At 59.5% G+C, this 114699-nt stretch carries 90 protein-coding genes, 1 tRNA gene and 24 pseudogenes (2 of these 115 only partly in view); 61 read left to right on the plus strand and 54 right to left on the minus strand.

The annotated features are described in order from the left end of the window. From JFV26_RS25905 to JFV26_RS25945, 9 genes and pseudogenes are all read left to right on the plus strand, one after another. Positions 1 to 692, plus strand: the 3' portion of a protein-coding gene (locus JFV26_RS25905; protein WP_201196368.1) for a muconate cycloisomerase family protein. The gene continues 457 nt to the left of window position 1, outside the view; 692 of the gene's 1149 nt are visible here — the last part of the coding sequence; the start codon falls outside the window, past its left edge; the stop codon is at positions 690 to 692. Between the two features lie 10 nt (positions 693 to 702). After that, positions 703 to 992 (plus strand): annotated as a pseudogene (catC, locus tag JFV26_RS25910) (muconolactone Delta-isomerase). A 51-nt stretch (positions 993 to 1043) separates the two neighbouring features. Then, positions 1044 to 1973 carry a catechol 1,2-dioxygenase gene (gene catA, locus JFV26_RS25915; RefSeq protein ID WP_201196369.1) on the plus strand — a complete coding sequence of 310 codons (930 nt, stop codon included), beginning with the start codon at positions 1044 to 1046 and terminating at the stop codon, positions 1971 to 1973. A 189-nt stretch (positions 1974 to 2162) separates the two neighbouring features. Continuing rightward, the gene (locus tag JFV26_RS25920) at positions 2163 to 3122 is read left to right on the plus strand and encodes an AraC family transcriptional regulator (protein ID WP_274610381.1); all 960 of its coding nucleotides are present in this window, start codon (positions 2163 to 2165) and stop codon (positions 3120 to 3122) included. Positions 3123 to 3404: 282 nt separating this feature from the next. Further along, entirely contained in the window at positions 3405 to 4769 is a 1365-nt protein-coding gene (benA, locus tag JFV26_RS25925) for a benzoate 1,2-dioxygenase large subunit (protein WP_201196370.1), read from the plus strand. After that, positions 4766 to 5254, plus strand: coding sequence for a benzoate 1,2-dioxygenase small subunit (gene benB / locus JFV26_RS25930; protein WP_201196371.1), 489 nt, complete (start codon positions 4766 to 4768; stop codon positions 5252 to 5254). Before benA ends, benB begins: the two co-directional genes overlap by 4 nt. Positions 5255 to 5264: 10 nt before the next feature. After that, the gene (gene benC / locus JFV26_RS25935; RefSeq protein WP_201196373.1) at positions 5265 to 6278 is read left to right on the plus strand and encodes a benzoate 1,2-dioxygenase electron transfer component BenC; all 1014 of its coding nucleotides are present in this window, start codon (positions 5265 to 5267) and stop codon (positions 6276 to 6278) included. Positions 6279 to 6411: 133 nt separating this feature from the next. After that, on the plus strand, positions 6412 to 7185 hold the full coding sequence (locus JFV26_RS25940) for a 1,6-dihydroxycyclohexa-2,4-diene-1-carboxylate dehydrogenase (RefSeq protein WP_201196374.1): 774 nt from the start codon (positions 6412 to 6414) through the stop codon (positions 7183 to 7185). A gap of 18 nt (positions 7186 to 7203) precedes the next feature. Then, a pseudogene (locus JFV26_RS25945) lies at positions 7204 to 7353 on the plus strand (alpha/beta hydrolase); the annotation flags it as partial. Positions 7354 to 7359: 6 nt separating this feature from the next. Here the strand turns inward: JFV26_RS25945 and JFV26_RS25950 are convergent. Beyond that, a complete protein-coding gene (locus JFV26_RS25950) occupies positions 7360 to 7722 on the minus strand; it encodes an NUDIX hydrolase (protein ID WP_201196375.1) in 363 nt (120 codons plus the stop codon). Positions 7723 to 7942: 220 nt separating this feature from the next. Between JFV26_RS25950 and JFV26_RS25955 the strand changes: the two genes are divergently transcribed. Continuing rightward, positions 7943 to 8134: an SPOR domain-containing protein gene (locus JFV26_RS25955; protein WP_201196376.1), complete on the plus strand. Its 192-nt coding sequence runs from the start codon at positions 7943 to 7945 to the stop codon at positions 8132 to 8134. A 54-nt stretch (positions 8135 to 8188) separates the two neighbouring features. Here JFV26_RS25955 and osmE read toward each other — a convergent pair whose 3' ends face one another. Both osmE and JFV26_RS25965 read right to left on the minus strand, forming a co-directional pair. Further along, the gene (gene osmE, locus JFV26_RS25960; RefSeq protein ID WP_201196377.1) at positions 8189 to 8545 is read right to left on the minus strand and encodes an osmotically-inducible lipoprotein OsmE; all 357 of its coding nucleotides are present in this window, start codon (positions 8543 to 8545) and stop codon (positions 8189 to 8191) included. A 13-nt stretch (positions 8546 to 8558) separates the two neighbouring features. Further along, on the minus strand, positions 8559 to 8798 hold the full coding sequence (locus tag JFV26_RS25965) for a hypothetical protein (protein ID WP_201196378.1): 240 nt from the start codon (positions 8796 to 8798) through the stop codon (positions 8559 to 8561). A gap of 165 nt (positions 8799 to 8963) precedes the next feature. On the opposite strand from JFV26_RS25965, the gene JFV26_RS25970 reads away from it, so the two are divergent. Continuing rightward, positions 8964 to 9299 (plus strand): hypothetical protein, encoded by a 336-nt coding sequence (locus JFV26_RS25970; protein WP_201196379.1) that lies wholly within the window; start codon positions 8964 to 8966, stop codon positions 9297 to 9299. Positions 9300 to 9725: 426 nt separating this feature from the next. Here the strand turns inward: JFV26_RS25970 and JFV26_RS25975 are convergent, their stop codons facing one another. The 12 genes and pseudogenes from JFV26_RS25975 to JFV26_RS26030 form a co-directional block, all read right to left on the minus strand. Continuing rightward, a complete protein-coding gene (locus tag JFV26_RS25975; RefSeq protein ID WP_201196380.1) occupies positions 9726 to 12185 on the minus strand; it encodes a TonB-dependent receptor plug domain-containing protein in 2460 nt (819 codons plus the stop codon). 36 nt (positions 12186 to 12221) lie between these two features. Continuing rightward, on the minus strand, positions 12222 to 12719 hold the full coding sequence (locus tag JFV26_RS25980; RefSeq protein WP_201196382.1) for a RidA family protein: 498 nt from the start codon (positions 12717 to 12719) through the stop codon (positions 12222 to 12224). A gap of 155 nt (positions 12720 to 12874) precedes the next feature. After that, positions 12875 to 14448, minus strand: a pseudogene (locus JFV26_RS25985) (flavin monoamine oxidase family protein). A 173-nt stretch (positions 14449 to 14621) separates the two neighbouring features. Next, complete coding sequence (locus JFV26_RS25990) at positions 14622 to 16754, minus strand: TonB-dependent receptor (protein WP_201196383.1); 2133 nt, start codon at positions 16752 to 16754, stop codon at positions 14622 to 14624. A gap of 450 nt (positions 16755 to 17204) precedes the next feature. Then, entirely contained in the window at positions 17205 to 18164 is a 960-nt protein-coding gene (locus JFV26_RS25995; protein WP_201196384.1) for a D-isomer specific 2-hydroxyacid dehydrogenase family protein, read from the minus strand. Beyond that, positions 18161 to 19348 carry an acyl-CoA dehydrogenase family protein gene (locus tag JFV26_RS26000; RefSeq protein WP_201196385.1) on the minus strand — a complete coding sequence of 396 codons (1188 nt, stop codon included), beginning with the start codon at positions 19346 to 19348 and terminating at the stop codon, positions 18161 to 18163. Before JFV26_RS26000 ends, JFV26_RS25995 begins: the two co-directional genes overlap by 4 nt. Before the next feature lie 36 nt (positions 19349 to 19384). Continuing rightward, a pseudogene (locus JFV26_RS26005) lies at positions 19385 to 20394 on the minus strand (ABC transporter substrate-binding protein). Positions 20395 to 20407: 13 nt separating this feature from the next. After that, on the minus strand, positions 20408 to 21091 hold the full coding sequence (locus tag JFV26_RS26010) for a peroxiredoxin-like family protein (protein WP_201196386.1): 684 nt from the start codon (positions 21089 to 21091) through the stop codon (positions 20408 to 20410). After that, positions 21088 to 22434 carry an LLM class flavin-dependent oxidoreductase gene (locus JFV26_RS26015; protein WP_201196387.1) on the minus strand — a complete coding sequence of 449 codons (1347 nt, stop codon included), beginning with the start codon at positions 22432 to 22434 and terminating at the stop codon, positions 21088 to 21090. The genes JFV26_RS26010 and JFV26_RS26015 overlap by 4 nt, the downstream gene beginning before the upstream one ends. A 16-nt stretch (positions 22435 to 22450) precedes the next feature. Beyond that, positions 22451 to 23410, minus strand: a complete 960-nt coding sequence (locus JFV26_RS26020) for an ABC transporter substrate-binding protein (RefSeq protein ID WP_201196388.1) — start codon at positions 23408 to 23410, stop codon at positions 22451 to 22453. A gap of 122 nt (positions 23411 to 23532) precedes the next feature. Beyond that, the gene (locus tag JFV26_RS26025; protein WP_201196389.1) at positions 23533 to 25116 is read right to left on the minus strand and encodes a rhodanese homology domain-containing protein; all 1584 of its coding nucleotides are present in this window, start codon (positions 25114 to 25116) and stop codon (positions 23533 to 23535) included. Next, positions 25113 to 25721 (minus strand): cysteine dioxygenase family protein, encoded by a 609-nt coding sequence (locus JFV26_RS26030; RefSeq protein WP_201196391.1) that lies wholly within the window; start codon positions 25719 to 25721, stop codon positions 25113 to 25115. The genes JFV26_RS26025 and JFV26_RS26030 overlap by 4 nt, the downstream gene beginning before the upstream one ends. A gap of 230 nt (positions 25722 to 25951) precedes the next feature. Here JFV26_RS26030 and JFV26_RS26035 point away from each other — a divergent pair, with 230 nt between their 5' ends. Together JFV26_RS26035 and JFV26_RS26040 are read left to right on the plus strand one after the other, a co-directional pair. Next, positions 25952 to 26857 carry a LysR family transcriptional regulator gene (locus tag JFV26_RS26035; RefSeq protein ID WP_201196392.1) on the plus strand — a complete coding sequence of 302 codons (906 nt, stop codon included), beginning with the start codon at positions 25952 to 25954 and terminating at the stop codon, positions 26855 to 26857. A gap of 120 nt (positions 26858 to 26977) precedes the next feature. After that, complete coding sequence (locus JFV26_RS26040) at positions 26978 to 27772, plus strand: class II aldolase/adducin family protein (protein WP_201196393.1); 795 nt, start codon at positions 26978 to 26980, stop codon at positions 27770 to 27772. A 127-nt stretch (positions 27773 to 27899) separates the two neighbouring features. Here the strand turns inward: JFV26_RS26040 and JFV26_RS26045 are convergent, their stop codons facing one another. Beyond that, the gene (locus JFV26_RS26045) at positions 27900 to 28847 is read right to left on the minus strand and encodes a Dyp-type peroxidase (RefSeq protein WP_201196394.1); all 948 of its coding nucleotides are present in this window, start codon (positions 28845 to 28847) and stop codon (positions 27900 to 27902) included. A 426-nt stretch (positions 28848 to 29273) separates the two neighbouring features. Next, a pseudogene (locus JFV26_RS26050) lies at positions 29274 to 30361 on the minus strand (LLM class flavin-dependent oxidoreductase). A 362-nt stretch (positions 30362 to 30723) separates the two neighbouring features. On the opposite strand from JFV26_RS26050, the gene JFV26_RS26055 reads away from it, so the two are divergent. The 9 genes and pseudogenes from JFV26_RS26055 to JFV26_RS26100 form a co-directional block, all read left to right on the plus strand. Next, positions 30724 to 31596, plus strand: a complete 873-nt coding sequence (locus tag JFV26_RS26055) for an ABC transporter permease (RefSeq protein WP_201196395.1) — start codon at positions 30724 to 30726, stop codon at positions 31594 to 31596. Position 31597: 1 nt separating this feature from the next. After that, positions 31598 to 32386, plus strand: a complete 789-nt coding sequence (locus JFV26_RS26060; RefSeq protein WP_201196396.1) for an ABC transporter ATP-binding protein — start codon at positions 31598 to 31600, stop codon at positions 32384 to 32386. Continuing rightward, a complete protein-coding gene (locus JFV26_RS26065) occupies positions 32379 to 33395 on the plus strand; it encodes an ABC transporter substrate-binding protein (RefSeq protein WP_201196397.1) in 1017 nt (338 codons plus the stop codon). Before JFV26_RS26060 ends, JFV26_RS26065 begins: the two co-directional genes overlap by 8 nt. Positions 33396 to 33589: 194 nt before the next feature. Continuing rightward, positions 33590 to 34626 (plus strand): annotated as a pseudogene (locus JFV26_RS26070) (isopenicillin N synthase family dioxygenase). Positions 34627 to 34646: 20 nt separating this feature from the next. Continuing rightward, complete coding sequence (locus JFV26_RS26075) at positions 34647 to 35471, plus strand: MetQ/NlpA family ABC transporter substrate-binding protein (RefSeq protein WP_201196398.1); 825 nt, start codon at positions 34647 to 34649, stop codon at positions 35469 to 35471. Then, positions 35468 to 36439, plus strand: coding sequence for a methionine ABC transporter ATP-binding protein (locus tag JFV26_RS26080; protein WP_201196399.1), 972 nt, complete (start codon positions 35468 to 35470; stop codon positions 36437 to 36439). The genes JFV26_RS26075 and JFV26_RS26080 overlap by 4 nt, the downstream gene beginning before the upstream one ends. Continuing rightward, positions 36436 to 37107, plus strand: a complete 672-nt coding sequence (locus tag JFV26_RS26085; RefSeq protein ID WP_201196401.1) for a methionine ABC transporter permease — start codon at positions 36436 to 36438, stop codon at positions 37105 to 37107. Before JFV26_RS26080 ends, JFV26_RS26085 begins: the two co-directional genes overlap by 4 nt. Positions 37108 to 37245: 138 nt before the next feature. Then, positions 37246 to 38654, plus strand: a pseudogene (locus tag JFV26_RS33795) (sugar ABC transporter ATP-binding protein); the annotation flags it as partial. A gap of 1 nt (position 38655) precedes the next feature. Next, positions 38656 to 39447: pseudogene (locus JFV26_RS26100) on the plus strand (TonB-dependent receptor domain-containing protein); the annotation flags it as partial. A 41-nt stretch (positions 39448 to 39488) separates the two neighbouring features. On the opposite strand, the gene JFV26_RS26105 reads toward JFV26_RS26100, so the two are convergent. Continuing rightward, positions 39489 to 39833: a DUF3574 domain-containing protein gene (locus tag JFV26_RS26105; RefSeq protein WP_201196403.1), complete on the minus strand. Its 345-nt coding sequence runs from the start codon at positions 39831 to 39833 to the stop codon at positions 39489 to 39491. Between the two features lie 394 nt (positions 39834 to 40227). Between JFV26_RS26105 and JFV26_RS26110 the strand changes: the two genes are divergently transcribed. Beyond that, a complete protein-coding gene (locus JFV26_RS26110; protein ID WP_201196404.1) occupies positions 40228 to 40737 on the plus strand; it encodes a hypothetical protein in 510 nt (169 codons plus the stop codon). A 156-nt stretch (positions 40738 to 40893) separates the two neighbouring features. Here JFV26_RS26110 and JFV26_RS26115 read toward each other — a convergent pair whose 3' ends face one another. The 3 genes and pseudogenes from JFV26_RS26115 to JFV26_RS26125 form a co-directional block, all read right to left on the minus strand. After that, the gene (locus tag JFV26_RS26115; RefSeq protein ID WP_342215481.1) at positions 40894 to 41541 is read right to left on the minus strand and encodes a helix-turn-helix domain-containing protein; all 648 of its coding nucleotides are present in this window, start codon (positions 41539 to 41541) and stop codon (positions 40894 to 40896) included. Then, positions 41538 to 41699, minus strand: a complete 162-nt coding sequence (locus JFV26_RS26120) for a hypothetical protein (protein WP_201196405.1) — start codon at positions 41697 to 41699, stop codon at positions 41538 to 41540. The genes JFV26_RS26115 and JFV26_RS26120 overlap by 4 nt, the downstream gene beginning before the upstream one ends. Before the next feature lie 667 nt (positions 41700 to 42366). Further along, positions 42367 to 43331: pseudogene (locus JFV26_RS26125) on the minus strand (aliphatic sulfonate ABC transporter substrate-binding protein). Between the two features lie 225 nt (positions 43332 to 43556). Here JFV26_RS26125 and JFV26_RS26130 point away from each other — a divergent pair. Next, entirely contained in the window at positions 43557 to 43772 is a 216-nt protein-coding gene (locus tag JFV26_RS26130) for a TOBE domain-containing protein (protein WP_034150404.1), read from the plus strand. Between the two features lie 232 nt (positions 43773 to 44004). Here the strand turns inward: JFV26_RS26130 and JFV26_RS26135 are convergent, their stop codons facing one another. Next, positions 44005 to 44637, minus strand: coding sequence for a response regulator (locus JFV26_RS26135; protein WP_201196406.1), 633 nt, complete (start codon positions 44635 to 44637; stop codon positions 44005 to 44007). 39 nt (positions 44638 to 44676) lie between these two features. Continuing rightward, positions 44677 to 46031, minus strand: a pseudogene (locus JFV26_RS26140) (cache domain-containing protein). Positions 46032 to 46308: 277 nt separating this feature from the next. On the opposite strand from JFV26_RS26140, the gene JFV26_RS26145 reads away from it, so the two are divergent. Together JFV26_RS26145 and JFV26_RS26150 are read left to right on the plus strand one after the other, a co-directional pair. Further along, positions 46309 to 48366: a carbon starvation CstA family protein gene (locus JFV26_RS26145; RefSeq protein ID WP_201196407.1), complete on the plus strand. Its 2058-nt coding sequence runs from the start codon at positions 46309 to 46311 to the stop codon at positions 48364 to 48366. Between the two features lie 15 nt (positions 48367 to 48381). After that, complete coding sequence (locus tag JFV26_RS26150; protein ID WP_123407681.1) at positions 48382 to 48579, plus strand: YbdD/YjiX family protein; 198 nt, start codon at positions 48382 to 48384, stop codon at positions 48577 to 48579. 87 nt (positions 48580 to 48666) lie between these two features. Here the strand turns inward: JFV26_RS26150 and JFV26_RS26155 are convergent, their stop codons facing one another. Continuing rightward, positions 48667 to 49527: a LysR substrate-binding domain-containing protein gene (locus JFV26_RS26155; protein WP_201196408.1), complete on the minus strand. Its 861-nt coding sequence runs from the start codon at positions 49525 to 49527 to the stop codon at positions 48667 to 48669. Between the two features lie 242 nt (positions 49528 to 49769). Here JFV26_RS26155 and JFV26_RS26160 point away from each other — a divergent pair, with 242 nt between their 5' ends. From JFV26_RS26160 to metC, 10 genes and pseudogenes are all read left to right on the plus strand, one after another. Continuing rightward, positions 49770 to 50612, plus strand: a complete 843-nt coding sequence (locus JFV26_RS26160; RefSeq protein ID WP_201196410.1) for a transporter substrate-binding domain-containing protein — start codon at positions 49770 to 49772, stop codon at positions 50610 to 50612. Between the two features lie 42 nt (positions 50613 to 50654). Beyond that, complete coding sequence (locus JFV26_RS26165) at positions 50655 to 51509, plus strand: transporter substrate-binding domain-containing protein (RefSeq protein ID WP_342215482.1); 855 nt, start codon at positions 50655 to 50657, stop codon at positions 51507 to 51509. After that, positions 51506 to 52930, plus strand: coding sequence for an FAD-binding oxidoreductase (locus JFV26_RS26170; RefSeq protein ID WP_201196411.1), 1425 nt, complete (start codon positions 51506 to 51508; stop codon positions 52928 to 52930). The genes JFV26_RS26165 and JFV26_RS26170 overlap by 4 nt, the downstream gene beginning before the upstream one ends. Continuing rightward, a complete protein-coding gene (locus JFV26_RS26175) occupies positions 52927 to 54138 on the plus strand; it encodes an aminotransferase class I/II-fold pyridoxal phosphate-dependent enzyme (RefSeq protein ID WP_201196413.1) in 1212 nt (403 codons plus the stop codon). Before JFV26_RS26170 ends, JFV26_RS26175 begins: the two co-directional genes overlap by 4 nt. Continuing rightward, the gene (locus JFV26_RS26180; RefSeq protein ID WP_201196415.1) at positions 54135 to 54869 is read left to right on the plus strand and encodes an amino acid ABC transporter permease; all 735 of its coding nucleotides are present in this window, start codon (positions 54135 to 54137) and stop codon (positions 54867 to 54869) included. The genes JFV26_RS26175 and JFV26_RS26180 overlap by 4 nt, the downstream gene beginning before the upstream one ends. After that, positions 54859 to 55647, plus strand: a complete 789-nt coding sequence (locus JFV26_RS26185; RefSeq protein ID WP_201196417.1) for an amino acid ABC transporter permease — start codon at positions 54859 to 54861, stop codon at positions 55645 to 55647. The genes JFV26_RS26180 and JFV26_RS26185 overlap by 11 nt, the downstream gene beginning before the upstream one ends. Next, complete coding sequence (locus JFV26_RS26190) at positions 55634 to 56470, plus strand: amino acid ABC transporter ATP-binding protein (RefSeq protein ID WP_201196419.1); 837 nt, start codon at positions 55634 to 55636, stop codon at positions 56468 to 56470. Before JFV26_RS26185 ends, JFV26_RS26190 begins: the two co-directional genes overlap by 14 nt. Before the next feature lie 17 nt (positions 56471 to 56487). Next, positions 56488 to 57084: a cysteine dioxygenase family protein gene (locus JFV26_RS26195; RefSeq protein WP_201196420.1), complete on the plus strand. Its 597-nt coding sequence runs from the start codon at positions 56488 to 56490 to the stop codon at positions 57082 to 57084. Further along, on the plus strand, positions 57081 to 57737 hold the full coding sequence (locus JFV26_RS26200) for a glutathione binding-like protein (RefSeq protein ID WP_201196421.1): 657 nt from the start codon (positions 57081 to 57083) through the stop codon (positions 57735 to 57737). The genes JFV26_RS26195 and JFV26_RS26200 overlap by 4 nt, the downstream gene beginning before the upstream one ends. Before the next feature lie 24 nt (positions 57738 to 57761). Continuing rightward, positions 57762 to 60496 (plus strand): annotated as a pseudogene (metC, locus tag JFV26_RS26205) (cystathionine beta-lyase). A gap of 51 nt (positions 60497 to 60547) precedes the next feature. Here metC and JFV26_RS26210 read toward each other — a convergent pair. After that, entirely contained in the window at positions 60548 to 60757 is a 210-nt protein-coding gene (locus JFV26_RS26210) for a hypothetical protein (protein ID WP_201196422.1), read from the minus strand. 322 nt (positions 60758 to 61079) lie between these two features. Next, positions 61080 to 61277 (minus strand): hypothetical protein, encoded by a 198-nt coding sequence (locus tag JFV26_RS26215; protein WP_201196424.1) that lies wholly within the window; start codon positions 61275 to 61277, stop codon positions 61080 to 61082. Positions 61278 to 61564: 287 nt separating this feature from the next. On the opposite strand from JFV26_RS26215, the gene JFV26_RS26220 reads away from it, so the two are divergent. The 3 genes from JFV26_RS26220 to JFV26_RS26230 all read left to right on the plus strand — a co-directional run bounded on the left by JFV26_RS26220 (position 61565) and on the right by JFV26_RS26230 (position 62374). After that, positions 61565 to 61750 (plus strand): hypothetical protein, encoded by a 186-nt coding sequence (locus tag JFV26_RS26220; RefSeq protein WP_201196425.1) that lies wholly within the window; start codon positions 61565 to 61567, stop codon positions 61748 to 61750. 69 nt (positions 61751 to 61819) lie between these two features. Next, positions 61820 to 62011 (plus strand): hypothetical protein, encoded by a 192-nt coding sequence (locus tag JFV26_RS26225; RefSeq protein WP_201196426.1) that lies wholly within the window; start codon positions 61820 to 61822, stop codon positions 62009 to 62011. 60 nt (positions 62012 to 62071) lie between these two features. Continuing rightward, a complete protein-coding gene (locus JFV26_RS26230; RefSeq protein ID WP_342215483.1) occupies positions 62072 to 62374 on the plus strand; it encodes a hypothetical protein in 303 nt (100 codons plus the stop codon). A 62-nt stretch (positions 62375 to 62436) separates the two neighbouring features. Here the strand turns inward: JFV26_RS26230 and JFV26_RS26235 are convergent, their stop codons facing one another. The 6 genes and pseudogenes from JFV26_RS26235 to kdgD form a co-directional block, all read right to left on the minus strand. Continuing rightward, positions 62437 to 63117, minus strand: coding sequence for an SOS response-associated peptidase family protein (locus JFV26_RS26235; RefSeq protein ID WP_201196427.1), 681 nt, complete (start codon positions 63115 to 63117; stop codon positions 62437 to 62439). A 180-nt stretch (positions 63118 to 63297) separates the two neighbouring features. Next, positions 63298 to 63516 carry a hypothetical protein gene (locus JFV26_RS26240; protein WP_201196429.1) on the minus strand — a complete coding sequence of 73 codons (219 nt, stop codon included), beginning with the start codon at positions 63514 to 63516 and terminating at the stop codon, positions 63298 to 63300. 339 nt (positions 63517 to 63855) lie between these two features. Continuing rightward, on the minus strand, positions 63856 to 65439 hold the full coding sequence (locus tag JFV26_RS26245) for an aldehyde dehydrogenase (NADP(+)) (RefSeq protein ID WP_201196430.1): 1584 nt from the start codon (positions 65437 to 65439) through the stop codon (positions 63856 to 63858). A gap of 161 nt (positions 65440 to 65600) precedes the next feature. Beyond that, positions 65601 to 66953, minus strand: coding sequence for a glucarate dehydratase (gudD, locus tag JFV26_RS26250; RefSeq protein ID WP_201196435.1), 1353 nt, complete (start codon positions 66951 to 66953; stop codon positions 65601 to 65603). 42 nt (positions 66954 to 66995) lie between these two features. Then, positions 66996 to 68363 (minus strand): MFS transporter, encoded by a 1368-nt coding sequence (locus JFV26_RS26255; RefSeq protein ID WP_201196437.1) that lies wholly within the window; start codon positions 68361 to 68363, stop codon positions 66996 to 66998. A gap of 68 nt (positions 68364 to 68431) precedes the next feature. Continuing rightward, a pseudogene (gene kdgD, locus JFV26_RS26260) lies at positions 68432 to 69342 on the minus strand (5-dehydro-4-deoxyglucarate dehydratase). A gap of 369 nt (positions 69343 to 69711) precedes the next feature. Here kdgD and JFV26_RS26265 point away from each other — a divergent pair. Beyond that, positions 69712 to 70422: a FadR/GntR family transcriptional regulator gene (locus JFV26_RS26265; RefSeq protein ID WP_201196439.1), complete on the plus strand. Its 711-nt coding sequence runs from the start codon at positions 69712 to 69714 to the stop codon at positions 70420 to 70422. Between the two features lie 117 nt (positions 70423 to 70539). Next, positions 70540 to 70909, plus strand: a pseudogene (locus JFV26_RS26270) (IS5/IS1182 family transposase); the annotation flags it as partial. Positions 70910 to 71107: 198 nt separating this feature from the next. Here the strand turns inward: JFV26_RS26270 and JFV26_RS33800 are convergent. Then, positions 71108 to 71450 (minus strand): annotated as a pseudogene (locus JFV26_RS33800) (FCD domain-containing protein); the annotation flags it as partial. Between the two features lie 45 nt (positions 71451 to 71495). Between JFV26_RS33800 and JFV26_RS34540 the strand changes: the two are divergent. Further along, positions 71496 to 71754: pseudogene (locus JFV26_RS34540) on the plus strand (hypothetical protein). A 4-nt stretch (positions 71755 to 71758) separates the two neighbouring features. On the opposite strand, the gene JFV26_RS26275 reads toward JFV26_RS34540, so the two are convergent. The 4 genes and pseudogenes from JFV26_RS26275 to JFV26_RS26290 all read right to left on the minus strand — a co-directional run bounded on the left by JFV26_RS26275 (position 71759) and on the right by JFV26_RS26290 (position 76823). Beyond that, complete coding sequence (locus JFV26_RS26275; protein ID WP_201196440.1) at positions 71759 to 74758, minus strand: EAL domain-containing protein; 3000 nt, start codon at positions 74756 to 74758, stop codon at positions 71759 to 71761. Then, positions 74746 to 75764: pseudogene (locus tag JFV26_RS26280) on the minus strand (substrate-binding domain-containing protein). Before JFV26_RS26280 ends, JFV26_RS26275 begins: the two are co-directional and overlap by 13 nt. Before the next feature lie 555 nt (positions 75765 to 76319). Further along, positions 76320 to 76529 (minus strand): hypothetical protein, encoded by a 210-nt coding sequence (locus JFV26_RS26285; RefSeq protein ID WP_201196442.1) that lies wholly within the window; start codon positions 76527 to 76529, stop codon positions 76320 to 76322. A 206-nt stretch (positions 76530 to 76735) separates the two neighbouring features. Further along, positions 76736 to 76823, minus strand: a tRNA-Ser gene (locus JFV26_RS26290). A 123-nt stretch (positions 76824 to 76946) separates the two neighbouring features. Here JFV26_RS26290 and JFV26_RS26295 point away from each other — a divergent pair. Next, positions 76947 to 77618 (plus strand): Bax inhibitor-1/YccA family protein, encoded by a 672-nt coding sequence (locus JFV26_RS26295; RefSeq protein WP_201196444.1) that lies wholly within the window; start codon positions 76947 to 76949, stop codon positions 77616 to 77618. A gap of 72 nt (positions 77619 to 77690) precedes the next feature. Here JFV26_RS26295 and JFV26_RS26300 read toward each other — a convergent pair whose 3' ends face one another. The 3 genes from JFV26_RS26300 to JFV26_RS26310 all read right to left on the minus strand — a co-directional run bounded on the left by JFV26_RS26300 (position 77691) and on the right by JFV26_RS26310 (position 78918). Further along, positions 77691 to 77960, minus strand: coding sequence for a VOC family protein (locus JFV26_RS26300; protein ID WP_242487905.1), 270 nt, complete (start codon positions 77958 to 77960; stop codon positions 77691 to 77693). 133 nt (positions 77961 to 78093) lie between these two features. Further along, positions 78094 to 78423, minus strand: a complete 330-nt coding sequence (locus JFV26_RS26305) for a YceK/YidQ family lipoprotein (RefSeq protein WP_201196446.1) — start codon at positions 78421 to 78423, stop codon at positions 78094 to 78096. Positions 78424 to 78480: 57 nt separating this feature from the next. Next, complete coding sequence (locus tag JFV26_RS26310) at positions 78481 to 78918, minus strand: Lrp/AsnC family transcriptional regulator (protein WP_054046539.1); 438 nt, start codon at positions 78916 to 78918, stop codon at positions 78481 to 78483. A gap of 135 nt (positions 78919 to 79053) precedes the next feature. On the opposite strand from JFV26_RS26310, the gene JFV26_RS26315 reads away from it, so the two are divergent. Further along, the gene (locus tag JFV26_RS26315) at positions 79054 to 79947 is read left to right on the plus strand and encodes a DMT family transporter (protein ID WP_201196448.1); all 894 of its coding nucleotides are present in this window, start codon (positions 79054 to 79056) and stop codon (positions 79945 to 79947) included. A 3-nt stretch (positions 79948 to 79950) separates the two neighbouring features. On the opposite strand, the gene JFV26_RS26320 is transcribed toward JFV26_RS26315, so the two are convergent. Together JFV26_RS26320 and JFV26_RS26325 are read right to left on the minus strand one after the other, a co-directional pair. After that, the gene (locus JFV26_RS26320) at positions 79951 to 80988 is read right to left on the minus strand and encodes an FUSC family protein (RefSeq protein WP_201196450.1); all 1038 of its coding nucleotides are present in this window, start codon (positions 80986 to 80988) and stop codon (positions 79951 to 79953) included. Positions 80989 to 81025: 37 nt separating this feature from the next. Beyond that, the gene (locus tag JFV26_RS26325; RefSeq protein ID WP_201196452.1) at positions 81026 to 82651 is read right to left on the minus strand and encodes an NADP-dependent glyceraldehyde-3-phosphate dehydrogenase; all 1626 of its coding nucleotides are present in this window, start codon (positions 82649 to 82651) and stop codon (positions 81026 to 81028) included. 377 nt (positions 82652 to 83028) lie between these two features. On the opposite strand from JFV26_RS26325, the gene JFV26_RS26330 reads away from it, so the two are divergent. The 4 genes from JFV26_RS26330 (at position 83029) to JFV26_RS26345 (ending at position 86860) form a co-directional block, all read left to right on the plus strand. Then, positions 83029 to 83403: a c-type cytochrome gene (locus tag JFV26_RS26330; protein WP_201196454.1), complete on the plus strand. Its 375-nt coding sequence runs from the start codon at positions 83029 to 83031 to the stop codon at positions 83401 to 83403. An 18-nt stretch (positions 83404 to 83421) separates the two neighbouring features. Beyond that, positions 83422 to 84816 (plus strand): D-arabinono-1,4-lactone oxidase, encoded by a 1395-nt coding sequence (locus JFV26_RS26335; protein WP_446739948.1) that lies wholly within the window; start codon positions 83422 to 83424, stop codon positions 84814 to 84816. Between the two features lie 74 nt (positions 84817 to 84890). After that, positions 84891 to 86099, plus strand: a complete 1209-nt coding sequence (locus tag JFV26_RS26340) for a DSD1 family PLP-dependent enzyme (RefSeq protein ID WP_201197005.1) — start codon at positions 84891 to 84893, stop codon at positions 86097 to 86099. A gap of 239 nt (positions 86100 to 86338) precedes the next feature. Further along, a complete protein-coding gene (locus JFV26_RS26345; RefSeq protein ID WP_201196456.1) occupies positions 86339 to 86860 on the plus strand; it encodes a GNAT family N-acetyltransferase in 522 nt (173 codons plus the stop codon). Between the two features lies 1 nt (position 86861). Here JFV26_RS26345 and JFV26_RS26350 read toward each other — a convergent pair whose 3' ends face one another. Next, complete coding sequence (locus tag JFV26_RS26350) at positions 86862 to 87554, minus strand: aspartate/glutamate racemase family protein (protein WP_201196458.1); 693 nt, start codon at positions 87552 to 87554, stop codon at positions 86862 to 86864. A gap of 78 nt (positions 87555 to 87632) precedes the next feature. On the opposite strand from JFV26_RS26350, the gene JFV26_RS26355 reads away from it, so the two are divergent. Then, positions 87633 to 88400, plus strand: a complete 768-nt coding sequence (locus tag JFV26_RS26355; RefSeq protein WP_201196459.1) for a helix-turn-helix domain-containing protein — start codon at positions 87633 to 87635, stop codon at positions 88398 to 88400. A 70-nt stretch (positions 88401 to 88470) separates the two neighbouring features. Continuing rightward, positions 88471 to 88965, plus strand: coding sequence for a hypothetical protein (locus tag JFV26_RS26360; protein ID WP_201196461.1), 495 nt, complete (start codon positions 88471 to 88473; stop codon positions 88963 to 88965). Between the two features lie 129 nt (positions 88966 to 89094). On the opposite strand, the gene JFV26_RS26365 is transcribed toward JFV26_RS26360, so the two are convergent. Together JFV26_RS26365 and ccoN are read right to left on the minus strand one after the other, a co-directional pair. Continuing rightward, positions 89095 to 89316 (minus strand): cbb3-type cytochrome c oxidase subunit 3, encoded by a 222-nt coding sequence (locus tag JFV26_RS26365; protein ID WP_201196463.1) that lies wholly within the window; start codon positions 89314 to 89316, stop codon positions 89095 to 89097. Positions 89317 to 89331: 15 nt separating this feature from the next. Continuing rightward, positions 89332 to 90758, minus strand: a pseudogene (gene ccoN / locus JFV26_RS26370) (cytochrome-c oxidase, cbb3-type subunit I). A 392-nt stretch (positions 90759 to 91150) separates the two neighbouring features. Between ccoN and JFV26_RS26375 the strand changes: the two are divergent. After that, positions 91151 to 92118, plus strand: a pseudogene (locus tag JFV26_RS26375) (hypothetical protein). Between the two features lie 59 nt (positions 92119 to 92177). Here the strand turns inward: JFV26_RS26375 and JFV26_RS26380 are convergent. From JFV26_RS26380 to JFV26_RS26400, 5 genes and pseudogenes are all read right to left on the minus strand, one after another. Continuing rightward, positions 92178 to 92471, minus strand: a pseudogene (locus tag JFV26_RS26380) (hypothetical protein); the annotation flags it as partial. Positions 92472 to 92582: 111 nt separating this feature from the next. Next, positions 92583 to 93989: a DUF1254 domain-containing protein gene (locus JFV26_RS26385; RefSeq protein WP_201196465.1), complete on the minus strand. Its 1407-nt coding sequence runs from the start codon at positions 93987 to 93989 to the stop codon at positions 92583 to 92585. Between the two features lie 172 nt (positions 93990 to 94161). Next, positions 94162 to 94365: a hypothetical protein gene (locus JFV26_RS26390; protein WP_201197023.1), complete on the minus strand. Its 204-nt coding sequence runs from the start codon at positions 94363 to 94365 to the stop codon at positions 94162 to 94164. A gap of 10 nt (positions 94366 to 94375) precedes the next feature. After that, positions 94376 to 94781, minus strand: a pseudogene (locus tag JFV26_RS26395) (hypothetical protein). A gap of 426 nt (positions 94782 to 95207) precedes the next feature. Further along, positions 95208 to 95633, minus strand: coding sequence for a YciI family protein (locus tag JFV26_RS26400; RefSeq protein WP_201196467.1), 426 nt, complete (start codon positions 95631 to 95633; stop codon positions 95208 to 95210). A 265-nt stretch (positions 95634 to 95898) separates the two neighbouring features. Here JFV26_RS26400 and JFV26_RS26405 point away from each other — a divergent pair, with 265 nt between their 5' ends. The 8 genes and pseudogenes from JFV26_RS26405 (at position 95899) to JFV26_RS26440 (ending at position 109628) form a co-directional block, all read left to right on the plus strand. Then, positions 95899 to 96342: an SRPBCC family protein gene (locus JFV26_RS26405; RefSeq protein WP_201196469.1), complete on the plus strand. Its 444-nt coding sequence runs from the start codon at positions 95899 to 95901 to the stop codon at positions 96340 to 96342. A gap of 259 nt (positions 96343 to 96601) precedes the next feature. After that, entirely contained in the window at positions 96602 to 97102 is a 501-nt protein-coding gene (tpx, locus tag JFV26_RS26410; RefSeq protein ID WP_201196470.1) for a thiol peroxidase, read from the plus strand. Between the two features lie 175 nt (positions 97103 to 97277). After that, positions 97278 to 98588: an MdtA/MuxA family multidrug efflux RND transporter periplasmic adaptor subunit gene (locus JFV26_RS26415; protein WP_201196471.1), complete on the plus strand. Its 1311-nt coding sequence runs from the start codon at positions 97278 to 97280 to the stop codon at positions 98586 to 98588. 47 nt (positions 98589 to 98635) lie between these two features. Next, a pseudogene (locus tag JFV26_RS26420) lies at positions 98636 to 101655 on the plus strand (MdtB/MuxB family multidrug efflux RND transporter permease subunit). A gap of 30 nt (positions 101656 to 101685) precedes the next feature. Then, positions 101686 to 104793 carry an efflux RND transporter permease subunit gene (locus JFV26_RS26425; protein WP_201196472.1) on the plus strand — a complete coding sequence of 1036 codons (3108 nt, stop codon included), beginning with the start codon at positions 101686 to 101688 and terminating at the stop codon, positions 104791 to 104793. Beyond that, positions 104790 to 106271: an efflux transporter outer membrane subunit gene (locus tag JFV26_RS26430; protein WP_201196473.1), complete on the plus strand. Its 1482-nt coding sequence runs from the start codon at positions 104790 to 104792 to the stop codon at positions 106269 to 106271. Before JFV26_RS26425 ends, JFV26_RS26430 begins: the two co-directional genes overlap by 4 nt. Positions 106272 to 106546: 275 nt before the next feature. Then, a pseudogene (locus JFV26_RS26435) lies at positions 106547 to 108627 on the plus strand (putative bifunctional diguanylate cyclase/phosphodiesterase). Between the two features lie 254 nt (positions 108628 to 108881). Further along, positions 108882 to 109628, plus strand: coding sequence for an SDR family oxidoreductase (locus JFV26_RS26440; protein ID WP_201196474.1), 747 nt, complete (start codon positions 108882 to 108884; stop codon positions 109626 to 109628). Positions 109629 to 109779: 151 nt separating this feature from the next. On the opposite strand, the gene mapR is transcribed toward JFV26_RS26440, so the two are convergent. The 3 genes and pseudogenes from mapR to JFV26_RS26455 all read right to left on the minus strand — a co-directional run bounded on the left by mapR (position 109780) and on the right by JFV26_RS26455 (position 113195). Beyond that, complete coding sequence (gene mapR, locus JFV26_RS26445; RefSeq protein ID WP_201196475.1) at positions 109780 to 111189, minus strand: GntR family transcriptional regulator MpaR; 1410 nt, start codon at positions 111187 to 111189, stop codon at positions 109780 to 109782. A 145-nt stretch (positions 111190 to 111334) separates the two neighbouring features. Next, positions 111335 to 112766, minus strand: a pseudogene (gene ccoG / locus JFV26_RS26450) (cytochrome c oxidase accessory protein CcoG). Positions 112767 to 112961: 195 nt separating this feature from the next. Then, entirely contained in the window at positions 112962 to 113195 is a 234-nt protein-coding gene (locus tag JFV26_RS26455; RefSeq protein WP_201196476.1) for a DUF3203 family protein, read from the minus strand. A gap of 126 nt (positions 113196 to 113321) precedes the next feature. Between JFV26_RS26455 and JFV26_RS26460 the strand changes: the two are divergent. Then, positions 113322 to 113820 (plus strand): annotated as a pseudogene (locus JFV26_RS26460) (MgtC/SapB family protein). Between the two features lie 161 nt (positions 113821 to 113981). On the opposite strand, the gene JFV26_RS26465 reads toward JFV26_RS26460, so the two are convergent. Then, positions 113982 to 114146 (minus strand): hypothetical protein, encoded by a 165-nt coding sequence (locus JFV26_RS26465; protein WP_201196478.1) that lies wholly within the window; start codon positions 114144 to 114146, stop codon positions 113982 to 113984. A gap of 218 nt (positions 114147 to 114364) precedes the next feature. Between JFV26_RS26465 and JFV26_RS26470 the strand changes: the two genes are divergently transcribed. After that, positions 114365 to 114699, plus strand: partial view of an alpha-1,4-glucan--maltose-1-phosphate maltosyltransferase gene (locus JFV26_RS26470; RefSeq protein ID WP_201196480.1) — the beginning only. It continues 1663 nt past the right edge of the window; the window shows 335 of its 1998 coding nt (coding positions 1-335); its start codon is at positions 114365 to 114367; its stop codon lies beyond the right edge, outside the window.

The raw sequence follows: 114699 nt of genomic DNA on the forward strand, positions 1-114699 counted from the left end.
AAGCCGAGCAGATGCTCGACCTGCGCCGCCACCGGATCTTCAAACTGAAAATCGGTGCTGGGGAGGTCAACCGCGACCTGGCGCACGTCATCGCCATCAAAAAAGCCTTGGGTGATCGCGCCAGTGTGCGGGTCGACGTTAACCAGGCCTGGGACGAATCTGTCGCGCTGCGGGCCTGCAGGATTCTCGGCAGCAACGGCATCGACCTGATCGAGCAGCCGATCTCGCGTAATAATCGCGCTGGCATGGTGCGCCTGAATGCCATCAGCCCGGCGCCGATCATGGCCGATGAGTCCATCGAGTGTGTGGAAGACGCCTTCAACCTGGCGCGGGAGGGCGCGGCTTCGGTATTCGCCCTGAAGATCGCCAAGAACGGCGGCCCGCGCGCCGTGCTGCGAACCGCTGCGATTGCCGAAGCGGCCGGTGTCGGCCTCTACGGCGGCACCATGCTCGAAGGCGGGATCGGCACGCTGGCCTCGGCCCATGCCTTTATCACGTTGCACAAACTGGCCTGGGACACCGAGCTGTTCGGCCCGCTGCTGCTGACCGAAGACATTCTCACCGAGCCACTGGTCTATCACGATTTTGAGCTGCATGTACCGAACACGCCGGGGCTGGGGCTGACGCTGGATGAAGAACGTCTGGCGTTTTTCCGTCGCGACACGTCATCGATTGCCATTCAAAACGCCTGAGGAGAGCATCATGCTGTTCCACGTAAAAATGACCGTAAACCTGCCGCTCGACATGAACCCGGAGCGCGCCACACAGCTCAAGGCCGACGAAAAAACCTGGCCCAGCGCCTGCAAGAGCAGGGCAAGTGGCGCCACCTGTGGCGCATCGCCGGGCTCTATGCCAATTACAGCGTGTTCGACGTCGACAGCATTCAGGAACTGCACGACTTGCTGATGCAATTGCCGCTGTACCCGTACATGGCCATCGAGGTCACCGCGATGTGCCGGCATCCTTCTTCGATTCGCGAGGATGATCGCTGAACCCCGCCTGTTCAGTTCGCTACGATAATAATGACAAGATGAGGAACCACAATGAACGTCAAGATTTCCCACACTGCCAGTGCCCAGAAGTTTCTTGAAGAGGCCAGCGGTCTGCTCAACGAGGCCGGTGATCCGCGGGTCAAGGCGCTGGTTTACCGGATCCTGCGCGATTCGGTAAACATCATCGAAGACCTCGCCGTGACCCCGGAAGAATTCTGGAAAGCCGTCAATTACCTCAACGTCCTGGGTGCGCGGCAGGAGGCAGGCCTGCTGGTCGCCGGGCTCGGGCTGGAGCATTACCTCGATTTGCTGATGGACGCCGAAGACGAGCAGGCCGGCAAATCCGGCGGTACGCCGCGGACCATCGAAGGCCCGCTGTATGTGGCCGGTGCGCCGCTGTCGAATGGCGAGGCGCGGCTGGATGACGGCGTCGACCCGGGCGTGGTGCTGTTCATGCAAGGGCAGATTCGCAACACCGCGGGTGAACCGCTCGCCGGGGCCGTGGTGGATGTCTGGCACGCCAATACCGGCGGCACCTATTCGTATTTCGATACTGCTCAATCGGAATTCAACCTGCGTCGGCGCATCGTTACCGATGCCGAGGGTCGTTACCGTTTGCGCAGTATCGTGCCCTCGGGCTACGGCTGCCCACCGGACGGTCCGACCCAGCAACTGCTGGATCAATTGGGTCGTCATGGCCAGCGGCCGGCGCACATTCACTTCTTCATCTCGGCGCCGGATCATCGCCACCTGACCACCCAGATCAACCTCGATGGCGATAAATACCTGCACGATGATTTCGCCTACGCCACCCGCGACGAGTTGATCGCCCACATCGCTTTCAGCGACGATCCACAGCGTGCAGCGGCCCACGGTGTCAGTGGTCGGTTTGCCGAAATAGATTTCGACTTCACGCTACAGTCGTCTGCACAACCCGAGGAGCAGCAACGCCTGGAGCGTGTTCGCGCACTCGAAGACTGACAGCGCAATATTGAGCCTCCTGTGGGAGCGAGCCTGCTCGCGAAGAGGGAATCAGCTTCAACATCATCGTTGACTGACACTCTGCTTTCGCGAGCAGGCTCGCTCCGACATGTCAGTCCACTGACACATCGTTGCGAGGCCTGCCTGGAATGGCGGCACGCTATCGATAACAACAACGAGAGTGAACCGATGATGCAAGCGCAACTGTTGAGTCAGCGCAGCAGAGTGTTCGACCAGGCCGACCCTTACGCGGTGTCGGGCTACGTCAATCAGCATGTCGGCAACCATTGCATCCTCATGCCTCGCGCCGGCCGACCGCTGGCCAGCCTCGATCACCGCAAGTTTGCCAGTCTGGACCTTTGCCGCATCAGTTATGGCGCCAGCGTGCGGGTCACTTCGGGCGCACTGGAGAACATTTATCACCTGCAAGTCCTGCTGCGCGGCCACTGCTTGTGGCGTGGTCATGGCCAGGAACACTACTTTGAACCCGGCGAATTACTGCTGATCAATCCCGACGATCCGGTGGACTTGACGTACTCCGAGGATTGCGAAAAATTCATCCTGAAAGTCCCCGCGCGTTTGCTGGAGTCGGTGTGCGACGAGCAACGCTGGCGGTATCCGGGGCAGGGTGTGCGGTTTCTGGAGAACCGTTATCAGCTCAATGAGCTGGAAGGTTTCGTTAACCTGCTGGCGATGATTTGCCAGGAGGCCGAGGCCACGGAGCAGATTCTCAAGGTTCAGGAACACTACGCGCAGATCATCGTCAGCAAGATGCTCGGCCTGATGAAAACCAATGTCAGCCGGGTCAGTCCCGGCTCGCCGTCGGCCACGTTCGACAGCATTGCCGACTACATCACGCGCAATCTCAAGCAGGATATCGACAGCGAAGAGTTGGCGCGTCAGGCGCGGATGAGCCTGCGTTCGCTCTATGGCTTGTTCGAACGCAACGCCGGGGCCACGCCGAAAAACTACATCCGCCAGAAGCGTCTCGAACGCGTCAACGCCTGCCTGAGTGACCCGGCCTGCAACGTGCGCAACGTCACGGAAGTGGCCATGGATTACGGCTTCCTGCACCTGGGACGGTTCTCTGACAGCTACCGCAAACAGTTCGGCGAATTACCGTCCGACACCCTCAAGCGCCGGCACTGACTGCACGAATCTCCTGTAGCAGCTTCCGAGCCTGCGAGGCTGCGAGGCTGCGTCCGAGTGCGCAGCACTCGCAAAATAGTTCGCTCCGAATCTCAGGCTGACCGCGTTCTGCCTTGGCGAGTACTACGTACTCGGACGCAGCCTCGCAGGCTCGGCAGCTGCTACAAGACCGGCCGCACCTGCTGCACTAAATGGATAAAGGTCTGCACCCAGCGGATAGTCCGCCCGATACCCGCGTCCTAGCATGGCCCTGCCTGAATAAAAACAATGGAGGCGGCGGCCATGTCCCTGCGACCCGAATACCTTCACTCCCTGCTGGAAGATGACAAGGACCACGGCATCTATCGCTGCAAGCGCGAGATGTTCACCGACCCACGGTTGTTCGATCTGGAGATGCAGCACCTCTTCGAAGGCAACTGGCTGTACCTGGCCCACGAAAGCCAGATTCCCAAGGTCAACGATTTCTACACCACCACCATGGGCCGCCAGTCGATCTTTATCGCGCGCAACAAGGACGGTGAGCTCAACGCATTCATCAATGCCTGTAGTCATCGCGGCGCGATGCTCTGCCGGCACAAGACCGGCAACAAAAGCTCCTACACCTGCCCGTTCCACGGTTGGACCTTTAACAACTCCGGCAAGCTGCTGAAGGTCAAGGACCCGGCGGCGGCCGGCTACCCGGCGAGCTTCAATTGCGAAGGCTCCCACGACCTGACCAAAGTCGCGCGATTCGAATCCTATCGCGGCTTTCTGTTTGGCAGCCTCAAGGCCGATGTGGTGCCGCTGGTCGAGCACCTGGGCGAGTCGACGAAGATCATCGACATGATCGTCGACCAGTCCGCCGATGGCCTGGAAGTGCTGCGCGGCTCCTCCAGCTACCTCTACGAAGGCAACTGGAAACTCACCGCCGAAAACGGCGCCGATGGCTATCACGTCAGTTCCGTGCACTGGAACTACGCGGCCACCCAGAACCAGCGTAAACAGCGCGAGGCCGGCGACAGCAATCCGACCATGAGTGCCGGCAGTTGGGCCAAGCAGGGCGGTGGTTTCTATTCCTTCGACAAGGGTCACATGCTGCTCTGGACCCGTTGGGCCAACCCTGAAGACCGTCCGTTGTACGAGCGTCGCGATGAGCTGGCGCAGGACTTCGGTCAGGCCCGCGCCGACTGGATGATCGAGAACTCGCGCAACCTGTGCCTGTACCCGAACGTGTACCTGATGGACCAGTTCAGCTCGCAGATACGCATCGCCCGGCCGATCTCGGTCAACCGCACGGAAATCACCATCTACTGCATCGCCCCCAAAGGCGAAAGTGACACCGCGCGGTCCAGCCGGATTCGCCAGTACGAGGATTTCTTCAACGTCAGCGGCATGGCGACCCCGGATGATCTGGAGGAGTTTCGTTCCTGCCAGACCGGTTATCAGGGCAGTGTCACGACCTGGAATGACATGTCCCGCGGTGCCGAGCACTGGATCGAAGGTGCCGACGACGCGGCCAAAGCGATCGACCTGCATCCGCTGCTCAGTGGTGTGCGCACTGAAGACGAAGGCCTGTTCGTGCTGCAGCACAAATATTGGCAGCAAACGATGCTCAAGGCCTTGGCCGCTGAACAGTCCGAGCTGATCGTCGTGGAGGCCGTGCAATGACCATCACCTATGAGGCCGTGCGTGATTTTCTCTACCGCGAAGCCCGCTACCTCGATGAAAAACAATGGGATGAATGGCTGGAGCTGTACGCCCCGGACGCCACCTTCTGGATGCCGTCCTGGGACGACAACGACGAGCTCACCGAAGACCCGCAGCGGGAAGTCTCGCTGATCTGGTACGGCAACCGCACCGGCCTGGAAGACCGCATCTTCCGCATCCAGACCGAGCGTTCCAGCGCGAGCATTCCGGACACCCGTACCTCGCACAACCTGAGCAACATCGAGCTGCTCGAACAAGCCGACGGCCTGTGCAAGGTGCGCTTTAACTGGCACACCCTGAGCTTTCGCTACAAGACTGTCGACAGCTATTTCGGCAGCAGTTTCTACACCCTGGATGTACGCGGTGAAAACCCGTTGATCAAGGCCAAGAAAGTGGTCCTGAAGAACGATTACGTTCGCCAGGTCATCGATGTTTACCACCTGTGAGGCGGCCGTCATGACTCATTCCATCGCATTCAATTTCGAAGACGGCGTCACCCGTTTCATCGACGCCAGCCCCGACGAAACCGTGGCCGATGCCGCGTACCGCCAGGGCATCAATATTCCGCTGGATTGCCGCGATGGCGCGTGCGGCACCTGCAAATGTTTCGCCGAGGCCGGTCGTTACGATTTGGGCGAGGAATACATTGACGACGCCCTCAGCGTCGATGAAGCCAGACAAGGTTTCGTCCTGACCTGCCAGATGCGCGCCCAGAGCGATTGCGTGGTGCGGGTGCCGGTATCGTCGGATGTCTGTCGCACCCGCCCGGCCAGTTTTGAAGCGACCATCAGCGCCGTGCACCTGTTGTCCGACAGCACCATCGCGCTGTCGATCAAGGGCGAGGCCCTGAACAAACTGGCGTTCCTGCCGGGGCAGTATGTGAACCTCGGGGTTCCCGGCAGCACGCAGACCCGCGCCTATTCGTTCAGCTCGTTGCAGCGCGACGGCGAGGTCAGTTTCCTGATCCGCAACGTGCCCGGCGGCTTGATGAGCAGCTTCCTCACCGAGATGGCCAAGGCCGGCGACAGCATGACGCTGGCGGGGCCGTTGGGCAGTTTCTATCTGCGTGAAATCCGCCGCCCGCTGCTATTGTTGGCCGGCGGCACCGGGCTGGCGCCGTTCACCGCGATGCTGGAAAAAATCGCGGAGCAGGGCAGCGAGCAACCGCTGCACCTGATCTACGGCGTGACCAATGACTTTGACCTGGTGGAAATGGATCGACTCGAAGCGTTCGCTGCACGGATTGCGAACTTCAGCTTCAGCGCCTGCGTGGCCAACCCCGACAGCCGGCATCCGCTCAAGGGCTACGTGACCCAGCACATCGAGCCCCGGCATCTGAACGATGGCGACGTCGATGTCTACTTGTGCGGCCCGCCGCCGATGGTCGAGGCGGTCAGTCAGTTCATTCGCGAACAAGGCATTGCGCCGGTCAATTTCTACTACGAGAAGTTTGCTGCCAGCGCGGCATAAATTTTTCTGCTGCGATGCACCCGTAGGAGCTGCCGAAGGCTGCGATCTTTTGACGTTGGTTTTTAAAAACAAGATCAAAAGATCGCAGCCTTCGGCAGCTCCTACGGGAAGCGGTCGTCGTCACGAGGTGTATATGAACAGGTTCCATGAAAAAGTCGCGTTGATTACCGGGGCTGCGCAAGGCATCGGTCGGCGCGTGGCCGAGCGCATGGCTGCTGAAGGCGCGAAGTTGATTCTGGTTGATCGTTCGGATCTGGTGTTCGACGTCCAAAAGCAATTGGGGCAGGGCAGCCAGGTACTCGCCCTGACCGCTGATCTTGAGGATTACAGCGAATGCAGCCGGGTGATGCGAACCGCCGTCGAGCGCTTCGGGCGCCTGGATGTGCTGGTCAATAACGTCGGCGGAACGATCTGGGCCAAACCCTTCGAGCATTACGAGGCGCCACAGATCGAGGCCGAAGTTCGCCGCTCGCTGTTCCCGACGCTGTGGTGTTGCCATGCCGCGCTGCCGTTCATGCTTGAGCAAGGGCGCGGTGCCATCGTCAATGTTTCATCCATCGCCACCCGCAGCATCAATCGCGTGCCTTACGGTGCGGCGAAGGGTGGGGTCAACGCGCTGACCGCCTGCCTGGCCTTCGAAACCGCCGGTCGCGGGGTTCGGGTCAACGCGACCGCCCCTGGAGGCACCGAAGCACCGCCGCGACTTATCCCGCGCAATACCGCAGAGCAAAGCACTGAGGAAAAGGTCTGGTATCAGCAGATCGTCGACCAGACCCTCGACAGCAGTTTGATGAAGCGCTACGGCACGCTGGATGAGCAGGCGAGCGCTATCCTGTTTCTGGCCAGCGACGAAGCCTCATACATTACCGGCATGATCATGCCGGTGGGCGGCGGCGACCAGGGCTGACGCGACTCGTTAAAAACAACACAAAACCAGCAGTGGATGGCCGGGCGTCTGGACGCCAGGGAAGTCCTGACGCTGAAGGCCAGTCACGCGTCCCTGGCGTCGATGCCGGTTGATGTCGCAGCGTTCATCGACAAGGCCGCGACGGCGCTGGCCACGGCCACGGCATAGCCCAGCTTACAAGCGACGCTGATAGGCTTTGACGATGCGCAGCGTGGCGTCGCTGATTTTCAGGTTGTGAATGGCATCCAGCGGATGCCACATGCAATCGATAATCTCATTCAGCGGCCGGGCCTCATCCAGGTTCAGCACCGACGCTTCGTAAACATGGTGTCGAGTGCTGCCGTCTTCCAGTTCCATCAGGTACAACATGCCGTCGACCCCGAGTCCGGTTTCTTCCGCCAGTTCTCGCGTGGCCGCGTCCACTTTGGTTTCCCCAGGCTCGACCTTTCCGCCAGGCAAGGTCCAGCGACACCGGGGCTTGCGCACCAGGAGGACATGTCGGTCTTGTTCGCAAATAACGGTGGCGCGTACTTTCATGTGTTACCTGATTGCCGTTTGTCACAAATAAGTCATAAAAATGCAATATTCAGGCCGAGACCCGTGCGGCGGGAGTTTGAAGGGTTGGAGTGGTCGTGCAAACCGAAAGTGCAACCGGATGTCGCCATGCCCGCGCGACGTCTGGTCGGCACGTTGACAAGGGTGGGGTGTAAGGTAGTCCCGTCAATCGTGGGTTTTCATGACCCGAATGGAGGTGACGATGAGCATTGAGCTGCTGACCAAGATGCACATGAACGGTTACGACGTACTCAGCGTGAACCACGGCCCCTGGCGGGTATGCACCAAAGATGATCGCCTGGGCGCCTTTGCCAGCCGGGAAGAGGCACTGGCCTTTGCGGCGTCTTTGCCGGCGTATAAGGCGCGGTCGAGACGGCCGGCGCGTAGCCAGTAGTCAATCGAGTGGGGTCAGCCCCGGTTTTTGCCGGGGCTTTTCAGGGCTGCTCGTTCAGTAACCGCCACCGCTGCTGACAGAGTGGGAGGGTTCCCGGGCTCTCTGTTGCGCATTACTCCATTCCGCGCAACTCATGAAGCTGGTGTGGTCGACCTTGCCCGTGCCATCGAAACTGACGTTGTAGAGCTGTTGATGACCGGCCTGAACCAGTTTGTAGTCATAGCAGGTGCCAGGCTCCACCGTGCGATCAGTGATGGCCAGCGGTTTGCCGCCAATCTGCTGGACTTGTTCCTTGCTCATGCCGTTTTCAACCTTGGCGACCAACGGCTGGTTGCGATAGACGTGTGAATCGGAGCTGCAACCGCTCGACGCCGCCAGCACGGCGAGCAGTGCGAACAGAGGCTTGTTCATGGCTGTGGTCCCGTTAGTGAGCTTTCGTTCGACTGATGTGCCGCGCCTTCACTTCATCGGCGTAGCTTTTAAGTCGTTCTTCGTCCCCCTGGAGCACCTCGCGCAGCCTTAGGGCTACTTGGGCATCCACTTCGTTACCCACCTGGCGAAACTGTTCCGCCAGGCGCAAAAGTTCTACCGCCGACCAGCGCAGATTCGACTCCACGCTTTGTAGGTCGCGCTGAAGTTCCTGCTCGAATTCGTTAAGCCGCATGATGATCTCCTGCAAAGTCCCCGCTACGAAAGATTAGTCCCGATTGCGGCGTGGAGTGTGCCGTTTGCAAGGGCATGCGTCGGTTCTGTCGCTTTCGCCAATCGTTCGCTGGATGTCTGAGCGGCTACGCGCTACATTCGCCGTTTTTCAGGATGAGGAAGCGTCATGCGGATGTTGATAGCGGGGGTGGCGGTGGCTATGTTGGCGGGATGTTCATTGCCTGCATCCCTGGTGCCAGGCGAGCCCAACGTCAGCAAATACAGCGCCAAGCCACCCAAAGAGTACCTCGCTTGCGTGCTGCCTTTGTGGCAGGCGCAGATTCCCAAAACGACGCAAATAGGCATTTCCAACGGCTACCGCCTGACCGCGCCGAGCATCATCACGGCGGACGAGATTCTGGATATCGTGAAATCGAAGGATGGCAGCCGGGTGTCGCTGTATCAGGGGCCGCCCTGGGCGAAATCCGGGGCGATGAGGAAAGCGGTGCGTGACTGCCTGTAACGTCAGTCAGCGGGATCGTTTGCTCGGGGCCGGCGGCACTTTTCTTTTCCTTGCGCTCAACCAGCCATTCATCCACTTGTCCGGAGAACTCCGGCGGGCCTTGCGCCCAACACCGTTTGGATTTATCCGCCAGTAGCCAATCGTGAAACAGCTTGGGCGGCTGCCGATCCGCTGATTCCGATTGCTTGATCGATCGCTCGGAACTGACCAACGGTGTCGATTTCCGCACAAATAGTGTTGATATATAAGGGCTTACGTTCTTAATTAACCGAACGGTATGCAGAAATATATTGTTTCAAAGTGTTTTGGTAGGTTAATATCGCCCCGCGTTCACCACCACGGTTTATGCATTTTTAAGTCCCAGGCGTCCATCAGCTGCCTGGGATTTTTTTGCCCGCGATTTGTTCTTCAGAACGCGTATTGCACCTAGGTGTAGTAGTAGCCGCCGGTGAAGCCAAACGGTGAATAGCTGCCCCAGTTATCGCCGAACGAAGAATTGGGCACGCCAATGTGGTCGGGGTATTTGTCGAACAGGTTCTGTGCGCCCACGGCCACGGTCAGTTGCTTGGTCAGCGCATACGCCACGTCGAGGTCGGTAATCCATTTGGCGGAATACTCGCGGTCCAGGCTCGGGTCGCTCGAACTGTTGACCTCGGTGTATCTCCCGTAACGGGTCAGGCGCAGATTGACGTCGACGTCGCTGATGCTCCAATCGGCGGAGAAAATCATCTTGCTGCTTGGCGAGGTCTTGGTAATCAGCGCCCGGGATTGGCGCCCCATCAGTTGAAAATTACCGCCCAGCGCGGTCAATTGCTCCGGTGTGTCGTTCACGCTGAGGATTTGCGTGTGGTTGTAGTTCAGTGCGGCGGTCCACTTCAGCGTGCCGTAGCGGTTCAGGTTCTGCCTATAGTTGCCGACCACATCGACCCCGGAGGTGCGGGTGTTGGCGCCGTTGGTGAAGTACTGCGCGCCTGCGGTGGCCGGCACGCCGATGCTGTCGAGCAGGGCGGCGACGCCCGGTCCCTGGAAGCGTTCGCTGAGCACCAGGCGATCGCGCAGGTTGATCACGTAGCCATCGACGGTCAGGCTCAAGTCATTGCTTGGGGTCAGTGCGAAACCGAGGCTGAAGTTGGTCGAGCGCTCGGGTTTCAACGCTTCGGCCCCCAAGGCTTGGGCGCCCGCTGAGTCCACCGGCAGGATCACGTAGTTGTACGACTGGTAAACGCCATTGATGGTGTCGAACCCGGTCGAGCGCGCGGTGAAAATCTGATTGGCCAGCGACGGTGCGCGAAAGCCGTTACTGACGCTGCCGCGCACCGAGAACACCGGGTTGAATTCGTAGCGGGTGCTGAGCTTGCCGCTGCGGGTACCGCCGATGCCTTCGTTGTAGTGCTCGTAACGCCCGGCGACGCCGAAGTACCACTGCTCGACGGGGTAGAAGCCGAGGTCGATGTAACTGGCGAGGCTGTTGCGGCTGACTTTCTGCGCGTCCTCAGGGGTAATGCCGTTGGTGACCTGCGCCCCCGGATCAGGGCGTTGCCCGGCACGTGGACTGTCGGCCGGGAACACGTAGCCGCCATCGATATAAGAAGCTTCGGAGCCAGCGCGGGTTTCGTAGCTTTCACGCCGATGCTCGAAACCGAAGGCCACATCCATGGGTTTGGCCAGACCGATCTCGTAGCTTTTCTTCAGGTCGAGGTTGCTGGTGAGTTGGTCGGCGATGTAGATGCCCGAGGTGAACTTGTTCGGCGTGTTTTCCCCCAGTGACGGGTTCTGGTTGTCGTAGGTTCGTTGCTTGGCGTAGTTACGGCCATAGGTGCTGCTCAGGTCCCAGGCCCAGCCACCGAAGTTGTCACCCTTGGCGCCGAAGGCCGACTGGAAGTCGGTTTCGTTGACCAGCCAGTAAGGGCTATAACCGTCGGGATAACCATTAGGGCCGGTGGTGATGGTGTTGCGTCCGCTGGGCAAGCGGAAGTTCTGGCCGTCGTTGTTCTCGCGGGTGGCCAGGGTCGAGAACGAATACAGCGTCACTGCGTCGTTCAGCGGCAGATCGAGGTTATAGCCAGCATCGGCCAATTGGCTGCGCGGTAAACCGTAGCCTTTATAGGTGTGGTGGCTGGCATCGGCCTCGCGCGGGTCGGGCGAGCCGTCGGCCTGCGGGTAGTAATGGGCGCTGTAGCCGTTGCTGCCGGCCTTGTTGTCACGTTCCTGGTAGCGGGTGTCGAGAGACACATTGAGCACCCCGGCTTCGCCCACCTGGAAACCATAATTGAGCGCTTCCTGGCCGGTGCCGCGCTTGCCGTCGTAGCCCTGGCCGAGGGTCGTGTCGGAGCTGCCGCCGGTGGTCTGCTTGAGGATGATGTTGATCACCCCGGAGATCGCATCCGAACCGTATTGCGCCGCCGCACCGTCGCGCAGCACCTCGATATGGTCGATGGACGCCACCGGGATCAAATCCAGGTCGCTGGGTGCTGCGCCGCTGTTGATCCCGTTGATATTCAACGTCGCGCTGGTGTGCCGGCGCTTGCCGTTGACCAGCACCAGCACATGGGCGGCGGTCAATCCACGCAACGTCGCCGAGCGTACCACGCCGCTGGCATCCCAGCCCGCGCGGTCCGGCAGGTTGAGCGACGGGATGAATTTGCTCAAGGCTTCCAGCAGGCTGGGTTTGCCGACGGAGCGCAATTGTTCGCCGGTCACTACATCGATGGGTGTGGGGCTGGTGGTGACGGTGCGTTGTTCGGCGCCACGGTTGCCGGTGACCACCACGGTATCGAGGGTCGGCGAGCCGGTCTCAGCGGCTTCGAGGCTGAATGAGGTCAGGCTGCAAGCGAAGGACAGCGGCAATAACAACGGACGGTAAGCAGGTACTGGGCAGTTGCGCATAAAGATGAAGCTCCTGAGTATCGGTGGATATCCGTGTCATTTCTTGCGGGCGGCGACGGCTTCGATTTCCACCAGGCCACCGGGCAGTGGCAGGGCCACGACCTGAATTGCCGTGCGCGCCGGTTTGTTCGGTTGCGCGGCACTGCCGAAAAACGGCGTATAGCCTTCCTGCAACCCGGCGAAATCGAGCTTGTTGCCCTTCACCGGATCGCCCACCAGGAACACCCGTAGCTGCACTACGTCACCGAGGTCCAGGCCTTGGCTTTGCAACACGCCTTTGAGTTTGTTCAGAATCGAAGTGGTCTGGGTCGCGGTATCGCCGTAGGCCGCAAAGGAATCCTTCGGCGCTTTCGGGTCGTGCAGGTCGGCGAGCAGCCCGCTGACGAACAGCAGTTCGGTCTGCGCCGGCACCGACACCGCCAGTGAAATCGGAAAGTTCGAGTTGGGCAGGGCTATGCGTTTGATCTCGTCGGCGTGGCTGGTGAGGGCGGTGGCGGTCATGAGCAGTCCTGTGAGCAAAGTAAGGGTTTTCATCGTTCAGTCCTTTAATTGAAAAGAGTCAGAGCAGATGTACCTGTGGGAGAGAGCCTGCTCGCGAAGGCGGTGCGTCAGGCGACATCCGTGTTGAATATGCTGCCGTCTTCGCGAGCAGGCTCGCTCCCACAGGGTTTGCGCTTAACTGACTGGCATCAGGCAGCAACACCGGATTGAGTGCGTTCGGCATGTCGGCCAATCAGCGCAACGATGCGTCGCGCCGAGTCGGCGGCGCTGTTTTGCCAGATGCCGACACCGCCGTGGGCAAGGGCATCGCTGGCCAGATAAGTACGGCCCTGGGGTTCGTTGAGGATTTGGTAAGCGCTTTCGCCAACCTCGTCGTTGACGATCCACGGGCCTTTGCTGAAAGGCACCTTGGCCCAGTTGATCGCCACCGGTTTTTGCAGCTCGGCGCTGTGGCCGGGGTGCAGCAGTTCGACGGCTTGCCGCGAGGAGGTAAACTGTTCGGCGATGGTTTTTTTGCTGAACGATTGCGCCGATTCGCTGGTGTTGTAGGCGGCGACCAGAATCCCCTGGGCGCTGTTCAGCCGATCGCTCGGATACCACAGACCTTTGACTTCGTGATCCAGGTAAGACAATCCGCCGTAGATGTTGAAGTCGGTTTCCCAGAAGCGCGGCGACTGCCAGGCCACTTTGTTCGCCTGATCGCTTTGGGCGCTGAGAATCGCTTGCTTGAACGGCTGGCTGAAATTGCTTGGCAGCTTGGCCAGCAACGGCAGGGGGACGGTGACCACGGCGTAGTCGGCATCTAGCGTCTGAGTCTTGCCGGACTTGCGATCCCGGTAGGTGATGCGGCTACCGTTTTCCGAGGTCTGGATCTCGCTGACTTCGGCATTGAAGCGCACCGCGTCCTTGAGCTTGTCGTAGAACGCATAGGGAATCCGGTCCATGCCGCCGACGGGTTGAAACATGGTCGAGGAGAACTCCGGGATTTCATCGAACACCAATGCCCCCAGAGCTTGGGGTTGAGCAGGGTTTGCAGCTCCAGCGGTGCGCGAGTCACGCCGGTTTGATCGCCGGCACCGGGCACGCGGGTGTAGCCCGAACGCACCGAGCCTTTGTATTGGAAATCGGCATTCAGGTCGCCATAGACCTTGAGGAAGTTCAGCAACGCCTTGCGGTCATCGACGCTCAAATCCTGGTCCAGGGCTTTGCGACTGACGGTACGCGCCAGCAGTTCGGACAACTGACCGCGAGTGTCGTTGACGGCCTGGCGCAACTGGAACGCCGGCTTGTCTGGGTCCGGCAAGGCCAGTGCATTGCGGCTGCTGTTGACCAGCACTTGCAGCTCGACACCCAACTCACGGCAGTAGCCGAGGATCGTCTGATGATGGCTGGGAATCCGCGCCGGCCCGGCGTTAAAAAAGTGGCCTTCATCGAAGTCGACGGTCTGGCTGACGCCATCGTCGAAATCCACTTGAGTGCCGCGCCGCAGGGTCCAGTTGCGCCCGCCAACCCGCTCGCGGGCTTCCAGAAGGGTCACCGTGAAACCGGCCTTGCGCAGCTCGTAGGCACTGACCAGGCCGGAAATGCCGGCGCCGACCACCACCACGTTTTTGCCGTTGCCACTGCTGCCCAGTTGCAACGGCTTGAAACTGGCCGCCACGGCCTGAGGCGTGAGCCCCAGCGCACCGAGGGCGCCGACGGCAGCGGAATAACCACCGACGGTGGCAATGCGGGCAATCATTTCTCTGCGGGTGAAAGCCATGGTTTAGCTCCTTGAAGTCAGGCCTCTCAAACTGACGCGGACTATCTGTAGGAGCTGCCGAAGGCTGCGATCTTTTGATGTTGCTTTTAAAGATCAAGATCAAAATATCGCAGCCTTCGGCAGCTCCTACGGGGGATTCGTGACCGTTGAGAGATAAGTCGGGGGTTCGGGGTTTAGAGGTCGTAGCGCAGCGACAGCAACAGGGTTCGCGGGTCGTTGATCGAGTAGTAGCGAGCGCCGCTGGATGGCACGAAACCGACCGATTGCGGGTAGGCGCGGTCAAGCAGGTTTTTCACCGCCAGCGTGGTGGTCCAGTGACCGTCGCTGGAGATGTAGCGGGTATTGGCGTTCCAGAAGGTTTGTGTCGGGATTTCCTGGATGTCGTCGTTCAGCGCGTTGGCGTAGGACTTGGTCTGGAACTGCGCATCGGTGCCCGCCAGCAAGGTGCCGGGCAGCCCGGCCGGGATGGTGTAGTTGAGGCCGACGCTGGCGTTCCAGCGTGGCGAGAACACCAACTGCTTACCGTTGGCATCGACACCGGCACCGCTGGCATTTTCGAAGTCGTCGTACTGGCTTTGCAGGTAGCCGACGTTGGCGCTCAGTTGCAGGTTGCGAGTCAGCGCGGTCAGGGTTTCCAGCTCGACGCCGTAGGTGTGGGCCCGACCGACGTTGGTCCGCAGGCTCACGCCCAGCGCCGGGTCGTAGGCATTGGTTTGCAGGTCCTTGTAGTCGTTGTAGAACAGCGCGACGTTGGCCCGCAGGCGTTGGTCGAAGAAGTCCCCCTTGAAGCCGGTTTCCCAGGTGGTCACGTCTTCCGGCGAGAACGCTTGTTCGGCAGCGGCCTGGGTCGGCGCACGGTTGTCGTAGCCGCCAGCCTTGAAGCCTTTGGCAACGTAGGCGTATTGATTCAGATGCGGGGTCCAGGCGTATTCGAAGCCGATTTTCGGGCTGGTTGACTGCCACGACTTGCTCGACTGCGCGGTGAAGTTGGTCCCGGTGATCTGCCGATCGGTGTTGATCGCGTAGTTGGTGTAGTCGAAGTTCTTGTGTTCGCGGGTAAACCGCAGCCCGGCGATCAGCGACAATTGCTGTGTGAGCTTGTAACTGCCCTGGCCATACAGCGCATAGCTTTCGGTGTTGGTCGTACTGTATTGGCCCTGGCCGATCACCCGGTTGCGCGCGACGGAATAGGTGAGGTTGTCGCGGTCGGCTTCGAATTTCTCGCGGTACAGGTACAGGCCGGTGCTGAAGCTGAATTTGTCGTAGTCGCCGTTGAGCTGGAATTCCTGGGTGGCGTAGTCTTGCTTGTAGGTGATCAGGTTTTGCTGAATCAGGGCTGCCTGCCCCGAGTTGTCATAGTCCACCGGCTGGTTGAACGCCGAATAGGCGGTCACCGATTTGAAGTTCAGGTGGTCGTCGATGGCGTAAATGGCACGCAATACCGAGCTGCCCTGATCGAGACGGTTCTTCGGGTCGAGGCTGCTGTAGCTCTTGAATTTGTCGAAGTGGCCGTTGGCATCAAAGGGTGTGTAGCTGGTGGTGTCGCCACGGTCAAAGGTACCGGCCAGGGTCAGTTGCACGTCCCACGGCGAATCGATTGGATTGAAGCGCAACTTGCCGCGGTAGGACTGGATATCAACGTCGTTCACATCCTTGCCGCGCGTCGGGTCGGAGACAGTGCCGTCGCGGGTCAGGCGAATCGCCGAAAAACTTCCGAACAACGCGTTGTCCACCAGCGGGCCGCTGATCAGGAAGCGCTCGTTCTGCGCGTTGTAGTTGCCGGCACCGAGCTCGAAGAAACCACGGGTTTCCTGGGTCGGGTCGCGGGTGATCACGCGGATCGCGCCGGCGCTGCTGTTGCGTCCGTAGAGCGTGCCTTGGGGGCCGCGCAATACTTCGACGCGCTCGACGTCGTTGAAATCGAGCATCGAGGAAATTGCCCGCGGGATGTACAAATCATCGGCGTACACCGCGACGGCGGATTCCTGGATCGGATCGGTCTCGCCGATGCCACGAATGCCGTAGGTCTGGGCGCTGTAGGAGATTGACTGACGGCTGAGGGTCAGGTTCGGCACTTGTCCGGAGAGGTCGCGGACGCTTTTGATCTGCTTGTCTTCAAGGGCTTTTTCGTCGAACGCGGAGATGGCCAGCGGGGTTTCTTGCAAATCCTCGCGGTGGTGTTCGGCGGTGACTGTAACAACGGGGAGGGCACCATCCTTGGTGTTTTCTTCGGCGTGGGCCGACAAGCCGAACAGGGCCATCGATACGGCCAGCGTCAGACGGTTTGCAGTGAAGGTGTTGTGCATGGTGAACCCCAGGTGTGTAGATACAGCGGTGGCGTTGTTATGTTTTTTTCGGCAAAGCGTTGCCGGGGCCATGATTCGACAGCCATGGCGGCGGGGGCTTGAGCCGGTTTCGGGTTTGGGTGTGGCAGTTGACCGTGGAATGGTGTCGGCCGGAAAAACGTGCAGTTCCGTGGGCCTCCACCTGGTCAGGGGTCGGTGATGGTTGTAACAATATTTGTATAATACGGCGCTGTAAAAGTCCGATTAGTTATAAGTTAATTATAAAAAATAGACATTAATATATTAAATTAAATGCGTAAGTCTGATGTTGTGGCGAGGGGACGAGCCTAAATGCCTGTAGGAGCTGCCGAAGGCTGCGATCTTTTGATCTTGATCTTCAAAGGTTCTGAAAAATCAAGATCAAAAGATCGCAGCCTTCGGCAGCTCCTACAGGGGGAGCAACGGTTGTGTTTAATACCCGCGCTGTACGTTCGCCAGATTCTCCGGCGCCAACCCATTAAGGAACCGCTCAAGATTGGCCAGGAAACTGTCGGCAATTTCGTGTCGACTGTTGCTGGAAATCGCTGAGGTATGGGGTGACAGGCGCACCCTCGGATGAACATAGAGCGGGTGCCCGTCGGGCAGCGGTTCGGGTTCGGTAACGTCCAGCGAGGCCAATCCGATCGCTCCGCTGTCCAGCGCCTCAAGCAACGCCCCATGGTCCAGCAAACCACCGCGGGCGATGTTGATCAGGTGCAAACCGGGCTTGGCACTGGCCAGCACCGCGCTGTTGACGATATGCCGTGTCGCACTGGTCAGTGGCGCCGCCAGCACCAGGTGGTCGGCACGGGCAAACAGATCATGGAGATCCCGCGCGGCCTCGACACCTTCAACCTCGAATGGTGCCTGACCCTGACGCAACGCCAGCACGTTGATGCCCAGTGCGTGGGCCTTCGCCGCCAGGCTTCGGCCAATCGCGCCGAAGCCGAGAATCCCCAGCGTAGTGCCCTTGAGCGGCGTCAGCGCGGTGAAGTTCCAATGCGCGTCATGCACCCAAATGTCCGGCAAACGCTTGGCAGCGGCGAAGATCGCCGCCAGGGCGAACTCGGCGATATTCTCGGCGGCGCTGCCTCGGGAAGTACTCACCGGCGGGCCGTTGAACAGCCATTGGGGGTAGAAGTCGATACCGGAAGACACCACCTGAATCCACTTCAACCCATAAGGCCAACCCGGTGGCGGCGTGTTTGGCGCCAGATAGCCGCGCACATTGATCGGTCGCGCCAGCAGAACACTGACCTCCGTCGGCAGGTCGCTGGGCACTCCGGCCGGTACATCAATCACCCGGGCGCCGGGGTGTGTTTGTGCGAGGCGTTGGCGGATCACCTCGTTGAAGTCTTCGTCCAGCTGGCTGGCAATCACAAGCTGGCTCATGGGCGTTCCTTTTGCTGGCGCTGGGCGAAGACCGCTTTGCCGACGCCTTGCAGCACGGCATCGTTTTGCGGTGTGTGAACGCGACTGCACAGTACATCGCGGTAATGCCGTTGCAGTGGATTGTGGCGTGACAGGCCGGGATTGCCGGACGCCTCAATGGCCAGCTCGACGGCGCGGATGGCGTTGCCGGTCACCAGGTATTTCAGCTGCGCAGCATGACTCGCTGGCGTGCGTCCCTCGGCGGCGGCATCCAGCAGGCTGCGGTTGGCGAACAGCAGCGTGTCGATGTGGCCGACGGTTTCCTGAAAACGCGGCAGGGTCGACAGCGCTGCGCCGAGGTTGGACGGCTTGCGTTGTTCCAGCCAACCTACAAACCAGTCCCGGGCAGCTTGGGCGACGCCGTCGTAGACCGATGACAGCAACACCGACATCCACAGGAAGCCATCGCCATCGAGCTCGGGTTGCGGTGCGCTCCAGGGGCTGACGCTGACCGCGTGATCCAGCGGCACCAGCACATTGTCGAACACCACTTCATGACTGCAGGTCGCGCGCATGCCCAGATGATCCCAATCCTCGATGATGCTGATGCCGGGCGTGTCCTTGTGTACCAGCCAGGCACCCACCAGCGGGTCTTCATCGGTACTGCGCGCCCAGACGCTGAACCAGGTCAGGCCATGGCTGCCGGTGGAGTAGATTTTTCGGCCGCTGATCCGCCAACCCGCCGCGGTGCGCCGGGCAACGGTCGCCGGCAAACCGCCACGGGCCGGGGTACCAAGGTCAGGCTCGACCCGCAGGGCGTTGATCAGGGCGCCTTTCTGGACCGCGTCTTGAGCCACTTGCAGGCGCAGTGCTTCAGGCCAGTTTTGACTGTCTTGCAGGCGTGTGTGCTGGAGATACTGCATCACCAGGATCAACGCCGTCGAGGGTTCGCCCTTGGCAATCGCGCTGATCGCCTTGCGCGCCTGAACCAGGCTCGCGCCGCCACCGCCAAGGGCTTTGGGCACCGTCAGTGCGACCAGACCGTGCTCATGCAGCAGCTTGAAGTTGTCCTGCGGGAAAGCGCCGCTTTCGTCATACAGGTGCGCCGTGGCGCCGAGTTGGGCGCCGATGTTTTCCAGCAGTGCTTCGAAATTGGCCGCCTCGACTGATCGCAGCAGGGGCGGGTGTTGAGAAGAAAGACTCATGGTGAATTCACTCAATCAAATAGGCGGGGAATGGGTTCACAACGGCAGCAACTTGAACTGTTTGTCCCACAGCGGCGCCACATCCAGCCGCTCAGTCAAAACCCCCGCATCAAAAAACAAATCCGCAACTTCCTGCTGCGAGGCAATTGCCTGGTCGTCCACTTCGAGCACTTTCCACGGCTGGCTGCGGCTGTTGTACATGTCGAGGAACACCGCTTTGTCGACGCCCAACAATTGCGCCGATTTGGCTGCCCACGGCTCGGGGTTGTTGTTGATCCATTCCAGCGTGCGCGCCGTGCGCTGCAAGTAGTCCTGAATCGCCTGTTTGCGCAGCGGGTCTTCCAGGGCGGCAGGGCGCGCGGCCATCAGATAGTTGCCGGACAAGTAACCCTCAGCGGTTTTCAAGACCCGGCGCCGCTGCGGAATTTCGCCAACTGGATAAACACCCCGTAAATCACCCACGCATCGAGCTGGCCGCTCTGGAAGGCACTGAAACCGTCCTGCGGCGTGAGAGCCACCGCAGTGATGTCCTTCATGGTCAGGCCCTGTTCCTTCAAGGCCTTGATCAGAAAATAGTGCGAGGTGGTGGAGCGCACATAACCGACCCGTTTGCCGCGCAACTGCCCGATGGATTCGATTTTCGAGTCCTTGGGAATCAGGAAAACTTGATTGTTCACATCGCCTTGAATCACCGCGATCAGCCTCGGTTGGCGATGGCTCTGGATCGAGAAGATCGGCGGGATCTCACTCATGGAACCGATGTCCAGGCTGCCCGAAGCCAGCGCTTCGACGATCAGGTTGCCACCGGCAAATTCGGCATAGTCGACTTTATAGGGGCGGTTGGCGGTGCCGGCGTCTTCGGTGAAATACGACTCCTGGCCGCGGTAAGTGGCAACGCCCAGGGTCAGGTCCGACAGCGACGTATTTTGTGCAAACGCGCGGGAGTTCAATCCCAGGGAGGACAGCCCCAACGCACCCACGGCAATCGAACTGGCCGTGAGGAAGCCGCGACGATTGAATTGTCCTTGGTTAATGTTTTTCGTCATGGTCTGGCTCTGGTCAGATGGCGAGTCGCACGGGTGTTTGCCCGAGCAGGTGTTCAACGGTGCGCAACACCGGGTCGGCTTCGGTGCGCACCAGCCAGTCCGGGCTGACCTCGGCGAACGCCACGGTGCCGTCCTGGGCGATCACTACGACCGTCGGTTGCGGCAATTCCCAGGTGCCAGTGCCGGTGGTTTCGCCGATGCTGTTGCCTTTGGCCAACGAGGCTTTGCGCGAGGCTTGGTCAAAGCTGTAGATAATGCCCAGGCGCCGGCCGAGCTGGTTGTCCGGGTCGCTGGCCACTTGCAGTTCCAGGTTGTGCCGGGTCTTGATCTCGATCAGGCGCTCCGGCACTTGCGGGCTGACCGCCACCAGCGGAACCCCCAACGCGTGCAATTGCGGATAGAGCCGACGCTGGTAATAGGGCAGGGCGATGTTGCAAGCCGGGCAACCGGCGAAGCGGAAGAAGATCAGCACCGCCGGGCCGTTGGCGAGCAACTCGTCGCGGCTCAGGCTGTCACCTTCGACTTTCAATAACGTGAAGGCATCGAGGGAATCGCCGACTTTGACGAAATCGTCGACCCGAGCTTCATTCACCAGGCGTTGACGCTGATCGATATTGACTTGCAGGGCCGCCGGCTCCCAGGTTGCCAGGCGTTCGGCATGCAAGTCTGCGAGCAATTGATTGAGGGATTCGCTCATGCCAGCGCCTCGATTTTCTCGTGAGTTTGAGTGGCCGTGTGACGGTTCGCGGGTACTTCCAAACCCAAGTTATCGCGCAGGGTCGTGCCGCTGTATTCGTCGCGAAACAAGCCGCGCTGCAGCAGCAGGGGCACCACCAGTTCGGTGAAGTACTGCAGGCCGTCGGGTAGCAAAGAATTGATGATGAAACCATCGGCGGCGCCTGCTTCGAACCAGGTCTGAAGGGCATCTGCGACCTGCTCGGGCGTGCCAACGAAGTCCCGTCGTGGCCGAGAAAAGCGCAGGGCGACCTGGCGCAAGGTCAGGCCTTCGTCCTTAGCCAGTTGCTTGATCCGGTCGGACCCACCTTTCTGGCTATTGGAGCCCAGTTCGCCCAACTCGGGGAACGGTGCATCCAATGGGTACTGGCTGAAGTCGTGGTCATTGAACGGCCGGCCGAGGGCGACAATCGCGTCCTCGATGCTCACCAGTTCCACCGCTTGCTGATAGCGGCTTTCCACTTCTGCTTCATCACGACCCACGATCGGACGGATGCCTGGGAGGATCGACAGCTTCTGCGCATCCCGGCCGAAGCCGCTGGCGCGTTGTTTCAGGTCTTGATAGTAGGCGCGGGCTTCGTCGAAGGTCTCGGGGCTGACGAAAATCGCATCGGAGTTTTCGGCAGCGAAATTGCGCCCGGCCTCCGATGTGCCCGCCTGGAAGATCACCGGTTGACCTTGCGATGAACGAGCAATGTTCAGCGGACCTTTGACCGAGAAAAATTCACCCTTGTGCTCCAGCGCATGCAATTTGCCGGGGGTGAAAAACTCACCACTTTGCTTGTCGTAGACGAAGGCGTCGTCTTCCCAGGAATCCCATAAACCCTTGACCACACCGACATGCTCCTTGGCGATGCGGTAGCGCACGGCATGGGGCGGGTGCTCGGCCTTGCCGAAGTTATCGGCGGTGCCACTGAGCCAGGAAGTCACCACGTTCCAGCCGGCGCGACCGCCGCTGATGTGGTCCAGGGACGCAAACTGGCGCGCCACCTGGAACGGTTCGGTGTAGCTGACCGTGACGGTCGCGACCAGGCCGATATGTTTTGTGGTCGCGGCCAGCGCCGAGAGTATGGTCAGCGGCTCGAAGCGATTGAGGTAGTGCGGGCTGGATTTTTCGTGGATGTGCAGGCTGTCGGCGATGAATACGAAGTCGAATTTCGCCTCTTCGGCCAGTTGCGTCTGCTGTTTGTAAAAATCGAAATTTACGCTGGCGTTGGGCTGGGCCTGCGGGTGGCGCCATTCGCCCCAGCCATGGCCGACACCGTGGACCATCGCACCGAGTTTCAGTTGGCGTTGTTTGCTCATGGATCTACTCCTTCAATTAGCGCGATGCCTGACTGAGCGGGGCACGCTGGGCGTTGAAGCTCTTGTCGAAGCCTTGGGAGACGTCGATATGTTTAGTGAGAATTCCTTCTTCCTGATAAATGTCCGCGGTGGTTTGCAGGCCGCTGATCACCGTGTCGTCAATCGCCACCGGTTGCATGTGCGTGCCTCTGGCCACCGCGACATGCACAGCCAACGGCAGGCCGGTGACCGTGGCCTGGGCGGCGGCGTATTCCTCGGGATGGGCGTTGGTCCAGCGGTAGGCGCGATCGACCCGGGCGACGAAATCGTCCAGTTGCTGGCGCTTGCTGGCGATGGCCTGACTGGTGGCGGCCAGGTACAAATGGTTGGTCAGCAACTTGTCGCCGCTGGCCAACACCTTAGCCTGACTTTGTGTGGTGGAAATCGTGGTGTAAGGGTCCCAGGTCGACCAGGCATCGGCGCTGCCGTTATCCAGCAGGATTCGCGATTCGCTGGGCAGCAGGTAGATGAACTGCACGTCGTGAGTGCTCAGGCCGACGCTGCGCAGGGCCTTGATCGCCAGGAAGTGGCCGATGGAGCCTCGGGTGGTGACGATGCGCTTGCCCTTGAGGTCGCTGGCGCTGTTCAGCGGCGAGTCCTTGAGTGCGAGGATGGCGGTGGTGTAGCGACCTTCGGCGTGGATGATGCTGACAACCTTGAGCGGCGCACCGGCGCCGAGGGCGAACACATAAGGCGCATCGCCGAGGGCGCCGATGTCCACCGCGCCCGCATTCAATGCCTCGCCTAATGGCGCGGCGGCGGGAAACTCGGAGAACTGGATTTCGTAGGGCACATCTTTCAGTTCGCCGGAGACTTCCAGCAGCACCTTGATCGTGGACTTTTGATTGGCCACCAACAGCGGTTGCAGGTCGGCCGCGTGAGTCGTCGTGGCAAACGCGAGGGCGCTGGCGATCAATAAGGGCAGGGTGAGTCTCATGACAGCATGCTCCAGGCGGGTCTTGATGATTCGTGTCACCTCCGCCTGGAGAAAGGGGTCGGACTGAATGTCAGGTGTATCAAATGGCGCTGCCCGGCATACGGCGCAGAAGCCTTGAAGGGTCAGATCACAAAAAAGCCGTGCGTGGCGTCGCGGGCCAGTTGGGCCACCAGGCCGAACTCCCAATCCAGATAGGCTTGCAGCGCTTCGCGCGGGTTATCGGTGCCTTCGTATGGGCGGCGATAGCGGTCGATGCGCGGCGAAGCCAGATGACTTTCGCCTTCTTCCAGCGGCTGTTGCGCCGCGATCCAGCTGGCGGTGCCGCCCTTGAGCAGGAACACCGGTTTGCCGGTCAGGGCCTCGACGTCGGCGACGGCCAGCCGTGCCAACTGGCTGCTGCCGCAGGTCAGTACGTAGCGTTGCGCGGGCGGTACGTTATCGAGCGCTTCACACAGTTGCCCGCGCAGTGCCCACCACGCGCCGGGGATATGGCGTTTGACGTAGTTGGCGCTGCTGGTGAAATCGAGCACCACGCTATCGCCGTGGGTCAGCCAGTCGACCAGGGTTTCGACGCTGATTTCTTCGGCTTGCTGCGGTGCAGGAACCGGCGCCTGCCAGGGACATTTTTCGCTGAAATGCGCAGGCTGCAGGTCATCCAGCACATGCACCTCCCAACCCAGTTGCGAGAGCCAGGACGCCGACATGTTGGCGCGCACGCCGTCGTCATCCACCAGCACCAGCCGCGCACCGCGCACGCTGGCGAAATGGTCGGTTTCCTGCACCAGTTGGCCGCCGGGTGTCGAGCGGGCGGTGGGCAGGTGGCCATTTTCAAATTCTTCCGGCGTGCGGACGTCGAACAGGTAGGTGCTGCGCGTCGATTCCTGCTGCCAGCGCTGAAGATCAGCCAGGGTCGCACGGCCTACAAGCGCTTTGTCGGCAACGCGGCGGGCATCCCGGGCGGCGATGTGACGATGTTCCTCGCTGGTCGGGGCGAACCGGCGGGACTGGCCGTGTTGCAGCGTTTGACCGGCCAGGGTCCAGCCTATGGTGCCGTTGCGCAGGGCTGAAACCGGGTTGGCAATCCCTGAGTTGATCAACGATTGAGTGCCGATGATGCTGCGGGTGCGTCCGGCGCAGTTGACGATGATCCGTGTCGCCGGGTCCGGCGCCAGTTCGCGAGCGCGCAACACCAGTTCCGCCCCCGGTACGCTGATGCCGGTGGGAATGCTCATGGTCTGGTATTCGTCGAAACGCCGAGCGTCGAGCACCACCACGTCGGCCTCGTTGTCGAGCAGCGCTTGAACTTCTTCTGCCGCCAGGGATGGTGTGTGACGCTGGCTTTCCACCAGTTCACCGAACGCCTTGCTCGGCACGTTGACGTCGATAAACAGCTCGCCACCGGCACGGTGCCAACCATCGAGGCCTCCTTCCAATAAGCGGACATTGACGTAGCCGAGCCCTCGCAGGCGTTCAGCAGCGACTTGTGCCAGGCCTTCACCGTTGTCGTAGACCGTCACCGGGGTATCGAACCGTGGAATCCGCGAATACACCTCAAGCTCAAGTTTCGACAAGGGAATATTCGCCGCGAACAATGGGTGCGCCTCGGCAAAGGGCGCTTCTTCGCGCACATCAATCAGGGCCAGTTCCTGTTTGTTCAGCAGTGCCTTTCGAATCTCGGCGAAAGAGCGGATCAGTTGGGTGCTCATAAGGCTTGGCTCTCTTTGGACAGATCCCAGATGTTGGGGAGAAAGGCGTTGGAATAACCGGAGATGAACAGTTTTTCGCTGCCGTCGGGCTGATACACCGCGCGGCGCACCGCACCAATATTGGCGCCGTAGACATGGATGCTGATGGAGACTTGATCTTCAAAGGCGTTGCTGACCTGATGAATGTCGCCAATCTTGGGCGACACGGCTTCGACCTGGCCTGGCAGCAATTGAATCCGGTTGCCCTCGGGCAGCAACGTGCCGTCGGTATGGCGTGCAAACCCCTGGGAGTATTCCGCGCCGCGCAACATGCCGATCAGGCCCCAGACCCGATGATCGTGGATCGGCGTGTGTTGCCCAGGCCCCCAGACAAAACTGACGACACTGAAACGTTGCCGTGAATCGGCATGCAACAGAAATTGCTGATAGCGCTCGGGGTCGGGGCGGGCAAAGTCTTCCGGCAGCCAGTCGTCATGGCTGACCAGTTGGCCAAGCAGCTTGCCGCCGCGATGCAGCAAGTCGCCTTCGCGCGGGTTGCTGTCGATCAATTCCGCCAGGGCGCCTATGAATGCTCTGAGTCTCTCCGGGTGTCGGGCCTGGGTCATGGCAATTCCATCGTTCGTTTCGAAAGTTGTTGTGATCATCTAAGCATAATGATCGTTCTTAATATGCTAATTTTTAATGATTAGGTTATAGCTGAAAGGAATTTAGAACCCGATTGAATAGCGTTAGACGTTATCGATAGAGGCGCTGAAGCGCTTCGGGCTATCCAGATTCCAACAATCGAACTATGCTTTTCAGACATCTTATTGACTGTTCTCTATGTGCGGGCCAAATGAAAATTGATGATATCGATGCCTTCGTCGAGGTGATTCGTTGCCAGTCCATCAGCCATGCGGCGGAGTCGTTGCAGCTGACTCAGCCGGCCATTACGCGGCGCGTGCAAAACTTTGAACAGGCGTTGGGCGTGGAGCTGTTCGACCGCAATACCAAACCGCTCAAGCCCACTTTGATCGGAACTCGGGTGTATGAACAGTGCCGTTTGATCCTGCGGGAGATGGATGCGCTGCGCGAACTCGTTGCCACCGACGCGCCGCCCACCGGGCTGCTGCGCCTGGGTGTCCCGCAAACCATCGGTGATGTGGTGCTGCTCGATGCCCTCAAGCATCTGCGCGTCGAATACCCCGAGTTGCGCGCCCAAGTGGCGACGGGGTGGGGCAGTCAATTGGTTGGCAAGATCGAACGCGGTGAGCTGGATGCCGCGGCGGCGTTGTTCCCGGCGGGCAAGATTTTCCCGGACAACATCGTCGGCGAATCCATCGGCAAGATGGAACTGGTGGTGGTCTGCGCCAAGGCGCAAGTGCCCAAGCGTCCGTGCAAACTGGCCGACGTTTACCAGAATGGCTGGATTCTGAACCCCGACGGCTGTGGTTTCCGCGCCGGGTTACAACGCACCTTGTCGGATCAAGGCCTGGCCCTGCGGGTCAACCTGGAAACCTTTGGCACCGAATTGCAGTTGGGTCTGGTGGCCGATGGTCTGGGTCTCGGTCTGGTGCCGCGTCCGTTGCTGGAGCGCAGTGCGCATTTCGAGCAGTTGGCGGTGGTGCCGCTCAAGGATTTCAAACCGGTAATGGACCTGTGGCTGATCTACCCGCACTTTCTCGGTAACCTGCAAGGGCCGGTCGATGCCTTTGGCAAACTGGTCGCCGGTTCGTTGCAGAAGATTAAGAGTGCGGCATGACGGCTGCGTGAAGACATAAAAAAAAATGATAATTAGCTTAGATTAAAATGTGCTTTTTATTATTTTTTGGCTTGCCATAGGCTGACTGGAGATCCTTAAGGCCATCCAGGAAGTTTTGCCATGAGCAGCGTCAGCCCGTTATCCAGCGTCTCGAAAAATGTCCGCCAGCGCGTCACCCCCGAAGAATGGGAAGTGCGAGTCAAACTGGCGGCAGCTTATCGGTTGGCTGCCTTGTTCAAGTGGACCGATCACATCTACACCCATTTTTCCGCGCGGGTGCCAGGGCCGGAGGAACATTTCCTGATCAATGCCTTCGGGTTGTTGTTCGATGAAATCAGCGCCTCCAACCTGGTCAAGGTCGACATCGACGGCACCATCGTCGACGACCCTACCGGCCTGGGCATCAACTACGCCGGCTATGTGATTCACAGCGCCATTCATGGCGCGCGTCCCGACCTGCAAGCCGTCCTGCATACCCACACCCGCGACGGCATCGCTGTCTCGGCGCAGCGCGACGGACTGTTGCCGATCTCTCAACATTCCATCGGTTTTTCCGGGCGAGTCGCCTACCACGGTTACGAAGGCATCGCCCTGGACCTGGACGAGCGCGAACGACTGGTGGCGGACCTTGGGGACAAGAGTGTGCTGATCCTGCGTAACCACGGGTTGCTGACGGCGGGTGTCAGCGTCGAACACGCGTTCCAGCAACTGCACGTCCTGGAACGCGCCTGTAACATTCAGATCGCGGCGCAGGCGGGCGGCAACGCCGAGTTGATCTTCCCGCCAGCCGAGGTGGTGGCCAAGGTCGAGAAACAGGCCGAAGTGTTCAAAAGTGGTGATGGGCCGGGTGTGGCGCGGCACTGGAATGCGCTGATTCGGCAGTTGGAGCGTAGTGATACGGCCTATAAAGAGTGACACGACACACCACAACCCCTGTGGGAGCGGGCTTGCTCGCGAAGGCGGTGTGTCAGTAAACACAATCGCTGAATGACACACCGCCTTCGCGAGCAAGCCCGCTCCCACAGGTTATGCGCCTTAACTGTTAAGGCGCGCGATCCGCGAGTTCTTCAAGCAAGTCTGCCGAAGGCACAAAGAACAAACCGCCCGTCACTGCCGTGCTGAAATCCAGCAAGCGGTCATAGTTGCCCGCCGGCCTGCCGACGAACATGTTCTCGAGCATCAGCTCAATGGGCTCTGGCGAACGGGCATAGCCGATAAAGTAAGTACCGAATTCACCTGCGCCCGGGCGGCCGAACGGCATGTTGTCGCGCAGGATTTTCACTTCCTGGCCGTCCTTGGTGATGGTCGTCAACGCACTGTGAGAGTTGGTCGGCTTGACCGAATCACCGAGCTCGATATCGGACAGTTTCGTTCGTCCGATAATGCGTTCCTGAGCCTCGACGGATAACGCATTCCACGCGGTCATTTTGTGCAGGTACTTCTGCACCAGCACATAGCTGCCGCCAGCGAACGCCGGATCTTCATCGCCGATGAGGGTGAACTCGGCCATGTGCCGATCATCCGGATTCTCCGTGCCGTCGACAAAACCGATGATGCTGCGCATGTCGAAATAACGGAAACCCTGCACCTCATCGACCACCGAAACCGCATCGTCCAAGGCCGAGAGCAACTGTGTGGCCAGCTCAAAACACAGGTCCATCTGATCCGCACGAATGTGCAGCAAGAGGTCACCCGGCGTCGCCACCGCGCGCCGTCCCTCCTCACCGAACTCGCGAAAGGCGTGCAGCGCAGCTGGGCGCGGGCCACCAAACAGGACGTTCCAGGCACTGGAACCAAAACCGCAGACACAGGACAAGTAACCGGTAGGCACGCGTTTACCGACGGAGCGGGTGAGGGCGGCGATGTCGCCGCACCAGCCCCGGACTTTTTCAGCGGCATCGCTGCCGGGCGCCAATGTGGCCACGATGAAAATCGCGCTTTTGGTGATCGGGGCACAGACGGCTTGAGGATCAGGCGTTGGGTTGGTCATAGGTGTGAACGCTTTCATCGATGCGACGTGCAAAGACAGTAGCAGGATAACGGCTGTGAATCAGCCCTCGAGACGCGCAGACAAACGGGAAATGTGGGAGCGGGCTTGCTCGCGAAAACAATGTGTCAGGCAACATTGATATCGACTGACCAGATGCCTTCGCGAGCAAGCCCGCTCCCACAAGGGGAGCGGTCGTGTACGCAAATGTTTTATACGACGACGAACTAGTGTGGGAGCGAGCCTGCTCGCGAAGGCGCCTTGTCAGCCAGTATTGATGTTGAATGTAAAACCGCTTTCGCGAGCAGGCTCGCTCCCACAATGAATCATCGCCGAACACAAATTCTGCACACACACACAGCGGAGCCTGTGCAGGAGCAAAGCTCGCTCGCGAAGGGGGCCTCACATCCAGCATCGAATCAAGCCGTCTCAGGCAACTTTTTCCGCCGCCTGCCGTTCCCGCTCTGCCACCAATTGGCGGGTCAATGGGATCAAACGCTTGCCATAATCGATCGCGTCGTTAAGTGGATCAAAGCCGCGAATCAGGAACGTGGTAATGCCCAGGTCGTAATAGTCGAGCAACGCCTCAGCCACTTGTTCCGGGGTGCCGACCAGCGAGGTCGAGTTACCTTGGGCGCCCAGCAGGCCGGCGATTCCGGTCCACAGTCGCTTGTCCAGTCGTGAGCCTTGGGCGGCGGCCGCCAATAGACGCCGAGAACCCTCGTTCGGTGGTTCGCGGCGGACAAATCCATTCTGTTCCGCCAGCGCCGTGGCCTGTTGCAGAATGCGCTCGGCTCGTTCCCAGGCTTGTGCTTCGGTGTCCGCCAGAATCGGCCGCAATGACAGGCTGAAGCGAATGCTGCGCCCATGCTTGGCCGCTTCGGCGCGCACCTGATTGACCACTTCACGCACCTGTTCATAGGTTTCACCCCACAGCGCATAAACGTCCGCATGCTTGCCCGCCACCGCAATGGCCGCTGCTGACGAGCCGCCGAAATACAGTGGAATATGCGATTGCTGCGGTGATTTCACCGACGAGTACGCGCCATCGACCTGGTAGTACTTGCCGTTATAGTCGAAGGGCTTTTCACTGGTCCACTCCTGGCGCAGCACGTCGAGGTATTCATCGGTGCGGGCATAACGCTCGTCCTTGCCGATGTAGCTGCCATCGGCCCGCAGTTCGCGGTCGTCGCCACCGGTGATGATGTGCACGGCAGTGCGCCCGCCATTGAACACATCGAGGGTGGTGAACTGGCGCGCAGCCAACGTTGGCGCGGCGAAACCGGGCGATGGGCAATCAGGAACTTCAGCTTTTTCGTCACGCTGGCGGCATGGGAGGCGATCAACGTGCTGTCCGGGCTGTTGGAGTGGAACGCCACCAGGGCGCGGTCGAAACCGGCCTCGTCATGGGCGCGGGCGACGGTCTCTACATACTCGGGTTGCAAGACCGGGCCGCTGCGCGGGTGGATTTCCGAGGAATGGTGGCCGCCGATGTAGCCGATAAATTCGATGCTCATGCAGAGTTCCTTGTCATTGGATAGGCGAGATTCAAGCCTCCACCTGGCAGGGGGTCGGTCCGTGGTGTCGAAAGTAGGCGTAACGGGGCAGGGCTGTGAAATGCCGTTTTGTTCTAAGTTAATTATTAATTAAATGAATCATAATAAATTGCAGATATCAGAAATGCGCATTTTAGTCCACGCCATGGATTCAGGCAGCGGAGAACGCTGGCTGCAGACTTTAATTATGCAAATAATTTATCTGGATTGTTCTCTATCTGAGTTTTAATCATATTAGGTTATTCCCAAAAAGAATTTCACTGAGGTTTTTTATGCGAATAGCATGAATCCGAAGCCATGTTCTTGATGAGGAAGGTAGCCTGATGACCGAAAAGACCTTTGATGCACAGAGCGCCAGCAGCTCGTTTTCAGTCAATAAGGCGGTTGATAGCCAAAGTGCGTCGAGGCTGCTCCCCAATTGGCTGAGAAACTGGCGAACCCCCGAGGTCTTCCTGCGCCTGCTCAGCCCGATCGCGTTGCTGCTGTTGTGGGAGCTGGCGTCGCAGTTCGGCTTGATCCCGCAACGGATCATCGCCGCTCCGTCGCAAATCGGCGGCACGCTCTGGGCGATGATCATCTCCGGGGAGCTGGGCAAGCATTTGCTGGTATCCCTGCAACGCGCGTTGTTGGGCTTGAGCATCGGGGTCAGCGTCGGCGTCGTCGCGGCGCTGATCACCGGTCTGTCGAAGCGCGGCGAGGTGATCCTCGATTCGCCGATGCAGATGCTGCGCACCATTCCTTCGCTGGCGTTGGTGCCACTGTTCATTCTCTGGTTCGGCATCGGCGAGTTCACCAAGATCGCGCTGATCGTCACCGGCACCACTTTCCCGGTGTACCTGAACCTGTTCTCCGGCATTCGCAACATCGACCCCAAACTGATCGAGGCCGCCAACACCTTGGGCCTGAATCGTCGCGAGCTGATCTGGCACGTCATCCTGCCGGGCTCCTTGCCTTCGTTCTTTGTCGGCTTGCGCTATTCCCTGGGGATTTCCTGGCTGGCCCTGGTGTTCGTCGAGCAGATCAACACCACCGCCGGCATTGGCTTTCTGGCCAGTGATGCGCGGGACTTCATGCGCACTGACGTGATCGTCATCTGCCTGCTGATTTACAGCGTCCTCGGTTTGTTGATCGACGGACTGATCCGCACGCTGGAGCGTTTCGCCCTGGCTTGGCGCCCATCTTTTGTGAGGAACTGACATGTCGACTATCGCGGCAAAAAACCTGCAATCAGACGCTCCGGTACAACTGCGCAACGTGGTGCGTCAGTTCGGTCAGCAACGGGTTATTGATGGCCTGGACCTGGACATCGCCCCAGGCGAGTTCGTCGCGCTGCTGGGGGCCAGCGGTTCCGGAAAAACCACGCTGCTGCGCAGCCTGGCCGGGCTCGACAGCATCGACAGTGGCCAGTTGTTGGTGCCCAAGGCCCGGGCGGCGGTGTTTCAGGAACCACGCCTGATGCCCTGGAAACGCGCCTGGAAAAACGTGATTCTCGGCCTGCGCGTCCCGGACGCCAAGGCCCGTGCGGTGCAGGCCCTGACCGAAGTCGGGTTGGCCCACAGACTGGAAGCCTACCCGGCGACACTCTCCGGCGGTGAAGCGCAACGGGTCGCACTGGCCCGAGGCTTGGTGCGCGAGCCGAAGCTGTTGCTGCTCGACGAGCCGTTTGCCGCCCTCGATGCCCTGACCCGGATCAAGATGCATCGGCTCATCATCGAATTGTGGCGTAAACATACCCCGGCGGTGCTGCTGGTGACCCACGATGTCGACGAAGCAATCCTGTTGGCCGACCGGGTGATTGTGCTGGCCAACGGCAAGATTGCCGAGCAACTGACCATCGATTTGCCACGCGCTCGCGACACCGGACAGGAAGGTTTTCAGGCCATTCGTGCGCGGCTGTTGAGCCTGTTGGGCGTTGAGGTGGAAACTGCTGCGGTGGCGGAGCGTCAGGCAGTCACCCGCACGGTTCGGCGGTTTGCCCATGGTTAATCGACGTGTGTTGATCTCGGCGATGGCGTTGCTGTCAGGTGCCGCGTTGTTGCTCAGCGGCTGCGGTGACGCCGTCGAGCCAAAAGCCCAGTCGGACCTGTCCAGCGTCACGCTGATCCTCGGCGATCAAGCCAAGGGTTTACGCACGGTGGTCGAGGCCGCCAACGCGCTGGAGGGCATTCCCTACAAGGTTCAGTGGGCGAATTTCCAGGGCGCCGCGCCGTTGTTCGAAGCCTTGCGCGCCGGGGCTGTCGATCTGGGGCCTGCCGGTGATACCCCGGTGCTGGCGGCGGCAACCGGTGGCACGCCGTTGCGCATCGTCGCGGTACGGCGCAGCCAGTCGCGAGGGATCGCGATCCTGGTTCCGGCGGACTCACCCATTCACCGCGTCGCCGATTTGAAAGGTCGCAACGTGGTGGTGTCGTCGGCACGCGGCAGCATTTCCCAATACTTGTTGATTCGTGCGTTGGCCAACGCCGGGGTTGACGAGAAAGACGTCAACGTCGGTTTTGTCCTGCCCACCGATGCGTTGGCGGCATTCAATGCCGGCAAGATCGACGCCTGGGCCACGTTCGGGATCTATCAGGCATTTGCCGAGCAGCAGGGCGCGCGGGTGCTGATCAGCGGCGAAGGCATCAACACCGGGCTGACGTTCATTACGGCGTCCGATGAAGTGCTCACCGACCCGCTCAAACGCAAGGCCCTCCGCGACGTGTTGCAGCGTTTCGCCAAGGCTTTTGAATGGGCACGGCAAAACCCCGACGAGTATGCGCGGGTGTTCGCCAAAGCCAACGACGTTTCGCTTGAAGTCTCGCAGCGGCTGCGCAGTTGGGGCGATGAGTCGCTGTTGCCGGTCGAGCCGCGGGATGTCCAGGCCTTGCAGCAAGTCGATGATTTGTTCGTCGAGAAGAAGATCTTTCCCCACCGCGTCGACGTGGAGAAATTCACGGATGCGCAGGTGTTTTCCAACGAGTCGCTGGCCCTGAGTCGATCTACTTCAACCCGGTAAATCCATACCGATTCATCTCACCCGACGCAACGCTCCTGTCCCTGCGACAGGGGCGTTTTCGTGCTTGCGAAACTTCAAGATCCCCGCTCGAAGCGAACCTAAGCTAATGCAAAAAAGATATTTGTTACCGGTTTTTAAGATCGTTTAGCTTGGAGCCATCGCCACACAAACACCGTTTCACATGGGAGTGAACCATGCCGCAGCCACTGGATATCAGCGCCTTACCGAGCCTTGATCTGTCATTGCTCGATGGCACCCCGGCACAACGCCAGGGCTTTCTTGACGACCTGCGCCACGCCGCTCGGGACGTGGGTTTTTCTACCTGAGCGGCCATGGCATCGACCGCGATTTACTGAAACAGGTGCAGGACCACGCCCGCCAATTCTTTGCCCTGCCGGACAGCGAGAAAGCGGCGGTCGGCATGATCAACTCGCCACACTTTCGCGGCTACAACCGCGCCGCTTCGGAGATCACTCGCGGCAAGCCGGACTTGCGCGAACAGTTCGACCTGGGCGCCGAGCGCGAGGTGTTGGCGCAGGATGAAAACAGCCCGTACTGGGCGCGTCTGCAAGGCCCCAATCAATGGCCGGCGACGCTACCGGCGCTCAAGCCGTTGCTGCTGGATTGGCAGCAAGCCATGACCCGCATGTCACTGCGCCTGCTGCGCGCTTTCGCCCAAGCGCTGTCATTACCTCAAGAGGCTTTCGATCAGTTGTACGGCGACAAGCCCAATGAGCACATCAAGTTGATGCGCTATCCGGGGCAGGCCGCAGACGCCAGCCACCAAGGTGTCGGCGCGCACAAGGATTCGGGTTTCCTGAGTTTCCTGCTGCAAGACCAGCAGGCCGGTCTGCAAGTCGAAATCGAGGAGGGGCGCTGGATCGATGCGCGGCCTCGGGACAACACGCTGGTGGTGAACATCGGCGAATTGCTGGAGTTGGCCACCAACGGTTACTTGCGCGCCACAGTGCACCGGGTGCTGTCGCCGGCCAAGGGCAACGAGCGTTTGTCGATTGCGTTCTTCCTCGGCGCGCAACTCGATGCCGTCGTGCCGCTGTATCCGTTGCCCACGGCGCTGCTGCGTGAAGCGCGAGGCCCGGCCAGTGACCCGGACAATCCGTTGTTTCGTGATGTGGGCTGGAACTACCTAAAGGGCCGGCTGCGTTCTCATCCCGATGTTGCCCAGCGTTTTTACGCCGATGCACTGATCCCCAAAGCACTGACTGCCTAACCTCATCAAGGACTAAGAATATGTTCAAGAAAACAGGATTGACCCTGGCTGTGCTGGGCGCTTTGGTGACGTCTTTCAGTGCCCTGGCCGTTGAGCCGCTGCGCGTGGCAGCGGACCCGGTGCCCCACGCGCAGATTCTGGCGTACGTGCAAAAAATCGACCCGCAACTGAACCTCAAGATCATCGAGATCCCCAACGGCGTGAACTCCAATGAGTTGCTGGTGCATGGCGACGTCGATGCCAATTACTTCCAGCACCTGCCGTACCTGAAGTCACAGGAACAGGCCCTTGGGGAAAAACTCGCGGTGGCGGCGACGGTGCATATCGAACCGCTGGGGATCTACTCCCATCGGCACAAGACCTTCGCCCAGGTACCGGTGAAAGGCACGGTGGCCGTCCCCAACAACGTCACCAATCTGAGTCGCGCGCTGTACCTGTTGCAGGACAACGGCTTGATCAAACTCAAGGCCGGCTTCAACGACCCGGCCACCGATCAGGCGACACCGAAGGACATCGCCGAGAACCCGAAACAGCTGAAGATCCTCGAAATCGAATCACCGCAAATTCCCCGCGCGCTCGATGATGTGGACCTTGCGGTGATCAATGGCAACTACGCATTGGAAGCCGGTCTGGTCCCGGCCAAGGATGCACTCGGGCTGGAAAAAGCCGAGCACAACCCCTACGCCAATATCCTGGTGACCACGCCCAAATTGCAGGACGACCCACGGATCAAGCAACTGGCCAAAGACCTGACATCGCCTGAAGTGGCCAAGTTCATCACCGACAACTTTTCCGGTTCAGTGATTCCGGTGAGCCCGGTGACCGTGGCGGCCACTACGCCATGATCGTCGTCGAGCGGTTGAGCAAAACCTACGCGCCAGGGCAGGCACCTGCCCTGGATCAGGTGTCCCTGAGCATTCCCGACGGTGCGATCTACGGGATTCTGGGGCGCAGCGGTGCGGGTAAATCGACGCTGCTACGGTGCCTCAATCTGCTCGAACGGCCCAGTGCCGGACGCATTCTGCTGGACGGCGAGGACCTGACTGTGTTGTCCGACATCGAACTGCGCCGACAACGGCAGCGCATCGGCATGATCTTCCAGGGCTTCAACCTGCTGCATTCGCGCAACGTCTTTGACAACATCGCCGTGCCGCTGGAAATCGCCCGCGTCAGCAAAGTGCAGCGTCATGCGCGGGTCAAAGAACTGCTGGACCTGGTGGGCCTGAGTGATAAGGCCCAGGCGTTTCCTTCACAACTGTCCGGCGGGCAAAAACAACGGGTGGGTATCGCCCGGGCGTTGGCGGCGCGACCGGCGTATCTGCTGTCGGACGAAGCCACCAGCGCCCTTGACCCGCAAACCACTGCCTCGATTCTTGAACTGCTGCGCGACATCAATCGCCAGTTGGGACTGACCATTGTGTTGATCACCCATGAGCTGGAGGTGGTCAAGTCGATTTGTGATCACGCCGCTTCACTGGCTCACGGCCGATTGGTCGAGGCCGGGCCGATTGCACAGCTGTTGGCTAACCCCGATTCCAGCCTTGGCCGTTCACTGCTGCCGGGTTACAGCACGCCGTTGGGCAACGATGCCCTGGACTTAAGTTTTTTCGACAACCTTTTGGCCACTCCGGTACTCAATGAACTCAAGCAACAAGGCGTGGAATTGAAGCTGCTGGCCAGTGGCGTCGAGTCCATCGGCGGGCGGCAGGTCGGACGTTTACGCGTGGCATTCCGGCATCCTGGCGATGAGCGGAAATTGAATCAGGTCGTAGCTTTTCTCAAACAACGCGGCGTCAGGGTGGAGCGCTCATGAACCGTGTGATCGACTGGAACGAGATCTTCCAACTGGTGCTCACGGCCACCGGTGAAACCTTGTACATGGTCGTGTTGGCGGGGTTCTTTACCTTGCTGATCGGCTTGCCCCTGGGGGTGTTGCTGTTCGTCAGTCGTAGCGATGGTCTGTTCCCAATGTCCCGGCTCAACAAAGGCCTGGGTGGTCTGGTCAACCTTGGCCGCTCGCTGCCGTTTGTGGTGATGCTGATTGCCTTGATCCCGCTGACCCGGCTGGTGGTCGGTACGACCCTGGGCAGCACCGCAGCGGTGGTGCCAATCACCATCGGCGCCTTTCCGTTCTTCGCCCGTATCGTCGAAAACGCCCTGGACGAAGTCGACAAGGGCCGCATCGAAGCGATCCTCGCCATGGGCGGTGATGTCTGGCATGTGATTTTCAAAGTCCTGCTGCCTGAAGCTCTGCCCGCATTGTTGGCAGGCATCACCTTGACCCTGGTGATGCTGATCGGCTTTTCCTCCATGGCCGGAGTCATCGGTGGTGGCGGCCTGGGCGACTTGGCGATTCGCTACGGCTACCAGCGCTTCAACAATCAGGTGATGGTCGCCACGGTGCTGGTGCTGGTGATTCTGGTCCAGAGCGTGCAAAGCCTCGGTGATCGGCTGGTGCGCTCCTTGGCTCACCGACGTTGAGGCGCCTTTCTTATAACCAGAAAATATTTTCTATTCGATATAACTATTGGAATGTTTATAAGGGGTTGCTTTTAATCCTCGCTTCAACCCTTTGTGTGCGCTGGCTTTTTTAGCCGCCATCCTGTTCCGGAATCCTTTATGAGTGCGCCTGTTGCCGTGGCACCCGAGCCGCTGATTCGTGTGCGTGAGCTGAGCAAAACCTTTGGCGCCAGCCGCGCGCTGGATCGGGTCAGCCTGGAGATTTACCCCGCCGAAGTGGTGGCGCTGCTGGGGGCCAACGGTGCGGGAAAATCGACCCTGGTGAAGATCCTCGCCGGCAGTCAATCCGCCGATACCGGTGAACTCTGGGTCGACGGCCAGCCCCGGCATTTCACCTCGCCACTGTCGGCGCGCCGGGTCGGGATTGTCGCGGTGCACCAGCAGGTCAACGACGGCATCGCACCCGGATTGAGCGTGGCGGAAAACCTCTTGCTCGATGAACTTTGTCAGCCCGGCACGGACTTCTGGCTCAACCGCAAGCGGCTGTTCGAACGTGCTGCAAGCATCGCGGCCGGCCTCGGCCTGGAGCTACCGCTGGAGCAACCGATCGAACGCCTCGGTCAGGCCGAACGGCAACTGGTGGTGTTGGCCCGGCGTTTGCCTTGCAACCGCGCCTGCTGATTCTCGATGAACCCACGGCGGCCTTGTCGGACGTCGAGGCCCAGCGTCTGTTCGGCTTGATCGATACCTTGCGCAGTCGCGGGGTGGCGATTTTGTACATTTCCCATCGGTTGTCCGACCCGCAGCGAGTCGCCGACCGCGCCATTGTCCTGCGCGATGGCCAACTGGCCGGCGAGTTCAGCGCCCGACAGTTGCCCTAAGCTGTCGAGGCCATGCTCGGTCAGGCGCTGGATACGCATGTCTATGAACCGCGCACTGCGGGGCGGGAAGTCCTGACCCTGCGTTCAGCGAAAATCATGCCGCATAAAAAGGCCTTCGATCTGACTCTGCATGAAGGCGAAGTGGTGGTCCTGACCGGGTTACTCGGGGCCGGAAAAACCGAGATCGCCAAGGTGCTGTTCGGCCTGCGCGAACCGGCGGCCGGCACCCTGCAACTGGACGCCGTTGACTGGCGACCCGGTTCGCCACGCCAGGCGATCCAAAACGGGGTGTTCTTTGCCGCCGAGGATCGAGCGAGCCAGTCATTGATTGCCGACTTTTCCCTGCGTCGCACCTTGACCTTGCCGTTCCTCGAGCGCTTCAGCCGTGGCGGTTTCATCCGCAACCGGGCCGAGGCCGCAGCGGTCGAGGCACAGGTCGTGGCATTGGGGATCAAGACTGCCGGGATCGACGTGCCGATGAGTGCGTTGTCCGGCGGCAACCAGCAGAAGGTCGTGCTCGGCCGCTGGTTGCTGGGGGAGGGGCGGGTGTTGATTCTCGATGAACCGTTTCAGGGCGTCGACGTACGCGCCCGTCGCGAAATCGGCCAATTGCTGCGCGGCAGTGCCGGCGGTCGCGCAACGCTGGTGATCTGCGCCGATGTCGACGAAACCCTGGAAATCGCCGACTTCCGTCAACGACCCGATTGCCCGCGCCTTCGGAGCCCAGAAGCTCGACCCGGAAACTTCGAACAACTTCAGCCTCGGCCTGACCGCGCAACTGAGTGAACGCTTTGATGCGTCCCTCGACGTGTTCCGCATCGACGTCAAGGATCGGGTAACCCTGTCCCAGCGCATTGGCAGCGATGCCCTGGAGCAGTACATCAACGACAACTTCGGTGTGGCCGGCGTGCATGACGTGAACTTCTTCACCAACGCCGCCGACACCCGCACCGACGGCGCCGAGCTGGTGCTCAACTACCACCAGCCGTTGTACGAAGGGCTGCTGGGGTTGACCACCGCCTACACCTACAACCACACCAAAGTCACCAGTACCAAAGGCACGCCGTCGCAGCTCACCGCGCTGGGCATTGGCAACGACGCGCTGGTGGGCGTGGAGGAACGCAACACCCTGACCGACGAGGCGCCCAAGGACCGCTTCATGATTTCGGCAAATTCGGCCAGCCAGCACTGGGGCCTGCTCGGGCGCCTGACGCGGCAGGGCGAGACCACGCGGGTGTTTGATTTCGGCGATTCGCAACCAGAGCAAACCTACGGCGCGGTCTGGCAACTGGATGCCGAGGTGCAGTACAAATTCACCCCCAAGTTCGACATAGCCGTAGGCGGCAACAACCTGACCGACAACTACCCGGAGCGCTCCAAGTCGGAAATCAACTACGGCGGCAACCTGCCGTATGACGTGCTGTCACCGATAGGCACCAACGGCGCCTATTACTACACTCGCGTCACTTATGGTTTCTAAACGAGGCCGCCAACCTGTACGGGTGGCGTTTCATTGGTTGTCTAGAACGATACCTCGGCCGGTTGCGACAGCCGCAGTACCGACAGATCCCCGGTACGCCATTGGCCGTAGGCGTCCAGCACGCTGAAGCCGTCAGGAAAGCGCGGCGTGACTTCCTGATCGAGAAACTCGCGCCAGCGCGCGGGGCTGATCACACCTTCCTTGCCTTCCAGTGGTCCCACCGAGAAATACAGCTCGGTGCGCAGCCATTGCGCCTGCGCCGGACGCGAGGCGTCGCCTTGCAGGGTCGAACTGGCGGGATCTTTTGTATGAACGGAGACGGGAGGCGGGGTGACACAACCGGCCACCGCCAGGAACCGCGCGGCCAGTGAAAGGCGTTGAGGCATGGCATGTCCTTATTTAGTGAGTTGGAGAGCGTTGCCATTATAGAGGCGGCGCTTAATAGCTAGAAAAGATTAAAAAGTTGTCCTGGAGCTCACGTGAGGAATAAGCGGGCGGATGAAAAAAGTTGCGGCTGTTTAGAACGATTATTTCTTTCGGTTATTTATATAGCTGTCGGTCGAATATCCATAGCCGATAAAACGGCGTCATTGTTTTTAAACTATCTGTCATTACAGTCATCAGGCTGCTACAGCAGTCGTAACTGTCCTGAATACAACACTAAGCAGGCTCTGGCACCCATTTTTGCTGCTGGATCAACCTCTTGTCGACCCTGCGCCAATCCTTAGAATCCACTCCATCAGCTTCGTCCTACTCTTCAAACATTCAGGGAACACCACCATGATGAACGCCATGCAGATGCAAATGCCGATGAACGCCAACATGCCGATGATGCCGATGATGGGCATGCCGATGATGATGGCGACCATGAGCTGCGAAATGATGGACGACGGCATGATGTGCAAAATGATGCCGGCCGCAGGCATGGACATGGCCATGTTCAAGAACAGCGCTGAAATGATGCAGATGATGATGAACTGCGGCATGCCGATGATGATGCATTGCGGCAACATGAGCATGATGTGCATGTCCCAGGCGGCCATGACCATGCCGATGATGAACATGATGATGCCAATGCCGATGATGGGCATGCCGATGCCATCGATGAAGTGCGTGATGGAATGCACCATGATGGCGGACGGTATGATGTGCAAAATCATGCCGATGGCCGGCATGAACATGGACATGATGAAAAACTGCTGCACCCTGATGATGAAGATGATGAACGATTGCAGCATGCCGATGATGATGAGCTGCAACGGCATGCCGTTGATGTGCTGCACTTGCTGATCCATCGCCATTAAAAAAGCCCGGCTAATGCAAATTATTAGTCGGGCTTTTTAATGCGCTTTTGCTTGTGCTTTTCGTAGGAGCCAGGCTTGCCGGCGAAGGCGTACTTGAGAACGCCTTCGCTGGCAAGCCTGGCTCCTACAGTTTCAGTATTTGTCAGTCCAGGCGTTCGGGGTAGGTGACTACCAGATAGGCGACGGCTTCACTGTCGGCCGGGTTGCGGTAGCGGTGAGGCTGGTCGGCGTAGAACAAGATCGAGTCACCGGTCGAGAGCAGGTAGCGTTCATCATTGACGCTGATCTCCAGCACGCCCTGGGACACCACCAGGTTTTCCTGAACACCCGGGCCATGACCCTCGGAAACGTCTTCACCCAACGGACTCAAGCGCAGTTCATAAAACTCCGATTGCCGGGCCACGTCGAACGGAAACAGCGCCCGGCTGACAAAAGCTCCGCTGGCACTGACCAGGCGTTTGCTCTGGCTCGCCGACAACACTGCCACCCCTTCAAAGGCCCGATGCTCAAGAAACGCGGCCACCGACACCTTCAAGCCCTTGGCGATTTTGCACAGCACCTTGATCGACGGCACGCTGCGCCCGGATTCGATCTGTGCCAGCATCGCCCGGCTCACACCGCACTGGCGGGCGAGGGCATCGAGAGACAAATGCCGCTTGCCGCGCAGGCGTTGCAGGTTCTGCGCGACCCGATCACAGGTCGGGTCTTCTTCCAGTGATTCCGGGTTATTCAAATCCAGAACAGGCTCGTCGGCGCTCGCCAGAAAGCGCGAGGGTTGCTGCACGTTCACGCGTGACGCGTCTCGGTAGCCCTGGCCGCTTGCACCCATTGAAAGGCCTGCAAACCGGCATTGCATGCGTACATTTCCCACATGGCCCGTGCCCGTTGCTGAGCCTGTTTGCGTTTGCGGTAGCTGGCGAAGTCGATGAGGTTGTCAGTCGGATTCATAGGGCACTTCACTGTGGTGATGAATGACGGGATGAGCTGACAATACGTGGATATTTTTATAACTATAAATAATTATTTTTTATTTATTAATTCTTTTTTGTTCTTAAAATCCCTGCCACGAGGCGCAAGTGCTGGTGGGGCAACACGGATTCGGCAGGCTGAACCCAATCCCCTGTAGGAGCAAAGCTTGCTCGCAAAGGCGTCAGGTCTGGCGCACCGCGTCATCGTTCTTCGCGGGCAAGCCTTGCTCCTACACAGATCAAACCCAATTCTCTGTAGGAGCAAAGCTTGCTCGCGAAGGCGTCAGGTCTGGCGCACCGCGTCATCGTTCTTCGCGGGCAAGCCTCGCTCCTACACAGATCAAACCCAATTCTCTGTAGGAGCAAAGCTTGCTCGCGAAGGCGTCAGGTCTGGCGCACCGCGTCATCGTTCTTCGCGGGCAAGCCTTGCTCCTACACAGATCAAACCCAATCCTCTATAGGAGCAAAGCTTGCTCGCGAAGGCGTCAGGTCTGGCGCACCGCGTTATCGTTCATCGCAGCATCACTTCATTCTGCTTGCGATACGCCCCGGCTGCACGCCAACCGCTTTCGCGAGCAAGCCCGCTCCCACATTCGATCAGGTTGAGCCGGACATTTTTTTGACTTGCCACAAAACAACTCTGGGGCCTAGGGTTTCCAGATGTCGACGTCTTTGGCGTCCACCGCGGTGGGCAACAGGCCTGCGGCAAAAAACGCATCGGCGATTTTTTGCTGTTGGCCCAACTGATCGGCTTTCACCGGTTCAACCTGGTAACTGCGATGGGCATTCGCGGCCTCAACGGTTTCCACATCAAGGTTGCCCCACAACGGGCCGAGTGCTTGCGCTGCCTCACGGGGGTTGTGCTTCACCCAGTCGCCGGCCTTGTGCAGTTGCTCGTAAACCAGCTTCAGAACTTCGGGATGAGCCTTGGCGTAGGAGGTGCTGGTCAGGTAGTAGCGTTTGTAACTGGCCAGGCCGGCGCCGTCAGCCAGGGTGCGGGTCGGCAGTTGACGTTGCACGCCGGTGAGGAACGGTTCCCAGGTGACCCAGGCGTCGACCTTGTTGTTCTCGAAGGCCGCTCGGCCATCGGCAGGCGACAGGTACGCCGGTTCGATGTCGGAAAATTTCAACCCGGCCTTGTTCAGGGCCGCGATCAGCAAATAGTGCGAACCCGCCGCTTTGTTACCGCGACTTTCTTGCCTTTCAAATCCGCCAGTTGCTGTAAGGGCGAATCCTTGCGCACGACGATTGCCTGGGCTGAAGGCGAGGGGGCTTCCTCGGCAAAGTAGGTCAGTTTGGCCTGCGCGGCCTGAGCGAAAATCGGCACGGTATCGGCCACGTCAGCGCTGATATCGACATTGCCGACATTCAACGCCTCCAGCAGCGGCAAGCCACTGGAAAACTCATGCCAGGTCACATCGATGTTGTTTGCTGCGAGGGTCTTTGCCAGGGTGCCTTGGGTTTTCAGCAGGGTGATCAGAGTCGATGACTTCTGGTAGCCGATCCGCACCGTTTCCCGGGCCTGGACCGGCACGATGAAGGACAAGGCCAGTGCCACAACCAGGCCGGCAAGGACCGGACGACGGGCAGCGGTTTTGATGGGGTTTGACATGGCGAACTCGACAGTTGGTAAAGAAGGAGGGGCTATCTGTCATGAGCATAGGGTTCTAAGAAATTTTCTTTAAATAATTTTTAGGTCTTAGCTTAAGGGTTTTTAATATTCTATTAAGGAATAAACAAATCGTTATTTATTCCTTTTGTTGGTCGTCGAACAGGTGCATTTTGAAGGCCTGCACCTCAGTGCGGTTTTGCCCCACATCAGACAGGAAGCCTCAACATGACTATCAAAGCGATCAACGTTCGTAACCAGTTCAAAGGCGTCATCAAGGAAATCCTGGAAGGCGAAGTGGTCTCGGAAATCGATGTGCAAACCGCTTCCGGCATCGTTACTTCGGTGATTACCACCCGCTCAGTGCGCGATCTTGAATTGAAAATCGGCAGCGAAGTGATTGCCTTCGTTAAATCCACTGAAGTGTCGATTGCCAAGCTCTGAAATTGAGCGAGCGCGCTCTTTGTAGGTGCTGGCGAAGCCTGCGTTCGGCTCGTGTAGCAGCTGTCGAGCAGCGCGAGGCTGCGTTCGGCTGCGCAGCAGTCGTGAAATCAGGCCGCGCGGTGCGTCAGGAAGACCTCGCGCTCAGGTTTTACGACTGCTGCGCAGCCGAACGCAGCCTCGCGCTGCTCGACAGCTGCTACAGGTGGTGAGTTCAGGAGGAGGTCGCGTATACCTAGCGGGAAATCAACCCACGCTCAATCGCGTAGTTGAGCAGCGCCGCCGGTTTGTCGATGTTCAGTTTGCGGCGGATGCTCAGGCGATGGGTTTCCACCGTGCGCACACTGATGTCGAGTTCGCGGGCCATTTCCTTGTTGTTCAACCCCAGGATCATTTTGCACAGCACCTGACTTTCTCGCGGAGTCAGTTCGTTATCAGTGGGCCGGTCAGCCGCCAGTTTCCGGGCAATTTCGGCGCTATAGAAGGTGCCGCCACTGGCGATCGCCTCGATAGCCGCAATGATTTCCCGTGAAGGGGAATTCTTCAGCACGTAGCCGCTGGCACCCGAGCGCACCGACTCGCTCACGTACTCATTATTGTCGTACATGCTCAGGATCAGGATCTTGATCGAGGGGTGTTCCTGGCGCAGTAGCCGGGTCAGCTCAAGACCGTTCATGTCCTTGAGGCCAATGTCCACCAACAGCAAATCGGGCTGGGTCTGGCGGACCATTTCTACCGCGCTCGCACCGCTGTCGGCTTCACCAACGATGTCTAAAAAATCCACTACCGTCAGCAGGGCGCGAATGCCTTCACGTACCAGTGAATGATCGTCGACCAGGGCGACGCGGATCGGGAAGGGCAGGCTCATCAGGTTATTTCTCTTATTGTGGTGTAACGGTGATCGGCTTCAGTGGGCCGTCACACTCATGGGCAGCAGAACATTCAGTTCGCTTCGGCCCGGCGTTGAATAAAGGTCGAACCGTCCACCAAAATGCTCGACCCGTTCACGGATGTTGCGCAGGCCAATACCGGCGTTCAGGCGTTCGACTCGATTGACGTTAAAGCCGACGCCGTCATCCACGACGATCAAGCGCAATGCCTGCGCCGATCCTTGCAGCGTGATCGACACCGTGCTGGCCTGGGCATGCCGTTCAATATTGGTCAGGCCTTCCTGGGCGATGCGGAACAGGGCCACCGCCGCGCCGTCGACCAGATCACAATCCACCAGATCACTTTCATAATTCACCTGCAAGCCACTGCGCTGCTGGAACTCGGCGGCCAATTGTCCCATGGCAGCGGGCAGGCCCAGGGTATCGAGCAGCGATGAACGCAAGTCATGGGAAATGCTCCGTACCTCGCCGATGGCGCTGCCCAGGCGCTCCGTGGCTTCGCGCAAAATATTCAGGCCATTGTCGCGGCCGGCCTCGATCAGGTGGCTGGCCAGTTCGAACTGAAACTTGATCGAGACCAGCAACTGGCTGATGCCGTCATGCAGTTCGCGCGAGACCCGAGAGCGTTCCTCCTCCTGCAAACTGACGATGCGCTGGTTGAGTCGCTGGAGTTTTTTGTCGGCCAGACGATGCTCACTGACGTTCAATGTCATGCCGCTGATAAACACCAGCAGCACGGCAATCAGCGCGACGGCGGCGATTGCCAGCATGGTGCCGTGGATGCCTTGGGCGACTTCATCGCGGGCTTGTTGAGTGGCTTGCTCGATGTCTTCGAGGTAAATGCCGGTGCCGAGCATCCAGCCCCAACGGTCCAGCATCACCACGTAGGCAAGTTTGTCGGTGACCGCGCCAGTCGAGGGTTTTTCCAGGCGTAACGCTGAAAACCGGCGCCAGACTCTGCGCTTTTCAGCAAGGCTTGAATCACCGGCAAGCCGTGCGGGTCGGTCATGTCCCAGAGGTATTTGCCGACCAGTTCGGACTGCCGCGCGTGCATCAGGCTACGACCCTGGCGGTCATAAACGAAGAAGTAACCGTCGATGCCGAAGCTGAGTTTACGCAGTTCTTCGAGCACCCGCTGCTGTGCCATTTCATCGCCCTTGCCATCGGCGTACAACGGTTCGATCAGGCTCTTGGCCATTTCTACGTAGTTTTTCAGCTCCGCGCGTTTGCTGGCGAGGATGCTGTCCTCGATCAGCTGCGCCTGCTGCTCGCCGAGCTGCCGATTCTGGACAATGACCAGCGCGCAAATCACCGCAATCGCCAGGATCAGCGGCAGAATGCCGAGGGCAACAATTTTGTGTTTGAGCTGCATATCTACTCCTGTCCAGACCGGGCGACGGTGCGGCAGGGTCGTTGGCGGGTGTCGTGGTGGGGGCATGATAGGCCAAAACGACCTGCACTTCGCCAGCGTAAAGAGCCGTCGGACTAATGGATAAAACCGATCTGCGTAGTACTACGTAGATGGGGCTTACGTAGTACTGCGGATTTCACTGATGGCGACATGCGCGGATATTAGGCAGGCTCGCATAACGGGCACCATTATAAAAATTATCGCCGCGGCCTATCGGACTGCCGGCAGGAGACACGCAATGCCCCGTCTGGTTAAACACCTCGCCTGGTTTGTCGTGGCTGTCATTGGAGCGTTTGCGCTGAGTGTCGTGGCCTTGCGCCGCGGCGAAGCGATCAATGCCCTCTGGATTGTCGTCGCCGCCATCGCTATCTACCTTGTTGCCTACCGCTACTACAGCCTGTTCATCGCCAACAGGGTGATGGAACTCGATCCCAACCGAGCGACTCCCGCCGTACTTAACAACGATGGCCTGGACTACGTCCCGACCAACAAACACATCCTCTTCGGTCACCACTTTGCCGCCATCGCGGGGGCCGGGCCTTTGGTCGGTCCGGTGTTGGCAGCGCAGATGGGCTACCTGCCTGGCACACTCTGGCTGATTGCCGGGGTGGTGTTCGCCGGTGCAGTTCAGGACTTCATGGTCCTGTTCATGTCTACCCGCCGCAACGGTCGCTCCCTGGGCGACATGGTCCGGGAAGAAATGGGCCGCATCCCCGGCACCATCGCGCTGTTCGGTTGCTTCCTGATCATGATCATCATCCTCGCGGTGCTGGCGCTGATCGTGGTCAAGGCCCTGGCCGATAGCCCGTGGGGCATGTTCACGGTGATGGCGACCATCCCGATCGCGATGTTCATGGGCGTGTACATGCGCTACATCCGCCCGGGCCGCATTGGTGAAATCTCGGTGATCGGCGTGGCGTTGCTGCTCGGTTCGATCTTCGTGGGCGGGCAGATTGCGGCTGATCCAGTCTGGGCCAAGGTCTTCAGCTTTACCGGGATCCAGATCACCTGGATGCTGATCGGCTACGGTTTTGTTGCCGCCGTGTTGCCGGTGTGGCTGATCCTGGCGCCGCGTGACTACCTGTCGACGTTCCTCAAGATCGGCACCATCCTGGCGTTGGCGGTTGGGATCCTGATCACCATGCCCGAGCTGAAAATGCCGGCGCTGACCCAATTTATCGACGGCACCGGGCCGGTGTGGAAGGGCGGGCTGTTCCCGTTCCTGTTCATCACCATCGCTTGTGGCGCGGTTTCGGGTTTCCACGCGCTGATCGCTTCCGGCACCACGCCGAAACTGCTCGCCAGTGAAGGCCATGCCCGTTACATCGGTTACGGCGGCATGCTGATGGAATCCTTCGTGGCGATCATGGCCATGGTCGCGGCCTCGGTGATTGAACCGGGCGTGTACTTCGCCATGAACAGTCCGGCCGCCGTGGTCGGTAGTGACGTGGTGACAGTTGCGCAAACCGTCAGCAGTTGGGGCTTTGCGATTACCCCGGAAGCCCTGCAATTGGTGGCCAAGGACATCGGTGAAACCACCGTGCTGGCTCGCGCCGGCGGTGCACCAACGTTGGCGGTCGGCATCGCGCAGATCCTGCACAGTGTGTTGCCGGGTGAAAACACCATGGCGTTCTGGTACCACTTCGCGATCCTGTTTGAAGCGCTGTTCATCCTCACCGCGGTTGACGCCGGCACCCGTGCCGGACGCTTCATGCTCCAGGACTTGCTCGGATCGTTCGTCCCGGCGCTCAAGCGCACGGAATCCTGGACCGCCAACCTGATCGCCACCGCCGGTTGTGTGGCGATGTGGGGTTACTTGCTGTACCAAGGCGTGATCGATCCGCTCGGTGGCATCAACACCTTGTGGCCGTTGTTCGGTATCTCCAACCAGATGCTCGCCGGTATCGCGCTGATGCTCGCCACCGTCGTGCTGATCAAAATGAAACGCCAACGCTACATCTGGGTGACCTTGTTGCCGGCCGCGTGGTTGCTGATTTGCACCACCACCGCAGGCTTCATCAAGTTGTTCGACGCGAACCCGGCGATCGGCTTCCTGTCCCTGGCCAGGAAATACAGCGATGCCCTGGCCAACGGTCAGATTCTCGCGCCGGCCAAAAGCATCGACCAGATGCAACACGTGATCTGGAACGCCTACACCAACGCAACGCTGACCGCGCTGTTCCTGTTCGTGGTGTTCAGCATCCTGTTCTATGCGCTCAAGGTCGGGATTTCCGCCTGGGGCAGCAAGGAACGTACGGATAAAGAGTCGCCGTTCCAGGCTGTGCCAGACGCGTGATCGAGGATTGCCAACATGTTCAATGACCTGAGTCGCCTCGGTAAATACCTCGGTCAGGCCGCGCGCCTGATGGTCGGCATGCCCGACTACGACAATTACGTCGAGCATATGCAAACCAAACACCCGGACAAGCCGCTGATGAGCTACGAGATGTTCTTCCGGGAACGTCAGGAAGCGCGGTACGGCAGTAAGGCTGGGCCGAAGTGTTGTTAAACCTGTAGGAGCCAGGCTTGCCAGCGAAGGCGATCTTAAGGACGCCATCGCCGGCAAGCCTGGCTCCTACGGTTTTGGTTTGTGTTGTTAGTGCCCCTGATTGCTTTTGATCAACTCGTAAGCCCGGCGCACCAGCGGATTCACGGTATTCGGCCGAATCCACAAGTGATACGTCACGTCCGGCAACCGCGGTAACCCATCGTTTTCCCCCAGCACCCGCATGTCCGACCCGAGCATTTCCATGCTTCTCGGGGTCACGCCCAGCCCTGCGCGGGTCGCAGCCTTGATGCCAATCAGGTTCGACGCCAGGTACGCCTGGCGCCAGGGAATGTTCGCGCGTTCCAGGGCTTCCAGTGCATAGCGCCGATAGATGCTTGGCTCATCCACGAGAATCAGCGGCAACGGTTCACTGGGGTTGTGAATGTACTGCGCCGAGCAAATCCACCACACCGGCGAGGTGCGCAGGGCGAAGCCTTCGAGGGACGGGTCCGCGCGAGTGGAAATCACCATGTCGACCTTGCCCCGGTGCAGGTCCTCCATCAGGAACGGACTGCGCCCGACGTCGATCTCCAGGCGCAAACGCGGTGCCGAGCGGGCGATGTGGCTGAGCATCGGTGGCAGGATGGTGTCGGCAATGTCATGGGGCGAGCCGATGCGCAGCACACCACTCAAGCTGCTTTCACGCAGGGAATTCAGCGCGTCATCGTTGAGCGCCAGCATCTGCCGGGCATGCCGTAGCAACTGCTGGCCGGCTTCCGTGAGCTGCTTTTGCCGGCCGCGCTTTTCGAACAGACTCACGCCGACCTGTTGTTCCAGCCGCTGCATGTGCTGGGTGACCGATGATTGCGTGCGGTCCAGTTGTGCGCCGGCTTCGGCAAAACTGTGGTGGTCGACCACGGCAATGAAGGTACGCAGTAATTCAAGATCGAGGGTAGGCAGGGTCGACATGGAGGCTGCTTTTATATCAAGGGCACGAACATAAACATTACATATTTTTATGTATTCGGAGAAATGGATTTTCTTGAGTGGCGTCAAGCGCCAGAAAACACGGCGATATAAGCATTTTTCTAAAACGTAAAACCTTCCGAGTTATAACGATATTAGATATTTGCATTTCCGTTGCTTGAGCACTGTACCTAGGATGCCACTCATCAGGTCGGGGTACGCCGATCATCCATGAGGGGAAATTCATGTTGCTCGAGCGCTCACCCGTTAAACGATTGTTGCCTGTGATGCTGGGCGCGTTGATTTCCTTGTCGGGCATCAGCGCCGCGCAGGCCGATGCCACTCTGGACAAGATCCAGCAACGCCACGTGTTAGTGGTCGGCGTGCTGCTGTCTGGCGGGCCCTTTGGTGCGATTGATCCCTCCAGCCAGAAGCCTCGCGGCTTGAACGTCGACCTCGCTGACGAGCTGGGACGGCAACTCGGCGCCGAGGTGCAACTGGTGCCGGTATTACCGGCCAACCGCGTGCAGTTTTTGCAGCAGGGCAAAGTCGATTTGCTGATCGCCAACATGGAATGGACCACTGAACGCGGTGAGATCCTTGGCTTTGTGCCGACCCCGTTCTACCGCGTCGGCGGCACCGCCGCCGTGCTCAAGGACAGCAAAATCACCCGTTGGGAAGACCTGAAGAACCAGCCGGTTTGCACTTCCCAGGGCAGTAGCTACGTCAAGCCGCTGACCGAATTGGGCGCCGAGATCAAAGCGTTCAAGAGCTCGTCCGAATCTTTACTGGCCCTGCGCGGCAACAACTGCGTTGCGGCCGTGCACGACGCCACGCTGATCGACCCGTTGCTCGCCGACACCGCCGAATGGCAGGGCTATCGCGCAATCTCGCCGGAACTCAACCCGGCGCCTTCGGTGATCTGGACCCGCCGTGGCGAAAGTGACACCCAGGCCAGACTCGATCCGATCATCAAGGAGCTGCACCGCAGCGGCTGGCTGATCGAGGCCCAGACTCGCAACCACATCACCCCGGCATCCCCGGCGTTGGTCGAGTTGCAGAAACAGTTCCAGGCCAACGGCGCCTGAGGCCGGTTCATCGTTTTCAACCGACCAACGCTCAAGGTAGCTGTGCATGAAGCCTCTTTTTTCGCTAAAACCCTGAACACCCTGTGCCTCGCCGGCTGTGCCGCACTGGCCGCCAGCCTGGCCCAGGCCGACGCCACGCTGGACAAAATCGAGCAACGCCACGCCATCAGCGTCGGGGTGATTCTCAGCGGTCCGCCGTTCGGCACCCTCGACCCGAAGACCGGCGAACACCTGGGCTACAACGTTGAGTTGGCCAAGGGCATAGGCAAGGCGCTGGGCGTCGAAACCAAGACCGTTTCGGTGCTCGCGCCGAATCGCGTGCAGTTCCTGCAACAGGGCAAGGTCGACATCCTGGTCGCCAACATGCAGTTCACCGAAGAGCGTGCCGAGATCCTCGACTACGTGCCCACGCCTTATGAGGAAGTCGGCGGCGCTGCGTTGATTCGCAAAGGCGCGGGCATCACCCTGTGGGCCGATCTGAAGGGCAAACCGGTGTGCGTGTCCCAGGGCAGCAACTTCATCAAGCCGTTGCAGGAAACCTACGGCGCCGAGATCAAGGCCTTCCGCAGTCAATCGGAATCGCTGTTGTCACTGCGCGGCAATGGTTGCGTGGCCGCGGTGCATGTCAGCCCGACCATGCAGGCGTTGTTGAGCGAGGCGGAGTGGGCCGGTTATGAGATCCCGCTACCGGGAGATTTGATCCCGTCGAACTCGGTGATCTGGATTCGCAAGGGCGAGCACGATACCCAAGCCAAACTGGATGCCATCGTCCGCGACTGGCACCGCAGCGGCTGGTTGATCGCGTTGGGCGAGCGCACCGGTATGGCGCCGTCCCAGGCTCTGCGCGACCTGCATGAACAGTACCGCAATGCCGCGCCGCTGGCGGTTCAGCCATGAGCCAAGGGTTGTTCGAGATCTTGCAGCAACTGCTCGGTGCCAGTCATGTGCAAAGTAATGAAGAGGCCGCGCCGTACCTGACCGACAAGCAGGGGCGTTATGTGGGGCAAGTGATTGCCGCCGTGCACCCGGCCAACACCGAGGAAGTGGCGGCGGTGGTCCGCGCTTGCGTGGCCAATGACACACCCGTGGTGGTGCAGGGCGGCAACACCGGCTTGATGGGCGGCGCGACTCCGGACGGCAGCGGCCGCACCGTACTGTTGCTACTCGATCGGCTGAACCGCGTGCGCGCCGTGGACACCGACAATGACACCCTGACCGTCGAGGCCGGTTGCATTCTGCAAACCGTGCAGGATGTGGCGCGTGACGCCGGGCGCCTGTTCCCGCTGAGTCTGGGCGCCGAAGGCAGTTGCACCCTCGGCGGCAACCTGGGGACCAATGCGGGCGGCACGGCGGTGCTGCGTTATGGCAATACCCGCGAGCTGACTCTGGGGCTGGAAGTGGTCACTGCTCAAGGTGAAATCTGGAATGGCCTGCGCGGTTTGCGCAAGGACAACACCGGTTACGACCTGCGCGACCTGTTTATTGGCAACGAAGGCACCCTTGGCATTATCACCGCCGCGACCCTCAAACTCTTCCCGCTGCCCAAGGCCCAGTCCACGGCGCTGTTGGCCTTCGACTCTTTAGCTCAGGCCGTGAAATTCCTGTCCCATGCTCGCGCCGGTTTCGGTGCCAGCCTAACCGCATTCGAATTGCTCAGCGCCGATTGCCTGGCGTTGCTGCGTGAGCAGTTTCCACAAGGACCGCAGCCGTTTCTCGGCGCTGTCGAGCCGTGGTTTGCGCTGCTGGAACTCTCCGACAACCACAGCGAAAACCACGCCCGCGAAGCCTTTGAATCGGTGTTGGGCGAAGCCTTTGAGCAAAGTCTGCTGGCCAATGCGCTGATCGCCGAAAGCCTGGCCCAGAGCGAAGGCCTGTGGTTGCTGCGGGAAAACATGAGCGAGGCGCAGAAGCGTGCCGGTCGCAACATGAAGCATGACATCTCGGTGCCAATTTCCCAGGTCGTGGGGTTTGTTGCGCACACCGATGCGCTGCTGCAAAAACACTTTCCGGGCGTCCGGCATTTCACTTTCGGCCATTTGGGCGACGGCAACCTGCATTACAACGTCGCTCATCCATTGGGTTCAACGGTCGAGGCGCACATGGCCAATTACGCCGCTCTCAGCCTGTTAGTCCATGACAGCGCCCACGCCCACGGCGGTTCCATCAGCGCCGAACACGGGATTGGCCAGCGCAAAGTGGGGCTGCTGGAGCGCTACAAAAGCCCGGTGGAGCTCGACCTGATGCGGCGGATCAAGCACGCCCTGGACCCGAAAAACCTGCTCAATCCGGGCAAGGTGGTGGCGGTGTCAAAACCATGACTCTTCGTCTGTCCAAACGCATGCAGCGCGTGTCGCTGTCGGCCAATGCGGCGGCCAAATCCCAGGCCACGGCGTTGCGAGATGCCGGTCGCGACATCCTTGACCTGACCACCGGCGAGCCGGATTTCGACACCCCGGAGCACATCAAGCAAGCCGCCTATGCCGCCATCGCGGCCGGCGCCACCAAGTACACGCCAACGCCCGGCGTCAAAGCCTTGCGGGTCGCCGTGCAGTGCAAACTCCAGCGCGAGAATCGACTGGATTACCCGTTGGAATCCATCGTGATTGCCAACGGCGCCAAACAGATCATCTTCAACGCCTTCGCCGCGACCCTGGATGACGGCGATGAAGTGCTGCTGCCAACGCCGTACTGGCCGACATTTGCGGACAGCGTGCGCTTCAATGGCGGCGAACCGGTATTCATCGAATGCGGGTTGGCCCAGGGCTGCAAGCTGACGCCACAGCAACTGGAACAACACATTGGCGAGCGCACGCGCTGGCTGATCCTCAACGGCCCCGGCAATCCGAGCGGTGCGGTGTACAGCGCCGTCGAGTCGCAGGCCTTGGCCGAGGTGCTGCGTCGGCATCCGCAGGTGTTGATCCTGCTGGATGAGCTTTACGAACATATCCGCTTTGACGGCCAACCGGCCCAGAGCCTGCTTAACGTCGCCCCGGATTTGCAACCGCGCTGCCTACTGGTGGGCGGTGTGTCCAAGACCTACGCCATGACCGGTTGGCGCATCGGTTTTGGTGCAGGGCCGCAGGCGTTGACCAGTGCCATGGCGGTCGTGCAGTCGCAATCGACCTCCGGCGCTTCTTCGGTTGGGCAAGCCGCTGCGTTGGCAGCCTTCGACGGTGGGCTGGATTTCTTGCCGGAGCAAGTCGCCGCCTATCACCTGCGTCGGGACCTGTTGGTGACGGCGTTAAAAGTCGTGAACGGTCTGGAAGTGCTTGAGCCTCAGGGCGGCTTTTTCGTGTTCGTCCGCTGCGAAGGGTTGTTGGGGCGTTATCGACCGGACGGTGTGCGCCTTAACAATGACGCCGATGTTGTCGCGTATTTGCTGGATGAGGGCGTCGCCGGCGTGGCGGGTAGCGCTTATGGCTTGTCGCCGTGGTTTCGCCTGTCCATCGCTACCGCGACCGACAACGTTGTCGAGGCCGGACGCCGCATTGCCTACGCCTGCGGGCAATTGCGGGGCGAAGCATGAGTCATCTGTTGGAGCTTTTCGTCCACTGGACCGCCGGTTTTGGCTTGAACTACGCCTTCCTGCTGGACGCCTATCAGCGCGGCACGCTGGAGCAGGGCGCCCTGACCACGGCGTTGCTGTGCCTGTTCACCATCGTCGGCAGTCTGTTGGCCGGTGTCGGGTTGGCGGCAATGTTGACCTCGGGCAAACCCTGGCTGGCGACTCCGGCGCGGGTATTCATCGAAGTGACCCGCAACACGCCGACGCTGGTACAACTCTATTGCGCGTTCCTGGTGTTGAACATGCTGCTGACTCAGGCTGTTGGCACGGCCAACCCGCTGACGCCGTTCGCCTGGGTGGTCATTGTGATTTCGCTGCACAAGGGCGCGTTCCATGCCGAAGCCTTGCGCGCCGGTATCGAAGCGGTGCCGGCGGTGACCCTTGAAGCGGCCAGTTCCCTGGCGTTCAGCAGCCGTCAATTGCTGTGGAACGTACAACTGCCACTGGCCCTGCGCTTTGCCTTGCCGTCGCTGATCAACAACCTGATCGACCTGGTGAAAATGACCGCCGTGGCCTCGGCGATTGCCGTGGGGGACATCACCTACGCGGCGATCATGATCTGGACCCAGAGCGATAACGTGCTGGAACTGATGATCCTGATCCTGAGCTTTTTCGGCTTGCTGAGTTTTATCGTCAACTGTGTGGGGCGCCTGCTCGAAGCGCGCCTGAGGATGCCCGGCTATGGCCATTGAATCGTCCGTCAGCGCACCGCTGGCCTGGCCGCGCCGGCATGTCGGCAAGTTGTTGCTGTTGGCTTGCGCGATGTTCTGGCTGCTGTACTTCGCCCCGCAAAGCCCGGTGTTCAAGGCCTTGCTGCAATGGTCGCCGGCGCTGGCCGTGGGTTTTGGCCAGAACATTCTAATCAGCCTGGTGGCGATCAGCCTGGGCTCGCTGCTGGGATTGCTGGTGGGCGCATTGGCCGTGTCGCCGCTACGGCTGTTACGACTGCCGGCGCAGATCTGGGTGCAGATTTTCCGCAATGCACCGTGGCTGGTGCTGATCTATTTCACCACCTACGTGTTCCCGTTCGAGATCAAGATCGGCAGCACCTATGTCTCGTTTCCGGACTGGGTCAAGGTCACCATTGGTTTGGCCTTGCCGGCGAGCGCCAACGTCGCGGAAATCTTCCGTGGTGCCATCGCCTCGATCCCCGGCACCCAGTGGGAAGCCGCGCGTTCACTGGCGTTCACCCGTGGGCAGATTTTCCGTTCGATCATCCTGCCGCAGTGCTTCAAGCGGATGTTGCCGCCGTGGATGAACCTTTACGCGGTCATCACCATGGGCACCGCGCTGGCCTCCCTGGTCGGTGTGCACGACGTGATCGACACCGCGCAGATCGCCAGCAACACCGTGAACCTGACCGGTTTCACCGTGGTGATTTACCTGAGCCTGCTCGTGTTGTTCTTTGCCTATTGCTACCCGATTTCCCGACTGACCCAGCGCCTGGAGCGACGTTATGCCTTCTATTGAAACCGTCGCCGAGCCTCTGGTCAGCCTGCGCGATTTGCACTTGTCGTTCGGCGCCAGCCCGGTGCTCAAGGGTATCGACCTCGACGTCCATCGCGGCCAGGCCGTGTCGATCATCGGCCCGTCCGGCTCCGGCAAGTCGACCATCCTGCGTTGCATCACCGGCCTGTTGCAGCCCCAGCGCGGCAGTATCCGTGTCGGCGCCACCGAGGTGCACACCCTGGCCAAGGAAGCCCAGCGCATCGAGTTGCGCAAGCGCGTGGGGTTTGTGTTCCAGCAGTACAACCTGTTCCCGCATTTGTCGGTGCTGGAAAACCTGGTGATTGCGCCGCGCAAGGTCTTGGGCCGTAGCCGGATCGACGCCGAGAAAGAAGCCCGGGCCTTGCTCGCCAAAGTGCGCATGGAACACAAGGCCGATGCCTATCCGGGGCAGTTGTCCGGTGGCCAGCAGCAGCGAGTAGCCATTGCCCGCGCCTTGGCCATGCGTCCGGAACTGATTCTGTTCGATGAAGTGACCTCGGCCCTCGATCCGGAAACCGTCGGTGAGGTGCTGACGGTGATTCGCGAGCTGACCGAAGAGGGCATGACCTGCGTGCTGGTGACCCACGAAATGCGCTTCGCCGAAGAAATCAGCGACATCGTCTACTTCACCGAAAACGGCGTGATCGTCGAACACGGCAGCGCCACGCAAATCTTCCAGCACCCGGGCAGCGAACGAACCCAGGAGTTTTTGCGCCATGCGCTGGGTGACCCGGGCCGTCGCCCGGCGACTGCCAATGATCCGTATCTGTTGACCAACCTGAGCCGCTATAGCCTGTCCGTGTAACCCCGAGGAGCTAATTCATGAGTACCGATAACCGTGCCGTCGTCATCGAGGATTTCCTCAAGAAAATCCGTGTGATCAATCAACGGGGCGTCGACCGCGCCGCACTGGTTGAAATCGTTGCCTTGCTCGAAGACCTGGCCGAGCGCCGGGATCTGTTCAACTTCGACGCGTTCCCTGCGCCCGTGCCGGGGCAGGGCAGCACCGCGTTCCGCTACCGCCTCAATGACGATGGCGACACGCCGACGCTGTACCTGAACTCGCTGCTGCCGGGCAAAAGTACGCTGGCGCACAACCACGAAACCTGGGCGATCATCAGTGCCGTCGAAGGCCAGGAAATCAACTTCGTCTACGGTCGAAGTGATGAAGGTCGCGAGCCTGGGTTCACCACCTTGCACCTGGAAAAAGAAGTCATCGTGCAGCCCGGCACGTCGATCTCGTTCTTGGGCGAAGACCTGCATGGCATCCGTGTCGAAGGCGAGCACGCGACCCTGCATTTCCACCTCTATGGCTTGCCGCTGGAGTCCCTCAACGGCCGCTACGGCGTTGACGCCGACGGGCGGATCCTCAATTACAACGCTTCGCAAATGGCGCCGTCGATCAAGGCCTACACATGATCGATCTGTATTACTGGCCGACCGGCAATGGCCTGAAGATCGGCATCCTGCTTGAAGAACTCGGGCATGCGTACCGTGTGCTGCCGATCAACATCCGTGAAGGCGAGCAGAAGCAGGCGGCGTTTCAGCGCATCAGCGTCAATGGGCGGATCCCGGCGATTGTCGATCATGCGCCGCAAGGGTTGGAGGCGCCGCTGAACCTGTTCGAGTCTGGCGCCATCCTCAATTACCTGGCCGATAAGGCCGGGCGGTTTCTGCCGCCGCCCGGTACCGCCGAACGGCAAAGGGTTCAGGAATGGCTGTTCTGGCAAGTCGGGCATGTCACGCCCTACCTGAGCCAGTTGCAGTTGTTCAAGGAGAAGGCGCCCGAGCCGATCCCGTTCGCCCTCGACCTGTTGAATGCCGAGGCGACGCGCCTGTATCGGGTGCTGGAAACGCGGTTGTCCGAGGTGCCGTATGTGGCGGGCGATTATTCCATCGCCGACATGGCGATTTTCCCGTGGATTCAGCCGCTGCGTCAGGGGCAGGACTTGGCGGATTTTCCGCAGGTCCACACCTGGCGCGAACGACTCAAGGCCCGGCCGGCCATTCAACGCGCCTATGCCAAGGGCCGGGAAATCGCCGCCAATGAGCGCTCCCTCGCGCTTCAATAACTCTATTTTTCCAGCGGGACTCCCATGAGCCAGACCGTAACTCCAGGGCAATTGCAGCAGTGGCTGTTCGACGGGCAGGAAATTGCCCTGTTTGACGTGCGTGAGCATGGCCAATATGGCGAAGCCCATCTGTTTTTCGGGGTGAACCTGCCCTACAGCCGCCTGGAGTTGGAGGTCCGGCGTCTGGCGCCGAATCCACACGTGCGGCTGGTGATCTACGACCAGGACGGCGGCGACGTTGCGGCGCGTGCCGCCCAGCGTTTGCAGGCATTGGGTTATGGCCGGGTGCATGTTCTTGATGGCGGTGCCGATGGCTGGCAGGCCGCCGGTTTCCAGTTATTTGCCGGTGTTCATGTGCCGTCCAAGGCGTTTGGCGAGTTGGTGGAGGAGGCCAGTCATACGCCGCATGTCACCGCCACGGAGTTAGCCGAATGGCAGGCCCGGGGCGAACCGTTGGTGGTGCTCGACGGTCGGCCGTTCGATGAGTACCGCAAGATGACCATTCCCGGTTCGGTCTGCTGCCCGAACGGCGAACTGGGCTATCGCGTGCACGATCTGGTGCCGGACGACAGCACGCCGATTGTGGTCAATTGCGCGGGTCGAACCCGAAGCATTATTGGCGCGCAGACGCTGATCAACCTTGGCCTGAAGAATCCGATCTATGCGCTGGAGAACGGGACACAGGGTTGGTATCTGGAAGATTTTCAGCTGGAACACGGCAGCACACGACGCTATACCGATGAGGTGTCATCTGATGCCTTGCCGGCTCAGCGGTTGGCCGCCGCGCAACTGGCGCAAAAGGCTGGAGTGAAAACCGTGGCGGCGATACAGGTCGAGCAGTGGTCACGGGATGCCAGTCGTAGCCTGTTTCTGTGTGATGTGCGTACCGCCGAGGAGTTTGCCGCCGGCAGTCTGCCGGGGGCACAACACACTCCGGGCGGGCAGTTGATTCAATCAACTGATTTGTATGTCGGCGTGCGCCAGGCACGGTTGGTGTTGATCGACAGCGATGGCGTGCGGGCACCGATTGTGGCCAGTTGGCTGCGGCAGTTGGGGCATGAGGCTTTTGTGCTTGAGGGCGGCGCGAGCAGTGCTTTGGCATTGCCAGTACTTGAAGTCGCCGCACCTGACGTATTGCCATTGATCAGCGCCCAGGCATTGGCCGATGCGCTGAAGGACGCCGCCGTCGCACTGATTGATCTGCGCCCGAGCATGAGCTATCGCAAAGGTCATATCGGCGCGGCGCGCTGGTCGATCCGTTCGTTGCTCGCAGCCGAGGTCGCCGGTGAATCGCGGCCATTGGTGGTGCTGGCCGACGATCCGCAACTGGCGGCTTTCGCGGCACTGGAGTTACCTGGACACCAACGCCAGCAAACCCGGCTGCTGGACGGTGGCCTCGGCGCTTGGCGGGCGGCGGGTTTCGCGGTGGAGGAAACGCTCAATTCACCGCTCGATGAACAGTGCATCGATTTTCTGTTCTTCACCCACGACCGCCACTCCGGCAACAAGGACGCGGCGCGTCAGTACCTGGCCTGGGAGATTGGTTTGCTGGCGCAAATGAGCGAAAACGAAATCGCCAGCCTCAAGCCTTTGCGAGCGCAAGCGTCGCGGGTCCGCACTCGGCTGATCCATTGCGCGCGAACCGAAAAGGGCAATGGCGGTCGTGCCGTCAACGTCCCCGTCACACGGTTAAGCACGGTGCTGTTCGACAACCTTGCGCAAATGCGTGACGCCCGCTCCCGTCGTGACTATGAGCGAGTGCTGAGCTATGGCGCTCGCGGCAACCCGACGGCATTCGCCCTGGAAGATCTGGTCACCGAGCTTGAGGGCGGTTATCGCACCCGCTTGTTCGGCACCGGCCTGGCAGCGGTCGCCCAGACGTTCCTGGCCTACCTGCGACCCGGCGATCATGTGCTGATCACCGACGCGGTCTACTCGCCGGTAAGGCGCCTGGCCCGGAGTTTCTACAGCCGTTCGGCATTCAGGTCAGCTACTTCGCGCCTGACGGCCGCGACCTGCATACGCAGCTGCAAGCCAACACCAAAATGGTCTACACCGAAGTGCCTGGTTCGTTGCTCTATGAACTCTGCGACCTGCCGGCCATCGCCGCCCTGTGCAAGCCGCGCGGCATCTTGCTGGCCGTGGACAACACCTGGGGCTCGGGTTACCTGTACCGGCCGCTGAGCCTGGGTGCGGACATCTCGATCGTGGCGTTGACCAAATATGTGAGCGGTCACAGCGACGTGGTCATGGGCAGTGTCTGCACCCGGCAAGACGCCTGGCAACCACTGGCGACCATGAGCGACGCCTTCGGCAGTGCTGTCAGCCCCGACGACGCCTACCTGGTGCTGCGCGGCGCCCGAACCCTGGCGTCACGCCTGGAGGTACACGAACGCCAGGCCCTGGAAGTCGCACACTGGTTGCAGGCTCATCCGCAGGTGAAACGGGTGTTCCACCCGGCGTTGCCCGAGCACCCCGGCCATGACGTGTGGCAGCGCGACTTCAAGGGTAGCAATGGTTTGCTCTCGTTCGAGCTGCACGACGCCGCCGCGAGCCACGTCGAACGCTTCATCGACGCGCTTCAGCTGTTCGGTGCTTCCTGGGGCGGCTATGAAAGCCTGATCACCGTCGCTGAACTCAAGGGACGTGACGGCGCACAGGATCGCGCACTGAATCCGGTGCTGCGCTTGCACATCGGGCTGGAAGATGTCGAGGCGTTAATCGAGGACCTGGAGCGAGGATTCGCTGCGACAACGTGAACCTGAGGTCCAGCCCAGCCTCCCTGGCAGCGAATCAGTGACGGGCGTCAGTTATCGATGCTTGTCGCTTTTGGCCGGATCCGCGTTGCGCCGCTCCGGGCCAGCGGGGTTGCCGGTGTTCACCAGCCTTCTCTCGACCAGCACATTCTGCAGCGCCTGGCGGGCCACCGGGTCCAACTGATGTTCACGTTCCTTGAGTTCAAGCAGGATGGGACTGGACCAGGTGCGATAGGTTTTTTCGGCGGTTCGAACGGGTGTCATCTATCTCTCCTTGATAAGGCGCTCGTGATAAAGCAGCGGCTGTTCGATGAGGTAGAAACGTTAGTTGAGGAACCGGGTTGTTGCCAGTCGACTATCTGCCCCTGGCATAGTGATGGAGACCTTATTGTTGATCCTTTGACCGGCGTCATGTACACGCTCACGGAAGAGGCCACGGCTACTGTGCAGGAAAAAACTGACGCGCAGGAATCGGTGGCAGCCCTTCAAAATCTTCAGTCATCAGGGATCTGTACAAAGTAGAGGCAGCGCTTGCCGCACGCCTCATTAATACGAGTAACGAGGCGTGCGGGAAGTGGTTGTCAGATCAGACGCAAGCCTGGCCGACGTGGTTGTCTTGTGCCCCGGCGATGAGGTGCAGCGGGATGTGCGGTGACGCATCCAGGGAGGGAACCTCGAAATTGCCCACTATGTGCAAGTGTCGCTCAGTCAGCGCGGTCGACTCTGCTTCCTTTGCTTTAGCCATTCTCGCGTGGTTCATTGCGATTTCGTTGAGAGTTGACACGTTACATCTCCCGGTGACTGACCAAGCGTATCGCTGGAGTCCTTAAGCGTTGATTTGGTGGCAGTCGCGTCAGAATTACGTCGCTCTGGGGCTGCTAACAGCGGGCAATGCAATCCCTGAGCCAGATGGCGTCAGGTATTGGGCACCATGCTTTCATGGGCGACGAATGGTGCCGGGGCAAGGTGCACCGACCGTCAGACAGCCTGAATTATCGATACCGGCCCGACTCCATAGCGTGAGGAGCAATTGTTCCTTGATGGCGGTGAACTCCGCCCAGAGGCAAGGTAATGACATCATTCGAAGACTTCCGCATCAAATCGCAAGCGCTTTTGATCGAGTTGGATGCCGCGACCATGGGAATGATGACGCTGGTGACATCTAAATGCGTTTCCGGGCCGCAGTGGGACGCTGCGACCAAAAGACAACACGATGCCTATGAACGCTGGAATGCTTTCCTCAATATTCCTGGTTAGCGCCGGCAACGCGGACTGTTTGCGATTCGGGCGTAAAATGGCAATGCACTTCATCAAGAGGAGCAGCATATGGACGCCGACCAAGTGAATAAGCAAGCGACGGAGCAACGAGTTTGGGATCGATACTTCTGCGCCGCATTGATTGCCGAAAGCAATCTGACGGCACCGGTGGTAGGAGAAGCCACTCACCAAGACCGGCAGAACCTGTTGGTTGAGCGGGCCAAGGCGCTCGCCGACAAAATGATGGCAAACCGAAAATAAACAGAGCCCAGCCATCGCGCTGGGCTTTCCACATCTGGCGGGTACCGGTGATCGGATGTTTTGAATCATTCACCTTGTCCGCGCTCAATGATGCTGAAGCATTTGCTTCTCGGTGACGCAAGCATCAATGGGGTTGAGGCAATGACATCAGTCGACGATTTCAGGATCAAGTCGCATGCGCTACTGGCGGATCTCGATGCTGCAACAACGGAAATGATGAAGCTGATTTCATCCCGCTCGGTGTCAGGACCGGCATGGGAGGAGGCCGTCAAGCGCCAGCACGATGCCTACGTGCGCTGGAATGCCTTTATTAATAGTCGCGATGGGTGTGATCCGCCTGATTCGCAAATTGCATTTACCTGAGCACCTGTTTACATGCGACTTGACTACCCTCCGGTGCTATAGACGAGTCCGTCAAGAACGCCTCACTGCACCGCCGCGATCCGTTCGGGCCCCTGATTGCGCACATTGCCAACGGCCATATCGACCTTGAACCATTCGAAGCCTTCGCAAGGCTCGCCCTGTAGAAGTGCCATCTGCTCCGCACGCTCCCTGGGCGTCGCCGGGTCCAGCCATTCCCGGGCCAGTTGCGCTGAAAGCGTCACGGGTTGGCGGTCGTGGACGTCCACCATACCGCCAGCGTTGTCGGCGGTAATGATCACGAAGCCGTCATGTTCATCCGGTTCATGTTCGTACCTTGGGTACTGACCAATCGCTGCGCAGAGGATTGGTGCGCGATCCTTGCGGCGGATCAGGTAGGGCTGTTTCTTCGGGCCACCCTCGTAGACCCACTCAAACCAATTGTCGATCGCGATGATCGCCCGGTGTGGCCAGATTGTTTTGAAGAATGGGCCATGGGCGACTTTCTCGACCCAGGCGTTGATCGGCGTGGCGTGGTCCTTCGACCAGTGAGGTCGCCATCCCCAGCGCACCCTGTCGGCGTGCAGCACATCGCCTTCCTGGTGGAAGAGGGCGAGTTGAGTCGTCGGCGCGGCGTTGTAGTATTCCAGCGGCAGGTCGCCGACGGTATTGATCAGGGCGTTGGGAATACTCAGTGCAGCTACGAAGTCGTGAATGCCCCGGTACTGGGAAAGTCGTCCGCACATGATCGGATCCTCCACCTGTACATTCAGCGTAGACCAGTGCTTGGGTGGTTATTATGAAGTTGGGCCGGCAAGGGGCTCCCGTGACTGTTGCCGACCCCGAAGCCCGGGCTGTCGCTCTGACTTGACGCGCAGGCGCAGCATGCTCCGCGGGAAGTCCAGGCGAGTAGCCGGGGAGCTGATTTAGTCCGCCCCCAATTTGAGTTTGATGTTGTTTGAAGGCCACCAGGACCACGACGGAGGAGGTGTATAGCAGCCTGGCTGATTGGCGGGTGTCGCATCACAGCGGACGGTGTAGCCCTTGTTGTTGAATTCCCTTGCGCCTTCACCGGTGCCGCGCTCACTGTATGAGGAGCAGCCGCCGAGCAACGCGGCGATTAAAAGAATCGTTGTGTACTTCATAAATGCCTCCATGCGTGGAGCACATAGCTTAACCATTGAACCCCGCCGAACGCGGTTTTTTTTGCCTGGAGAAAAGTGATGACTGCAACCGAGACGGGTATGACTCACCCACATAGGTAACAAATCAGTTCAAGCACATAGGTAACAGTTTTTGACTCGCACTGGTCGATTCCGAGGACTGATCGCGCTGGCGGCGTGTCAGGCGTATGTGCGGGAACTGAATCGCTGACTGGTGGAGGCGCAGGCACTTTATTTTCAGCGCAGAAAAGCAAAGCCCCCGAAGGTTCGCGGCTTCGGGACTTCTATTTTCGCGTACATCCCTTAAGCGCTGGATGCGGGTTACCCAATGGCGGCGTCGCTCCACTCGCTATTGACCAAGCGTTTGAGCTTGAGCGGATTGCTGTTCTGCAACGCTGGAGGTAAAAGCTCATCGGGATAGTTCTGGAAGCAGACTGGACGCAGAAAGCGATCAATCGCCAAAGTACCCACGGACGTGCCGCGCGAGTCCGAGGTTGCCGGGTAAGGTCCGCCGTGAACCATGGCTTCACAGACTTCGACGCCGGTTGGATACCCGTTAACCAATATCCGTCCTACTTTTTGCTCCAGCACTGGAACAAGCCATTGGTAATGCTGCAGGTCAGCAGGTTCGCCAATCAGCGTGGCGGTCAGTTGACCACGTAACGATTTAAGTGCGAGCTTGAGTTCAAAGTCGTCAGCCACTTCGATCACAATGGTGGTCGGGCCAAAGACTTCTTCTTGCAACAGCTCATCACCCTTGAGTAGCAGGCTCACATCCGCCTTGAACAGCTGCGGGTGTGCCTGATTGCCGGTCTGGTCAGAGCCCGCCAGGTGAGTAATGCCGGCATGTGCATGCAGATGTTCAAGCCCTTTGGAATAGCTGCGCAGGCCTCCAGCGTTCAGCATGGTCTGCGGTGCCTGAACAGCCATTTGGCCTTGCAAGTGCTCAAGGAACTGAGCGAACTGCGGCGATTTTATCCCGATCACCAGGCCTGGATTGGTACAGAACTGGCCACATCCCATAACGACGGAGGCCACCAACTCCTTGGCTACGGTTTCGCCTCTGGAAGACAAGGCGATAGGCAACAGGACTACCGGGTTGATGCTGGACATCTCGGCAAATACCGGGATGGGTTGTGGGCGCTCTGCCGCCATCTTGCACAGGGCATTGCCGCCGCCGAGCGAACCGGTAAAACCGACTGCTTGAATGGCCGGGTGCTTGACCAGCCATTCACCCACACCTGCACCGAAAATCATATTGAACACGCCCTTGGGCATGCCGCTGCGCTCGGCTGCCCGAACAATGGCGCAGCCGACCTGGTCGGCCGTTGCCATGTGGCCACTGTGGGCTTTGAATACCACCGGGCAGCCGGCTGCGAGAGCAGCCGCTGTATCGCCACCGGCAGTAGAAAACGCCAGGGGGAAATTACTGGCGCCAAACACAGCGACCGGGCCGACACCGATACGGTATTGACGTAAATCGCCTCGTGGCAGTGGCTTGCGATCAGGCAAGGCCAGATCAATGCGTGCCCCCAGATAGTCGCCGCGGCGCAGCACCTTGGCGAACAAGCGCATCTGGCCGCTGGTGCGTGCACGCTCACCCTGAATGCGGCCCGCCGGCAATGCTGTTTCCTGGCAGACGATAGCGACGAATGTTTCACCCAGTTGATCAATTTCATCAGCGATGGCGTCGAGAAATTCGGCGCGGCGTTCCGGACTCAGTTGCCGAAACTCAAGGAATGCCGCTTCGGCGGCCAAAGCGGCGCGGTCTACTTCGCCCTCTGTCGCTTGATAAAAGTCATACGGCAAAGCCTGGCCAGTGGTTGCATCCAGGCTCTTGAGTTTTTGCTCGCCTTCGGCGCTACGTTCGCCTGCGATAAAGTTTTGGCCAAGAAGTGTGAACATATCTGTCTCCGTGCGCTTCAGGCGTGACAACGGGTGCTTGTCTGAAGTCGGTTAAATGATGCGACACAGGGGAGGGGCACTTCTGGTGCCCCTTTTTTCTGAAGAGGAAGCTTTATAGGTTTGATTGCGGTGCTTGTGGCACCTGAGTCTTGCTCAATGGATCAGCGCACCAGGCAAGGTTGTTTGTTGTTGAAGCTCCAGCCTGGAATCAAAAACTGCATCGCGACGCTGTCGTCCCGAGCGCCGAGGCCCATGCCTTTGTACAGTTCGTGCGCCTTGGCCACGGCGTCCATGTCGATCTCTACACCCAGGCCATGCTTGGTTGGCACCTTGACGTAGCCGCCTTCAATTTTCAGCGGTTCCTTGGTCAGGCGTTGGCCGTCTTGCCAGATCCAGTGCGTGTCGATCGCGGTGATCTCTCCGGGTGCGGCGGCCGCCACTTGAGTGAACATGGCCAGGGAAATATCGAAGTGGTTGTTGGAATGAGAACCCCAGGTCAGACCCCATTCGTGGCACATCTGGGCAACCCGGACTGAGCCTTGCATCGTCCAGAAGTGCGGATCGGCAAGCGGGATGTCGACCGATTGCAACTGGATGGCGTGGCCCATTTCGCGCCAATCGGTCGCGATCATGTTGGTCGCGGTTTTCAGACCTGTTGCACGGCGGAATTCAGCCATGACTTCGCGGCCTGAATAACCGTTTTCTGCACCACACGGATCTTCAGCGTAGGCGAGCACGTGATGCTGATCCCGACATAACCGGATGGCTTCCTTAAGCGACCATGCGCCATTCGGGTCGAGCGTGATACGGGCATCGGGAAAGCGTTCAGCCAGCGCAGTGACGGCTTCAATTTCTTCGTCACCACTCAATACGCCGCCCTTGAGCTTGAAGTCGTTGAAACCGTATTTCGCTTTTGCTGCTTCGGCCAGTCGCACGATTGCTTCGGCGGTCATGGCTTTCTCGTGACGCACTCGAAACCACTTGTCTTCAGCTTCGGACTCGTTACGGTAGGCCAGGTCGGTAACGTTACGGTCACCGATGTAGAACAGGTAGCCGAGCATTTTCACCGCATCTCGCTGCTGGCCTTCGCCCAGCAACGCCGCGATCGGAACCTCGAGGAATTGACCCAGCAGGTCGAGCAGGGCGGCTTCCATGGCCGTCACGGCATGAATAGTGGTACGCAGGTCAAAGGTTTGCAGGCCGCGACCGGCAGAGTCTCTCGATGCAAAGGTGGTACGCATCTGGTTGAGGATGCGTTGGTACTGACCGATGGGCTGACCCAGGACCAGACTACGAGCATCTTCAAGCGTCTCGCGAATGCGCTCGCCACCGGGTACTTCACCCACGCCGGTGTTACCGGAGCTGTCTTTGATTATGACGATATTGCGGGTGAAAAACGGGCCGTGGGCCCCGCTCAGGTTCAGCAGCATGCTGTCGTGGCCGGCTACGGGCACTACTTGAAAGCTGGTGACGACAGGTGACTTGGTGGTGTTGGCAGCGTGTTCAGCGTTCATGGCAAGTTCCTACAAAAAAGGTCGTTCAGCGATCAATGGAGGTCAGTGTGATTTGCTGACGGTCGCGCCCGTTGGAATGGCATTTGGCGGCGTCAGCAGGGCCGATGGTTTTGGCGAGGTTTTGGCAAAGAACACCAGTATCGCGGCGAGTACCGAGGTGCCGGCCAAGCCATAGAGACCACCCTGGATCGACCCGGTTGTTTGTTCCAGGAAGCCAAAGGTCGTCGGTGCCACGAAACCACCCAGGTTGCCGATCGAGTTGATCAACGCGATGACGGCGGCGGCGATACGGGCATCCAGATAGCCTTGGGGAATTGGCCAGAACAACGAAGACGCGGACTTGAAGCCAATGGCGGCAAAACAGATGGCGACGAAGGCGAAGATCGGCCCACCGTTGGTGGACATGAACATGCCGGCTGCAGCAATCAACAGCGCAGTCGCGACCCAGGCCTGCTGGAACTTGAATTTGCCCGACAGCGAAGCGAAGGCGTACATGGCGATGATGGAGATCAGCCAGGGGATCGAGTTGAAAAACCCTACTTGCACGTCACTCAGGTCGCCCATTTTCTTGATGATGCTGGGGAGCCAGAAGGTCGCTGCGTAGATCGTCAGTTGAATGCAGAAGTACAAGGCGCAAAACAGCAGGATTTGGCGATCTTTAAGCAGTTTGCCAATGGTCGGTTTGACCGTGGTCAGCGCTTCACGCTCACGCTGTTCCTGATCGATCGCGCCTACCAGGGCATTCTTTTCTTCAAGGCTCATCCATTTAGCGTCGTGGGGTTTGGAGTCAAGCCAGAACCAGACAAAGAAACCCAGCGCCACAGAGGCCAGACCTTCGATGGCGAACATCCATTGCCAGCCGTGAAAACCGAATCCTTCAATCTGTAACAGGGCACCCGACAGCGGGCCGGAAATCAGCGAAGCAACAGCGGAACCACTGAGGAAAATGGCAATGGCTTTACCACGCTCGACACCTGGCAGCCAACGGGTGAAGTAGTAGATAACGCCGGGAAAGAAGCCAGCTTCGGCGACGCCCAGCAGAAAGCGCAGAATGTAGAAATGGGTTTCGTTCTGGATGAACGCCATCATCGCGGCGACGATGCCCCAGGTGAACATGATGCGGGTCAGCCAGATGCGCGCTCCGACTTTTTGCAGGAGCATGTTGGAAGGCACTTCGAACAATGCATAGCCGATGAAGAAGAGGCCTGCACCCAGTCCGTAGGCCGCAGCGCCGATACCGAGGTCATGCTCTATGTGCGTGCGCACAAAACCGATGTTGACCCGGTCAATGTAGTTAAGGATAAACATGATGACGAAAAGTGGGAGGACATGTCTCTTCACTTTGCTCACGGCGCGAGCGAGAATCGAGTCACCTTCTGGAACGACAGATGCATTGCTTGAATTGTTCACAATTCAAATCTCCCACTGATTATTTTTATGCGGGTTTGAGCGTGACGCCGGCGGTTGTAGCAAACGAATTACTGAGCGCCGAGCTTCTTGATCAAGACATCCAGTTCTTCCATTTCATTCGGCAGCAGGTCGGTCAGAGGGGCTCGCACCGGGCCGGCATCGTGCCCGACAAGCTTGGCGCCGGCTTTTACGATACTCACGCCATAGCCTTCGCAGCGATTGCGGATATCCAGGTAAGGCAGAAAGAAATCGTCGATGAGCTTGCCTACTGTCTCATGGTCTTCAGCAGCGATTGCCCGGTAGAACGCCATGGCCGTTTTTGGAATGAAGTTGAATACTGCTGAAGAGTAGACCGGCACACCCAGCGCTTTATAAGCAGCGGCATACACTTCGGCGGTTGGCAGACCGCCGAGATAGGTAAAGCGTTCGCCCAGGCGGCGGCGAATCGAAACCATGCTTTCAATGTCACCCACGCCGTCCTTGAAACCGATCAGGTTAGGGCAGCGATCAGCGAGTTTTTCCAGGCTGTCGGCGTTCAGTCGGCAGACATTGCGGTTGTACACCACTACACCGAAGTCCACTGATTTGCAGACTTGTTCGACGTGAGCGACCAAGCCTTCCTGGCTTGCCTCGGTCAGGTAGTGGGGAGCAGCAATACGCCTGCGGCCCCCAGACGCTCGGCTTCCTGTGCATAAGCAATGGCTTGGCGGGTAGCGCCACCAGTACCAGCGAGAATCGGCACCTCGCCGCGGCAGGTATCAACAGCCACCTTGATGATCTCGGAGTATTCGCTGGCCTCGAGCGAAAAGAACTCGCCCGTGCCACCTGCCGCGAACAGCGCGCTGGCGCCGTAGGGTGCCAGCCATTCGAGGCGCTTGGCATAGGTGTCTGCACGGAAGTCGCCGGCTGCGTCGAAGTCGGTCAATGGAAAGGACAGGAGGCCTTCGGAGAGGATGGACTTGAGTTCTTGTGGATTCATGTGATTCGCCTGCATCGCTGGTTTTTATTGAGATGTCTGGTGCGCCTTGTGTTGATAGACATCATACAAGTGGTTTTTTTGCTTCGCAATGTGATGCGCTGTGTTTGTTTGCATAACGAAAGCTTAAGAACTGATTTTAGGCTATTTTAGCCAGCAATTACTGGCTTTTACCGCTTTTTTTGTATGAGAATTTTATGGCGAAGTGCGTTGGCGTGGCTCGAAGAACATCGGGAGATGAATGGAGTAATAGTATGTTGTCATACAAGTTGGCTGGCTGGAGGAGGCGAAGGGGCAGAGTGTTTCTACGTTCGCCAGAAACCCGTTGGCGAGTGTTAAGCTCTTAAAAGCTAATTTTCCGGACTCAAAAAAATGCAAAGTGAAGGCGGAACTCCTGTCCGTAGACGTTCCAATAATCTGGCTCAAGGCTTGGTTGAAGCGCTTACACAGCGCATTTTGCTCGGGCAATTAAGCCCCGGTGAAAAACTGCCTTCGGAAACCGCCATCGTTTCTGAGCATGGCGTGAGCCGAACCGTGGTCAGGGAAGCTATTTCCAAGCTGCAGGCTTCGGGGTTGGTAGAAACACGTCACGGAATAGGGACGTTTGTGCTGGAGCAGCAATCCCGGCCAGGACTGCGCCTTCATATGGATACTGTGGCCAGTGTCAGAAGCATGCTTGAGCTGCGTTTGGGGCTGGAGGTACAGGCTGTTGCGCTGGCAGCTGTTCGCAGAACTGAAGATCAGCTCTCTCGTATGCGTCACGCCTTGAGCGATTACCAGGCGTCGTTGGCTAATAACGACAGCTGTGTTGAGGAGGACAAGCGCTTTCACCAGCTAATTGCCGAGGCTACCGGCAATACTTTTTTCACTGAAATCATGCAGCACTTGGGCAACGCCATGATTCCGCGTACTCAGGTGAAGGTCGATGAGCGCGGTGGCGCTGACTTTTCGCAATTGGGGTATCTGGCGAACTTGGAGCATGAAGCGATTTTCAACGCGATCAATCGACAGAATCCAGATGCTGCTCGGGCGGCGATGGTGCTGCACCTGACAAATAGTCGGGATCGGTTTTCCGGGAGCTGAGTGGTAGTCGCGGTCGGTCTGTCTGGATCGGAGGATGATGGTGTTGGCTTTGGTGACATGCGAACGCTCATTCTTGAAACTTGCCGTTCGCTGCGCAATGCTGAGGCCCCGTCAGCAACAGGCGCTTCGGGCGACCCAGCATTTCGCCAACTCTACGAACTATCTGATCAATACCGAGCACGGCGACATCGTGGATGTGGAATCTACACCGGCTCATCGAACGGCCAAGGTCGAGAGCACCAGGACAATGATCGACCGGGCCGAAGAGCAGTTCGACATCAAGCCGGAACACCTTATCGGCGATACCGCTTACGGTACAACGCCGATGCTGGCCTGGATTCTGGAGGAAAAAGACATCGAGCCCACATGTGCCGTATGGGACAAAACCGAGCGCAACAACGACAGTTTCTCAAGCAGCGATTTCCGCTGGAATGAAGAGGCTGAGGAATACCGCTGCCCGGCCGGCAATGCATTGCGCAGCGAATGGTGAGCCTTCAAGAATGAGCGTTGGCATGTCAAGAAAGCCAACACCATCATCATCCGATCCAGGTAATGTGCTCTGGGTTACAGCGCTGCGTTCTGCTACGGAACTGGAAGCCACACAGGGCTGTCGCGCAGGAACATGGGCAAGGGGATCCTGCGGGGGGCGAGACGAAGTAAGGAGGGGGCATGCGTCGTCGATATTTCAGCTAGAGAGGGCGGGTACGCTCGCTTCGGCCGACCCGTTTAATCTCAAATTCATGCGGCGCTGCCCATTCCTTGCATCAGCATGATGCTTGGCGATGATCGGCACCGGCGTCATCAGGTGAGTGCGCATCATGGCGCTGGCCCGTGGCGCATCGCGCGCCAGAATAGCTTCAACCAGCGCGGCATGCTCCTTGCGTTTTCAACTCCAGGGCTTCTTCGGAGAAGGCCGTCTGGGTCAGCCAAAGGTGGCGGTAGCGTTCGGCCTGGTCAAACAGATAACCGCGTGTCTGTAACAGGTGTTTTGAGCCACAACCGGCGGCGATAGCAGTGTGGAAGCTTCGAGGTTGGCGCTGGCATCGTAGATGTCCTGCATTTCTTTCAACGACATGGGCGCGAAAAGGAGGGCTGGGCTATTGCAGCGGTTGGCCAGTGCCGAAGTCCGTGTCTAAGGCACCGTCAAATTTGGCGTTTTCGAAGGTCCGAAAGCCGAGTTGCAATCGGGTGAGCGGATTTGCGGCCGGCAAGGAAATGATCGAACAAACCGAGATGGTGCCAGCCAGACTCAAAGTGGCACCTGGTAAATGGCGTTTCATGGTGTTCCAGGGTAGTCAGTTTCTGACACAGCAACGTTTTACCGTACGCTGAGTCATTAATGCCCGGGTATTGGACTGCTTGGGCGTTTTACATCGCGTTTTCGCTTTACCGAGTCAGGGCGCGCAATGCGGCTTGGTTGAGGCAACCGGGGCGTACGCAGTAACCGACTGATTTCCTCTGCGCTGACCGCTCTGCTGAAAAAGTGGCCTTGAATTTCATCGCAGCCATTGTCACGCAGGAATGTTTGCTGCTCTTCGGTTTCGACACCTTCGGCAATGACCTTGAGGTTCAGTTTGTGTCCCAACGAAATCACCGCGGTGGCGATGGCTTTGTCGTTCTCGTTGTCGGGCAGATCGCGCACAAAAGACTGGTCGATCTTGAGTCTCGCGATCGGGAAGCTTTTCAATGCGGCGAGGCTGGAGTAGCCGGTGCCGAAGTCGTCGATCGAGAGACTGATCCCCATTGATTGCAGTTCTTTCATTTTGCTGATGGCTTGCTGAAGGTCTTGCATGATCAGACTTTCAGTCAGCTCCAGCTCAAGGTACATCGGGTCCAGTCCGGTTTCTTGCAAGGCATGCCTCACCCGGTCGATCAGGTCCCTTTCGATGAACTGGCGTGCTGAAATATTCACCGACATGGTGATCGGCGGCCCGCCTGCATCCTGCCAGTCCTTGTTCTGTCTGCACGCGGTATGAATCACCCAGTCGCCAATGGGCACGATCAATCCGGTCTCTTCGGCCTGTGGAATGAATTTGATTGGAGACACCATCCCGAGCTCGGGGTGCTGCCAGCGGATCAGTGCCTCTACGCCGATAATCTGACCTGACTGCAAATCCACCTGTGGCTGGTACAGCAGCAGGAACTCGTCGTGGTTGAGTGCGTTTCGAAGCCCGTCTTGCATGGCGAGCTTGCCCTGAACCTTGTTTTTCATCTCGCTCGTATAGAACTGATAACTGTTGCGACCCAGCTCCTTGGCACGGTACATGGCGGCGTCCGCGTTGCTGAGCAACGTGTCGGTATCGCTGCCGTCGGCAGGGTAGGTGGCCAACCCCATGCTGCAGGTGACATGGAGTGTATGTCCGCTGAGCTGAATCGGCTGCAGGATGGCTTCCTGGATTTTGTGCAGGGCTGGCATAACGCCGTCGAGGTCTGAGGGCTGGTCGAACAGGATGATCACAAACTCGTCGCCGCCCAGTCGCACCACGGTGTCGGTGCGGCGTACACATTCCAGCATACGTCGGGCGACAGTTTTCAGCAGTTCGTCTCCAGCGCTGTGCCCAAGGCTGTCATTCACCAGTTTGAATTTGTCCAGATCGAGAAACACCACCGTCACCAGGCGGTTGTAGCGCTGAGCATAAAGTATTGCCTGCTTGAGACGGTCTTCGAGCAGTGTGCGATTCGGTAGCCCGGTCAGTGCGTCATGGTCGCCCATATAGCGAATGCGTTTTTCGGTAAGTTGGCGTTCTATCGCAATGCCGGCAAGGGGTGTCGCCATGTCGATCAGTCGCGTCTCGGTCGCGTGAGGGCTGCGGACGGTTTTGGAATACAAGGCAAACGTACCCAATACCTTTCGCTCATGGGACAGGATCGGCGTCGACCAGCAGGCGCGAAATCCATAGGGGGCAGCAACTGAACGGTACGCCTCCCACAGCGGGTCCAGCTCGATATCCGTGACGATGACCGGTTCTCGTCGATACACCGCGGTGCCGCATGAGCCGACGTTCGGACCGATCGCAAGCCCGTCAATGAGCTGGTTATAGGCTTTCGGCAAACTGGGGGCGGCCCCGTGCAGCAGGTGCTGGCCATCCTCATCCAGCACCAGAATGGACACCATCATCCCCTCCAGTTGGCTCTCGACCAGGCGAGCCAGGCTGTCGAGGACTTCAGCAAGCTCGGTACTCCTGGCGATCAGCTCCAGGACATGACCTTGTCCGGCACGGATGACGGCTTCTTGCTCTAATCGGCTGTTTTGCACGGCGAGCCGCTCTGTGGCGATACTCAATTGGACCGTTCTTTTTTCCAGCTGAAGTCGGTCTTTGAGGAATTGATCCACCGCGCGAGCCATGTTGCCGATCTCGTCCTTCCCATGTTCCGCCATCATCAAATGCGTTTTGTCAGTGTGTTCCTCACGCAATTGCAGGCTGATTTCATTCAGGCGCACGAGCACATGACGGCCCATGAAGACCCGGGTCACGAACCAGGCGAACACCAGGCTGGCGCCCAACATGATCAGCACCCATTGCTGGCTACGATTTGAGGCCTCTACCAGACGCTGCACGGCTTCGCGATAGTCTTCGGTGTAAGCACTGGATTGTGCACGGGCCACCGCGACCAGAACCCCGGCCTCATTTTTCAGTTCTTCATTGAAGCGCTGTATGACGTTGCGCTGATTGATGAGCCTCAGGTGCTGGGAGAAGAGATCGGGCGTCTGCACATCAGCGTGTGACAGGCGCTGATATCGGATCCGCAGCCGCTGCACGGCATCACTGTCAACAGCCTGCGGCAGATCGAAAAGTAACACCGCCAGTTCCAGGCTAGCCCGGGTCTGGGTCGCGGTTAACCGGGCAGTGTGATCCTCCAGGGCTTGCTCGAAGGTGACCTCGGTTAGCAGCAGGCTTTCTCGTAGCTGCGCAACGATGTTGGCGGTATTGCGGAACATCTGGCTCGACTGGTACATGTCAAGTATTGCCACGCCACTGTTCGAGGCAGTCAGCTGCTGCACCAGTTGATCAAGGGCTTCAAGCTGTTCGACGGTCGCCGCATAGCTTGAACGCAGGGCGTCGGAGGAGCGGGTTGTCAGAAACTGATCGGTCTGGCGTTCAATCAGCAAGGTACGCTGTAGCATGTCTTGCCCATTTTGCATGCGGACCAGTCGTTCATCTGTCAGTTGGCGGGTGGCGCTGTTTGACGCACGCAATGCGTAGACCGCAGTTGCACCACCCGCCAGGATCAGCAGCGCCAGCGTCAGAAACGCCAGAGTGAACTGTGCGCGTAGCGACTGCGGTAATAACCAGCGTCCGAGTCGGGAAGTAACGTCCAAAGTCAGGGAATCCATTGGTGGCGATAGATCTCTCTATAGCCATTGTCAGGGTCGTACTGGAATTTTTTCCCACCGTCGAAGGCGATATTATCGGCATTGACCAGGTGAATCGGCGCTACGAAGCCACTCACCGGCTGACCTGCAAACAGCCGGTTCAATTCATCCATCACTTGCCAGCCATGCAGGTTGAGCGGCTCGGCCACGGTGACGGTCTGGTAGGTTTTTGCCTGTATGCGCAAAAAAGCCGAAGCGCTGCCATCACCGGCAGACAACAGGCTGATGCCGTCACTGGGTATTGCGGCCTTGGTCAATGAGGCAATCGAGTAGTCGAAATAAATATCGTTGATGGCCAGCGTGTGGGTCCAGCGCTTGCCATAGCGTTGAAGCTGTTCCGTGGTGATCGCCGGCATCTTCTCGCCACTTTCGGAGATCGGGACATCGCGCACTTCCAGCAACGTACATTCCCGACAGGCCCGAATGACGTCTTCCATGGCCTTGGCTTTCGCCATGGCGATGCTGTACTTGGAGTCAGTCAGGATGACCACGCCGGCGTGTCCGTTTGACTGTACCACTGCCGCCATTGCCGTGAGGCGCGCCACTTCGAGGGGTCGGTCGTGACGTTCATGGCCACCGGCGTGCCGTCAATCGGCCCGGGGCGTGCCCCGGCGTGCCAGCCAACCACCGGCACATCCCTGTTGGCGAAGAGCATCAGCGCTGCATTGTTCTCAAGGGCATCGGAGCCGCACAGAATGAGCCCGTCGGGTTTCGCTGCCAGGGCATCGGCAAAGGCCTTTGCACGCCCGGCCGATGATCCCGCGCCATCGAATATCTTCAGCGTCCAGCCCAGTGCCTTGGCTGCCTCGCGAGCACCCTGTGCGACGCCGACAATTCCTCCGTTACGCAAATCTTCTGCGACAAAGGCGATGCTCTTGCCCGGCTGGGCTTGCGGGCCGGATTCAGGGCCGCTCCAGCGAACGGCTTCGAGGGTGGCCCTGGAAACGATTTCCTGTGCTTGAATCACCGTAACCGTGGGGTTTTGGGCACCCGCTGCGGTTGGCAGGTTCTGGCCATATCCGGGAGTTGCCGTGAAAAGACAGAAAACCGTAATTGAAGCCATCCAGAGTCGCCAGGGCTTGATCGGACAGGTTCGATCACCCCATATGACGTCGGGTCTGGAGCCGATGGCGCGATCATAGTCTGGCATGGCGTCCCTTTTTGCCAAGAGTGCTGAGTTCACTGTCCGAAAGGATAGTCGGTTCTGCTGTCATCAGGTCTTTTGTGGGTAAAGTGTGCGAACTTTAGAGCGGAACATTCAGGAACTGGGGCCGGGTGTCATGGCTTAAAACAAGGGATAAAGGCCCATTACATCGTTGACTGTATTGAGTGGTTTTACAGGGGGCAACTTTGCACAAATACCAGGCAAAAAACGGCCCCCGGCGTTTTTGTTTTGTGTGTGATTTGTTGGGCTGTGCCGAGGAAAAGATCGCGATCAGGTGGACCCCGCTTCACAATCGAAGACGCATGACTTGCGTACAAAGTGTGAAACTTTGAAGAAATGATTTCATCTGGTGAGAGGTCACTCCGGCGCCATCAGTACCGCAAGCGTCAGCTTGATGAACTCTTCGTTCTTGTCGATGGTGTCCAGGGCGCCGCGAACGTTGTCGGCGACATCGGCTGAGCCGCGGGCCTCTACCCAGTTCGACAGCTCCAGAATGGCCGCTTCAAGGGCGAGTTGGTTTTCGTTGATCTTGAACAGCAGGGAAGGGAGCAGGTCTGAATTGGGCATCGCGAATCCTCGGTTAAAAGGTCAGCGTAGCATCGTGTTACATGAAGGATATTTAACGATCGGCAGGACGCCGGAAGAGGGGCAAAATGAGCTGAGTTATGGAATGGTTCCAGAATGGTTATGGAACACCTGCGTATCGGCAATGATTTCACCAAACCCCAGAAACGACAAAGCCCTGAATAATCAGGGCTTTGTCGGTACAAATATGGCGGAGGCGATGGGATTCGAACTCATGGACCTGTTACAGTCGACGGTTTTCAAGACCGTTGCCTTAAACCACTCGGCCACACCTCCGTTTGCGTTGCGGGCGCCATAATACCTGAATGAAACACACTGTCAAACTCTCTGCATGGCTTGTTACAGAGCGTCTGTTATGATCTTTGCGACTGAACGTTTCAAACCAACAGGAGTGTCGCTATGCGCGAACAGGATTACGCAGTTAATAACAGCGTGCAGGCTGAGCAGCTAGAGGTTAGCCGCGTCCTGCGCAACACATACGGCTTGCTCGCTCTCACTCTCGCATTCAGCGGTGTGATGGCGTTCGTTGCTCAGCAGATGCGTGTCGGTTACCCGAACGTTTTCGTGGTGCTGATCGGCTTCTATGGCCTTTTCTTCCTGACCAACAAACTCCGTGACTCGGCCTGGGGCCTGGTGTCGGCTTTTGCCTTGACCGGTTTCATGGGGTTCTTGCTCGGCCCGATTCTCAACCGTTACCTGGGTATGCAGGGCGGGGCTGAAGTCGTGAGCTCCGCTTTCGCGATGACTGCACTGGTGTTCGGTGGTCTGTCGGCCTACGTGCTGATCACCCGCAAGGACATGAGCTTCCTGGGTGGCTTCATCACTGCCGGGTTCTTCGTGTTGCTGGGCGCAACGCTGGCGGGCATGTTCTTCAAGATCAGCGGTCTGCAACTGGCGATCAGCGCAGGTTTCGTGCTGTTCTCCTCGGTCTGCATTCTGTTCCAGACCAGCGCCATCATTCACGGCGGCGAGCGCAACTACATCATGGCGACCATCAGCCTGTATGTATCGATCTACAACCTGTTCATTAGCTTGTTGCAGCTGTTCGGCATCATGAGCCGCAATGATTAATCGAAAGTCTTGAGTAAAAAACCCGCTTCGGCGGGTTTTTTATTGTCTGCGATTCGATGCCGGTCGTTGATTTCAACCTGGCTCGTGGCAACAGACGCAGAGCTTGTTGCCGTCGGGATCGCGCACGTAGGCGCCGTAGTAGTCGGGGTGGTAATGCGGACGAAGGCCCGGCGGCCCCTCGCAGGATCCGCCATTGGCCAAGGCCAGCGCATGGCAGCGGCTGACAATTTCTCGGCTTGGAGCAAGCAGGGCGATCATCTGCCCGTTCCCCGGTGTGGCCGGGTGTTCGTCGAACGGAGTGCCAATGACAAACAACGGACGGGGGCGTTCGCACTCATCCATCCAGCCCAGGGTTTGGCAGGATCGCAGAATGTAGTCTGTAAATTCAGTGCGGCCATGATCGGTTGGTAGAACGCCAATGCACGATCAAAGTCGGTAATGCCGATAAAAACGTGGGACAGCATTCGCTCGCTCCTTACTCCACCACGACAATGCTGCCATCGGCCTGCTGGCGATAGATGGTATAGGGCAACAGCATGGTATCGAGGGCACCTGAAATAACGACGTCAATCAGCACAAATATCGTGCCGTTGTTGTACTTCTCCGGATCGACGCCCGCCTCCAAGGGGGCATGCAGGGTGCAGAAATCATAGGTCACGCCGCTGTAGATGCGTGGCACCGCGCCGCAGTAGCTTCGCTTCTCCTTGAGGCTTTTCACCGCCGCTTCGTCACTGCGCACCACCGTCTGCACCGTTCCGCAGCCCGTGAGCATCAGCGCCGCCAACATCATTGCCTGAGTCTTCATATCGCCAATCCTTAGCCGAAAAACAATAAATCTACGCCGATCCTGGCAAAACGCCATTCACGCCATTGGCGGCAACCGGCGTTTGACCGGGGTTTTCTTGACGATGGCGGTGTTGGTTTCGGCGTGGGTATTGAGACGGTCGAGCAGGGTGTCCAGTTGCTCCATCGAGCGCACATGCAGACGCGCTATAAAGCAGTCGTCGCCGGTGACCTTGTCGCACTCGGTAAATTCGGGAATCGCCTGGATTTGCCGTTCCACTTCCTGCAATTGCCCCGGCAATGGGCGGATTCGCACGATCGCCTGCAATTGGTAACCAAAGCATTTTGGATCGATCTCGACCGTATAGCCCTTGAGCACGCCGCGCTCTTCGAGACGGCGCAGGCGCTCGGCAACGCTGGGCGAGGAGAGGCCGCTGATCTGCGCCAGCGCCTTGAGCGAGCGTCGTGAATCCTCCATCAATGCGCTGATCAGCACTTGATCAATGTCGTCGGTCATGGTGAAGCCCCTGTTAGGCAATTGAACGAAACGGCCTTGATAAAAAAGGTAGAAGCCGAGTTTAGCCTGATTTATGCGCTGGAGAAGGGCAGCGTTGGATTGACATAATTCGGGCTCAAACACAGGAGCCTGATGATGGACAAAACATTACGTCGCGGCTCATTTGAAATGACCGCTGCCATGCTCATTTCCGGGACTATCGGCTGGTTCGTGCTGGTGTCCGGGCAACCGGTACTGGATGTGGTGTTCTGGCGCTGTGTGTTCGGTGCCGGCACCTTGTTGTTGATCTGCGCAGCATTCGGCTTCCTGCGCCCAGGCATGCTGACCCGTACCACGTTCCTGCTCGTGGTAATCAGTGGCGTGGCGATCGTCGGCAACTGGGTATTGTTGTTCGCGTCCTACTCCCGCGCATCGATTGCCATTGGCACGGCGGTTTATAACGTTCAACCGTTCATGCTGGTGGGTTTGGCCGCGCTGTTTCTTGGGGAGAAAATCACCCTGCAGAAGTTGTTCTGGCTGGGCATATCGTTCCTCGGGATGCTGGCAATTGTCAGCGCCCACGGTGAGCAGGGCACGGGCGGCAGCGATTACCTGGCAGGGATCGGCCTGGCGCTGGGCGCGGCGTTCCTTTACGCGATCGCCGCATTGATTATCAAACGCCTGACGGGCACGCCGCCGCATCTGATTGCTTTGATCCAGGTCTGCACAGGCGTGCTGATGCTCGTGCCCTTCGCCCATTTTTCGGCATTGCCTCAAGCACCGAGCGCCTGGGCCACGTTGGTGACCATGGGCATCGTCCACACCGGTTTGATGTACGTGTTGCTCTATGGGGCGATTCAAAAACTGCCAACGGCGCTGACCGGTGCACTGTCGTTCATCTACCCGATTGCGGCGATTTTCGTCGACTGGTTTGCATTCGGCCATCGTCTGGAACCGCTGCAATGGGCCGGCGTCGCCGCTATCCTGCTGGCCGCCGCCGGTATGCAGCAGGGCTGGGGCTTGAAGCTGCGTCGAGTGGCCGTGCAGTAAACCTCAGAGGTTCCAGCGTGGCGCAGTCCTGGCCAGGCGCTGGCGCATTTCTCCAATGTTGGCGGCCAGTTGCCGGGTCAATAAGCGGTAGCCATCCAGCGGACTGTAAACCGGCGCATCGAGGCTGGCGTCCGGCAGCTCCACCGGCCGATTGAGCCGCTGGGACGCCCCGGACTTCAAGGCCCGGGCCATGCCGACCAACTGCACCCGGATCTGTCGGTGTTCGGCCTTCAACGCCGTTTGCAACTGGGTCATCGCTTCTGGATCACTGGCGTCCGGTCGGGTATTGCCGAGGATTTCCAGTGTGCTGATGCACATCCGCAGATTGCGTTGGATGGCGTCCAGTTCGGTCATGGAAATCCGCACCTCCTTGGACACCGATGGCATCAGTGAACGCAGTTGCACCAACACCGCGTTCACACGGCCCATAAGCTTGAGGTGTTCGTCAGCGGAAACCGGTTGGCCGTTGATGATGCGCCCGTAAATGGTTGCGCAGTCGCGCAAGGCATCGGCCAGGTTGTAGCGCCAGGAGAACACCGCGTACAGCGGCAGGGCAAAGGAAAACGCCAGGGCCAGGGCGATGCCGATCAGAATATCGACCCCGCGCCACAACCCGTCAGTGACCGGGTTATCGCCATGCCCGGCGACAATGAACACGGTAATCGCCGACAACAGCGCCGTGTAACCACCCTTGCCGATGGCGTGATACGAGAAGAACCCGCACACCACCGACATCGCGAAATAAGTCAGCCATGGCATCCCGAGCCAGGCCTGTTGCGCCACCAGCAGCAAGCCGACCCCGGCACCGATCAAGGTGCCAATTGCCCGCTCGGCGGCTTTTTTGCCGATGTTGCCGTGGTGCTGCAAACCGCCGATCACCACCAGCATGGTCACCGACGCCCACTCGCCGTGGGGCAGGTGGATGCCGGTGGTCAGCAGGATCGTCGCCAGCAACCCCAGAGAAACCCGTACCGCGTGGATGACTCGGGCGTTTCGATAGCGCCGATAAGGGTCGAGTAACGGACGCAGTAATCGGCGCATCAGGGGGGCAGGCGATAGGCTTTCAGATCAGGTTTCCTCAGAAAATGTAATCAGTCGTCAGGAAGCTCGAATCGCGCCCGCGAATGATTTCGCTGATGAGCGCTTTGTTGCTGTCCTGGAACTTGGTCGCGACCAACGTCCGGATCGAAAACACCCGCAACGCATCATGTACCGACAGTGTGCCTTCGGCGGAGTTCTTGCGGCCGTTGAACGGGAAAGTGTCCGGGCCGCGCTGGCATTGGGCGTTGATGTTGATGCGCCCGACCTGATTGGCGAAGGTGTCGACCAATCGGCCAACTGCCACCGGGTTGGTGCCGAAGATACTCAGTTGCTGGCCGAAGTCCGACTCCAGGACGTAGTCGATCACCGTGTCCAGATGCCGGTAAGGCACGATCGGCACAACGGGGCCGAACTGCTCTTCCTGATAAACGCGCATCTGTGGGGTCACCGGGTACAGCACTGCCGGGTAGAAGAACGACGCGCGGGCCTCACCACCGTTGGGATTGACCACCGTGGCGCCTTTGCTGACCGCATCCGCCACTACCGAATGCAGGTATTCAACCTTGCTCGCTTCCGGCAGCGGCGTCAGCGCCACGCCGGTGTCCCACGGCATGCCGGGTTTGAGGGTGGCGAGTTTGGCGTTGAATTTCTCGATGAACGACTCGACCACGTCTTCGTGGACAAAGAGGATTTTCAGCGCGGTGCAGCGTTGGCCATTGAACGACAGTGAGCCGGTGAGTGCCTCGCTGACGGCGTTATCCAGGTCCACCTCGGGCAGCACGATGCCGGGGTTTTTCGCGTCCAGGCCCAGCGCGGCGCGCAAGCGGTGTGGTTTAGGGTGAAGTTTCTTCAGGTCGCTGGCCGCTTTGTTGGTGCCGATAAACGCGAAGATATCGATCTTGCCACTGGCCATCAGCGCGCTGACGGTTTCGCGGCCGCTGCCGTAGATCACGTTGATCACGCCGGTCGGGAAGCTGTCGCGGAAGGCTTCCAGCAGCGGGCGAATCAACAACACGCCAAGCTTGGCCGGTTTGAACACCACGGTGTTGCCCATGATCAGCGCCGGAATCAGCGTGGTGAAGGTTTCGTTCAGCGGGTAGTTGTAGGGCCCCATGCACAGCGCGACGCCCAGTGGCACGCGGCGGATCTGGCCAAGTGTGTCCTGTTCCAGTTCGAAACGGCTGGAGCGGCGGTCGAGTTCCTTGAGGGCGTTGATGGTGTCGACGATGTAATCGCAGGTGCGGTCGAACTCTTTTTCCGAGTCCTTGAGGTTCTTGCCGATTTCCCACATCAGCAACTTCACCACCGCCTCACGCTGCTGGCGCATACGCCCGAGGAAGGCTTCGACGTGTTGAATGCGCTCGGCCACGCGCATGGTCGGCCATAGGCCCTGGCCACGGTCGTAGGCGCGGACGGCGGCGTCGAGGGCGGTCAAGGCGGTTTCAGCATCCAGCAGCGGCGTGCTGCCGAGGATCACTTGTTCATCGCCATTCTCGCCGGTCAGGTACACCGGGCTGCGGACTTGGGCGAGAGGGCCGCTCCAGGTTCGCAGCTCGCCATCGACCAGGTATTCACGTTGCTCGGTCTGGCCGTCGAGGCGGTATTTTTCCGGGATGTCGCTGCTGTCGGGAAACAGATTGCCAAGGATGTGTGCTGTGGTCATGTCGCTACCCCGTGTGGATTCTGATGCACTGATGAATCGTTTTAGCAGACCTAGGCCTCGCTTGTCATGACTCATCTCAGGTGAGCGTTGCCTATTCAAGGTAGTCGCTGATGTTGCCGCGAGTGGCTTGTTCGACGCCGGCCCATTGTGGGAGCGGGCTTGCTCGCGAAGGCGGTGTGTCAGGCAACTTCAATACTGAATGACCCACCGCCTTCGCGAGCAAGCCCGCTCCCACCATATTTTACTGGCCTCAGAAGCCCCCTTAATGTCCGGCAATGCCCTCAATTCCGCCACGCGCATGGCTTAGTGTTGCCTCTCCTTGATCACAATAAAAAATGTGTATCCGGCTCACCGGAGCACCACACGAGAGGACTGCTATGCGGGCAAGCAGATCGACAAACAGTTATGCGGCGCTGCTGGTCTTCGCCGCGCTGCTCAGTGGCTGCGGTGAAGCACCCAAAACCCCGGACAGCCGCAGCGAGGCGGCCAGTGCGGCACCCACCGACGCCGCTCTGGCGCAGGTCTACGCCAACAGTTGCAAGCTCTGCCACGCCAATCCCGCCGCCGGGGCGCCGTTGACCGGTGACAAAAAAGCCTGGGAGCCGCGGGTGCTGCAAGGCGCCGATACGTTGCTTGATCACGCGATCAACGGCTACAACGGCATGCCGCCGATGGGAATGTGCATGCAGTGTTCCGAGCAAGAGTTCCTGGCACTGATTTCATATATGTCCGGTCAGTCCATCCAGCTATAAGAACGGCAGGTGCACTTCATGACAATGGGACTGACACGACGTCAGTTATTGCAACGGGCGAGCATCATCGGCGCCTTCACTGCGCTCGGTTCCAGCCCGGCGCTGGCCGACCTGCTGCGCGCACCGCGATTGATTCCCTGGCGCAACTGGTCCGGTGGCCAGAGTTGCCTGCCGGCGGCGCGGTTGGCCCCGAAAACCCTCGATGAACTGACCCAAGTGGTCCGCCAGGTCCCCGGCAAGATCCGCCCGGTCGGTTCGGCGCATTCATTCAGCGCCCTGGTGCCAACCGACGGCACGCTGTTGTCCATGAGCTATTTCACCGGACTGCTCGACCACGATCCCAATACCCTGCAGGCCGAGTTCGCCGCCGGCACGCCGATGTCACGCATGGGCACGCCGCTTAAGGACATCGGTCAGGCGCTGCAGAACATGGCCGACATCGACTATCAGACCCTCGCCGGCGCGATTTCCACCTCGACCCACGGCACCGGCAAGACCTTTCAATCCTACTCGGCCCACGTCTGTGGCCTGCAACTGGTAACCGCCAGCGGCGAAGTGCTCGACTGTGACAGCACCCATCATCCTGACGTGTTCAGCGCTGCACGGGTTTCCCTCGGGGCATTGGGCGTGGCGAGCAAAATACGCCTGCAAAATCGCCCGGCCTATCGTCTGAGAGAACGCCAGTGGATCGCCAAGACCGAAGAACTGCTGGAAGACATCAACAAAAATACCGAGGAAAACCAGCACTGGGAAATGCTCGTGGTGACCCATTCCGACTATGCCTTGTCGATTGCCCTGAACGAAACCACCGACCCGGCCACACCGCCGATCCCGGCCGATGAGGAGGGCGGCAACGAATTCGTGACCCTGATCGAGAAGATTGACAAGTACGGCAGCGACTTCCCCGACCTGCGCCGTACCATGCTCAACAACCTGCGCCATCTCGCCAGTTTCGATGACCGGGTCGGCGACTCGTTCGACATCTACGCCAACGTGCGCACGGTGCGTTTCAACGAGATGGAGTATTCGGTGCCGGCCGAACACGGCCCCGCTTGCCTGCGGGAAATCCTCAAGCTGATTCAGGACAAAGACCTGCGCACCTGGTTTCCCATCGAGTACCGCTACGTCAAAGCCGACGACATTCCCCTGAGCATGTTCGAAGGCCGCGATAGTTGTTCGATCTCGGTTCACCAGCACTACCAGATGGATCATCACAACTTCTTCGCCGCCGTCGAACCGATCTTCTGGAAGTACAACGGCCGGCCGCACTGGGGCAAGCTGCACACGCTCAACGCCCGGACGTTGCAGCCGTTGTACCCACGCTGGCGGGAATTCATTGAGGTGCGCCAGGCCCTCGACCCGAGCGGCAGGTTTCTCAACGCGCATTTGATGTCGATTCTGGGGATGAGCTGATGGCCGTGAACCGACGCAATTTTCTGCTTGGCAGCGTAGGCGTGGGCGCCTTGCTGGTTGGCGTTGGCGCATGGCTGCGACCGGGGGACAGGGGCGGACCGTACAGCGACTATTTCCGTGCGTTGAATCGTGAACTCAAGGACCACGGCACGATGCGCCCGGTGATGCTGATCGATCTGGATCGCCTGGATCACAACATCGACGTGGTGATGCAGTCGGTCCAGCGCGCGGGTAAACACCTGCGCCTGGTGGAGAAATCCCTGCCGGCACCGGGGCTGCTGACGTACATCGCCAAACGTGCCGGCACCCAGCGCTTGATGTCGTTCCACCAGCCGTTTCTCAACCATGACGCGGTGCAGTTTCCCGACGCCGACATTCTGCTCGGTAAACCGCTGCCGGTGCGTTCGGCACAGTTGTTTTACGAAACCCACAAAGGGCCGTTCGACCCGGCGCAGCAGTTGCAGTGGTTGCTCGACACCCCCGAGCGACTCCGGCAATACCTGGCACTTGCGCAAGGTCTGGGCACACGACTGCGGGTGAACATCGAGCTGGACGTCGGCTTGCATCGCGGCGGTGTCAGCGACCTGGGCGTGCTCGGGCAGATGCTGACGCTGATCAGCGCTCATCCACAACATCTGGAATTCGCTGGCTTCATGGGCTATGACCCGTTCGTGGGCATGGGCGTGCCGGGGATTCTTGGTTCACCCGAGGAGCTGTTCGCCAAGGTCATGCTGATCTACAACCGCTGTGTCGACTTCACCCGGCAGCAGTATCCGGGTTTGTGGCGTGAAGGCCTGACGCTCAATACCGCCGGCAGTCCGAGTTATCGCATGCACGAACAGGAACGCCTGAGCAGCGAAGTCTCGGTGGGCACGGCGATGCTCAAACCGACGCATTATGATTTGCCGTCACTGTTGGACCATGTGCCGGCGGCGTACATCGCCACGCCGGTGTTGAAAAGCACCGGGGCGGTGAACATTCCGGCGCTGGACGCCAAGTCGAAACTGTTCTCGTGGTGGGACGCCAATCAGCGCGAGACATTCTTCATTTACGGCGGCAACTGGATGGCCGAGTTCGAGTCGCCCCAGGGTTTGCAGAGTAACGGGGTGTATGGCCGCAGTTCGAACCAGGAAATGGTCAATGGCTCCGGCGCGGTCGGGTTGGTAGTGGAGGATCAGGTGTTCCTGCGCCCGACACAGACGGAGTCGGTGTTGCTGCAATTTGGTGATCTGCTGGCGGTGCGTGGCGGCAGGATTGTCGATACCTGGCCGGTCTACGCCTGAACACCGTCCAACTGTAGGAGCAAAGCTTGCTCGCGAAAGCGGCCTGTCAGTCAGCATCAATGTTGGATGTGCCACCGTCTTCGCGAGCAGGCTCGCTCCCACAAGGGTTCTTCGATAGGCACATGATGCTTGAACAGCCGAGATCAAAATGTGGGAGCGGGCTTGCTCGCCCACATTTGGAACTCGCCACACAGGCAGATCGCGGGTTAGAGTCAGGGGCCGCTCAAGGAAGAATCACCATGCCCACCACCGACCCGATCATCACCATCCAGCGCTTCAGCGAATCCCACATCGACGGTATCACCGCGCTTTACAACGATTCGGTCATTACCCGCCAAGTGCTGCAAATGCCGTTTCAATCCGCTGAGGTCTGGCGCAAACGCCTGGCGCCGGACAACGAACGCGTGGTGCAACTGGTGGCGCTGCATCAGGGGACGGTCATCGGCAATATCGGGCTGGAGCAGTTCTCGCGGATCCGCCGCAGCCACGCCGGGAACCTCGGCATGGGCGTAGCCGGTGAATGGCAAGGCAAAGGGGTCGGCTCGAAACTGCTGGCAACGGCGCTGGACATCGCCGACAACTGGATGAACCTGCGCCGGGTCGAGCTTTCGGTGTACGCCGATAACGAAGCGGCCATCGCGCTGTACCGCAAGTTCGGTTTTGAAGACGAAGGCCTGTTTCGCGACTACGCCGTGCGCGACGGTGTGCTGGTGGATGCCTTGAGCATGGCGCGTCTGCGCTCCACGCCCAAGGCCGGCTGACTCAGTTGTCCAGGGCGAACGCCACCGCCGCCTGCGCATGCAGTTCGGTGGTGTCGAACAGGGGCAGGGCGCTGTGCTCGGGTTTGATCAGCAAGGTGATTTCCGTGCAGCCAAGGATGATTGCCTGGGCGCCGCGCGCCGTCAGCGACTCGATGACTTGCTGGTAAACCTTGCGCGACGCCTCGCTGATCACCCCGACGCACAACTCGTCGTAAATGATCCGGTGCACGGCTTGGCGCTCTTCGACCTCTGGCACCAGCACCGTCAGCCCCATGGCTGCCAGACGATCCTTGAGAAAGTCCTGCTCCATGGTGAATGCGGTGCCCAGCAAGCCTACCTTAAGTGTCCCGGCCTCGACCGCCGCCTGGCCGGTCGGGTCGGCGATGTGCAGGAACGGAATGCCGATGGCGGCCTGAATCTGCCCGGCCACCTTGTGCATGGTGTTGGTACACAGCACCACGCACTCGGCGCCGCCGGCCTCCAGCCTGCGCGCGGCATCCACCAGAATCGCCGCCGCATCGCCCCAGCGCCCGGCATGCTGGGCCTGTTCGACAGGCCCGAAGTCGACGCTGTACATTAGCAATTGCGCCGAACGCAACGGCCCGAGTTGGTCACGGACTTGTTGGTTGATGAGGCGATAGTACTCGGCGCTGGACTCCCAGCTCATGCCGCCGATCAGGCCGATGGTGCGCATGCTGTGCTCCTGTTGTTGGCTACCCTTTGTCAGAGAGTCTCCCGTGGATTCGAGCGTCGATCTATCAGGAAATTTCACATGCTGAGCCAAAGCCTGCTGAGCGATACAGTTTGCCTGCAACTGCTGCCGCGTGCTGCTTACAGCGCACGGGATCCGGCGCAATGGCACACGCTTGGCGTGACGCTGGAGCCCCAGCAAGGCGTACATGCCATCGATTCGGATCATCGGGTGGACTTCGACACGCTGCCCGGCGTACTGGCGCATACCCCGGTCGGCGTCGAGGTGTTTTCCGAATCGGCCAGCGGCGGTGAATACCTGGTACTACGGATGGACGAACACTTCGCCCATCAATACGTGCCTTTGGTAAACCATCGCGTGCAGTCCGCCGGGAATGGCCGGGCGTTAGCGCTGGCGAGAGCGTTGCGGCGTTTGCTGCTGGCCCCGCAACCTGACCGGTTGGCCCTGGAACAAGGTGTGCTGGCGTTTGTCGGTCTGGCGGGTGTACCTGCCGAAAACGCGCAGAGGACCACGCCCCAGGCCTTCGCCCGAGTGCTGGATCAGATTGCCGGGCAGTTCCATCACCCCCTGAGCCTGGAACAGCTGGCCGTTACTTATGGACACAATGAATTGCGTTTTCTGCGCGACTTCACCCGTGCCATTGGCCTCACGCCCCACGCGTATCTGATTGAGGTCAGGCTGCAGGCCGCGCGCCGACTGATCGAACAGACGGATCTGCCCCTGGCCAGCATCGCCCAGGACGCAGGCTTCGCCCATCAGTCGCACATGGGCAGCGCCTTTCGTAAACACCTGGCCATGACCCCCAGCCAGTACCGCTCACGCTTTTAGTCGTACGCCGGTGGCGCGCATCTGCCATGCTCAAAGTCCGCAGCACTGCTTCAACCATAGGAACACCGCAATGGACGACGTACAGCAACTGGGTGAGATGCTTCGCCACTACGCAGAAAGCGAAGCGCACAAGAAGCAATTGTTTGAGTCGCAATCGGCCGTGTGGGCGACGCGCATTGGTGAGCTGTTCGATCAGATCCAGCACTGGCTGGAACCGGTCCAGGCACCGAATCTGCTGGAAGTGAGCCGTGAGGTGTACGTCGCCTCGGTGCCGAGCGTGCCGGTCGAGACTTCGACCTTCAAGACCGAGAAGCTGACGGTGGTGATTGCCGGTAAACCGGTGGAGTTTGTGCCGGATGTGATGGGGGCGGGTGGTCAGATTTCACTGGCGGTGATGGGCCTGACGGCCGCGCGTTACGGCAGCATTTCGCTGGTGTGCCTGCCGCCATCCGCGAGCTGGCAGTGGCGCAAGACCAACGGCCTGAAAGACCCGGATACGTTCAGCTTTGATGCGAATTTTTTGGCGTTGCAGTTACAGAGTCTGATTCCGCGCGAACGCGGCTGATCTTTCTGAGCGAGCGCGAACCCCTGTGGGAGCGAGCCTGCTCGCGATGGCGGAGGGTCAGTCAACATGGATGTTGAATGCTAAACCGCTATCGCGAGCAAGCTCGCTCCCACATTGATCGGCGTTGCGTCAAATTTCCAGGTCGCCCCAACCAGATTTAGCTTCCTCCGGCGCCACCGCCTTCACCGTCTTGCCCGTCGCCAATTCCACCCGCCTTGCCACCTCCGGGTCATCGGCAAACGGGATCAAGCTCGCATCCTCCAGGCTCTGCGCCGTCTGATGCTTCAAGCAATATTCGATGGCCAGCCAGAACCCGATAACCCCGAACAGATTCAACATCATCTCGATCATCTCAAGCTCCTTGCCTCAGGCAATCTGCGCTTCACGCTCGGCCATCACCACGTCCGCCACCCGAACCGTGCGCCAGCAGTTGTAAGCCATCAGCAGCATGCCGCTGAGGAAGAACACCCCGCCGGCAAACCGCACCACAAACCCTGGATGGCTGGCCTGCAAGGCCTCGACGAAGGAGTAAGTCAGCGTGCCGTCGTCGTTGATCGCGCGCCACATCAGGCCTTGGGTGATGCCGTTGACCCACATCGACGCGATGTAGAGCACGGTGCCGATGGTCGCCAGCCAGAAGTGCAGGTTGATCAGCGGCGTGCTGAACATCTGCTCGCGGCCGAAGACTTTCGGCACCATGTGGTAAATCGCGCCGAAGGTGATCATCGCTACCCAACCCAAAGCACCCGCGTGAACGTGGCCGATGGTCCAGTCGGTATAGTGGGAGAGGGCGTTCACCGTCTTGATCGCCATCATCGGCCCTCGAACGTAGACATGCCGTAGAAGGCCAGCGACAGCACCAGGAAACGCAGGATCGGATCGGTGCGCAACTTATGCCAGGCGCCCGAGAGCGTCATCATCCCGTTGATCATCCCGCCCCAGCTTGGCGCCAGCAGGATCAGCGACATCGCCATGCCCAGCGACTGCGCCCAGTCCGGCAGCGCGGTGTAGTGCAAGTGGTGCGGGCCAGCCCAGATGTACAGGGTGATCAGCGCCCAGAAATGCACGATCGACAACCGATACGAGTACACCGGCCGTCCGACCTGTTTTGGCACGAAGTAGTACATCATCCCCAGGAATCCGGTGGTCAGGAAGAAACCCACCGCGTTGTGCCCGTACCACCACTGCACCATGGCATCGGTGGCCCCGGAATACACCGGATACGACTTGAACCAGCCCACCGGAATCGACAGGTGATTGACCACGTGCAGCATGGCGATCACCACGATGAACGCGCCGAAAAACCAGTTGCCGACGTAGATGTGCCTGGTCTTGCGCTGCACCACGGTGGTGAAGAACACGATGGCGTAGGCGACCCAGACCACGGTCATCCACACCGCACCGGAGAACTCGATCTCGGCGTATTCCTTGGTGGTGGTGTAGCCCAGCGGCAAGGAGATCAGCATCACCACGATCACCGATTGCCAGCCCCAGAAGGTGAACGCTGCGAGCTTGTCCGAGAACAGCCGCACCTGGCAGGTGCGCTGCACCGCGTAGTAACTGGCGGCGAATTGTGCGCTGCCGGCAAAGCCGAAAATCACCAGGCTGGTGTGCAGCGGACGCAAGCGGCCGAAGGTGGTCCACGGCAGATCGAGGTTCATCTCGGGCCACACCAGTTGCGAGGCGATAAACACCCCCATTGCCATCCCCACGACGCCCCAAACAATGGTTGCCACGATGAATTGGCGGACGACCTTGTAGTTATAGGCCTGTCCGATTGTTGCTGTGCTCATGGTCAGTTCATCCATGCAAAGTCTCGCCAGGCCACCCGGTCTGGCATGGGATGCACTGTAGAAACCCTGCCAGAAACAAAACAGACTCAGGAAAACTAGATTTATGCGGATCAGATGCGAGGCATGCCTGCGGCCATCTGCCGCGCTCTGATACGGTTTTTTAGGTTTCAGGTGGATCTGTAACGTGCTGCGCCGTAGGTCCATCATACTCACCACAAAGCCCCCTGTAGCAGCTGTCGAGCACCGCGAGGCAGCGTTCGGCGCGGGCCGCTATGGGCCGAGCCTCCTCAGGGAGTGTTTTTGCTTGGGGAGGTGATAGCATTTTGGTAGAGTCCGCGCACTCAGCGATTTTTTTGGCTGCATGGACGAAATCAAGAAGGGAGTCTGGCGTTGTGAGTTTCGGCAAGAAGATTTTAGGGTTGACGGCATTTTTACTGATGTTGACCCTGTGGGGCGGTTACTTCTACGTGTTCCAGGAAAACCGCGGCGGGCAGTTGGGCGGCGCCTATGACAGCACCGCCTGGTGCGGCACGCCACCGTCCGCCGACGCGCTGGCGCTGGGCAAGGACCAGTTGACCCTGCGCATCACCAACAACCTGCGCGGCGAGTTTATGCTCGGTGGCTCGATCATCGTTTCCGAGCGCACCTTTAACCGCTACGACCTGGGCCGCAATGAACTGCGCCTGCGTCTGGAGCCGTTGCCGTGGTCCTACGGCGCCACGCCGATCTTCCTCGAGCAGGTCAGGATCAAACCCCTGAGCCGCAATCTCGCCTCGGACAACAGAAGTGCCTACGCCGAACTCGAGTCGCGACCGATCGGCGTCCAGGGAGGGTCACCGAGTTTCCCTTCGACACCTACCGCTACGGCTACAAACCGGTGCTCTATTACCTCAAGGGCAACGAACGCATCGACCTGCGTTTCCGTCACATCACCACCCTGATGGAGATGTCGAACACCTTTACGCCGATCCAGAAGTACAACCGCGTCGAGTACGTCAACGAGAAAAACTCGATGGTTCGCGATGAGGATTACAAGCCATATGCGGCCAACGAATGCGCGTTCAGCGTCGAGCGCAAGGGCTCGTTCAAGGTGATTGTCCTGCTGTTGTTGCTGGTGATTTGCTTGCCGCTCATGCACGTGTTTTATCGCGATGAACCGGGTATCGACTTCCTGGCCACACTGGTGGGGATTGGTGCGATAAGGGTGCTGCTGGTGGGGCCGTTGCAGGATTTCCAGCTGTACAACATCGACTTCCTGTTTGGCGCGGCGATTCTGCTGGTGGGGACGGTGTCGTTGATCAAGGCGATGCGGGCCAATAGTCGGCGCGAATTGGCGGCTAAGAGTGGGTCGTCCTGGTGATTTGCAGTTCAGGGATGTGTGGTGGCTGAACTGACGAAGGCGATCTATCAGGCAGCATTTCACTCCCCGACAAACCACCGGTAATACGGATTCCCCCCATCCCCCAGCATCACCTCGCGAATGTCCCGCGCCCAGGCATCACGGTTACCATCGTAAGCATGCAAACTCGCCCGATAAAACTGCATCAAGCGTTGGTGGTGCGCGTTCATTTGCTCGTTGAACCCGGTGGCTGAACCGATACCCACGTCCTGCAAAGTGCTGCGAACGCTGTCCTGCTGGAAGCGCTGGTGGATTTTCTGCGCATCCAGTTCAATCGGCTCCCTCGAACGCACCAGCAGCATTTCGTGGAACTCATGACCGTCGGGCTGCACCCCGCCGCCAGCAATGGCCGAGAAACGCAGTTCCTATCCATGAAAGCTGCTCCGGTCATGGTCGTTTTATTGTGTGTTTTGTTGCTGTCGCATTTATTGGCTAATCGGTGTCAACGGCGGAATCTTCCACTGACCGTTGACCACTTCCGGCTTAGGCAGGTACAGGCGCAGCACTGAGTAGAACGGCCCGTGCGGTGCCGGCAGCCAGTTGCTTTTCTTGCCATCCACCGGCTCCGAATGCTGCACATACAGGGTCAGCCCGCCGTCGGCATCGCGCTTGAGCCTGGGCAACATCCGCGAATTGATCAGGTAGCGCTTCATGTGGTTGGCCACCAGCAACTTGGTCTTGCCGTCGTACAGGGTCAGCGACCAGAAGGCGTCGGCCGGTGGCAGCTCGTCCTTGTTGAAGTGCAGGGTGTAGCTGTGGCGGGCGCCGTTGAGTGGTTTGCCCTGGTTGTCGACAAAGTAGCCGATATAATTCGCCTCTTCGGCGGAGTTGCCGAAGATCCCGACATTGGCGCCGACGTAGCGATACAGGTAGTTGCCGTTCAGGTGATCGCGCGTGCCGAAGAAGTCGCCGCTGGTGACCTGGTGCGTGTCGATCTTGTCCTTTTTGAACTGGGCGAACTCGGCCTTGCCGTCGGCGATGCCGTCGTCCAGTGCCTTGCGTTGTTCGGCGCTCAGGTCGCTGACTTTGAACGGCTGGCCACCGACGATGCCGATCTTGGCGAAGCGTGCCAGCAGGTCTTTTTCCACGTCCTGGGGCGGGGCGAAACCCAGCATGAAGTTGAGGTAGCGGAACAGCTCAGGGCTGTCGCTCATCGTCGGGGTGGGTTTGGGCCAATCGACTTTTGGCGCGGCAGGTGGCGCTGGTTGCTTGAGGTACTGGCTGAGGGTTTGCACCTTGTAGGCGTTCTGGATCAGCTTGACCTTGTTCAGGTCGGCATTGTCGAACAGCTGCGTGCGATACAGCGCGTAGGCAATGTTGCTTTCACTGCGCACCAGCCGATCGATGTTCACCGGTTGCTGGCCCTGCCAGTCCGGGCCGGCAATCATGAAGGTGCCGCCCTTGTTGCCGGTGCTGCGGGTGCCCAGGTACCCAAAGTTTTGCGTGTAGAGGTCGATCAACTGCACCGAGTAGTAACGGTTTTCTGCAATGGGCGGCAGGGTCAGCACCACGGGTTCCGTGCGCAGGTCCATCCAGACGAAGGAGTAGGGCGTGTCGGAGTTAGGGGTGACAAATGCAGTGTCCGCGGGCGTGAACACCTTGGTGGTGTTGCCGATCTTGTTAAACGGTGCCTTGAAATTCGGCCCGCTCTTGTCCACGGCTTGGGTGTAGAGGGTCTTGTACATCTCCACTACCGGGAAGCCGTACAGGTAGGCTTCCCTGGCGAGGCCGCGGGCCTCTTCAGGCGTGGCGCTGAAATCCGCCCAGGCACTGCAACTGAGCAGTAACGAGAGGCTTGCAAGCATCAGGCGTGGGGCTTTTTCAAACTGCATGGTGTGTCCTTTTTGTGTAATGCCAGTCAGTTGAGACTGAACACAGAACCCTTTGTGGGAGCGAGCCTGCTCGCGATGACGGTTGTCCATTCAACACATCTATTGCCTGCCAATAAGCCATCGCGAGCAGGCTCGCTCCCACAGGTTGCTGATTGATGTCAGGCATCGATCGTTATTCCACTACTTTGATGTCATCGAGTTTCCAGCTCTTGTCGACATACGCTTCAGTCGGCGCATACAGCCGTGAGTAGCTGGACGAGTGCTGCCCCGGCGGGGTTTGTACCCCGATTTCCCGTGCCTGCGCTTGAGCGCCAACACCACAACTGGCGAACATCGCCATCACACTGAACCCTGCCGCACGAAGTGAAATATGCATATGAGTGTCCTTATTTGCCGAACGTGACGTTGATCCCGGCGAACAGCGTGAACTGCGGCAAACCATCGCCTTTGCGTTCCACGGTCCATTGGGGTTCTACGAAGGTGTTGATAATGTTGCTCCCGGATTTCCAGACCTTGCCGCCACCCAACCCGATAGGGATGTAATGGGTGTCGTTCTTCAGGTCAAAGGTCCAGGTCCCGGTCGAGCGCAGGTGCCAGCCCTTGGCCAGGTTTGGTATGAACATTGGTATCGTAGAGCCTGGGCGTGTAGTAATCCTGCAAGTTGGCGCCGGGCGCCAGGTTCAACGGGTTGTTACTCTTGTTGGCTTCCTCGGCGTTATCCGCCTGAGCACAAATGGCAGACGCCATGAGTGACACCAGCAAAAGTGCGTGCGCTCCTGGATTTTTCGACATGATTCCCCCGGTTCCTTGGTGGCTCAGTGGACGAACTCGGCCATATGCTTGGCCTTTACTGCGTAATCTCTTTTCGATCAAGCCTGTAGGACACGTCAGTTGACGCTAGCAGCTAACCAAGAGTTAGCCAGCCAAAAGGTTTTATTCTTTCGTTATGTGTACGTGTTCTCGTTATTTCTGTGAACTGGAAAGTTAAATCGAATCAGGAGGTTGGCGGCGGGGTGTGAGCTTCCAGTCAGGTTAAAGCGCAGGCAGAGGCACAAATGTTATGCGCTCAGACGTTTCATTGTGGGAGCGAGCCTGCTCGCGAAAGCGGTCGATCAGTCATAGATGTTTTGGCTGACACGCCTCCATCGCGAGCAGGCTTGCTCCCACAGGGGGGGTTACCTATTCAGGTAGTTGGATCTTGTCCAGCATCGGCCAACATCAGTTCTTCTTCGCCTGTGCCCTCAGTCGTTCTTCCTGTTCGCGCAACTGCGGTGTGAACTCGGCACCGAAATCCTCGGCCTCGAACATTTGGCGAATCTCGATTTCGGCCTCTGTGCCCGGCATAGGATTGGGGCAGCGCTTGACCCACTCGATCGCTTCCTCTTTCGATTTCACCTGCCATATCCAATAACCGCCGATCAACTCCTTGGTTTCGGCAAACGGACCGTCAAGCACCGTGCGCTTACTGCCTGAGAAGCGTACACGGGCGCCTTTGCTGCTGGGTTGCAGGCCGTCGCATGATAGGAGGATGCCAGCCTTGGCCAGTTCTTCGTTGTAGTTGCCCATCGCGGTCAGCAGCTCTTCGCTGGGCATCACGCCAGCCTCGGAACTCTGGCTGGCTTTCACAATGATCATGAATCGCATGGTTTTATCTCCATTGCAGGTGAGTGATTCGCTACCTAGTCGAATGGCCGTTTCCTGAATCGACAACGTTGCCAACAAAATTTAGCAGCACACCCGTATCCCGGTAGGAGCTGCCGAAGGCTGCGATCTTTTGATTTTGATTTTGATCTTGATCTTTAAAAGAAAAATCAAAAGATCGCAGCCTTCGGCAGCTCCTACAGGGTGTGTCGGGGTTGAGCGCGGTGGTAGGCTGCGCCTTTCCTGGACAATGGAATGTCTGTCAATCATGCCCGTGCTGCAACTCACCACCCTGATCCCTGATCGCACGCCCACCCAAGTCCTCGATTTCTGCCTGGAAGGCGTCAACTTCCCGAAGATCTTCCCCGAGCGTGTCACGGCGCTGGGCGATATCGACCCGAACAATCTGCGTATCGAGGCCGGGCGCCAGTTTCGCTTTCGGCACTGGATGTTCAACGTCATTCCTTCGAACTGGACGGTGGTAATTCGTGAAGTCGGGGAAACGCATTTCATCGATGAAATGCTCAAGGGGCCGATGGCTGCCTTTCGTCATGAACACCGGGTGGCGGCGGGAGAGGGCGGTACGCTGTACACCGACCGCGTGACGTATGCGGCTATTGGTGGCGCGCCATTGGAGTGGTTGCTGGTCAACGGCTACATGCGGCGGATTTTCGAGGCTCGGCATCGCAATATGTTGCGGTTGCTCGCCTGAACACGCTCCCTGTAGGAGCAAGGCCTGCCCGCGAAGAACGATAACGCGGTCAGCCTGTTGCACTGCGGCGCGTCCTTCGCGGGCAAGTCGGAACGCCGCCCGCACGCTCCTACAGGGTTTTTGTGTCATTTGTGCGAGTTGTATCCAATTTCAGCACCAACATTTTGCAATTTGTATCTGGGCATAGGTCGTCGGACAGTTTCGTGGTTAACTTCGGCCTCTTCAAATTTCCAACAACACTTCCAGAAGGACTCCGTTCATGGCTCAAGTCACTCTTAAAGGCAACCCGGTTCAAGTCAACGGCCAACTGCCACAAGCCGGTTCCAAGGCTCCAGCCTTTTCCCTGGTTGCCGGCAATCTGTCCGACGTAACCCTGGCGAGCTTCGCCGGCAAGCGCAAAGTGCTGAACATCTTCCCAAGCGTCGATACCCCGACCTGCGCGACTTCGGTTCGCAAGTTCAACGCCCAGGCCAATGACGTCGCCAACACCGTCGTGCTGTGCATTTCCGCTGACCTGCCGTTCGCCCAGGCACGCTTCTGCGGCGCTGAAGGCCTGGAAAACGTTCAGAACCTGTCGACCCTGCGCGGCGCCGAGTTCATCGAAAACTACGGTGTGGCCATTGCTGACGGCCCGCTCAAAGGCCTGACCGCCCGTGCCGTCGTGGTACTGGACGAAAACGACAACGTGCTGCACAGCGAACTCGTTAAAGAAATTGCAGAAGAGCCTGATTACGCAGCGGCCCTCGCCGTTCTGAAGTAAGCGGCTTTACAATTGTTAACGGCCTGGCTCTGTCCAGGCCGTTTTCATTTGTGCTTCAGTGTCTTAGATAAACATCCCGTTATGTATGCCGAAGGTAAATAGCCGGTAAAGCCGCTTTGCTTAATGCTCGCCAGTGCTTATCGTTCAGCCTCCCGTAGAAGAAGCCCCCGCGCCCATGGTTGATCATTCAATGCAATCCTCCTCCCGTAGTCCCCGTCGCTGGCTGTTCGGCCTTCTTGTCCTGTTGATCGTCGCGGGTGCCTGCTGGAAGTTCTGGCCAGCCAGCACTGACCATAAGGCGGGCGAAAAGCCGAAAGCCGCTGCCGGGCATACGGGCAAGGCCGGAGGGATGCGTCCAGGGTTTGGCGGGGCGAGCGGGCCGATTCCGGTGCGCGTGGCACCGGCGGTCAAGGGTGATTTCCCGCTGTATTACAAGGCGCTGGGCACGGTCACGGCGCTCAACACCATCAATGTGCGCAGCCGGGTGGCGGGCGAGTTGATGAAAGTTGCCTTCGAGGAAGGGCAGATGGTCAAGGCCGGCGACTTGTTGGCCGAGATCGACCCGCGTCCTTACCAGAATGCCTTGCTCCAGGCCGAAGGCACTTTGCTGCAAAACCAGGCGCAACTGAAAAACGCCCAGGTCGATGTCGAGCGTTATCGCGGTCTGTTTAAAGAAGACAGTATCGCCAAGCAGACCCTGGACACCGCCGAAGCGCTGGTTGGCCAATACCTGGGCACGGTCAAGACCAACCAGGCAGCGGTCAACGACGCCAAGCTCAATCTCGAATTCACCAAGATCCGCGCACCGATCACCGGGCGTGTCGGTTTGCGCCAGCTGGACGTCGGCAACCTTGTCGCCGCCAATGACACCACCGCGCTGGCCATCATCACCCAGACCCAACCGATCAGCGTGGTCTTCACCCTGCCGGAAAACAGCCTCGACACCGTGCTGGCCCGCTACCACACCGGCGCCAAACTGCCGGTGGAAGCCTGGGACCGTGGTGACATGAAATTGCAGGCCAGCGGCGTGTTGCAGAGCCTCGACAACCAGATCGACGTCACCACCGGTACCCTGAAATTCAAGGCGCGCTACGAGAACCGCGATCAAGCGTTGTTCCCCAACCAGTTCGTCAATGTGCACTTGCTGGCCGACACCCTCAAAGACGTGACACTCGCACCCTCGGCGGCGATTCAGTTCGGCACCAACGGCACCTTCGTCTATGCCATGGACGGGGACAAGAAGGTCACGATCCGTCAGTTGAAAGTCGGCGCCAGTGACGGCAACAACACTGTCATCACCGATGGCCTGGCCGTCGGTGATCGCGTGGTCCTGGAAGGCACCGACCGCCTGAAGGAAGGCAGCGAAGTGGAAGTGGTCAACGACAGCCAGGATGTACCGACCACCCCGACCGAACACCTGCAAGGCAAGTCGGCGGCCAAGACCCCTGACGCGACCGCCAACGACAAGGTGAAGAAGGGCGCATGAACATCTCGCGGCTGTTCATCCTTCGCCCGGTCGCCACGACCCTGAGCATGCTGGCCATTATCCTGGCCGGCATCATCGCTTATCGTTTGTTGCCAGTGTCGGCGTTGCCCCAGGTCGATTACCCGACCATCCGCGTCATGACGCTCTATCCCGGCGCCAGCCCGGATGTGATGACCAGTGCGGTGACCGCGCCGCTTGAGCGTCAGTTCGGGCAAATGCCCGGCCTGACCCAAATGGCGTCCACCAGTTCGGGCGGCGCTTCGGTGCTGACCCTGCGGTTCAGCCTCGACATCAATATGGACGTCGCCGAGCAACAGGTGCAGGCCGCGATCAATGCCGCGACCAATTTGCTGCCCAAGGACCTGCCGGCACCGCCGGTGTACAACAAGGTCAACCCGGCGGACACCCCGGTGCTGACCCTGGCCATCACCTCCAAGACCATGCTGCTGCCCAAACTCAATGATTTGGTCGACACCCGCATGGCGCAGAAAATCGCCCAGATCAGCGGCGTCGGCATGGTCAGCATTGCCGGCGGCCAGCGTCAGGCGGTGCGGATCAAGGTCAACCCCGAGGCCCTGGCGGCCAATGGCTTGAACCTGTCGGATGTGCGCACCCTCGTCGGCGCGTCCAACGTCAACCAGCCCAAGGGCAACTTCGACGGCCCGACCCGGTGTCGATGCTCGACGCAAACGATCAGCTGACTTCGCCCAAGGACTACGCCAACCTGATCCTCGCTTACGCCAATGGTGCACCGTTGCGGCTCAAGGACGTGGCGGAAATCGTCGACGGCGCCGAAAACGAACGACTGGCGGCATGGGCCAATGAAAACCAGGCCGTGTTGCTGAACATCCAGCGCCAGCCCGGTGCCAACGTGATTGAGGTGGTCGACCGGATCAAGGCTTTGCTGCCGAGCATCACCGACAACCTGCCGGCCGGCCTGCAAGTCACCGTCCTGACCGACCGCACCCAGACCATCCGCGCCTCCGTTACCGACGTACAACACGAACTGCTGATCGCCATCGCGTTGGTCGTCATGGTGACGTTCCTGTTCCTGCGTCGTGCTAGCGCGACGATCATTCCATCGGTTGCCGTGCCGCTGTCGTTGATCGGCACTTTCGGCGTGATGTACCTCGCGGGGTTCTCGGTCAACAACCTGACTCTGATGGCCCTGACCATCGCCACCGGTTTCGTGGTGGACGATGCGATCGTCATGCTGGAGAACATCTCCCGATTTATCGAAGAAGGCGACAGCCCGCTGAATGCGGCGCTCAAGGGCGCTAAGCAGATCGGCTTCACCCTGGTTTCCCTGACCCTGTCGCTGATTGCGGTACTGATCCCGCTGCTGTTCATGGCCGACGTGGTGGGGCGTTTGTTCCGGGAATTCGCCATCACCCTGGCGGTGGCGATCCTGATTTCCCTGGTCGTGTCGCTGACCCTGACGCCGATGATGTGCGCGCGGCTGCTCAAGCGTGAACCCAAGGAAGAAGAGCAGGGCCGTTTCTATCGCGCCAGCGGCGCAACCATCGACTGGATGATCGCGGCTTACGGGCGCAAGTTGCAGTGGGTGCTCAAGCACCAGCCGCTGACCTTGATGGTGGCCATCGCCACCCTGGGTCTGACCGTATTCCTTTACATGATCGTGCCCAAAGGCTTCTTCCCGGTGCAGGACACCGGGGTGATCCAGGGTATTTCCGAGGCGCCGCAGTCGATTTCCTTTGCCGCGATGAGCGAGCGTCAGCAAGAGCTGGCCAAAGTGATTCTGGCCGACCCGGCAGTGGAAAGCCTGTCGTCCTACATTGGTGTGGACGGGGACAACTCGACGCTCAACAGCGGTCGCATGTTGATCAACCTCAAACCCCACAGCGCGCGGGACCTTAGCGCGACGAAAATCATTGCGCGCCTGCAACCGGAAGTCGACAAGTTGATCGGCATTCGCCTGTTCATGCAGCCGGTGCAGGATTTGACCATCGAAGATCGGGTCAGCCGCACGCAGTACCAGTTCAGCATGTCGTCACCAGACGCCGAATTGCTCAGCCTGTGGAGCGGGCGCCTGGTCGAAGCCCTGGCTCATCGGTCGGAACTGACCGACGTCGCCAGCGATTTGCAGGACAAGGGCTTGCAGGTGTACCTGGTGATCGACCGTGATGCGGCGTCGCGGGTTGGTGTGTCGGTGCAGAACATCACCGATGCGCTGTACGACGCTTTCGGCCAGCGGCAGATTTCGACCATCTACACCCAGGCCAGCCAGTACCGCGTGGTGCTGCAATCGCAGTCCGGCGAGAAAATCGGCCCGGACGCGCTGAACCAGATTCACGTCAAGACCACGTCGGGCGGCCAGGTGCGCCTGTCCAGCCTGGCGCATGTCGAGCAACGCCAGACGCAATTGGCGATCACTCACATCGGCCAGTTCCCGGCGGTGATGATGTCGTTCAACCTGGCCCCCGGCGTGGCGCTGGGGCATGCGGTGGAGATCATCGATCAGGTGCAAAAGGACATCGGCATGCCGATCGGCGTGCAGACCCAGTTCCAGGGTGCGGCCGAAGCCTTCCAGGCGTCGCTGTCGAGCACCTTGCTGCTGATCCTGGCGGCGGTGGTGACCATGTACATCGTGCTCGGCGTGCTCTACGAAAGTTACATTCACCCGATCACCATCCTCTCGACCTTGCCCTCGGCGGCGGTCGGCGCCTTGCTGGCGTTGCTGCTGACCGGCAATGACCTGGGGATGATCGCGATCATCGGCATCATCCTGCTGATCGGCATCGTGAAGAAGAACGCGATCATGATGATCGACTTTGCCCTCGACGCTGAGCGCAATCAGGGCATGGCGCCGGAGCAGGCGATTTACCAGGCGGCGCTGCTGCGTTTCCGGCCGATTTTGATGACCACCCTGGCTGCATTGTTCGGCGCGGTGCCGTTGATGCTGGCCACCGGTTCCGGGGCAGAGCTGCGTCAACCGTTGGGTCTGGTGATGGTCGGTGGTTTGCTGGTGAGCCAAGTGCTGACGCTGTTCACCACCCCGGTGATCTACCTGTATTTCGACCGTCTCGGTCGGCGCTGGGAGCCATAAGTCTGCAGCCGTGGAAGCGGTAGAGCAGCCATGAACCTGTCCGGACCCTTCATCAAGCGCCCGGTCGCGACCATGTTGCTGAGCCTGGCGATCATGCTGTTGGGCGGGGTGAGTTTCGGCCTGTTGCCGGTGGCGCCATTGCCGCAGATGGACTTCCCGGTGATCGTGGTCCAGGCCAGTCTGGCGGGGGCGAGCCCGGAAGTGATGGCATCGACCGTGGCCACGCCGCTTGAACGTTCCTTCGGCGCCATCGCCGGGGTCAACACCATGAGCAGCCGCTCCAGCCAGGGCTCGACCCGAGTGATTTTGCAGTTCGACATGGACCGCGACATCAATGGCGCGGCGCGGGAAGTGCAAGCGGCGATCAACGCCTCGCGCAACCTGCTGCCGAGCGGGATGCGCAGCATGCCGACCTACAAGAAGGTCAACCCGTCGCAAGCGCCGATCATGGTGTTGTCGCTGACCTCGGACGTGCTGGAGAAAGGTCAGCTCTACGACCTGGCCTCGACCATTCTGTCCCAGAGCCTGTCCCAGGTGCAGGGCGTAGGTGAAGTGCAGATCGGCGGCAGCTCCTTGCCAGCGGTGCGCATCGAGCTCGAACCCCAGGCGCTGAACCAGTACGGCGTGGCGCTGGACGATGTGCGCAATACCATCGCCAACGCCAACGTGCGCCGACCCAAGGGCTCGGTCGAAGATGACCAGCGTTTGTGGCAGGTCCAGGCCAACGATCAACTGGAAAAGGCCAAGGATTACGAATCGCTGATCATCCACTACAACAACGGCGCGGCCCTGCGCCTGAAGGATGTGGCCAAGGTCAGCGATGGCGTCGAGGACCGCTACAACAGCGGCTTCTTCAACAATGACGCGGCGGTGCTGTTGGTGATCAACCGTCAGGCCGGCGCCAACATCATCGAAACGGTCAACGAGATCAAGGCGCAGTTGCCGGCGTTGCAGGCGGTGCTGCCGGCCAGCGTCAAGCTGAACCTGGCGATGGACCGGTCGCCGGTGATCAAGGCAACGTTGCACGAAGCGGAAATGACCCTGCTGATCGCCGTGGCGCTGGTGATTCTGGTGGTGTACCTGTTTTTGGGTAACTTCCGTGCCTCGCTGATTCCGACTCTGGCGGTGCCGGTGTCGCTGGTCGGCACTTTTGCGGTGATGTACCTGTACGGGTTTTCCCTGAACAACCTGTCGCTGATGGCGCTGATTCTGGCAACGGGGTTGGTGGTGGACGATGCCATCGTGGTGCTGGAGAACATTTCCCGGCACATCGACGAAGGCGTGCCGCCGATGAAAGCGGCGTACCTCGGCGCCCAGGAGGTCGGCTTCACCTTGCTGTCGATGAACGTCTCGCTGGTGGCGGTGTTCCTGTCGATCCTGTTTATGGGCGGGATCATCGAAAGCCTGTTTCGCGAATTTTCCATTACCCTCGCGGCGTCCATCGTGGTGTCGCTGATCGTGTCGTTGACCCTGACGCCAATGCTTTGCGCACGCTGGCTCAAGCCGCACACACCGGGCCAGGAAAACCGTCTGCAACGCTGGAGCCGGCGCGTCAATGAATGGCTGGTCGGCAAATACGCCACCAGCCTCGACTGGGTGCTGCGTCACCGACGCCTGACGCTGCTCAGCCTGCTCATCACCGTAGGTGTCAACGTCGCACTGTACGTGGTGGTGCCGAAAACCTTCATGCCGCAACAGGACACCGGCCAACTGATCGGTTTCGTCCGTGGTGACGACGGGCTGTCGTTCAGCGTAATGCAGCCGAAGATGGAGACCTTCCGGCGCGCCGTGCTCAAGGACGATGCGGTGCAAAGCGTGGCCGGTTTCATCGGCGGCACCAACGGCACGAATAACGCCTTTATGCTGGTGCGGTTGAAACCGATCAAGGAGCGCAATATTTCCGCGCAAAAGGTCATCGAACGTCTGCGCAAGGAAATGCCCAAGGTCGCCGGCGCTCAACTGATGCTGATGGCCGACCAGGACCTGCAATTTGGTGGCGGTCGTGAACAGACCACCTCGCAGTACTCCTACATCATTCAAAGTGCCGACCTGGGTTCGTTGCGCGAGTGGTACCCGAAAGTCGTCACCGCGCTGCGGGGCTTGCCGCAGCTGACCGCGATTGATGCCCGTGAAGGACGCGGCGCGCAGCAGGTGACGCTGATTGTCGACCGCGACCAGGCCAAACGCCTGGGGGTCGACATGGACATGGTCACGGCGGTATTGAACAACGCTTACGCCCAGCGGCAGATTTCAACGATCTATGACAGCCTCAACCAGTATCAGGTGGTGATGGAGGTCAATCCGATATACGCCCAGGATCCGATTACGCTTAAACAGGTTCAGGTCATCACCTCCACCGGCGCACGGATTCCGCTGTCGACCATTGCGCACTACGAAAACAGCCTGGAAGACGACCGGGTCAGCCACGAAGGCCAGTTCGCTTCCGAAAGCATCTCCTTCGACATGGCCGAAGGCGTGACAGTGGAGCAGGGCACGGCGGCTATCGAGCGGGCGATTGCCAAGCTCGGCATGCCGGAAGACGTGATCGTGAAAATGGCCGGCACCGCCGACGCTTTCGCGGCCACGCAGAAGAGCCAGCCGTTCATGATTCTCGGCGCGTTGGTGGCGGTGTACCTGGTGTTGGGCGTGCTGTATGAAAGTTATATCCACCCGCTGACGATTCTGTCGACCTTGCCGTCGGCCGGGGTCGGTGCGTTGCTGTCGATCTATGCCTTGGGCGGGGAGTTCAGCCTGATCTCGCTGTTGGGGCTGTTCCTGTTGATCGGGGTGGTGAAGAAAAACGCCATTCTGATGATCGACCTCGCGTTGCAACTGGAACGGCATCAGGGCATGAGTCCGCTGGATTCGATTCGCAGCGCCTGCCTGCAACGTCTGCGACCCATTCTGATGACCACCCTGGCGGCGATCCTCGGTGCTCTGCCGTTGCTGCTCAGCCGTGCCGAAGGCGCTGAAATGCGTCAGCCGCTGGGCCTGACCATCATCGGCGGGCTGATTTTCAGCCAGGTGCTGACCCTTTACACCACCCCGGTGGTTTACCTCTATCTCGACAAACTGCGCCATGGTTTCAACAAATGGCGTGGGGTACGTACCGATGCAGCTCTGGAAACTCCGCTATGACTGACCGTTCGCTTATCACTCTGGCTGCACCGATTGCCATGGCTCGAGGCTCGCGTGTGTTGAGCCTTGCACTGTGCGTGGCCATGCTCAGCGCTTGCGCCGTCGGCCCGGACTACCAGCGCCCGCCAACCGCGCAACCGGCGCAGTACAAGCAAGCCGAAGGCTGGCGACAGGCCAATCCCAGCGATTCGCTGGCCCGTGGTGCCTGGTGGGAGTTGTACGGCGATCAGCAGCTCAACGGCCTGATCGAAAAACTCAACAACGCCAACCAGACCGTCGCCCAGGCCGAAGCCCGGTATCGTCAGTCCCAGGCCTTGGTCAGCAGCGCCCGTGCAGCGTTTTACCCGACGGTTGATTTGAGCGCAGGCAAAACCCGCTCCAGTCAGGGCGCCGGCAGCAGTAGCTCCAGCCTGAGCAGTTCCGCCAGCGGTATTCGCGACACCTACAACGCTCAACTGGGCGTCAGTTGGGAAGCGGACATCTGGGGCAAACTGCGTCGCGGGCTGGAGGCCAACGAGGCCACGGCCGAAGCGAGTTTCGCCGACCTTGCGGCCATGCGCCTGAGCCAGCAGTCGGAGCTGGTGCAGAACTACTTGCAGTTGCGGGTGATCGATCAGCAGAAGCGTCTGCTGGAATCGACGGTCGTGGCGTACCAACGTTCGCTGCAAATGACCCAGAACCAGTACCGTGCCGGTGTGTCCGGGCGTGATGCGGTGGCCCAGGCCCAGACCCAGCTCAAGACCACCCAGGCCAACCTGGTGGACCTGATCTGGCAACGTGCCCAGTTCGAAAACGCCATCGCCGTGCTGATCGGCCAGGCGCCCGCCGAGTTCAACCTGGCGCAAACCCAGGATATCCCGAAACTGCCGCAGATTCCCCTCAGCCTGCCGTCGCAGCTACTTGAACGGCGCCCGGACATTGCTTCCGCCGAGCGCTCGGTGATTGCCGCCAACGCCAACATCGGCGTGGCGAAAGCTGCCTACTACCCGGACTTGAGCCTGAGCCTCAGTGGCGGTTACAGCAGCAGTACGTCCAGCAACCTGATCAGCTTGCCGAACCGCTTCTGGTCGGTGGGGCCGAAAGTGACGCTGCCTCTGTTCGACGGCGGCGCGCGCTCGGCGGAAGTCGATCGTAACGAAGCGCTCTACGACGAAACCGTGGCCAAGTATCGCCAGACCGTGCTCGATGGCTTCCGCGAGGTGGAAAACTACCTGGTGCAGCTCAAGGTTTATGAAAACGAAGCGACCGTGCGCCAGGAAGCCCTGGACGCGGCGCGCGACTCCTTGCGCTTGACCCAGAACCAGTACAAGGCCGGGTTGATTGCCTACCTGGACGTGGTCGTGGTTCAAGCCACCGCGTTGAGCAATGAACAAAGCGTGTTGACGGTGTTGCAGAGCAGGTTGATTGCCAGCGTGCAGTTGATTGCGGCGTTGGGCGGCGGTTGGGATGGGCCGCTTGAGATGAGCAAAAACCCGTAGGAGCTGCCGAAGGCTGCGATCTTTTGATTTGGCTTTTTCAAGATCAAGATCAAAAGATCGCAGGCTTCGCCAGCTCCTACAGTGACCGCGTAAGGCTGCTGATTCAGCGTAAGACGGAGGCCGCACGAGACGTGCATTTTGACGTCAGACAAGCGTTTCATCAGCTTGATGGCCATTTGATTATTTTGTCAGTGCGTTCTTCCGCGCAATCAGTACAATCGCCGACTTTGCCCCCGAGAACGGACGCAGTACGGAGGGCGGTCACGAGAAATATCATGCTCATCGGCACTTATTCCCCCACGCTGGTCTTCATCTCGCTGTGCGTGGCGATTCTCGCCTCGTATACCGCCCTGGATCTCACCGGTCGAATTGCCACCACCAAAGGCCTGGCCGTCCACCTGTGGACCGCCGGCGGCGCGGTTGCCATGGGCATTGGCGTCTGGTCGATGCATTTTATCGGCATGCTCGCCTTTAAATTACCGATTGATTTGGGCTACGACCTCGGCATCACTCTGCTCTCGCTGGTCATCGCCATCCTGTCCTGCGGCTTTGCCTTGTGGCTGGTCAGTCAGCCGAAGCTGCCGGCCTGGCAACTGGCCTTTGGCGCGCTGGTCATGGGCAGCGGGATCAGCGCCATGCATTACACCGGCATGGCGGCCATGCTCATGCAGCCAGGCATCGATTACGCCCCGACATTGTTCAGCGCCTCGCTGCTGATTGCCGTCGGGGCCTCGGCGGCCGCGTTGTGGATTGCCTTCCGCCTGCGCCAGCACACGCCATATGTGGGCATGATCCGTGGCGGTGCTGCGGTAATCATGGGATTCGCTATCGTCGGCATGCACTACACGGGCATGGCAGCGGCGAGTTTCCCGGACGGCAGCTTCTGCGGCGCAGCCCTCAGCGGATTGAGCGGCAAGGGCCTCGACAACCTGGTGTTGATCACCACCCTTGCGGTGTTGAGCATTGCCTTGCTGACCTCGATTCTCGATGCCCGCCTGGAAGCGCGCACCGCTGACCTCGCTCACTCGCTGACCGAAGCCAACCGCGAACTTACCCAACTGGCGCTGCACGACACGCTCACCGGCCTGCCGAACCGCACGTTGCTGGCAGACCGCATCGAGCTGGCCGTGTCGAAGGTACAGGAGCAGGGTGGTTGTTTTGCGCTGATGTTCATCGATCTGGACGGCTTCAAACCGGTCAACGATGCCTTCGGCCACCACATGGGCGACCAGTTGTTGCGTGAGGTCGGCTTGCGACTGCGCGAAGACTTGCGCAGCCAGGACACCCTGGCGCGGATTGGCGGTGACGAGTTCGTCTTGATGGTGCGTCTGAGCGAGCCAAACGATGCACTGAGCCTGGCGGCTCGTCAGGTCGGCTTGATCGCGCGTTCGTTCCGGGTGGCCGAACATGACCTGCAGATTTCCGCCAGCGTCGGCATCGCGCTCTACCCGGCAACGGCCAGACCGCACAAGAACTGCTGATGAATGCCGATGCCGCGATGTACCACGCCAAGGGCGCGGGCAAAAACGGCTACAGCTTCTTCGACGCCTCAATGAACAGCAACGCCCGCAAACAACTTCAGCTGTTGCAAGACCTGCGCACGGCCGTGGAACAGCAACAGTTCAGTCTTTACTACCAACCCAAATTCGACGCCAGCAATGGTCGCCCGGTGGGCGCCGAAGCCTTGTTGCGCTGGGAGCATCCGACCCAGGGCATGCTGTTGCCGGACAAATTCATTGAGTTGGCGGAAAAGACCGGACTGATCATTCCCATCGGCGAATGGGTGCTGAACGAAGCCTGTCGGCAGATGCGCGAATGGTATGTGCTTGGCTACACCGACTGGCGCATTGCGGTGAACCTTTCGGCGTTGCAGTTCTGCCACACAGGCTTGGTCCAAAGCGTGGCCAAGGCCTTGGCCATGCACCATTTGCCAGCCAACAGCCTGACCCTGGAAATCACCGAAACCACCGCCATGAGCGACGCCGACGCGAGCATGACCGTGCTTCGGGAGCTGTCGGAAATGGGCGTCGACCTGTCCATCGACGACTTCGGCACCGGCTATTCGAGCTTGATGTACCTCAAGCGCCTACCGGCCAACGAATTGAAAATCGACCGGGGCTTCGTCCGCGATCTTGAGCACGACAGCGACGATGCAGCCATCGTTTCGGCAATTGTTGCGCTCGGTCAGGCGCTGGGTTTGCGGATTGTCGCTGAAGGTGTGGAGACCGGCGTGCAGCAGGACTTCCTGACGAAACTGGGGTGTGACTCGTTGCAGGGTTACCTGCTAGGGCATCCGTTGCCGGCGGAGCGTTTTATGCTCGACATTCACCGTGGCGAGCAACTAGCCGCAGGCTGACCCCTTGTAGCAGCTGTCGAGCACCGCGAGGCAGCGTTCGGCGGCGCAGCCGTCGTGAAATCAGGCACCTCGGTGATTCAGGTAAACCGCCTGCGCTGGGTTTACGACGGCTGCGCCGCCGAACGCTGCCTCGCGGTGCTCGACAGCTGCTACAAGGGGTCAGCCATGACAGTTGATGCAGGCCCATGCAAAACCCGTCAATGGCGGTTATTCTTGCCCTCGACTGCTTAAGCTTGAAACGGGGGGAATGCAGCATGGAAAAAGTCATCGTCATCACCGGCGGCAGCCGAGGTATCGGCGCCGCCACGGCGCTGTTAGCTGCAGCGCAAGGCTATCGGATCTGTATCAACTATCAGGCTGACGAAAAGGCCGCGCAAAGCGTGCTGGAACAAGTTCGCGCCCTGGGGGCACAAGCGATTGCGGTACGCGCGGATGTCAGCATCGAAGACGAAGTGGTCGCCATGTTCCAACGGGTCGACACTGAACTGGGCCGGGTCACCGCGCTGGTGAACAACGCCGGCACCGTCGGGCACAAGTCCAGGGTCGACGAAATGTCCGAGTTCCGCATTCTCAAAATCCTCAAGACCAACGTCCTGGCGCCGATCCTCTGCGCCAAGCACGCGATCCTGCGCATGTCGCCCAAGCACGGCGGGCAGGGCGGCAGCATCGTCAATGTGTCGTCGGTGGCTGCACGGTTGGGGGCGCCGAGCGAATACGTGGATTACGCCGCCTCCAAGGGTGCGCTCGATACCTTCACCATTGGCTTGTCCAAGGAAGTGGCGGGCGAGGGGATTCGTGTCAACGCGGTACGGCCCGGTTACATCTACACCGACTTTCACGCGTTGAGCGGCGACCCGGATCGGGTCAGCAAGCTGGAATCGGCGATCCCGATGGCCCGTGGCGGGCGACCCGATGAAGTGGCGGAGGCGATTGTCTGGTTGTTGTCGGATAAGGCTTCTTATGCGACGGGGACGTTTGTTGATCTTGGGGGTGGGCGTTAAGCCTTAAGGTTTGCGTTGCCCGGACGGGCCTCTTCGCGAGCAGGCTCGCTCCCACATTGGATTGAGGTGAACACATTATTTGTGACTACCACCGAACCCCTGTGGGAGCGAGCCCGCTCGCGATGGCGATAGCCGAGACAACATCGAAGCTTCAGAACGACCGCACAATCCGTCCCAACGTCTCCATCGCCTTCTCCGCAGCCTCATTCCAAGGACTGCCGTAGTTCAACCGAATACAATTCCTGAAGCGCTGGGTCGGTGAAAAGATCGGCCCCGGCGCAATGCTGATGCCTTGGGCCAGCGCCATCTGGAACAACTTCAACGAATCCATTTGCGGTGGCAGTTCCAGCCACAGAAAGTAGCCGCCGGCCGGTTGGCTGACGCGGGTCTGTACCGGGAAGTAGCGGGCAATGGCGGCGAGCATGGCGCTTTGCTGTTCTTCCAGGGCGTAGCGCAATTTTCGCAGGTGCCGGTCGTAGCCGCCGTGTTGCAGGTAGTCGGCGATGGCCGCCTGGGCCGGCATTGAGGCGCAGAGCGAGGTCATGAGTTTCAGCCGTTCGATTTTCTGCGCATAGCGCCCGGCAGCAACCCAGCCGATGCGGTAGCCGGGGGCCAGGCTCTTGGCGAACGAACCGCAATGCATCACCAACCCTTCGGTGTCGAACGCCTTGGCCGGTTTTGGCGCTTGCTGGCCGTAATAGAGTTCGGCGTAGACGTCGTCCTCGATCAACGGCACCTGATGGCTGCGCAGCAGTTCTACCAGTTCCTGTTTCTTCGCTTCGGGCATGGTTGCGCCCATCGGGTTCTGGAAGCTGGTCATGCACCAGCAGGCCTTGATCGGGTGGCGTTCCAGGGTTTGCGCGAGCACGCCGAGGTCGATGCCGTCACGCGGGTGCACCGGGATTTCCACGGCTTTGAGCTTCAAGCGTTCCAGCACTTGCAGGCTGGCGTAGAACGCCGGGGCTTCGATGGCCACCAGGTCGCCGGGTTCGGTGACGGCTTGCAGGCACAGGTTCAACGCTTCGAGGGCGCCGTTGGTGATCAGCAGTTCTTCCATCGGCAGCATCAGCCCGCCGACCATGTAGCGCAGGGCGATCTGCCGGCGCAACTGCGGGTTGCCCGGCGACATGTCGGTGACGACCATGCGCGGGTCCATTTCCCGGGCGGCACTGGCCAGGGAGCGGGACAGGCGTTGCAGTGGGAACAGCGTCGGGCTGGGGAACGCCGAGCCAAACGGAACGGTGGTCGGGTCCTTGATCGAATCGAGCACCGAGAACACCAGTTCACTGACGTCGACTTCGGTGGACTCGTTGACCTGGCTGCTGATCACCGGCTCCGAGAACGGGCTCGGGGCGTGGGTGTTGACGAAGTAGCCGGAACGCGGCCGGGCACGGATCAGGCCGCGACGTTCCAGCAGGTAATAGGCCTGGAACACCGTGGACGGGCTGACCCCGTAAGTCTGGCTGGCGTAGCGCACCGATGGCACGCGCTGGCCAGGGCCGAGGACGCCGGAGCGGATCAGTTCAGCGATGTCATCGGCGAATTTTTCGTAGCGTTTCATCGAGTGCCCGGGTTGGTGTCATTTAGAAAATGGTCGCATTCGGAGCCGCCAAGATCGCAGCCTTCGGCAGCTCCTACATTGGATTGTCGTACCCCCGTAGGAGCTGCCGAAGGCTGCGATCTTTCAGGCTCTGTATCTTAAAGGTTCAACGATTCATCGGCGCAACAAACCGGCTCTTCGCCACGCTGTAAATGCCCGGCTCGTCACTGTCGACAATCTTGAAGGCAATGGTCTGCGAGCTGCTGCTCGGCCGTTCCGTGGTCATCGCCACCGACACCGGCACATCGACAATCTCACCCGGCGCCAGGCTCAGCTCGGTCTTGCCTTTGCAGCTGGAAGCCATCGTCGTCCACCAGGCTCAGGCGATAATCCTGACGCTGCTGGGTCTTGTTGATGACTTTGAGGCTGTAGATGTTTTCGATCTGTCCTTCGCTGTTCTCACGGTACATGCCACGGTCTTTGGTGACGTCCAGCGACACCATCGGCCGCTCCACCAACGCCATGGCCAATGCGCCGATCATCACCAACAGCACCGTCGTGTAACCAATCAATCGCGGCCGCAGCAGGTGGGTCTTGCCGCCTTGCAACTCATGCTCCGAGGTGTAGCTGATCAGGCCGCGAGGGTAGTTCATTTTGTCCATGATCGAATCGCAGGCGTCGATGCACGCCGCGCAGCCGATGCATTCCATCTGCAAGCCGTCGCGGATGTCGATGCCGGTCGGGCAGACCTGCACGCAAAGCTGGCAGTCGATGCAATCACCGAGGCCAACCTCGGCCGGTTTGACCTCGCGTTTGCGCGGGCCACGGTTTTCGCCACGGGCCACGTCGTAGGAAATGGTCAGGGTGTCCTTGTCGAACATCACGCTCTGGAACCGCGCATACGGGCACATGTGCATGCACACCGCTTCGCGCAGCCACCCGGCATTGATGTACGTGGCGCCGGTGAAGAAGATGACCCAGAACAAACTGACACCGGCCATTTGCAGGGTCAGCAGTTCTTCGGCCAGCGGCCGGATTGGCGTGAAGTAACCGACAAAGGTCAGGCCAGTGAGCAAGCTGATTGCCAGCCATAGCGTGTGCTTGGTCGAGCGCCGCAGCAGTTTGTTCAGGCCCCAGGGCGCGGCTTGCAGCTTGATGCGCTGGTTGCGCTCGCCTTCGGTGATTTTTTCGCACCACATGAAGATCCAGGTCCAGGAGCTCTGCGGGCAGGTGTAGCCGCACCAGACGCGGCCGGCGAACACGGTGATTGCAAACAGGCCGAACGCGGCGATGATCAACAGCGCCGAAAGCAGGATGAAATCCTGCGGCCAGAAAGTCGCGCCAAAGATGTGGAATTTGCTTTCGGACAAGTCCCAGAGCACTGCTTGGCGGCCACCCCAGTTCAACCACACCGTGCCAAAAAACGCGATGAACAGAAAGCCTGCACCGCTCATGCGCAAGGTGCGGAACAGACCGGTGAAGCTGCGGGTGTGGATCAGGTTATCGCTGGATTTGGCCTTCATCTTTGGACGCGAAGGCTCATAGCGCTGTACGACTGGGGCGCTTTCTACGGTTCGGACGGGGATTCTATCGCTCATGGTCTTTCGCTCATCAGCCTCCATCAGGCCGCTGCACTATGAGCGTCGATCTGTTTGCATAACAGACTCAGTTATTGCAATAAAAAGCGGATCAGATGGAATTTAAGCGAGTACCTGCGACAAGTTGATGCACCTGCCGCCGCTGGCTGCGGGCGCCTATCTCAGGCGCCCGGGGCGGTTGTTGATCCGGGTCAGTCAAATCACCGAATCACTGTCGGTGGCCTTCAAATGCTTACGACCGTCGACAGCGCCTGCTACGGTCAATGCGTCGGCTTCTGCTTCGGTGATGTAGATGCGTTCGCCGTTGATCTCCACCGCGGACATGGCTTTTTCCGAGTCGGTGATGATGGTGACGTCGGGGCACAGACGAATCTCTTCGCCATTTTCGGTGATGAAAAAGCAGGTCTGGCTTTCGATGCGCACGGTCATGGGACTGTCCTTATTTTTGGTGGAGGCTAAAACGTTAGGTCGCCAGGAACGGCCATCGTTCTGTGCAACCGATTAATGGTCGGCGCGGTCCATCCTCTACAACCGACCAAGAATAAGGACTGGCCCGTGGATGCCTGGTGGCATGAAGTTTGGGTGACGCTGCAAGCGGAGTTCGCTGATGTCACCGATGCGAAGCAATTGACGCAGATCACCGTGCGCTTGCTGATTGCGGCGGTGCTGGGTGGCGTTCTGGGTTTTGAGCGCGAGCAAAAGGGCAAGGCTGCCGGCGTACGCACGCACATGCTGATGGCGTTGGGCGCGGCGTTGTTTGTGCTGGTGCCGCAAATGTCCGGCTCCCAGGCCGATGCCATGAGCCGGGTGGTGCAGGGGGATTGCCGGGATCGGCTTTCTCGGCGCCGGGACTATCCTGAAGAACAGCGAGGGCGACGAGGGTCATGTAAAAGGGCTGACCACCGCCGCCGGTTTGTGGATGACGGCGGTCATTGGCGTTTCGGCCGGATTGGGACGCGAGGCGACGGCGGTGCTTAGTACGTTGCTGGCATTGGCGATTTTCAGCGTGATGCCAGCGGTGGTGCGACTGATCGACAAGGATCGTAACCCGTAAACACTCGCAAAACCTCTGTAGGAGCTGCCGAAGGCTGCGATCTTTTGATCTTGAGCTTTTGGCGTCTTGGCGATCGCTGAAGATCAAGATCAAAGATCGCAGCCTTCGGCAGCTCCTACGTGGGATTGTGCAAATGCCGCCCACGTGGGGTTGTGCAAACGTTACGGACTGACGATCACCGGCGGCATGCTTGTCGGTGGTTCTTCGCGAGGTGGCGGGGTCGTGCCCGGTGGCTCTTGCTCGGGCACCGGGTCCGGTTCGGTCTCGGGAATGGTCGGGGTGTCGATGTTCGGCTCCGGCGTTTCGGCAGGGATCGGGATACTCATCGGTCAAGCCTCCTTGTGGCACATGGCGTGAGTCGTGCTTTAGTGGATTGACCACCGCGCAAAGGTTTTGATTCCCTCGAGCGCTCAGGCAAATCCCCGTGAACTTTTAGCGGCGCCTGTCGCTCGGAACCTAAGTGAGTTCATTCCGGGACGGACCGGCCCATGTGGATGAATATCAAGCACAAGAGCGTCCTTGGGGCGTTAAGGAGAGATGCTCGATGATCGCTGAAAAACCGACAGAACTCAGTTACAACCCGCACATGCCGCTGTCGCAGGCATTGTTGCTGCCGCGCATTGTCATCGAAGACACCATGCCGACCCTCGATGGCGGGCAGTTCGCCGTTAAAGCCGTGGTCGGTCAGGACGTGTTGGTCACCAGCAAGGTGTTTGCCGACGGTCACGACAAACTGGCTGTGCGCATTCGCTGGCGCAACGAGGGTGAAGAGTCCTGGCACAGCGAAACCATGCAGGAGCTGGGCAACAATGGCTGGCAGGGCCGGTTCCGGGTCGAGCGCCAGGGCCGGCATATGTACTGCATCGAAGCCTGGATCGA

This window comes from Pseudomonas sp. TH31 (genome assembly GCF_016650815.1).
GTDB lineage: Bacteria > Pseudomonadota > Gammaproteobacteria > Pseudomonadales > Pseudomonadaceae > Aquipseudomonas.

What these genes read in the sequence shown, in the direction of transcription:
- catA (WP_201196369.1), top strand. Translation starts at nt 1,044, where the DNA reads ATGAACGTCAAGATTTCCCACACTGCCAGTGCCCAGAAGTTTCTTGAA.
- JFV26_RS25920 (WP_274610381.1), top strand. Translation starts at nt 2,163, where the DNA reads ATGATGCAAGCGCAACTGTTGAGTCAGCGCAGCAGAGTGTTCGACCAG.
- benA (WP_201196370.1), top strand. Translation starts at nt 3,405, where the DNA reads ATGTCCCTGCGACCCGAATACCTTCACTCCCTGCTGGAAGATGACAAG.
- benB (WP_201196371.1), top strand. Translation starts at nt 4,766, where the DNA reads ATGACCATCACCTATGAGGCCGTGCGTGATTTTCTCTACCGCGAAGCC.
- benC (WP_201196373.1), top strand. Translation starts at nt 5,265, where the DNA reads ATGACTCATTCCATCGCATTCAATTTCGAAGACGGCGTCACCCGTTTC.
- JFV26_RS25940 (WP_201196374.1), top strand. Translation starts at nt 6,412, where the DNA reads ATGAACAGGTTCCATGAAAAAGTCGCGTTGATTACCGGGGCTGCGCAA.
- JFV26_RS25950 (WP_201196375.1), bottom strand. Translation starts at nt 7,722, where the DNA reads ATGAAAGTACGCGCCACCGTTATTTGCGAACAAGACCGACATGTCCTC.
- JFV26_RS25955 (WP_201196376.1), top strand. Translation starts at nt 7,943, where the DNA reads ATGAGCATTGAGCTGCTGACCAAGATGCACATGAACGGTTACGACGTA.
- osmE (WP_201196377.1), bottom strand. Translation starts at nt 8,545, where the DNA reads ATGAACAAGCCTCTGTTCGCACTGCTCGCCGTGCTGGCGGCGTCGAGC.
- JFV26_RS25965 (WP_201196378.1), bottom strand. Translation starts at nt 8,798, where the DNA reads ATGCGGCTTAACGAATTCGAGCAGGAACTTCAGCGCGACCTACAAAGC.
- JFV26_RS25970 (WP_201196379.1), top strand. Translation starts at nt 8,964, where the DNA reads ATGCGGATGTTGATAGCGGGGGTGGCGGTGGCTATGTTGGCGGGATGT.
- JFV26_RS25975 (WP_201196380.1), bottom strand. Translation starts at nt 12,185, where the DNA reads ATGCGCAACTGCCCAGTACCTGCTTACCGTCCGTTGTTATTGCCGCTG.
- JFV26_RS25980 (WP_201196382.1), bottom strand. Translation starts at nt 12,719, where the DNA reads ATGAAAACCCTTACTTTGCTCACAGGACTGCTCATGACCGCCACCGCC.
- JFV26_RS25990 (WP_201196383.1), bottom strand. Translation starts at nt 16,754, where the DNA reads ATGCACAACACCTTCACTGCAAACCGTCTGACGCTGGCCGTATCGATG.
- JFV26_RS25995 (WP_201196384.1), bottom strand. Translation starts at nt 18,164, where the DNA reads ATGAGCCAGCTTGTGATTGCCAGCCAGCTGGACGAAGACTTCAACGAG.
- JFV26_RS26000 (WP_201196385.1), bottom strand. Translation starts at nt 19,348, where the DNA reads ATGAGTCTTTCTTCTCAACACCCGCCCCTGCTGCGATCAGTCGAGGCG.
- JFV26_RS26010 (WP_201196386.1), bottom strand. Translation starts at nt 21,091, where the DNA reads ATGAGCGAATCCCTCAATCAATTGCTCGCAGACTTGCATGCCGAACGC.
- JFV26_RS26015 (WP_201196387.1), bottom strand. Translation starts at nt 22,434, where the DNA reads ATGAGCAAACAACGCCAACTGAAACTCGGTGCGATGGTCCACGGTGTC.
- JFV26_RS26020 (WP_201196388.1), bottom strand. Translation starts at nt 23,410, where the DNA reads ATGAGACTCACCCTGCCCTTATTGATCGCCAGCGCCCTCGCGTTTGCC.
- JFV26_RS26025 (WP_201196389.1), bottom strand. Translation starts at nt 25,116, where the DNA reads ATGAGCACCCAACTGATCCGCTCTTTCGCCGAGATTCGAAAGGCACTG.
- JFV26_RS26030 (WP_201196391.1), bottom strand. Translation starts at nt 25,721, where the DNA reads ATGACCCAGGCCCGACACCCGGAGAGACTCAGAGCATTCATAGGCGCC.
- JFV26_RS26035 (WP_201196392.1), top strand. Translation starts at nt 25,952, where the DNA reads ATGAAAATTGATGATATCGATGCCTTCGTCGAGGTGATTCGTTGCCAG.
- JFV26_RS26040 (WP_201196393.1), top strand. Translation starts at nt 26,978, where the DNA reads ATGAGCAGCGTCAGCCCGTTATCCAGCGTCTCGAAAAATGTCCGCCAG.
- JFV26_RS26045 (WP_201196394.1), bottom strand. Translation starts at nt 28,847, where the DNA reads ATGACCAACCCAACGCCTGATCCTCAAGCCGTCTGTGCCCCGATCACC.
- JFV26_RS26055 (WP_201196395.1), top strand. Translation starts at nt 30,724, where the DNA reads ATGACCGAAAAGACCTTTGATGCACAGAGCGCCAGCAGCTCGTTTTCA.
- JFV26_RS26060 (WP_201196396.1), top strand. Translation starts at nt 31,598, where the DNA reads ATGTCGACTATCGCGGCAAAAAACCTGCAATCAGACGCTCCGGTACAA.
- JFV26_RS26065 (WP_201196397.1), top strand. Translation starts at nt 32,379, where the DNA reads ATGGTTAATCGACGTGTGTTGATCTCGGCGATGGCGTTGCTGTCAGGT.
- JFV26_RS26075 (WP_201196398.1), top strand. Translation starts at nt 34,647, where the DNA reads ATGTTCAAGAAAACAGGATTGACCCTGGCTGTGCTGGGCGCTTTGGTG.
- JFV26_RS26080 (WP_201196399.1), top strand. Translation starts at nt 35,468, where the DNA reads ATGATCGTCGTCGAGCGGTTGAGCAAAACCTACGCGCCAGGGCAGGCA.
- JFV26_RS26085 (WP_201196401.1), top strand. Translation starts at nt 36,436, where the DNA reads ATGAACCGTGTGATCGACTGGAACGAGATCTTCCAACTGGTGCTCACG.
- JFV26_RS26105 (WP_201196403.1), bottom strand. Translation starts at nt 39,833, where the DNA reads ATGCCTCAACGCCTTTCACTGGCCGCGCGGTTCCTGGCGGTGGCCGGT.
- JFV26_RS26110 (WP_201196404.1), top strand. Translation starts at nt 40,228, where the DNA reads ATGATGAACGCCATGCAGATGCAAATGCCGATGAACGCCAACATGCCG.
- JFV26_RS26120 (WP_201196405.1), bottom strand. Translation starts at nt 41,699, where the DNA reads ATGAATCCGACTGACAACCTCATCGACTTCGCCAGCTACCGCAAACGC.
- JFV26_RS26130 (WP_034150404.1), top strand. Translation starts at nt 43,557, where the DNA reads ATGACTATCAAAGCGATCAACGTTCGTAACCAGTTCAAAGGCGTCATC.
- JFV26_RS26135 (WP_201196406.1), bottom strand. Translation starts at nt 44,637, where the DNA reads ATGAGCCTGCCCTTCCCGATCCGCGTCGCCCTGGTCGACGATCATTCA.
- JFV26_RS26145 (WP_201196407.1), top strand. Translation starts at nt 46,309, where the DNA reads ATGCCCCGTCTGGTTAAACACCTCGCCTGGTTTGTCGTGGCTGTCATT.
- JFV26_RS26150 (WP_123407681.1), top strand. Translation starts at nt 48,382, where the DNA reads ATGTTCAATGACCTGAGTCGCCTCGGTAAATACCTCGGTCAGGCCGCG.
- JFV26_RS26155 (WP_201196408.1), bottom strand. Translation starts at nt 49,527, where the DNA reads ATGTCGACCCTGCCTACCCTCGATCTTGAATTACTGCGTACCTTCATT.
- JFV26_RS26160 (WP_201196410.1), top strand. Translation starts at nt 49,770, where the DNA reads ATGTTGCTCGAGCGCTCACCCGTTAAACGATTGTTGCCTGTGATGCTG.
- JFV26_RS26170 (WP_201196411.1), top strand. Translation starts at nt 51,506, where the DNA reads ATGAGCCAAGGGTTGTTCGAGATCTTGCAGCAACTGCTCGGTGCCAGT.
- JFV26_RS26175 (WP_201196413.1), top strand. Translation starts at nt 52,927, where the DNA reads ATGACTCTTCGTCTGTCCAAACGCATGCAGCGCGTGTCGCTGTCGGCC.
- JFV26_RS26180 (WP_201196415.1), top strand. Translation starts at nt 54,135, where the DNA reads ATGAGTCATCTGTTGGAGCTTTTCGTCCACTGGACCGCCGGTTTTGGC.
- JFV26_RS26185 (WP_201196417.1), top strand. Translation starts at nt 54,859, where the DNA reads ATGGCCATTGAATCGTCCGTCAGCGCACCGCTGGCCTGGCCGCGCCGG.
- JFV26_RS26190 (WP_201196419.1), top strand. Translation starts at nt 55,634, where the DNA reads ATGCCTTCTATTGAAACCGTCGCCGAGCCTCTGGTCAGCCTGCGCGAT.
- JFV26_RS26195 (WP_201196420.1), top strand. Translation starts at nt 56,488, where the DNA reads ATGAGTACCGATAACCGTGCCGTCGTCATCGAGGATTTCCTCAAGAAA.
- JFV26_RS26200 (WP_201196421.1), top strand. Translation starts at nt 57,081, where the DNA reads ATGATCGATCTGTATTACTGGCCGACCGGCAATGGCCTGAAGATCGGC.
- JFV26_RS26210 (WP_201196422.1), bottom strand. Translation starts at nt 60,757, where the DNA reads ATGACACCCGTTCGAACCGCCGAAAAAACCTATCGCACCTGGTCCAGT.
- JFV26_RS26220 (WP_201196425.1), top strand. Translation starts at nt 61,565, where the DNA reads ATGACATCATTCGAAGACTTCCGCATCAAATCGCAAGCGCTTTTGATC.
- JFV26_RS26225 (WP_201196426.1), top strand. Translation starts at nt 61,820, where the DNA reads ATGGACGCCGACCAAGTGAATAAGCAAGCGACGGAGCAACGAGTTTGG.
- JFV26_RS26235 (WP_201196427.1), bottom strand. Translation starts at nt 63,117, where the DNA reads ATGTGCGGACGACTTTCCCAGTACCGGGGCATTCACGACTTCGTAGCT.
- JFV26_RS26240 (WP_201196429.1), bottom strand. Translation starts at nt 63,516, where the DNA reads ATGAAGTACACAACGATTCTTTTAATCGCCGCGTTGCTCGGCGGCTGC.
- JFV26_RS26245 (WP_201196430.1), bottom strand. Translation starts at nt 65,439, where the DNA reads ATGTTCACACTTCTTGGCCAAAACTTTATCGCAGGCGAACGTAGCGCC.
- gudD (WP_201196435.1), bottom strand. Translation starts at nt 66,953, where the DNA reads ATGAACGCTGAACACGCTGCCAACACCACCAAGTCACCTGTCGTCACC.
- JFV26_RS26265 (WP_201196439.1), top strand. Translation starts at nt 69,712, where the DNA reads ATGCAAAGTGAAGGCGGAACTCCTGTCCGTAGACGTTCCAATAATCTG.
- JFV26_RS26275 (WP_201196440.1), bottom strand. Translation starts at nt 74,758, where the DNA reads ATGGATTCCCTGACTTTGGACGTTACTTCCCGACTCGGACGCTGGTTA.
- JFV26_RS26285 (WP_201196442.1), bottom strand. Translation starts at nt 76,529, where the DNA reads ATGCCCAATTCAGACCTGCTCCCTTCCCTGCTGTTCAAGATCAACGAA.
- JFV26_RS26295 (WP_201196444.1), top strand. Translation starts at nt 76,947, where the DNA reads ATGCGCGAACAGGATTACGCAGTTAATAACAGCGTGCAGGCTGAGCAG.
- JFV26_RS26300 (WP_242487905.1), bottom strand. Translation starts at nt 77,960, where the DNA reads ATGGATGAGTGCGAACGCCCCCGTCCGTTGTTTGTCATTGGCACTCCG.
- JFV26_RS26305 (WP_201196446.1), bottom strand. Translation starts at nt 78,423, where the DNA reads ATGAAGACTCAGGCAATGATGTTGGCGGCGCTGATGCTCACGGGCTGC.
- JFV26_RS26310 (WP_054046539.1), bottom strand. Translation starts at nt 78,918, where the DNA reads ATGACCGACGACATTGATCAAGTGCTGATCAGCGCATTGATGGAGGAT.
- JFV26_RS26315 (WP_201196448.1), top strand. Translation starts at nt 79,054, where the DNA reads ATGGACAAAACATTACGTCGCGGCTCATTTGAAATGACCGCTGCCATG.
- JFV26_RS26320 (WP_201196450.1), bottom strand. Translation starts at nt 80,988, where the DNA reads ATGCGCCGATTACTGCGTCCGTTACTCGACCCTTATCGGCGCTATCGA.
- JFV26_RS26325 (WP_201196452.1), bottom strand. Translation starts at nt 82,651, where the DNA reads ATGACCACAGCACACATCCTTGGCAATCTGTTTCCCGACAGCAGCGAC.
- JFV26_RS26330 (WP_201196454.1), top strand. Translation starts at nt 83,029, where the DNA reads ATGCGGGCAAGCAGATCGACAAACAGTTATGCGGCGCTGCTGGTCTTC.
- JFV26_RS26335 (WP_446739948.1), top strand. Translation starts at nt 83,422, where the DNA reads ATGACAATGGGACTGACACGACGTCAGTTATTGCAACGGGCGAGCATC.
- JFV26_RS26345 (WP_201196456.1), top strand. Translation starts at nt 86,339, where the DNA reads ATGCCCACCACCGACCCGATCATCACCATCCAGCGCTTCAGCGAATCC.
- JFV26_RS26350 (WP_201196458.1), bottom strand. Translation starts at nt 87,554, where the DNA reads ATGCGCACCATCGGCCTGATCGGCGGCATGAGCTGGGAGTCCAGCGCC.
- JFV26_RS26355 (WP_201196459.1), top strand. Translation starts at nt 87,633, where the DNA reads ATGCTGAGCCAAAGCCTGCTGAGCGATACAGTTTGCCTGCAACTGCTG.
- JFV26_RS26360 (WP_201196461.1), top strand. Translation starts at nt 88,471, where the DNA reads ATGGACGACGTACAGCAACTGGGTGAGATGCTTCGCCACTACGCAGAA.
- JFV26_RS26365 (WP_201196463.1), bottom strand. Translation starts at nt 89,316, where the DNA reads ATGATCGAGATGATGTTGAATCTGTTCGGGGTTATCGGGTTCTGGCTG.
- JFV26_RS26385 (WP_201196465.1), bottom strand. Translation starts at nt 93,989, where the DNA reads ATGCAGTTTGAAAAAGCCCCACGCCTGATGCTTGCAAGCCTCTCGTTA.
- JFV26_RS26390 (WP_201197023.1), bottom strand. Translation starts at nt 94,365, where the DNA reads ATGCATATTTCACTTCGTGCGGCAGGGTTCAGTGTGATGGCGATGTTC.
- JFV26_RS26400 (WP_201196467.1), bottom strand. Translation starts at nt 95,633, where the DNA reads ATGCGATTCATGATCATTGTGAAAGCCAGCCAGAGTTCCGAGGCTGGC.
- JFV26_RS26405 (WP_201196469.1), top strand. Translation starts at nt 95,899, where the DNA reads ATGCCCGTGCTGCAACTCACCACCCTGATCCCTGATCGCACGCCCACC.
- tpx (WP_201196470.1), top strand. Translation starts at nt 96,602, where the DNA reads ATGGCTCAAGTCACTCTTAAAGGCAACCCGGTTCAAGTCAACGGCCAA.
- JFV26_RS26415 (WP_201196471.1), top strand. Translation starts at nt 97,278, where the DNA reads ATGGTTGATCATTCAATGCAATCCTCCTCCCGTAGTCCCCGTCGCTGG.
- JFV26_RS26425 (WP_201196472.1), top strand. Translation starts at nt 101,686, where the DNA reads ATGAACCTGTCCGGACCCTTCATCAAGCGCCCGGTCGCGACCATGTTG.
- JFV26_RS26430 (WP_201196473.1), top strand. Translation starts at nt 104,790, where the DNA reads ATGACTGACCGTTCGCTTATCACTCTGGCTGCACCGATTGCCATGGCT.
- JFV26_RS26440 (WP_201196474.1), top strand. Translation starts at nt 108,882, where the DNA reads ATGGAAAAAGTCATCGTCATCACCGGCGGCAGCCGAGGTATCGGCGCC.
- mapR (WP_201196475.1), bottom strand. Translation starts at nt 111,189, where the DNA reads ATGAAACGCTACGAAAAATTCGCCGATGACATCGCTGAACTGATCCGC.
- JFV26_RS26455 (WP_201196476.1), bottom strand. Translation starts at nt 113,195, where the DNA reads ATGACCGTGCGCATCGAAAGCCAGACCTGCTTTTTCATCACCGAAAAT.
- JFV26_RS26465 (WP_201196478.1), bottom strand. Translation starts at nt 114,146, where the DNA reads ATGAGTATCCCGATCCCTGCCGAAACGCCGGAGCCGAACATCGACACC.